The organism is Hyphomicrobium sp., from assembly GCF_036262015.1.
Classification (GTDB): domain Bacteria; phylum Pseudomonadota; class Alphaproteobacteria; order Rhizobiales; family Hyphomicrobiaceae; genus Hyphomicrobium_C.
In genome coordinates this window covers 54,677-168,926 of record NZ_DATAJR010000005.1, presented here as the reverse complement: position 1 = coordinate 168,926, position 114,250 = coordinate 54,677, and the positions used below count along the sequence as shown (strand labels likewise).

The window sequence follows — 114,250 nt, the reverse complement described above, 5'->3', positions numbered from 1 at the left end:
ATGTCTTGAGTGCGCCGAGGGTCATTTCTTCAGGCGAAAAATAGCCCGCATCGATCAAATGGCGCCCAATCGACGTGTAGGGATGTCCGTTCTTTCCATCGTAGGTGATGCGAAGTGTCCCACCATCCGGCAGCCGGATGCGGCCGGAGCCCTGGATGTGCATGAAGAAGGTATCGACGGGATCGGGCAGCCAGAGCAGCTCAAGATCTTGACCGTCCAGCGCGCCATCCTCGATTTCAGCGCGCGTGGCGTACGGCTCGATCCCATCCGTGGTTCTGCGCGCATGCGTCAAGCCATCGGCAAGCGCTCCGCGCTCTTCCTCCCGCACGAGGTTCACGAGATCCGGCGGGCGACGATAGACCGGGATGCGAAACGGTCCTCCGGCTGCGCGCGCACCGGCGAGTACGGGTTCATAATAGCCCGTCAGCAAACCTTCGGCGCCCGTGTGCACCACGCGATGCGGTGTAAAATTGTCCTGAAAAAAAGCCCTTGCAGCCGCTCCCGTTGCAATCCGATCGGCCAGCTCGGCCCCACGTTGTACGGCGGTTCGGAGCCACGCGTCTGCGACCTGCGTTTTGCTTTCGGAGGCTGTGGCTTGGCCTAGCGCGCGCGCAGACCGTATGAACGCCTTGAACGCGGCGAGATGGTCGTCCGCCTGCCAGCCGGGGAGATCCGCGTATCTAACCTGCTCGAAGGCTACGTCGACCTTTGCCGACTCAGTCGTGCGGGCTCCAAGCGGCATGGCAAAGCGTTCGTCGGTCGGTGTTTCAGTTCGGCGCCTGAGTGCCGACGAGCTTCCAGTTCAGATTCCGTCGCGCATCCTTTGTGGAAATGTCACGCGAGAACGTCCAGATGTCGGTCACATCCTTGATGCGCGAGTCGTCGCCCTCGATGACGTTGCCGGCCTTGTCGCGGGTGGCGCTGATGAGCTGGCTGACGAAGCGCACCGTGATGCTGGCCACGCCCTTCGTGCTGACTTCGGCTTCCAGAATGTCCGCCTTGTTGATGCCGACAAAGCTCTGATCGATGACCTGCCCGCGCTGCTCGCGCTCGGCAATGGCCCGGCTGAAGCTGTCGAGAACATCCGCGCTCAGGAGATCGCGGAGCGTGCGGCGGTTGCCTTCGGCGAAGGCGGTGACGATCATCTCGTAGGCCTGACGGGCGCCGCGCAGGAAGCTATCCGGATCGAACTTCGAATCGAGCTTGAGGATGTCAGTCAGGCGCTCGGCGAGGGCCGTATCGTCACCGGCAAAAGACTTGATACGCGCTTCCACCTCGGCCACCGAAACGGCTGAGTCTGCGGGTTCCGGCTCCCGGTCGCGACGGGGCAGAGCCACAACCTTCTCCGACGGCGAAGCCGCCGTCCTTTGCATCTGCGCCTCGCGACGGCGTTGTTCGATCCGCGCGTCGTCATCGTTCGTCTTTCGCCCAAGGACGCTCCTGAGCTTCACGATTGCGACAACGGCAACGACAAGGGAAAGGAGCGTCAGTAGATTGATTTCGCCATTCATTATCGGCAGCTTCCTGGCAAGGCCCGCGCAAAACGGGGCATCTGCCCTGATGTAAGATCGCTCATGAAGTCCGTCCAGGCGCTCTGCGCCCTCGGCGACAAAGTTGCCGCATCCAGACACGCGCTCATCATGACCCTCAACTTAGGCCACAACGAGGGAGAAGCCAATATTCTAAAGACGTCAGGGCCGACGAGGGGTGCAATTTCAGGACATTGGCCGATTGCGACGGCGTCCGCTCCGTGATAGCCACCTGCCATTCACGACAGCCTGGTCTTCCGATGGTCCCTACGATCCGCTGGACAACCGGCGTCCGGGCCATCAACCGAGAGCATTCCTACGATGACAGACAAGTCCAAGACGAACCCCAAGGACTCCGACGGACAGGATCCGGCAGCTCAGCAGCCGGTTGAGGTTCAGATCATCGGGCAGTTCATCAAGGATCTGTCGTTCGAGAATCCGAGCGTCGGTAAGCTTCTCGAGGGGCCAAGCGACACCCCGAACATCAAGGTTGAGATCAATGTTGGCGCCAAACGGCTCCAGCAGGAGAATATTTACGAAAGCGCCATCGAGTTTAAGGCGGTCGCGACCAGCAGCGACGGCACAATTTACGATCTCGAGATCGTCTACGCGGGTCTCTTTCGCGTCAAGAACATCCCGGAACAGGCGCTCGAGCCGTTTTTGCTGATCAACTGCCCGACGCTGATTTTTCCCTTCCTGCGCCGCCTCGTGGCCGACATTACACGCGAGGGCGGTTTCCCGCCGCTGCTGCTCGACCCGATCGACTTTGCGCAGCTTTTCATGCGCCGCCTGAAGGACCAGGCTGCGGCCTCGAAGCCCAACTAAAGATCAGCTTCAGGCGGGGTCTTCGGGCGCAAAATAGCGTTTCCAGATCGCTTTCGGACCGAGCGTTTCAACAAACGCGCGGTGCGCCGCGATCAATTCGTCCGTCACACGGACAGGCAACGGCACGGGACGCGGACCGCGCGCAGCAACGCTTCCTGCAAGGGTCCGGTCGACTGCTCCGCCGCGCTCGGCCTGCAGACCCAGGCTTGCCTGACGCTCGCCCAATAGCTCGACGTAGACCTGCGCGAGCAGGAGCGAGTCCATCAGCGCGCCGTGCTTGATGCGCTTCGAATTGTCGATGCCGTAGCGTTTGCAGAGCGCATCGAGACTATTCGGGCCCGCGGGATGACGACGTCGCGCGAGCTGCAACGTGTCGACCACCCGGCTCATGGAGATGGCCTGATATTTCAGGCGCTCCAGCTCCATGTTGAGGAAGCCGACGTCGAAGACGGCATTGTGAATGACGAGCGTATCGCCGGCGATGAAGTCGACGAATTCTTGTGCAACCTCGTTGAAGAGAGGCTTGTCGTGCAAGAACGCCGTCGAAATGCCATGCACGGCCTCCGCTTCCGCCGGCACAGACCGTTCGGGATTGATGAAGCGATGAAACTCACGCCCCGTCGGAATACGATTGACGAGTTCGATGCACCCGATTTCGATCAACCGATCTCCTTTGCGGGGATCAAGGCCGGTTGTCTCGGTGTCGAGCACGATTTCGCGCAGCATGAAGGGCCTTCGTTTTGCGGAGGACGACAGAAACAACGCGATACGGGCAGGGGCTCCGTCGAACGCGAGGCTGGTCAGGGCAGTTGCCAGTCGCGGACAAACGCGTGGGCAGGCTTCGACTTGAGCGCAGTCAGAATAGCATCGACTTGCGCTTCGGTGTCCGCGAAGGTCCCTCCGGTATCCACAACGAAGTCAGCCCGTAGGCGCTTTTCTGCATCGGGAAGTTGCCGCGCGAGCAGGGCATCGAGGCGGTCGTCCGTCATGCCGGGGCGTTCCAGCACACGCGCACGCTGGTGGTGGGCCGGGGCGGAGACGACGACAACGACGTCTACGTGCTCGTTGCGTCCGACTTCCAGGAGCAGCGGAATCTCCAGGACCGCCACGGCGGTTCCACTGCGCTGGGCGTCATTCAGAAAACGCTGCTCCGCATCGTGAACCAGGGGATGCACGATTTCCTCAAGCTTGCGGAATTGGCCCTCATCCTTTGCCAATGCGGCAGCAAGCCTGGCGCGATCCACCTGCCCTGCCGACGTCGTTCCGGGAAACGCCTTTTCGATCAGTGGTGCGGCTTCCGCTGCATAAAGTCTGTGCACCTCGGCGTCGGCATCGAAAACAGGAACGCCACGGGCGCGGAGCAACCCCGCAACCGTCGACTTTCCCATGCCTATCGATCCAGTCAGGCCGACAATCAGCATCAGGCCGCCTCGATGTCGGCTGCGATCTTTTCGTAGAGCTCGTCGGTCACCTCGGGCCGGACTCCGAACCATTTCTCAAATCCGGGAACGGCCTGGTGCAGCAACATGCCCAGGCCATCGACCGTACGCAGACCGTGGCGCCGGGCTTCACGAATGAGTGGCGTCTCGAGCGGCACGTAGACAATATCGGACACGATGCAGTCCGGATGAAAGTCCGCGAAATCCATCTCGAGCGAGCCGACGCCCTTCAATCCCACCGATGTCGTGTTCACGAGCACGGAGGCTTCGGTCGAAGCGCGGGAGCGCTGGTCCCACTGCATAACCCTCAATCGCGGACCGAAGTCTTGTGCCATGGCTTCCGCGCGCTCGGCCGATCTGTTGAAGATACGGATCTCGGAAACGCCCGCTTCGAGAAAACCGTAGGCGATCGCGCGGGCGGCGCCTCCGGCTCCGAGAATCGCAACCGGTGCATCGCGGCGGCTCCAATCCTCGACCTTGCTCGCCAAGTACGTCATGTAGCCGTAGGTGTCGGTGTTCGCCGCACAAAGCTGGCCCTTCTCAAGCCAAAGCGTGTTGGCTGCTCCGACGGCGACGGCGGAGGGATCTCTCACATCTGCCGTGCGGAACGCGGCTTCCTTGTGGGGGATCGTCACGTTGCAGCCCGCCAAGCCTTCGGCATCGAGCGCGCGCAGGAAGGTTTCGATCTTGTCGACCGGAACGGCGCGCTTGGTATAGCTGCCCTCAATGCCATAGTGGGCGAGCCAATATCCATGAATTGCAGGCGAGCGCGAATGTTCGATGGGCCAACCGATAACGCATGCGCGCTTCATGACTCGAGGACCTCGCGGCGCCGGAGCTCGGCCAGGAGCGGCAGCAGAGGCAGGCCCAAAATCGTCGCGTGATCCCCGTCAATGGCTTCGAAGAGCTGCACGGCGGGGCCTTCGATCTGATAGGCGCCGACGGACGAAAGCACCTCATCGCCGGCGTGGTCGAGATAGCGATCGAGCGCGGTTTCGCTGAAGTTTCGCATGGTCAGTCGCGCGGTTTCGACATTCCGCCATTCGACGTTGCCGTTCTTCGAAAGCGCCACAGCGGAATGCAGCGCGTGCGTTTTTCCGCGAAGAGCAAGGAGGCAATCGCGCGCTTCGGACAGGGATTTCGGCTTTTCAAACAGGCGCCCTTCAAACGAAAGTACCTGATCGGCGCCGATGACGACGGCGCCGGGCTCGAGCGCGCTTACGGCCTTCGCCTTTTCGTCCGCTAACGTCTGCGCGATGGATTCATGTGAAACATGAGAATTCTCGGTGAGCAGGGCATCGCGAATCGCGGCTTCGTCCACGTCAGCAGGATAAATCCAGATCGCAATTCCTGCCGCTTCCAGCAGCGCACGCCGTGTTGCACTGCCCGAGGCCAGAATCAGCCGACCGCCTTCATTCGTCATGACTCGGCCCACCGGCAGCGTCCGCAGCTACCGCCTCCTCTTTGTCCGCCCTAAGATCATGCATCAACCGGATGATCGTCGCGGCCGTTTCCTCGACTGAGCGGCGCGTGACATCAATCACCGGCCAGCCGTGCTGCGCACAGATCTTCCGGGTAAAGGCAATCTCGGCGGCGATGCGGCTGCGGTCCACATAGTCGTCGAGATCCCGGTCGCCGATCAGAAGCGCCCGGTTGCGACGGACCTCCGCAATCCGGTCCGGGCTCGCGATGAGGCAGACGACAAACGCCGAATGCTGGCTCGCGATCTCTTCGGGAAACGGTAGGGACGGAACGATCGGAACGTTGGCAGTCTTGTAGCCGCGCTGGGCCAGATAAATGCTGGTCGGCGTCTTGGAGGTCCGGGAGATGCCGAGAAGAATGATGTCGGCTTCATTGAGATCTTGCGGCAGACGGCCGTCGTCGTGCGCCATCGTAAAATTCAGGGCATCGATGCGGCGAAAATAATCCGCGTCGAGAACGTGCTGTCCGGCCACGGTCGGTGTCTGCGGTGCGCCGAGATACGATTCGAACACCTGCATGATCGGCTGCAACACCGCAAGGCAGGGCACTTTCAACTCTTTGCAGCGCTGCTCCAACTCCGCGATCAGGTCGAGATTGACGATCGTATAGAGCACGATGCCGGGCGCCTGCTCGATCTCCTGAAGAACGCGCTTCAACTGGCGCGCGTTGCGAACGAGCGGATGCACGTGGTCGATTGGCCGGACCTGCGCATATTGCACGGCGGCTGCTTTGGCGATCGTCGTAAGGGTCTCGCCCGTGGAATCGGAGACGAGATGGAGATGGAAGTAGCTCGGCTGGCTGTGGGCCATCTGTGGATCAGGCGCCTTCTTTTGCACGGCCCTGGCCATCCATCCGGCGGACGGTGGGAAAGGTGTGCTGGTTATCCACGGGGATACCCATATTAGCTCCGAAGTGAACCAAATTTCTTAGCCGACGCCTGTCCCTGTTGATTGGTAAACACTCGACAGGCTCCCACGCACATTCAACACCATATCCCCAGCGCCTGCGACCGGACGTTCTCGCACAAGTGGTTGACTCTTCTGGCTTGCCCCGGTCCTAGTGGCGCGCGGCGAACGGGTACACCAAGTTTTGGCTGGGCTCCGTCCCGGAGTCCATAAGCATGGGACAAGCCAGGGATAGGACGGAAATTCCCGACATCCCCGCCCCTAATAACAATAATAACAACCTTAGAAGACTCTTTGATTATTGAAGGGAAGATAATGGGCGAGAGTGGAGAGCGCAGGACCGCGACGGCTACCGAACGGAGATTTCTGGAACCGTTCAGAGGCGAGGCGCTGGATGTGCCGCCGATCTGGCTTATGCGGCAGGCAGGACGTTACCTGCCGGAGTATCGTGCGACGCGCGCGGAAGCCGGGGGGTTTCTGAAGCTCTGCTACACGCCGGCTCTTGCCGCCGAGGTAACGCTGCAGCCGATCCGGCGCTACGGCTTCGATGCGGCCATTCTGTTCTCTGACATTCTGGTCGTGCCGGATGCGCTGGGGCAAGGCGTGCGGTTTGTCGAGGGTGAGGGACCGCGCCTCGATCCCATCCGCTCAAGCGCGGATTTGGCCCAGCTCGATCCCGACAAAACGGCGGAAAAATTCGGGCTCGTGTCGGAAACGGTCGCCCGGCTGCGCCAGGACCTGCCGACGGAAACAGCGTTGATCGGGTTTTGCGGGGCGCCGTGGACGGTTGCGACCTACATGGTTCAGGGGCAAGGGTCTCCGGACCAGGCCGAGGCTCGCCTTTGGGCGTATCGCGACCCCGACGGGTTTGGGCAGCTGATTGAGATGTTGGTCGAGACTTCGATCACCTATCTCGACCAGCAGGTGAAGGCAGGGGCAGATTGTCTGCAGATTTTCGACACTTGGGCCGGGTCTTTGCCGGATGATGAGTTCGATCGCTGGGTGGTGGCGCCGACGCGGGCGATCCGCGAGGCGATCAAGGACCTGCATCCGGATGTTCCGGTGATTGGATTCCCCCGCGGAGCCGGGGCGACCGCCGTTTGGTACGTTTCCGAGACGGGGGTGGATGGGATCGGTTGCGATACCGCGACGCCTCCGTTCGTCATGAGCGAGGCCTTCGAGGACGAGGACGTCGTCGTGCAGGGCAATCTCGACCCGCTGCTGCTGGTTGCAGGCGGCAGCCGGCTCGACGAGCGTGTGGATGAAATCCTCGATCTCATGCGGGGCAAAAGATTCATTTTCAACCTGGGGCATGGAATCGTGCCACAAACCCCGCCGGAGCACGTGGCGCAGCTGGTGAAACGAGTGCGCGCACGGTCATAATCATATTTATATCAAAGGCTTGATCGCGATTTATGGCCGACGCTGCCAAACAGGAGATGTCTGCGGCCAAGAGGGCCACAGTTGCGCTTGGCGTGACTGCCGTGCTGTGCGTTGCGGCCATGGTGCTTGTCGGGCCGGCGGCCTATCCCTGGCTCAAGGCCGTGCACGTCATTGCCGTTATTTCCTGGATGGCGGGAATGTTGTACCTGCCGCGCCTCTTCATCTACCACTGCGATGCGGCGCCAGGCTCGGAGATGTCCGAAACCTTCAAGGTCATGGAAGGGCGGTTGCTGCGGATCATCATCAATCCGGCGATGGTCGTGACCTGGGTTCTCGGCCTTTGGCTCGCTTGGCAGGGCGGGCATTTTGCCGCCGGATGGTTGCACGCAAAACTGGCATTGGTTTTGGCCCTGTCCGCAGTCCACGGCTACTTTTCGGCTTCAGTTCGCCGATTTGCCGAGGATCGGAATACGGTCGGCAGCCGTCAATGGCGGATGTGGAACGAAGTCCCGACCCTGCTTATGATCGGCATTGTCATTCTTGTGATCGTGAAACCCTTTTAGGAGTCTGGCGTTCTCGTCGAGACGCTTTCGCTGATCTGATTCGTTTGCTATAGAAGGGCTAGATGACCTCTGCCCCGGCCTCTCCGGCCAGGGCTTTGGCTGCGCGGCGTTTCGCCTTCGAGCCAAAACCGGCTGTCCAGCCATATCTGAAAATTCCCCACCTTCAGGCCCGGCACTTCCAACCTCCCACCTTGTCTGCCGAGGCCGCTATGGAGCGGTTTCATGACCGAAATGAAGCTCGAGGACCTCAAGCTTAAGTCCCCCACCGAGCTATTGAGTTTTGCCGAAGAAGTCGGCGTCGAGAATGCCAGCACAATGCGCAAGCAGGAGCTGATGTTTGCGACGCTGAAGCAGCTGGCGGCCAAGGATATCGAGATCACCGGCGTCGGCGTGGTCGAGGTTCTGCAGGATGGTTTTGGCTTCCTGCGCTCGCCGGACGCCAACTATCTTCCCGGTCCCGACGATATCTATATTTCACCCTCGCAGATCCGCCGCTTTGCCTTGCGCACGGGCGATACGGTCGAGGGACAGATCCGGAGCCCGAAAGAGGGCGAGCGCTACTTCGCTCTTCTCAAGGTGAACCGGATCAACTTCGAAGACCCCGAGAAGGTCAAACACAAGATCCACTTCGACAACCTGACGCCGCTCTATCCGACGAGCTGGCTCAAGATGGAAATCGAAGATCCAACCATCAAAGATCTCTCGGCCCGAGTCATCGATATCGTCGTGCCGCTCGGCAAGGGCCAGCGCGCGTTGATCGTCGCCCCGCCGCGCACCGGTAAGACGGTTCTGCTCCAGAACATTGCCCATTCGATCACGGCCAATCACCCCGAGTGCTACCTCATCGTGCTGCTCATCGACGAGCGCCCGGAGGAAGTCACGGACATGCAGCGGTCGGTGAAAGGGGAGGTGATCTCCTCGACGTTCGATGAGCCGGCGTCGCGGCACGTCCAGGTTTCGGAGATGGTGATCGAGAAGGCCAAGCGCCTCGTCGAGCACAAGCGTGACGTCGTGATTCTGCTCGACTCGATTACGCGTCTCGGCCGTGCGTACAACACTGTCGTGCCGTCCTCCGGCAAGGTGCTGACGGGCGGCGTTGACTCCAATGCTCTTCAGCGGCCGAAGCGGTTCTTCGGCGCAGCGCGCAACATCGAGGAAGGCGGATCGCTGACCATCATTGCGACGGCGCTGATCGAGACCGGCAGCCGCATGGACGAAGTGATCTTCGAAGAGTTCAAGGGCACCGGTAACTCGGAAATCATTCTCGACCGCAAGGTTTCGGACAAGCGCGTGTTCCCGTCGATCGACATCGCGCGCTCCGGTACCCGCAAGGAGGATCTCCTGGTGCCGAAGGACCAGCTCAAGAAGGTCTATGTGCTGCGGCGTATCCTCAATCCGATGGGCACCATGGATGCCATCGAGTTCCTCATCGACAAGCTGCGGTCGACAAAGACCAACGGCGAGTTCTATCAGTCGATGAACACCTGAGCGCCCACCATTCTGTCGAAAGAGGCCGCGGAAACGCGGCCTTTTTTGTTGGTCCTTATTCGTCGAACGGCCAAAAGGCGCGGACTTCCAGCCGTCCTGTCGTCGCCAAGGGATGCTTGGCCGCAATGGTGATCGCTTCCTCCAAGCTGTCGCAGTCGAGGATGTCGAAACCGACGATGACCTCTTTGGATTCCGCAAAGGGACCGTCGGTGACGACGATCTTACTATCTCGCACGTGGACGGTTTTGGCTTCGGCGGTCGGTCTCAGACGGTTGCCTGTGATGCGCCTCTTGCCTGCTTCTGCGACCCATTCATCCGCGCCGGCAGGCTTCTTGTGAATGATCTTCATTTCCGATTCGGTTGTGACGAACATCATGAATTTCATCGCGGTCCTCTCGATTGACTGCCTAGCGATAGGACGTTTGGCTTGGCCGAGGTCCGACAAATGGAGCCGGCCGACAAAAAAAGGGCCACCAATTTCTCGGTGGCCCTCAAATTACTCTTTGCGCATCCAAGTTTAACGCGCCGTTGGAAGTGTTCCGCGTGCGGGTTCTGGATCGTGCGCTGCGTCAGCCGCAGACGGAGAGACATAAGGCGTTCCGGGCTTGTAGTGGAACGGGAACGCGAGGTGCTCGCGATACGAGGTCGGGAACTGGGGCACGTCGTCGATGCCCATGTCCTTGGCCGTGATCGGACGCGGGGGCTCCGGCGCGAACGTGCCGAACATGCGATCCCACAGCGTCAGGAACAGGCCGAAGTTCACATCACCTTCCTTGCCCCAATTGACGTGGTGCAAGTGATGGATGCGGCCGATCGAGAGGTGATTGCGGAACGGTCCCAGGGCGGCGTTGACGTTCGAGTGCTGCACGATGAGCTGCACCGAGATGACGAAGCCGAGCAAAGCGGCGACTTCGACCGGCATGCCGAGCAGAGCCATCGGCGCGGTGCCGATCGCCATGTCGAGCGCCTGATGCAACGGATGGCGTACGAGGCCATTGAATCCATAGATGCGCGCGGCACCGTGATGAACGGCGTGCAGCTTCCACAGCGTTGCATAGCGATGGCTGAGGAAGTGAATGAGCGTGAACATGAAGTCCGCGACAAGCACAGCCAGGGCGAGCTGGCCAAGGATCGGCCAGTCGCGCGGCCAGACGTTCAGCAGCGACCCCTGCGGAATTTGCAGGATGTAGGCGACCAGCGGGATCATGAGAACGCCGGTTGCGCTCGTGCCCTCGTAGACGATGGTGTGCCAGAGGTTCACGTTGTCGTCGCCGTGCGACTGGTTCCATTCCTCGTGGAAGGGGAGCACGCGCTCGGCGAAGAAGGCGGTCGCGAAAGCGATCGCAAGGAGCGGAAGCAGCCAGGCATAGTGCCAGATGTGCGATTGACTGTGGGTCACGGCGTAGATCGCTGCGCCGTTGAGAACGATCAACATGAACGGGACGTACCCGTAGCGGACGATGGTACGTAGAAGTCCGGAATTCATGTCCACCTCAATTCTATAACTTCCAGCCGCTTCATACGCTTACACTGGTTCGCGTGGCACACAGGAAGTCTAACCGTGGTAAATGCAGTTTTCACTGCATAAATTGTCATCGTGCCCGCAAGAAAACTTGATCCTCCTCAAATGGATCGAAGGTCGGTCAACACTTGTCGCAGGTCTGTTCCTTGCGTAACAGGCGGTGAGCACTGAGGTCCGACGCAAGCATAAGCTGTTGTCCGTCCGCCGTCTGTCTTTTTGCCCCTCAGCACCTCTGGCCCGAGGTTCTGCACCTCGTCCGTGGTTTCAAGCTCGAGCGTACCCGGCATCGATACGCCGTGAAGGGCATTTCGGATGTCCGTGGCAGAATCATCCGTACCCTTTACTAGTACAACGAGTTGTGGAGACAAGAGATCGATTGCCGCGGCGAGGAGTCCAGTGTGACCGGTAAGGTTCCTGGATAAGTCCCCGGAGAAGGCGCGCGATATTGCCTCCGCCCGTTCGACGAAACGTTGCTCTCCGGTGAGGGTTCCGATGTTGACAAGGTTTGTAAGCATCGTGGCATTGGCGGAGGGCGTGGCATCGTCGGTGGCTGTTCTCAAGCGCACGATAACGTCGCGGGTGTCGTCGGCCGCCGTGCAGTAGCCGCCCGGCTCTTGCCAGTAGTGTGCGTCGAGGATCTCGACCCAACGGATGGCCTGCGCGAGGTAGCGTTGATCGGAGGTCGCCTGGTAAAGGCGGAGCGCGCCCCAGATCATATTGGCGTAATCGGTGGCCGTTGCCGGGGCTCGCCCCTTACTGTCACGGACAGAGTGAACGAGGCGATCACCTGCCATCATCTTTTCGGTGACGAAGGTGAAGGCTTCGCGCGCCATGGTCACCCAGGGTGAACGATTGAAAACGACACCGGCACGCGCGAGCGCACCGATCATCAACCCGTTCCAGTCGGCCAGCACCTTGTCGTCCCAACCCGGCCGGATGCGTTTCGCACGGACCTCGAGCAGTTTGGCGCGGAGCTCGGCGAGCCTTGCTTCCTCGTCGTCGCTGCCAAGACCCGGCGCCTTGAGGCGGTTCAGGATGGTGTGGCCTTCCCAGTTGCCATCGGGGGTGACGTCGTAGGCAGTCGCGAAGACGGCCGCGTCTTCGGCGCCGAGGACCTTTTCGATTTCGTCCGCTGTCCAGACGTAGAACTTTCCTTCCTCGCCTTCCGAGTCCGCATCGAGCGCGGCCGCGAACCCGCCACCGTCGACCACCATCTCGCGGGCGACCCAGTCGACCGTCTCGGCGATGCGCGTTTCGAGGAGCGGACTCCTGGTCTCGCGCCAGACCTCGGTCATGAGATCGATGAGGAGCGCGTTGTCGTAGAGCATCTTCTCGAAGTGCGGCACGAGCCAGAGCTCATCCACCGAGTAGCGCGAGAAGCCGCCGCCGAGGTGATCGTAGATGCCGCCCTGGCTCATGCGCTCGAGCGTCTTCGCCACGGCCGCCTTCGCGGGCTCCTGCCGATAGCGGATGGCGCCGCGCCAGAGCAGCCAGAAGAAACTCCACTGCGGAAACTTGGGAGCGCCGGTGATCCCGCCATGGATGGGATCGACCACCCGTGTCAGGCGCTGGGTGATCTCGTCCAACAATGTATCCGTCACCGTCGCGCCGGAGCCTTCACCGGCCTTCTCGGACAGGGCCGCGATCAGGGCCTCGGCGTTGCTGGCGACCTTCTCCGGCTCCTTGTGATAGATCGCCGAGATCCTCTCCAGCACGTCGACGAACGCGGGCCGCTCGTACATGCCGACCTTCGGAAAGTAAGTGCCGCCCCAGAACGGGCGTGCATCGCTGTCGAGGAACATGGTCAGCGGCCAGCCGCCCTGCTGCCCGAGACGGTGAAGGGCGCCCATGTAGATGGCATCGATGTCGGGCCGCTCCTCGCGATCGACTTTGATGTTCACGAAGTGATCGTTCATCACCCTTGCCGTCACCTCGTCCTCGAAGCTCTCGTGCGCCATCACGTGGCACCAGTGACAGGCGGAGTAGCCGATGGACAGCAGGATGGGCTTGCCGGTCCGCTTGGCTTCATCCAGGGCTTCGGGTCCCCAGGCCCACCAATGGACGGGGTTGTCCCGGTGCTGGATGAGGTAGGGGCTGCTCTCGTCGCCGAGGCGGTTGCGGCTCATGGCTTGTCCTGACGTTTTCGGCTGGGCGATCTCTGGTGTAAGACGCCGAGGGATAGAGACGTTCCGAGCAAAGTCCAGTCAGCAAAGTCTAGTCATGGTCCAGCTTCCCGCCCAGCCCATCGGGCCCACCATCTTCGCCCTGGCGAGTGCCCCCGGCCGCGCGGGCGTCGCCGTCATCCGTGTGTCGGGCGAGGGCGCGAGCCGCGTCCTCGATTACATGGCGGGTCCGCGTCCCCCTGCAAGGCGGGCCTCCGGGCGCTTCATTCGTCATCCCGAGAGCGGCGAGAAGCTCGACCATGGCGTTGTGCTCTGGTTCCCGGGCCCGAAGAGTTTCACGGGTGAAGATGTCGCTGAGCTTCATCTCCACGGTGGACGTGCGGTGGTGCAGGCGGTGCTCGGTGCGCTCGCGATCATGCCGGGGCTTCGGATGGCGGAGCCCGGCGAGTTCGCCCGGCGCGCCTTCGAAGCGGGGAAGCTCGATCTGGCGGAGGTCGAGGGCCTGGCCGATCTCATCGATGCCGAGACGGAAGGACAGCGGCGGCAAGCGCTGGCGCAGGCGTCGGGCGCGCTGTCAGATCTCTACGACGGATGGCGGGCGAGCCTGATCGAGGCGCTGGGTCTCATCGAAGCGGGGCTCGACTTTGCGGATGAAGGCGACATCGGCGCCAAGACCTTCACCGATGCGACAGCGGTCATCAAGGTGATGGCTCAAGCGGTGACCCATCACCTCGAGGATGGTCATCGCGGCGAGATCCTGCGCGACGGGTTTCGGGTGGCGCTCACCGGGCCGCCGAACGCCGGCAAGTCCAGTCTCCTGAATGCGCTGGCCCGGCGCGACGTGGCCATCGTCTCCGATGAGGCCGGGACGACGCGCGATGTGATCGAGGTGCGTCTCGATCTCGGCGGGGTACCGGTCATCGTCTCCGACACGGCGGGCTTTCGGGAAACCCAAGGTGCCGTTGAGCGGGAGGGGATGCGGCGCAGCCAGGCGGCTGCGGAGGCGGCCGATCTCGTGCTCTGGCTCACGGACGCGAGCGCGCCGCAGACGGTGCTGCCGCCAGAGCTGGCGGCTGTCGCCGACCGCACGCTGCTCGTGCTCAACAAGGTCGATCTGCTTTCCGACGGAGCGGCGCCCGCACTGCCCGACGACATGGTGCCACTGTCCGTGAAGACAGGTTCCGGCGTCGATGACCTCATGAAGCGTCTCGCGGTGATCGCTCATGAGCGCATCGGTCACCACGCGGAACCCGCCCTCACGCAGGTCCGTCACCGCAACTTGGTGGAAGGATGCCGCGCGGCCCTGCAGGCGTTTCTCGATGGCTCACCGGACGAGGTGGAGCTTCGCGCGGAGGATTTGCGGCGCGCGGCCGATGCGCTGGGCCGCATCACCGGCCGGGTGGATGTGGAGGATGTGCTGGATCACATCTTCGGCCGATTTTGTATCGGGAAGTAAGCGGCGCGCAATTCAGAATTCGGCACGTGATGTTTCACGTGAATCCAAAACGATCCGTCCGTCCGGGCGAATGCCGGACTGTTTGACAAGCGCATAGTCGAACGATCCGGCACGCGATGTTTCACGTGAATCCAATTTTCGGACGGATCGAAACAGTTCCGAATTGTTGGCCGCTCATGATGGCGATGGCACGTTATGTTTCACGTGAATCCATTTCGGAACCAGATTCGGCACCATTTGTTTCACGTGAATCCGAAAGTCCGGATTTGCCCAAGGTGTTCACTTGAAGAAGTCGTTTTCTCTCACAAGAACATCTCTGAGGTCTTGTTCTCCTGTCCAAGTGCCCATGAGCATGCTGCTGGCGTTGCCCGAGAGGATGGATCTTAGCGAGTCATCGTAGCCAATTTTTAGGTAGTCTAGCTTCTCGCGTACCCGAAAGACGAACTCGTCAAGAAGGCCTCGATAAGCTTGAAGCCACACCATTACGCCCTTCGTTTCGAACTCCTCTGTACTGGTTCGAAGAGGATCATGTTTTGCGGCAGCGCCATACCGGCCGACTTGGTCGAAGGCGTCAATTCGCCGGAGAAACTCTCGGGCATTGGAATCTATGAAAATCGGGTCGTATGGAGCGCAGGTGTCGGCAAGTTCGAGTAGGCTGTGGGTCTCGGTATATTTCTGAGCCTCCTGAACTGACAGCGCCTTCATGTACTTCTCGCACGCTTGTTGGGCTAGAAAGCCGGCCCGCGAATTGAACCCAGCCCCCAGAAAGCTCACCATACGCGCTAGCAGATAATCTTTGTCCGCTTCGACGGAGAAGACCGAGAAGGAAAGCTGGTCGTCACGACCCTTGGCACTTTGCTCGCCATCGGAGGCTCTCCGCTGTGAGATCTAGTCGTGGCTACACACTTGCAAACTGTTTCACGTGAATCCATTTCCGGCGGGAAACGGCATGACGTGTTTCACGTGAATCACCCCGACTAGTGGCTGACGAGGCTTGAGGTCAGTTCGGTCGACGAGACGACGGTGTCGGTGGGCATGCTGAGGGCGAGGGGGAAGCTGCTCGAGGTGGTGCGGGCGCTTGCGGTCTGCGTCGCGGGGCGGCAGCGGTCCATGGCCAGAGTGTTCAGGTATTCGTTTCGCTGCGACAGCGCGTGGGCCTCTTTGCCCGCCGCATTCTGGAGATCGAGGCCGAACCAGGCGGGCCAGACCATGAAGCCGACGACGCCGGCGACGGCGTTCTGGCCCATCTTCCAGTTCTGCTCCGTTGCGAGCTCGGAGATGCGCTGATTGTTGCTCTGGGTTTCGGTCTGGATTTGCGCGCAGGATATCTGCGTGTCCGCGACCTGGACCAGAGGTGCGATTTGCGGTGCGCGGCCCGCGCACCCGGATAACGCGACGGCGAGAACGCCTACGCCCACAACGAACTTGCACATAAACGACCATCCCCTGATGGATCCTACTCAGAGGCCGATACGCACAAGAACCTGAAGCGGCTGGGTTCAGGCTGACGAGCAATTGGGGTGGGCGTATGCGTCGATTGCGCCTATCCACATGAATCACTGCGTTTGCAGCGCTGCGGCGCCGCTTTGACCGGCGCGTGGGGGTCGAGTATTCCTCCGCGCAGGCGTGACCGAGACGTGCGGGTGACGGGCTGATGGCCGAACGGACTTTCGATGTGATCGTGGTGGGCGGCGGACATGCGGGCGTGGAAGCAGCCGCTGCGGCTGCGCGCATGGGTGCAGCCGTGGCGCTCGTCACGCATCGCTTCGAGACCATCGGCGAAATGTCCTGCAATCCGGCGATCGGAGGGCTCGGGAAGGGCCATTTGGTGCGCGAGATCGATGCGCTGGACGGCCTCATGGGGCGCGTGGCGGATGCGGCCGGCATTCAGTTCCGGCTGCTCAACCGCTCGAAGGGTCCGGCGGTGCAGGGGCCTCGCGCGCAGGCGGATCGGAAGCTCTACCGCGAGGCTATGCAGCAGGCCGTACGTGAGACGCCGGGGCTGACGGTGCTCGAAGGCGCAGTTGAGGATCTGATCGTCACCGGCGACGTAGTGGGCGGCGTCATCACGCAGGATGGCGCGCATATCCGGGCCGGAGCCGTGGTTTTGACCACTGGTACTTTTCTCAATGGTCTCATTCACTTAGGCGAACAAACTCATCCGGCAGGTCGCGTTGGCGACGCGCCCGCGCTGAAGCTGTCGGAACGGCTCTACGGGCTGGGCCTCAAGATGGGGCGGCTGAAGACGGGGACACCTGCGCGGCTCGATCGGAAGTCGATCGATTGGGACGCTCTCCCGCAGCAGGACGCGGACGCCGATCCGGTGCCATTCTCGTTCCTGACCGAGAAGATCACCAATCCTCAGGTGACGTGCGCCATCACGTCGACCAGCGAGGCCACGCACGACATCATCCGCGCCAATCTTGCGCGTTCGCCCATGTATTCGGGGCAGATCGCGTCGCGGGGGCCGCGCTATTGTCCGTCCATCGAGGACAAGGTGGTGCGGTTCGCCGACCGGACCGCGCACCAGGTGTTCCTGGAGCCCGAAGGTCTCGACGACGATACGGTCTATCCGAACGGCGTTTCGACGTCCCTTCCTGCCGATGTGCAAGAGGCTTTTCTCAAGACTCTTCCGGGGCTTGATCGTGTTGTCTTAAAGCGCCCTGGATACGCGATCGAGTACGACTACGTCGATCCGCGGGAGCTTCTGCCGACGCTCGAGACGAAGCTGCTCAAGCGCTTGTTCCTGGCCGGGCAGATCAACGGCACCACCGGGTATGAGGAAGCGGGCGCGCAGGGGCTCGCGGCTGGATTAAATGCGGCTTTGCGCGTGTCCGGCGGGGCTAAGACACTCGTTCTGTCACGTGCGGATGCCTATCTTGGAGTCATGATCGACGATCTCGTGACCCGCGGCGTCACCGAGCCTTATCGGATGTTCACGTCGCGCGCCGAATTTCGCTTGCGGTTACGGGCAGATAACGCAGATCAGCGCTTGAGTCCGATTGGAGAACAGATCGGCTGTTTGAGCCCGCTTCGTTCACGGTTGTATTCTAATAAAAACAACAAGTTATCCGAACTTGCTAATGTTCTTTCTCATAAATCGCTGACTCCGTCGGAAGCAGAACGAAACGGAATCGAAATCAACAAGGACGGCCGGCGCCGTTCCGCGTTCGAGCTTCTTTCCTATCCTGGTATCGACTTCCGCCGCTTGGCTCAGATTTGGCCTGAGCTCGGTTCGGCCGATCCCGCCATTGCTGCCCAGATCGAGATCGACGCGCGCTACGCGTCCTATGTGGAGCGGCAGGACATCGACGTGGCCGCGCTCCGGAAAGACGAGGCGATCGAGATTCCGGCCGATTTTGACTATGCAACTTTGCCAAGCCTCAAGGCGGAGCTGCGCCACAAGCTTTCCGAGCAGCGTCCGGCGACACTCGCTCAGGCCGGGCGTATCGAAGGCATGACGCCGGCGGCTCTCATGTTGATTTTGGCTACGGTGAAAAAGCTGGCGCCACGGAAGCGCGTTTCATGACGGCCGAACCGGGCCGTATCGCCTCGGCCGAGGCGTTCCAGGAGGCGTTCGGCGTTTCACGTGAAACGCTCGACCGGCTCAGGATTTACGAAGGCCTGCTCAGGACTTGGCAGCGCACAATTAACCTCGTTTCGCCGGCCACGCTGGACGAGGCATGGCACCGGCATTTCGCTGATTCCGCTCAGCTTTTGAAGTTTGCCCCGGAGGGAGGAAAATTCTGGCTGGATCTCGGGTCGGGGGGCGGATTTCCCGGGCTTGTCCTGGCGATTTTGCTCGCGGAGCGAAATCCCGACGCCCGCATGACCCTAGTCGAGAGCGATTCCCGCAAGGCGGCCTTCCTGGGCGAGGTGGCCCGAAAAACTGGGGTTGCTGTGGAGATTCGTGTTGAGCGGAGCGAAAAGGCCGCGACTCAGCTTAAGTCTCAGATAAAAGACGTGATCACGGCGCGTGCGTTGGCGCCTCTGCCGAAGCTTCTGGGGCTAGTTCAGCCGTTTTTTTCTCCCCAGACAGTGGCCCTTTTTCCGAAGGGGCGGGACGCAGAGGCTGAAATTCGTGAGGCGAGGGGCCAGTTTGAGTTCGATTGCTCGCTTGCTCCCAGCCTGACCGACGCCGAGGCGCGTATTGTGATCTTGCGGAATTTGGCTGGAAAGTCGGAGGGTTAGTCCCGTGACAGGCCTCACTACGAAACTCAGAACGCTGGCGATCGCCAATCAAAAGGGCGGCGTCGGCAAAACCACGACGGCAATCAATCTCGGGACCGCCTTGGCCGCGATCGGCGAGCGCGTTCTCGTTATCGACCTCGATCCGCAGGGCAACGCCTCGACGGGCCTTGGCGTGCCGCCGGAATCCCGCACGCGGACCTCCTACGATGCCGTCATGGGGACGGTTAGCCTCATGGAGGCGGCCGTTCAGACCGCCATTCCTGGGCTTTTGGTCGTCCCAGCCAACCAGGATCTGGTGGGACTGGAATCGGATCTCTCCGGCGAGGCGAGCCGGGCTTACAAGCTGCGGAACGCCGTAGCGGCTCTCGCGGCCCAGTCGGTGGGCAAGCCGGCCGATCAGGCCATCAAGTACGTCCTGATCGACTGCCCGCCGTCGCTCAATATTCTGACGCTCAATGCGCTGGCGGCTGCGGATGCGGTTTTGGTGCCGGTTCAGTGCGAATTCTTCGCGCTGGAAGGCATTTCGCAGCTCAAGGACTCTATCGATCAGATCCGAGCCACGCTCAATCCGACGCTGGAAATCCAGGGCGTCGTTCTGACCATGCATGACGCGCGGACGACGCTGTCGCGCGAAGTCGCGGACGAAGTCCGGGCCTTTTTCGGGCCCAAGGTCTACGAGTCCGTTATTCCGCGGAATACGCGCGTGGCGGAGGCGCCGTCGCATGGCAAGCCAATCCTGCTCTACGACTACGACTGTGCCGGAAGCCAGGCCTATATCCGCCTCGCGACCGAAATCATCCAGCGTGAGCGTCAAACCAAAGCTGCGTAACGGCCTATAAACTCACGAATAAACGGGTTACGTCATGAATGTTCCGCTACCCAAGAGCCGGCTTGGCCGGGGTCTCGCCTCGCTGATCGGAGACGCGCCGTCGCCGGGCCAGCCGCGTGTCCCCGCCGAAGGGGAGCAGCGGATGCTGGCGGTTAGCCAGCTGAGAAGCGGCCGGTTCAACCCGCGCAAGGATTTTGCCGAGCAGGATCTGGCCGAATTGGCGGAGTCGATCCGCACCAAGGGTCTGGTCCAGCCGATCGTCGTCCGGCCGCATCCCGAGGAAGTTCAGGCTTACGAAATTGTTGCCGGCGAACGGCGGTGGCGCGCGTCGCAAAAGGCCGGGATCCACACGGTTCCGGTCATTGTTCGCGACCTGTCGGATCGCGAGGTTCTCGAGCTTGCTATCATTGAGAACGTCCAGCGCGCCGACCTCAACGCCATCGAAGAAGCTGGCGGCTATCGCGAACTGATCGAGCGGTTCGATTACAGCCAGGAGCAGGTGTCAGAGATTATCGGAAAAAGCCGCAGCCACGTGGCTAACACTTTGCGGTTGCTCAAGCTTCCAGAGCAGGTCCAGGCTTTCGTTCAGAGCGGAAAGCTCACGGCTGGGCATGCGCGAGCTCTCGTCGGCCGCGAGGATGCCGAGGCGCTGGCGCAGCGGATCATGGAGCAGGACCTCAACGTGCGAGAGGCCGAGGCGCTCGTTCAGGTGGGTGGGCCGATCGGCGTTGCGGGCTCGACCGGTGCGCGCAAGGTGCGGGACAAGGACCCGGATACGAAGGCCTTCGAGAAGGAGTTGGCGGATTCGCTGGGGCTCAAGGTCGAGGTGAAGCGCGGCTCAGGCGAGAGCGGCAATCTGGTCATCAAGTACGGCAACTTCGACCAGCTCGACTATATCCGCATGCGGCTTGCCGGTTCGCAAGACGGCTAAGCCTGACTGAGGCGCAGAATATTAAGATCTTGCGGTCTAAACGCTCGACAATGCGCGACCCTGGCGGCAGGGTCGCGCTCGATTTTTTGCATCTCCGGATGAACCGGCGCCCATGAACAGCGATGTCCTTTCTCGATTGGTTGAGACGATCAAGGCCCGGCGCACCGAGTCGGCGGAGAAGTCGTATACGCGCCAGCTGCTCGAGGCAGGTCCGGAGCGATGTGCCAAGAAGCTCGGCGAAGAAGCTGTTGAGACCGTGATCGCCGGCGTTAGCCAGAGTGACGATGCGCTGCGTGCGGAAGCAGCTGATTTGCTCTATCATCTGATGGTTTTGTTGGAAGCGCGCGGCGTTGCGTTCGACGATGTCCTGGCCGTTCTGGAGGCCCGCACTACGCAATCGGGGCTGGCTGAGAAGGCCGCCAGAAAGCTTTGAAGGAGAAGCCAAAATAGGCTTCCTGGTGATCCGCCATGAGTACGCTGCGGGATACGGTTGCTTCGCGCGAGGGCCTTCGCCTTGAACTGGTCAGTGGGCACGGCGCTGAGGTTCCGTTCTCGCCCTACCGGGTTTTTACGTGCGAGCAATGGGCCAAGTTGCGCGCCGATACGCCGATGACCCTCGAGCCGCATGAACTCGAGGTTCTGTCCGGTCTGTTGGAAGAATTGTCCATGGAAGAGGTCGAGACGATTTATCTCCCTCTGTCCCGCCTGCTCAATCTCTATGTGGCGGCCGCTCAGAAGCTCCACGCTGTCAGCTCCACCTTTCTCGGCCGCACGGATTGTAAAGTGCCGTTCATCATCGGTGTGGCGGGGTCGGTCGCGGTCGGTAAGAGTACGACAGCGCGTGTTTTGCGGGCGTTGCTCGCGCGGTGGCCGGACCATCCGCGCGTGGATTTGATCACGACGGACGGCTTTCTCTATCCGAACCGCGAACTCGAAGCCCGCAATCTCATGGACCGGAAGGGCTTCCCGGAGAGCTTCGACACGGCCCGGCTCCTAAGCTTCCTTGTCGACGTGAAGAGCGGCAAGGAACATATTGAAGCGCCAGTCTATTCTCATTTCCACTACGACATAATTCCCGGCCAGAAAGTGGTGATTGAACGGCCGGACATCCTGATCGTTGAAGGTCTCAACGTGCTGCAGCCGGCGACTTTCGACAAGGGCACCGAGTCCGGGCCGTTCGTCTCCGACTTCATCGACTTCTCGATCTTCATCGATGCGGATCCGGAGATCATCGAGACCTGGTATGTGGAGCGCTTCATGCGCCTGCGCAGCACGGCTTTCCGCGATCCGGCCGCTTTCTTTCATCGCTACGTGACGCTGACGCACGACAATGCAGTGGCCCGTGCGCTCGAACTGTGGCGCACGATCAATCTCAAGAACCTGATGGGGAACATTTTGCCGACCCGGGCGCGCGCGCGGCTGATCCTCCGCAAAGCGAAAGATCACCGGATCAGCACTGTTGCGCTGCGAAAGCTCTGAGCGAATCAGGGCACTTTCGGAACAAAATTCCGCATTCAGACGTTCAGGCGTACCACAACGGGCAAGGCGCGTCGCCTTGCCGCGCAGTTTTTTCTGCGTGAACGGAACGGTTTGCCTGTTCCCGACCTAAATCGGGAATTCGTCCCTCTAGACTTGGTGCAATGCAGCAAACAGAAATGGGAATTATTCCACGCTCACGCTTGCAATATGGAGATTCACTCATGATGCGCATGTTCGCTGTCGCTGCTGTCCTCGCCTTCTGCTCGACCGCAGCTCTCGCTGATGAAAAGCCGTCAGCTGACGAGGCCGCAAAAATCAAAGCTGCCGTTGCCGAGTGGGGCTGCGAGGGCGGCGAATACGAGAAGGAAGCAGAGGGGACCGGCGTGTTCGAGGCTGAGGACGTCAAGTGCAAGTCCGGCCAGTACGACTTCCGTCTCGACAAGGACTTCAAGGTCTTCGTGATCACGAAGGACTAAGCGCAACGGCGCGCAAGTTTGTGCGCAGTGATTTGGCGGCTCTCTTCCGAGAGCCGCCTTTTTTGTTCGTTCGTTTTTAGGCAGCGAGCTGTTCGAGCTTCGCCAGGATGGCGGACCCCATCTCGGTGGTGCCAACCTTCTTCATGCCGTCCTGCATGATGTCGCCCGTGCGATAACCGTCGGACAGAACGGCGGCGATGGCCTTGTCGATGAGATCGGCGTCGTCGCTCATGCCGCACGAGTAGCGGAGCGCCATGCCGAAGCTCGCGATGGTGGCGATCGGGTTTGCGAGACCCTTGCCGGCGATGTCCGGCGCCGAGCCATGGACCGGCTCATACAATGCGAGACGCTTGCCGGTCTTTTCGTCGGCTGCGCCAAGGGAAGCCGAGGGCAGCATGCCGAGCGAGCCGGTCATCATCGCGGCTTCGTCCGAGAGGACGTCGCCGAACAGGTTATCCGTGACGATGACGTCGAATTGCTTCGGATTGCGGATCAGCTGCATGGCGCAGTTGTCGGCCAGGATGTGCTGCAGCTCGACGTCGGGGGCGTAGGACGTGTGGGTCGCGGTGACGACCTCGTTCCAGAGCACGCCGGTCTTCATGACGTTGCGCTTCTCGGCCGAGTGGACCTTGTTGCCGCGCTTGCGGGCCAGATCGAAAGCGACCTTGGCGATGCGCTCGATCTCGCGCGTCGTGTAGAGCTGCGTGTCGATGGCGCGCTTCTGGCCGTCCTCCAAGGTGACGATTTCCTTCGGCTCGCCGAAGTACACACCGCCCGTCAGCTCGCGCACGATCATGATATCGAGGCCTTCGACCAGCTCGCGCTTGAGGGACGAGGCGTCGGCGAGGGCCGGATAGCAAATTGCGGGGCGCAGGTTGGCGAAGAGATCCAGGTCCTTACGCAGGCGGAGGAGGCCAGCTTCCGGGCGCACGGCATAGGGGACCTTGTCCCACTTGGGGCCGCCGACGGCGCCGAAGATGACGGCGTCGGCCTTCTTAGCTTTGGCGACGCACTCGTCGGTGACCGCCACACCATGCTTGTCATAAGCCGAGCCGCCGACCAGATCGCTGTCGGTCTCGAACTTGTGCTTGCTGCTCTTCTTGTTGAAGAAAGCGATGATGCGTTCGACTTCGGCCATGGTCTCGAGGCCGATGCCGTCGCCGGGCAGGAGAAGCAGCTTGTGCGTCGTCATGTGAGGGTTCCGTCACAGGAAAAGATATGCGCGGTGGTACCGCGACGTCCGCGTACTAGCGCGCTCGGGTCGATGCGGCAAGCTCCGCCGTGACGCGCCGGCCTCCAGCCAGCGCGTTAACCGATGAAGGGGATGTCGAATAGGAGGGTGAAGCCGTTGACCGTCATGAAGGTGCCGAGCACGCCCATGACGGCGCTTGTCGTCAGAAGCGCCGGGCCACCCGAGATGATGGCCACGCCGGCCAGCACGATGGCGATCTGCAGCAGGGCTTCGCCATAGTCGAAATAGGGGTCCTGGCGCATAGCGATGTCGCGCTCGGCTTCCAGGGCCTTACCGCGGTTGAAGAGCTCGTCGAGACCTTCGTTTGAGGTCGGATTGGAGGTCAACTCGGTGTCGAGCTTCTTATATTCGGCGATCTTGGTCTCGATGGCGGCGCGGTTCTCCGGCGAGAGAGACGGATCGCTCAGCGTGGTGAGCTCAAGTTCATCGACCTCGAGGCGCAAAACGTGGCGGCGCATGTTCTTGGCCTGGAAGAAGCCCCAGATGTTCGCTGCCTCGATGTTCTTCAGCGTGGCTTCCTTGGACGCGTTGCCGCCGCCCATCGAGCAGATCGCCAGGATCACGGCTAGAACGCCGATGTACACACCGATCCAGCGATCGCGGTCGCGCTGATTGTCGTCGTCGGCTTCGCGGCCGAGCTCATCCCAGACCACTGTCGCGGCCCTCCGAGCGCACGAGTTCGCGATACTCGGCGACGTCGCCTGTTTCGGTCAGGCGATAGAGCTGAGGGGCTGCCGTGGCGAGCTCGCGATCGAGGATCTGATCCTCGCTCAGCTTCTCGAGGAACATGATGAGGGCGCGCAGCGAATTGCCGTGTGCGGAGATGATGACGTTCTTGCCGGCAGCGACGTGCGGCCAGATGTGCTCCAGGTAGTAGGGCTGCACGCGGGCAGCCGTGTCCTTGAGGCTCTCGCCGCCGGGCGGGGGCACATCATAGCTGCGGCGCCAGGCCAGAACTTGCTCTTCGCCCCAACGTTCGCGCGCCTGATCCTTGTTGAGACCCGAGAGTTCGCCGTAGTCGCGCTCATTCAGCGCGGCGTCCTGGATCACATCCGGCATCTCGCCGCCGATCTCGCTGAGGATGATGTCGAGCGTGTGCTGGGCGCGCTTCAGCTTGCTGGTGAAGGCAATGTCGAAGCGAATTCCCTCGCTTTTCATGACGCGGCCCGCCCAGCAGGCTTCGATCACACCCTTGTCGGTCAGATCCGGGTTGCGAATGCCGGTGAAAATATTCTTTTTGTTCCACTCGCTTTCGCCATGGCGCACGAGCACAAGTCGGTTCGTCATGGCCGCAATCCGTTTTGTTCGCTGCATCGTCGACATTGAGTTCAAAGCCCTAATACATCGCCCATGTTGAAAAGGCCCGGTCCTTTGCCCTGGCCCCAGTGCGCCGCCTTGACGGCGCCACGCGCGAAAATGCTCCGGTCAGCGGCCCGATGCGTGATTTCGATCCGCTCGCCGTCCCCGGCGAAAACAACTGTATGGTCTCCGACAACCGTGCCGCCTCGCAGTGTGGCGAAACCAATGTCGCCCCGCTTGCGCGGTCCGGTGTGGCCGTCTCGTGTGTGGACGCTGTGTGTCTTGAGATCGATCCCTCGCCCTTCGGCTGCTGCTGCACCCAACATGAGTGCCGTGCCCGAGGGCGCGTCCACCTTCTGCCGATGATGCATCTCGACGACCTCAATATCGAAGGTTTCATCGAGAGCTTGGGCAATGCGCCGCGTAATGGCGGTGAGCAGGTTGACGCCGAGGCTCATGTTGCCCGCCTTGATGACCGTAGCGTGGCGGGCGGCAGCCTTTATTGCGGCTTCGTCGGTTTCCGTGAGGCCTGTGGTGCCGATGACATGGACGATGCGCGCATTGGCAGCGAGGCCGGCTATCTCCACGGTGGCGGCCGGACTCGTGAAGTCGATGATGGCGTCGCTCTTGGCAACGATCTCCAGTGGATCGGCGGAGATGGCAATGCCGAGTGGGGGAAGGCCGGCAACGGTTCCGATGTCGGCGCCGATATGCGGCGATCCCGGACTTTCCGTACCCCCGCTGACAATGCTGCCGGGGGTCTCCGAGATCACGCGGACAAGCTCGCGGCCCATACGGCCCGCAGCTCCCGTCACGGCGATTCTAATCTCGCTCATCATGACCTCAGGGGTTCAATTGCGGGCCGATATAGCAATGACGGGCGCTTAGAGGAAGTGCGGCTCTTGCGCTGTGTCAAGTTCTCAACTGCGGTAAGGTTTCGCACTGTACAACCCAGCGATTTGGAGCAGGCGGTTCAGCACAGGTTGGCCCCAGATTTTGGCCACGAAGGCGTGTAGAAGGAGGGAATCAACTCTGGGGCTGCCCGAGGAGCTTGGATGTCTATCCGCCCGGCTCGTCTGATCACACTCGTCATCGTACTTTGGTGCGGTGGGGCGGGAGCTGTTCAGCAGGTCAAAAGTCTCTACACGTCCCTCGACCTTTCGGCGTGCAAAGCGCTGGCGGACGGCCGGCGTGGGGGCGCGAGGCTTTGCGAGGGGCTACCGGGCTATCCCGTCTATGTGGCCGAGAGCGATCTCGGGACGTATCTCAGTGTCGGACCGGACGCGAACAAGCGGCGGGCGGCGCAGCAAACTCTAAAATCATTCAACACGTTGTTCGACAAGGGCGTTCGGCGGACGACCGTCGAGTGGCGGTTCGTCGTGCGTGATCAGCAGACCGTGCCCTATGCGACCATCGTGCGGTACTTCACTCAAAGTGCGACGGGAAACGGTGAGGTGCTCGTGGTCACACGCGTGACGGAAGACGAGACCTGCCATGTCGCCTACATCGATGCTCTGGCCAACGTCGATGCCATCGTGTTGGCGCGCAAGCTTGCGGACACGGTTGCCCGCTCAAAATCGTGTCCGACGGAACCGGAGGTTCAAGGCGCTGCCGGACGCAGTCCGATGTAGGGACTGTCCGGCCTGGTTTCGCAAGCCTAGGGGATTAGGACGGCCAGGCGAAAGCGACCTTCTCAAGCTTTTGGCCGCCGATGTTCTCGAACGCCCGCTTCACGGGGCGGCCACCGCGGCGCCAATAGAAGTCCGTCGCCATCGTGTTATCAGCCAGCGCCCAGACGATCAGCCCTTTGAGACGGCGCTGATCGAGCCCATGGCGGCAGGCTTCGAACAGATGCTCGCCAAGACCGAGTCCCTGATGCACGGGCGCAATGTAGAGCTCGTAGATTTCGCCTTGATAGGGGCCGCGTGTGCGCGAAAATCCGAGCGTGGCATAACCTACGATCGCTGCGCTCTTCTCGAGGACGATCAGACTATCGCCGCTGCGGATGACGCTGGCCCACCATTCGGAACCGCGCCGCTGAACCATGCCTTCGAGGTGCTGATGGGGAATGATGCCGCGATAGGCCTGCTGCCACGATTGGCGGAACGTCTCGGCGACGGACGCTGCGTCGGCGAGCCTGCCCTTGCGGATCTTGATATCGGAACGCGACCCTAACATTCCCCCACTATATCGCGAATTTTCGAGCGAGGAAGGCAGACTTCCGTATCGAGTCAAAAAAAAGCGCCACGCGAATACAACCGCGTGGCGCTTTTCACATCTCTGGCCGTGGCGGAGGCGGTCCGTTAGATGACTGCCTTCGCGCAGCGATTAGCTGGCCTTCTTGATCTGCTCGAAGGTCTTCGTCGCGGCGGCGTTCAAGCTCTCGAACGTTTGCTGCGCAACCTTGGTCGACAGCTCGAAGAGCTCCTTCGACTGCGCGCCGGCAACCGTAAACTGCTGCTGGACGAATGCGGTCTGGAGGCGGACGACTTCCGGAAGGGTCTTGGCGCGCGCAATTGCCTGGGCGGCGTCGAAGACGGCTTCGGTGGTTGCTTCGGCGTTCTTGAGAACCTTGTCGCCAATCGACTTGGCGCCGGCATGCGCGGTGACCATGACCTCTTCAAGAACCTTCACGCCATCCATGGCGGCGGTGTTGAACTTGCCGTAGGTCTCGCGCGCCTTCGTGACGCTGTCCTCGGCGATGGCCTGGACCTGGTCGGGAATGCGGGCTTCCTTGGCTGCGGAAAAGAACTCTTGGGTCTGACGGGCAAAATCGTTCACGGAATCGCTCCTATGGTGTGCCGATGACTTTCACTTTCGAGAAAGGGCGTAGCCTGGCGCTTGAACAGATAAGGCGCGTGCGACGTCCAAACCGTCGAGAGCGAACATAGCAGAGATATATTGCAGTGCAACATGAAAAAATGTTGCTGCGCATTAAACTGGCTTGTTCCTGATCAAATGGACCTTAGTTAACGTCATAAAGCGAGATAAGTATTGATTTGAGCTCTGATTATTTCGCATATGCGAAATACCACAGAGGGATCATTGTCTTATGGCTGAAGAACGGGGAACAGATCTCGGTACCCCATAGCCGCGCGATCGAACAGGATGTCCCTTGGTTCCAGCTTCCGGGCGAGCGCGAGGCCCTGTAGGGACCGGCACCGCGACAAAGCGACATAGGCCTGTCCGTGGGCGAACGTTCCCCGGCCCAGGTCGATGTAGACGTTATCGAGGGTCAGGCCCTGGGCCTTGTGAATGGTGAGCGCCCACGCCAACCGAACCGGATACTGTTTGAACGTTCCGGCCACCGTGCCCACGATCTTCTCCGCATCCTTGTCGTAGGCGTAGCGGCGCTGCTCCCAGCTCGCAGGTTCGAGCTCATGCTCGCGGCCTGCCACTTCGATGAAGACTTTTTTCTCCTCGAGGCGGGAGACGCGGGCGATGGTCCCGTTCACCCAGCGGCGGTCCGGGTCGTTGCGGAGGAGAATAATCTTGGCGCCGGCTTTGAGGGTCAGCGCGCTATCGGTCGGGTGTGAGGCGTTCGTGTAATCTCCTGTGATTCCAGCTTCATAGGTGCGTGCCTTGCCCGAAAGGGCATCGAGGTAAGCAGTATTGATGCGCTGGGCGGCGGCGTTGGTCGGTGTGAGGATGACGAATTTTTCTCCTTCGCCGAGAGTCCGGATCGGCGCCACACGCTGATTAAGCTCCGCGAGGTCGTCCTCGTCCGCCTCGCCGTCCCGAATGCGGTTCAGGACTGAGATCAATGTCTCGTCGCTCTGGCGGAACACCTGAGTGAGTTCGAGCCGAGTGGTTCCTGCTCCTTCGCCAAGCGCGGGCACGGAGAAGAAGAACGGACCGCCGAACTCGGATTCGAGATGCTGCGCTACTTCGGCCTCCTGAACCACGGGAGGGAGCTGATGCAAGTCGCCGAATAGAACGAGCCGAACGCCGCCGAAGGGTTCACGCGGCCGGCCGCGATTGATGCGCAGCGACTGGTCGATGGCCCACATCAGATCCGAGCGGACCATCGATACTTCGTCGATGACCAGGAATTTCATCTTGCGCATGACGGTGCCGTTGCGGCTCCGCCTGATATCGTCACTGCGCAGCAGGCGCGGCGGCAGCCCGAAGAAGGAGTGGATCGTCTGCCCCCCAACGTTCACACCGGCGAGGCCGGTCGGGGCCACGACGACGAGCTCGGATTCGATGAGATTGCGCAGCCCCCGCAGGAGGGTGGATTTACCGGTTCCGGCCCGGCCGGTCACGAAAAGGTGGCCTTCTTCTTCGCGCACGTAATCGAGGGCTGCGCGGTATTCCTCGGTGGGTGTAATGCCGTCGGGCCAAACGGCATCGGTTGATGAACCGGGCTCAAGCGATGTCGAGGGAGGTATTGGCAAGTGAGGCAACCCTTTGGTCAATTAGGGAGGCACGGGGTCACGAGGTAAGGTGATCTGGCTCCACCTGTCAAAGCCGGGCGGCGGATCTCCTCTGGCCGCCGTTCGACGAAAAGAGCCTTGAAAGGCGGGGCCTGCGCGCGTAAGTCAACGCCGCCCGGGATATTAATTCTGTGGAAGTTGTTTCAGTAGATTCCCGGTATTGGGCCGTGCGTGGCGGCCACTCCCTCTGCAAAAGGACCCTAGAGACCATGGGCTATAAAGTCGCTGTCGTCGGCGCGACCGGTAATGTCGGGCGCGAAATGATGAACGTGCTCACCGAGCGGCGCTTTCCCGCAGACGAGATCTTTGCGATCGCGTCTCGCCGTTCGCTCGGTACAGAGGTTTCTTGCGGAGATACGACGCTCAAATGCCAGGATCTCGAGCAGTTTGATTTCTCCAAGATTGATCTCTGTCTGATGTCGGCGGGTTCGTCGGTCTCGAAGGAGTGGAGCCCGAGGATCGGCGCCAAGGGTGCGATCGTCATCGATAACTCATCGGTCTGGCGTTACGACCAGGACGTGCCGCTCGTGGTGCCCGAAGTGAACGCTGCGGCCGTCGACGGCTTTGCCAAGAAGAACATCATTGCCAATCCCAACTGCTCGACCGCTCAGATGGTCGTGGCGTTGAAGCCGCTGCACGATGCGGCTGGCATCAAGCGCGTCGTCGTTTCGACTTATCAGTCGGTCTCAGGCGCCGGCAAGGAAGCCATGGACGAACTGTGGTCGCAGACGAAGGCCAAGTACGTTCCCGGCCAAGAGGTCGAGCCGAAGAAGTTCACGAAGCAGATTGCTTTCAACTGCATTCCTCAAATCGACGTCTTCATGGAAGACGGATTCACGAAAGAGGAATGGAAGATGCTGGCGGAGACCAAGAAGATCCTGGATCCGAAGATCAAGGTCACGGCAACATGCGTGCGCGTGCCGGTGTTTGTCGGCCATTCGGAATCCGTCAATATCGAGTTCGAGCGTCCGATCACGGCGGAGGAAGCGCGCGAAATTCTCCGCGCCGCGCCGGGCGTTCAGGTTGTCGACAAGCGCGAACCCGGCGGCTACGTCACGCCGGTCGAGGCGGCCGGTGAATACGCGACCTACGTTTCGCGCATTCGCGAGGACACCACGGTCGAGAACGGTCTCGCCATGTGGATCGTGTCCGACAATCTTCTGAAAGGCGCGGCGCTCAATACGGTGCAGATCGCTGAGACGCTGATTGAGCGCAATCTCTTGAAGGCCAAGGCTGCGGCGTAAGCGCAGCGGACTTCAGCAACAAAAAAACGGGACGCACAATCAAATGTGCGTCCCGTTTTTTGTTGCGGAGCCCCTATCGTGTCGCGCCGCTACTCGTCGGTAGGCGGAGCCAGCGCGTGGCGCTGCAGCAAGCCGACCTGGGAGATGGCGAACACCATCGTGATCGGCATGATGGCGAAGACCTTGAACGTGACCCACTGATCGGTGGAGAGGAAGCGCCATGCGCCTTCGTTCAAGAGCGCGAGACAGACGAAGAAGCAAGCCCAGCGGAACGTGAGCTTGCGCCAGCCTTCTTCGGTCAGGGCGAAGACGTCGCCAAAAAGATACTTGAGAAGCGATTTCTTGAAGGCCAGGCCGCCAAAAAGAACAGCGGCGAAGAGGCTGTTCACGATGGTGGGCTTCAGTTTGATGAACAGCTCGTCCTGCAGATAGAGCGTGAGACCGCCGAAAATCAGAACGACCGCACCCGAGATGAGCGGCATGATGGGGACGTGACCGAACAGCATGCGCGATGCAATCAGCGATGCGGTGGTCGCGGCGATGAAGAAGCCGGTGCCCCAGAAAATGCCGGCCCGTGCATTGACGAGGAAGAACACGACAAGCGGTCCGAGCTCGACAACGAACTTCAAGAGCTGCTGGGAGCCCGAGTCCTGGGCCGCTGTTCCCTTCGTCTCGTTCGAAACCATGCTTTTTCTTTCGTTCGGTCGCCGCAGCGCTGGGAACCGGCTCAGAGGTGGTGCTTGCTCATCCATTTCGTCATGAGCCAGGCATAGAGGCCGCTGAGCGGGAGGATGAAGAACAGCTTGAAGGCGATCCAGATATCGACGCCGTTCATGGCATGGCCAAGGATAGTGTAGACCTGATCATCCTTAAAGTAGAGGCGGACAGCTTCATTCAGAAGAGCCGTGAGAAGGAAGAAGTACGCGAAGCTGCGCGTGAAGGTGTTCCAGCCCTCCTTCGTATAGTGAAACGTCTTCTCGAAGACGTACTGGAAGAAGTTTCGGCCGGTCCAAAGTCCAAAAAACAGGAATGCCGCGAAGAGGGCATTGAAGATCGTCACCTTGATCTGCACCCACATGGGGTCGTGCGTGATCAGCGTGAGGGATCCGAAGACGATCGTGACCGTCGAGGCAATGAGCGGGAAGACCGGGGGGCGGTGGAACATGTAGAGCATGGCCACGATTGCCGCCACCGTGGTCAGGATCAGCGCCCAGGTGCCGGCGTTGATACCGTAGGCCGCGTTGACGACAAACATCGTCACCAGCGGCCCGAATTCGCTCAGAATGTTGACCGTCTGCTCGGCATTGAAGGGGTAGAGGCGCTTGCGGGGGCTCATGTTCGCTCAGTGACCCAGTTTTTTATCCGTAATGACTTGCAAGCAGGCGGCATCGTGCCGGTCCGCTTGGCCATCAGTGTTCGGCGATGGCTCGGGCATAATCCTTGGCAGAGAAAGATTGCAGGTCGTCGACGCCTTCCCCAACTCCGATGGCATGGACGGGCAATCCGTGCTTGGCAGCGATTGCCACCAGGATGCCGCCCCGGGCGGTGCCGTCGAGCTTGGTCATGACCAAGCCGGTGACGCCCGCGCGCTCGCGGAACACTTCCACCTGCTGCATGGCGTTCTGGCCGGTGGTCGCGTCCAGCACGAGCAGTGTGTCATGGGGCGCCGTCGGATCCACCTTACGAATGACGCGGACGACCTTTTCGAGCTCGGCCATCAGGCCTTCCTTGTTCTGGAGCCGGCCGGCGGTGTCGATCAGCAGGACGTCGTAGCCGCCGTCCTGTGCCTCCTTGATGGAGTCGAAGGCAAGGCCCGATGCGTCCGCGCCGACATCACGGGCCATGACCGGCACGCCGGTGCGCTCGCCCCAAACCTTGAGCTGATCGATGGCGGCGGCGCGGAACGTATCGCCGGCTGCGAGCATGACACGACGCCCCTCGCGGCTCAGCTTGGCTGCGAGCTTGCCGATGGTTGTCGTCTTGCCGCTGCCGTTCACGCCGAGCACGAGCACGACGTGCGGCTTACGCGTCTCGTCGATCATCAGCGGCCGCGCGACCGGTTCGAGGACGCGCGCGACTTCTTCGGCGAGTGTTTCGCGGATTTCTTCGCTTGAGATCGCTTTGTCGAAGCGGCCTTTTGCAAGCGCTGTCGTGATGCGCGACGATGTTTCGATGCCGAGGTCGGCCGCCAGCAGGACTTCTTCGAGTTCGTCGAGCGTGTCCTGATCGAGCTTCCGCTTGGTGACGAGACCGGCGATGCCTTCCGTAAGCCGGGACGAGGTTTTGGAGAGTCCGGATTTCAGCCGCTCGAACCAACCTTTGCGGACCGGCTCGGCCGCGGGTTCCGGTTCCGGTTCCGGTGCAGGCACAGGTGCAGGCGCAGGTGCGGGTGTTTCAGCGGAAGAAACGGCGGCTTCGGGTACTTCTTCGTTTGGCGCCGCTTCCGTCGCTTGTTCGACGGGATCAGGAGCTGGCGTCTCGGCAGGCTGGCTCGTTCCGAGCCAGCGGCCGAAAAATCCTTTGCGCTTTGGTTCGGTGCTCACGCTTCGACCATTCCGTTGAGGCGGTGTCCATCGCGATTTCCGAGCGTCGCCCATTGAATCGTTCCGACCGGCGCCTTGCGATCCAGCCGCACTTCGGCGAAATGCGGCGTGCGTCCGACGTCGTTGCCTTCCACTAGGACCTCTGAGCGCTGACCTGCAAGGCTATCGAGATAGCGCGCATGCGTGCGCTGTCCTGCTGCGCGCAAACGCGCGGCGCGTTCCTTGACGACAGCGCGGCTGACCTGCGGCATGCGCGAAGCGGGCGTACCCTTGCGCGGTGAATACGGGAAGACGTGGAGATAGGTCAGCCGGCACGTTTCGACGAGTGCGAGCGTGTTCTCGAACATGGCTTCGGTTTCCGTCGGGAAACCGGCGATGAGATCGGCGCCGAAGACGACGTCGGGACGCAAACGGCGAACCTCTTCACAGAAGCGAATGGCGTCGTCACGCAAATGGCGACGCTTCATGCGCTTCAGAATGATGTCGTCACCGGCTTGCATCGAAAGATGCAGATGCGGCATCAATCGGGATTCCGTCGCGATGGCATCGAGGAGATGTTCGTCGGCTTCGACCTGATCGATGGACGAGAGGCGCAGGCGGTGCAGCTCCGGGATGTGGACCAGCACTTGCTTCACGAGACGCCCGAGAGAGGTGCGTCCCGGAAGATCGCAGCCGTATGATGTGATGTCGACGCCGGTGAGCACGATTTCGGGGTAGCCTGCTTCGACGAGCTTGCGCACTTGGGCGACGACCTCGCCGGCCGGCACCGAGCGCGAGGGGCCGCGGCCCATCGGAATAATGCAGAAGGTGCAGCGATGATCGCAGCCATTTTGGATCTGCACGTACGCGCGTGCGGGTGAGCGCGCGTTGAAGCCGTCGATCAAGTGATGCGCGGTTTCCTTCACGCTCATGATGTCGTTGACGACAACCCTTTCGAGAGCGTCGGTCGCGAGCGAGAGAAATGTTGCGGGGTCGAGCTTCTCGCCGTTGCCGATGACATGATCGACGCCCTCGATCTCGGCAAAGAGTTCGGGTTCGATTTGGGCGGCGCAGCCGGTGACGATCAAGCGAGCGTGCGGTTGCTCGCGGCGCAGCTTGCGGATCGTCTGCCGCGCCTGACTCACGGCCTCTGCCGTGACGGCGCACGTGTTGACAATCACGCAGTCGTCGAGGCCCGCGGCAGTGGCATGACGGCGCATCACCTCGGATTCATAGGCGTTCAGCCGACAGCCAAGCGTGACAATGAGCGGTTCGGACATCACGTTGTTCGCGATATTGGCACGTGGGTTCACCGGGCTGATTAGGGCAAACGCTCTTGGGGAACAAGGCGGGACTGCTCCTTAGCCGCAGTGTCCGTTCCGATGGGCAGGTCCCCTCCGTGCTCAAGCTCTACTGGGCCGGCCATGAGAATATGGTTGTTTGCCAACCACTCAATGACCAGCGGTCCTCCCGGAAGCGAGACTGTGACCTTGCGGTCCGTCAAATTTTTGCGCATGGCCGAAACGGCCGCGGCGCAGGCCGCCGTTCCGCAGGCGCGTGTCAGCCCGGCGCCACGCTCCCAGGTGCGGATTTTTAAGGCCGTCCGGGACGTCACCTCGGCAATGGTCACGTTGACCCGCTCGGGAAACAGGGGGTGGTTCTCGATCAGAGGACCGAAGCGTCCGAGATCGTAGGTGTCGACGGGTCTGTCGGTCCAAAAGACGACGTGTGGATTGCCGACATTCACAACCGAAGGAGAGTGCAGGATGGGCTTGTCGATGGGCCCGATCTGCAGCTCGATCGCCCGGGTGTCGTAAAACTCCTCCGAGAGCGGAATGTCCTGCCAGTCGAAGCGCGGCTCGCCCATGTCGACGGTGATCGCATCCTTGTCCTTGACGCGAACCGCGAGAAGACCCGCGCGCGTTTCGAAGCGAAGGTCGGACTTGCCGGTCAGGTTCTGCTCCAGCCAGCCGATGCAGCGGGTGCCGTTGCCGCATGCCGACGATTCGGAGCCATCCGTATTGTAGATGAGGACGAAGGCTTCGGTGCCGGGTGTCTTTGGTGGATGCAGCACCATCATCTGGTCGAAACTGGTCGCGGGATTTTCGGCAATGGCCTTGACCTCGCCCGGGTTCAGCGGGCCTCCGCCCGCGCGCAAGTCGAGCACGACGATCTCGTTGCCGAGGCCGTTCATCTTGACATAGCGGAGGGGGGTAGCGGCGTTCATGACGCGACTATATGGGCGAAGCGTGGCCAAAAGACAATTGATGGCCGAAGACCTCATTTGGGCACGGCAAAATACTTAGGCCCCCTCGGCAATTGCACGTCGCGGCCTAAATAGTTCCGCGACACCTGCGATGAACGTGAATGAGGTTTTCATGAGCCGACGTATGGGTTTCGCAGCCCCTCTCCTGCTCCTTGCAGTCACGCCGGTTTCTGCCGCGCAGACCAACGCTCCCGAAACGCCGAAAACTGCGATCGAGCTGACGACGGTTGCGAAGGGGTTGGAGAATCCCTGGGCCCTCGAATTTCTGCCTGACGGGCGGATGCTTGTGACGGAGAAACCGGGGCGCCTGCGGATCGTCGAGACGGATGGCAAAATCGGCGCGCCGATCAAGGGCGTACCTGAGGTCATGTCGGAACGTCAGGGCGGTCTGCTCGACGTGGCGCTGGCCAATGATTTCGCCGAAAGCGGCCGGATCTTCCTGTCCTATTCGGAGCCGCGCGCGAAGGGAGAGAATGGCACGAGCGTAGCCAGCGCTAAGCTCGTGACGAATGCCGACGGCGCCGCGCTCGAAGACCTGAAGGTGATCTTCCGCCAGCAGCCGTCCTGCAATGGCAAACTGCATTTTGGGTCGCGGATCGTTGTGACACCGGACAACAAGCTCTTCGTGACGCTGGGAGAGCGAAGCGATGCCAAGACGCGGGTCGAGGCTCAGAATCCAAAGAATCATCTCGGCAAGATCGTCTACATCACGGCCGACGGCGCGCCTGGTGCGGACAAGCCTGCCCAGGAGGGCTGGGACCCCCTGATCTGGTCAATCGGGCACCGCAACGTTCAGGGGGCGGCACTGGATCCGGCGACGGGTCAGCTCTGGACTCTGGAGCACGGCCCGCAGGGCGGCGATGAACTCAACCATCCCGAGGCGGGCAAGAACTACGGCTGGCCGATCATTACCTACGGCAAGGAGTATTCGGGTGGCGTAGTGGGCCAGGGCATCTCGTCTCAGCCCGGGCTCGAGCAGCCGGTCTACTACTGGACACCTTCGATCGCAACGTCTGCGCTCCTGCTCTACACGGGCGATCTGTTCCCGGAGTGGAAAGGCAACTTCCTTGTCGGGGCGCTCAAGTACATGCAGGTGCAGCGCCTTGTCATGAAGGATGGCGCAGTCGTGGCCCATGAAGTTTTGGCTGACGACATCGGCGAGCGGGTCCGCGACGTGAAACAGGGGCCCGACGGCGCCGTCTATCTGGTGACGGACGACGCCAACGGGCGCATCGTTCGGATGGCGCCGAAGTAAGTGGAAGGCCGCGTTTATCGGCCCGGTATGGTCTGATCGATTTCTTTCGCCTTGACCTTGTCGACGCCGTGCACCTGGACGGCCTCGGTGCGGTCAATCTGGCAGTCGCCGTTCCGGTCGAGGAGCTTGAAGGCAATGTTCTGCTTGCCGGTCATTTCCTCGACCGTGACGCGGCCATCGCCATTGGCGTCGTAGTAGCTCAAGTTGGCGACCTCGAAGAGACGGTCATTGGCGACCAGCTTTTTCCATTCTTCGGCGTCGAGGGCGCCGTCGCCGTTCACGTCGGCTTCGCGAAATGACTGAGCGACGTACTGGGCCCACTCGTCACAGCTTACAGATCCGTTTTTGTCGAGGTCCCAGGTCTGGGCCGCGCTGATGAACGTGCGATCGAAATCGCTCGCCTTACCGAAGGGGGAACTGGAGGCGCAGCCGCCCGTCATGAGGCCGGCCCCAAGGGCCAGGCACGTCACCGTGCGAAGCACGCGCCGTTGCAGCATCAAGATGTCTCCCCCGTCGTCTTTGGCCGTTTGGCCCACGTTCCCTGGGCTTAGATCGGCGCAGAATTATGGTTCTTCGCGCTGGGGCGGGCAATGCGTGGGAGCGAGCCGCCCACATTTTTGGCAGAAACTTCGGCGACATGGCGTCGCGCCGGTTCAGCTTCCGGCTCGTTAACGTCTCCAGGCGCTTCGATTTCCTCGATTTTCGGCCCTAGACGTTGACAGGGGGCGGGCGATCGGAGATGGTGCCCGCAAATTCAGACGGCGCTGATCTTCAGAGCCGCCGCCCTGCGCATGGCCGGAAAATCGCGGCCGGGAGGCAGGGGGGTCCACATCCGACAGCGCGTAGCGCCCTCGGGTGCGTTCAGCGTTTGGCATAAGGGATTCGATGTTTCAATCGCTCTCAGACCGGCTGGGGCAAGTTTTCGATAAGCTCACCAAACGCGGTGCGCTGACTGAAAGCGAAGTTTCAGAAGCCATGCGTGAGGTGCGCCGTTCGCTGATCGAAGCGGACGTTGCGCTCGACGTGGTGCGCGACTTCATCGACCGGGTGAAGGCGAAGGCCGTCGGCCAGGACGTACTGCGGTCGGTCACGCCCGGCCAGATGGTCGTCAAGATCGTCAACGATGAACTGGTGCGGACGCTCGGGTCCGAGGCCGAACCGATCGATCTGCACGCCGCGCCTCCGGTTGCCATTCTGATGGCGGGCTTGCAGGGCTCCGGCAAGACGACGACCACGGCCAAGATCGCGTGGCGCCTCAAGACCCGCGACAAGAAGAAAGTGCTGATGGCGTCGCTCGACACGCGGCGTCCCGCAGCGCAGGAGCAGCTTCGCGTGCTCGGCGAGCAGACCGAAGTCGCGACGCTGCCGATCATCGCCGGGCAGACACCGCTCCAGATCGCCAAGCGTGCGATGGAAGCTGCGCGTCTCGGCGGCTACGACGTCGTGATGCTCGACACCGCCGGCCGCATCACGCTCGACGAAGAGTTGATGCACGAGGTGGCGGAGGTCAAGGCCGCGACGCAGCCGCACGAGGTGCTGCTCGTGCTCGACAGCCTCACCGGCCAGGACGCCGTCAACACCGCGAAGGCGTTCGATAGCCGGCTCAGCATCACCGGCACGGTTCTGACGCGCGCGGACGGCGATGGACGCGGCGGTGCTGCGCTTTCGATGCGCGCCGTCACCGGCAAGCCGATCAAGTTGCTCGGCACGGGCGAGAAGTGGGATGCGCTCGAGGATTTCGATCCGCAGCGCGTTGCGGGCCGCATTCTCGGCATGGGCGACATCGTCGGCCTCGTCGAAAAGGCTGCGCAGACGATCGACGTCGAGAAGGCGAAGTCGATCGCCCAGAAGATGAAGAAGGGCGAGTTCGACCTCGAGGATCTCGCTGAGCAGCTCAAGCAAATGGAGAAGATCGGCGGCATGGGCGGCGTGCTCGGCATGCTGCCAGGCGTCGGTAAGATCAAATCGCAGATCAACGAGGCCGGTCTCGAAAAGGATCTCAGAAAGCAGCGCGCGATCATTTCGTCGATGACGCCGAAGGAGCGCCGCGCGCCGAAGGTTCTGGATGCCAAGCGCAAGCGGCGCATCGCGGCCGGCTCCGGCACGCGGGTCGAGGACGTCAACAAGCTCATCAAGCAGCACCGGCAGATGGCCGACATGATGCGCGCGATGGGCAAGAACCGCGGAATGATGGCGCGCATGTTCGGCATGGGTGGCGGCGGCGGGCCGTCGGAAGCCGAGCTCGCGCAAATGCAGGGTGAGCTTGCGAAGCTCGATCCCAAGGCTTTGGAGCAGCTGCCGTCCGATCTCAAGGACGTGTTGCCGAAAGGTGGGCTGCCGAAAGGATTGCCGGGACTGGGAGGCGGCGGAGGTGTTCCCCGTCTTCCTGGGCTTGGCGGTGGTGGCTTGCCGGGTCTCGGCGGGTCATTCCCGAAATTCCCCGGATCTCCGGGGAAGAAGAAATAGCAAAACCAAACTCGAAAACAGGCGGCACGCCGCCAGACAACTTCAGATCAGAAAGGACTTCACCCGATGTCAGCCAGAATTCGTCTTTCGCGCGGTGGCGCCAAGAAGCGTCCCTATTACTACGTCGTCGTTGCGCACAGCGCTTCGCCCCGCGATGGCCGCTACATCGAGCAGATCGGCACCTTCAATCCGATGCTGCCGAAGGATAGTGCGGAGCGCGTGAAGCTCGACCTCGATCGCTGCAAGCACTGGCTCTCGGTCGGCGCCCAGCCGACGGACCGCGTGGAGCGCCTGTTCGACGGCGCCGGTCTCCTGAAGCGTGAAGCTCGCAACAATCCCGACAAGGCGAAGCCGAAGAAGAAGGCTCAGGAGCGGGCTGCTGCCAAGGCCAAGGCGGCTGAGGATGCTGCTGCCGCTGCCGCCGGCGGCGACGCATAAGGCACGCGATTTTCGCGGCGGTCTTTTTTCGAGCAGGCACCTGGCATTCTCCGGGTGCCTGCCGTCGTTTTGGATCGATGCTGCAAATCGGCATCATGGCGGAAACTTGTGCGGCGACGACCCCTGTGGCTGTCGAAGCTGTCGGCGAATTGTCATAGCTTTGAAGTGGTCGCTTCGTTCTTGGGGTGCGGCCAACTTTGGGGGGCAGGGGCAGTCGGTCAGCCGGTGCAGTCTGGAGGCCGCCGTCTCTGCGGAGAACGAGGGACGACTTCCATGCCATTGAGGACCAATCTCTCTCAGGCCGAAGCGGCTTGGTGGGATCGGCGCAGCGAGGTGCTGGTTCAGGGAACAGCCCTTATGAACGACAAGCCGGACACGGATACTTGGACCCGACGGGAGCGGCGGCTTTGGCTCTATGCCGTTGCCATCGGAAACCGGATTGAGCGCCTTCAATAAGGCTCGACCTTTCTGGGCTTTGGCAGGCCAAAATTTAAGGATGCGGAGCGACGCGCGATCTCGGATCTGCAATCCATGGTAGTATTATTTTTCTCAAGCTACCTCTGATCGCGCCATGCTCCCCGACGGCATTTACGGTCTTAACTTTGAAAGTGGTTGTCCCGCTTCAAACGAAGTGGACAAAACGCGCGGTGGCGCACTGGCTGTGCTGCGGGCTGGGCGCATTGTCGGCTCGGACCCGAACGGCGGGCTCTTCAAGGGACGCTATCGATACGATGCGGGTTGCGGCGAAGCCGTGATTCAGGTTCAGCTTGCCATTCCGCCGAACGGTGTGCTGCTTACAGGCCTTCAAGCGGGGCCGGAAGGCGCGCTCATCGATGTCTTCGGGCGCTTTCCGCCGCCTACGCCCGTTTCTTCGGCGGTTGTGGATGTAGGTGGAACGCCGCTAAGGGTCGAGCTTCGGTATGTGGGCCGGCTCGCAGGCTGATCAACACGACGTGGTTTTCTCATGACTCAGGACGGCGGCTCTGGATCTAGCGTTGCCGCAAAGCGCGTTTTGCTCGGGCATATCGTGGGCGCGCATGGCATCCGCGGGACTGTTCTCGTGCGGAGCTACACGGCGGATCCCGAACGCATCGCCGACTACGGGCCGCTCGCGAACGAAGGGGGCGATGTGGAATTCGTGCTTGCCGTCGAGGGCGGCACGGCAAAGGGCCTCATCTGCCGCGTCGAGGGTGTGCAGGACCGGACACAGGCCGAGAAGCTCAAGGGCGTGGCGCTTTATGTGGACCGCAGCCGGCTACCTCCGCCGGAGGAGGGAGAGTACTACCACGCCGATCTCATCGGCTTGCGTGTGGTGACGGAGGAGGGCACGGCGCTGGGCACCGTTGAAGCCGTGCAGAATTACGGGGCGGGTGACATCCTCGAGGTGCGGCCAGCGGGTGAGAAGCGCACCGTGCTCTATCCGATGATCGAAGACGTCGTCGTGCGAGTCGACGTGGCGGGCGGCGCGATCGTGCTGTCGCCACCCGAGGAAGTGGACGCGGGCGACAGAGACGCCGCCGAGCCGGATAACGACGCTTAGAGCTGTTCCGATTTGAAGAGGCGCGGAAGATCGCCCGTCAATCCCGCGGCCTCGGAGACGAAGCGGCGTTTCAGGCCAGGCAGGCGATCAACCAGCCCAAGGCCGAAGTCGCGCGCGGCGCGCACGAGCATCTGGTCGTTTGAAAAGAGCCGATTCAGGCCGTCGAAAGCAGCGGCTGAGAGCGCGGAGTCGAACCGGCGCCAGCGCTCGTAGCGGCCCAGGCTTTCAAGATTTCCAGGATCGAGACCAACACGCATCGTGTCGACGACGATCTCGCTCAGGGCGGCAACATCGCGGAATGCGAGATTCACACCCTGCCCGGCGATCGGATGCACGCCGTGGGCCGCGTCGCCCAGAATCGCGAAACGGGGCGCGATGTAGGCGCGGGCCAAATGCATTTCGAGCGGCCAGGATTGGCGCGGACCGACAACCTCCAACGCGCCGAGACGGCCTGCGACACGTGTTTCGACTTCGGCGAGAAACGTTGCGTCGTCGAGGGCGAGGATGCGGGTCGCCTCGCCGGCATCTTCGGTCCAGGTAAGGCACGAGCGGTTGCCGGGAAGCGGCAGAATGGCGAAAGGGCCTCCCGGGAGAAAGTGCTGGATGGCGCGCGCATTGTGCGGACGCTCGTGAGCGATCGTGGTGACGATCGCGGTTTGATCGTAGCGCCAGCCGATCGTTTTGATACCGGCCTCGTCGCGCGACGGCGAACGGCGGCCCTCCGCGCCGACGAGCAGCGAGGCCGTGAGTTCGGAGCCGTCGCGCAACGTGATGGAGACACCGGGCCCCGTGTCGACGAAACGGATAATTTCGGCCGGGGTGAGGAAGGTCACACCGGGGGCATCGGCAACGGACCGGTAGAGAGCTTGCTCGAGCTCCGGTGCCGGTACGATGGAGCTCGCGGGCTCGGCATCGGTTGCGCCCTCGTCTCCGAGGCGGTTGTCGTATTTCAGAAGGACGGGCCGGATACCGGCGTCGAGGCTCGAGTCGGTAATTTCGATCTCGGTGACGGGCTGAGCCGCATTCGAGATGGCTTGCCAGATGCCGAGTGTGTCCAGCATTCGCCGTGCACCGGCCGACAACGCGAAGGCTCTGGCGTCCGGTGCGGTGGTTTCCTTCCGGGGAGAGCGGTCGACGATCGCGATCCGGATGCCGTCACCGAGTGCCCAGGTGAGAGCGCGCGCGAAAGCCAAGCCCGCGAAGCTCCCGCCCGAGATCACAATGTCAAAGCGCTGCGTCATCGTCTGCTTCAGTTCGGAGCCTTGACCCGATTTCCGGCGCAGCCCATCGTCCACGCCGTTGATCGGGTAGCATCTTTTGCGAGGAATCTCCATGTCCGCTGGCCAAGAGCATCGCTGCGACGCGCTGGCGGGTCTGCTGGAGGTGCTCGACCTCGAACGGCTCGAGGTTAATCTGTTCAGGGGGATCAGCCCACAGAACGGCTGGCAGCGCGTGTATGGCGGCCAGGTGCTCGGCCAAGCCCTCGTTGCGGCGAGCCGGACCGTGGACGAGGGGCGTACGGCCCATTCCCTGCACGGCTATTTTCTGCTCGCAGGCGATCCGGCTCACCCGATCATCTACGACGTCGAGCGGATCCGCGATGGCGGCAGCTTCACGACCCGGCGGGTGAAGGCCATCCAGCATGGCCGAGCGATCTTCTCCATGAGCGCCTCGTTTCAGAAAGAGGAGGAAGGCTACGAGCATGCGTCTGCCATGCCGGACGTACCGCCCCCCGAGGCGTTGCCGTCGGCTGCCGAGCGGGTGGCCGAACTCATCGATGCGCTGCCAGAGGCCATGCGCAACTACTGGCAGCGAGAAAACCCCATTGAACTGCGTCCCGTGGATGTGAAGCGGTATTTGAGCCGCGAGCCGCATCCCCCTCAGCAATACATCTGGCTCCGGGCGAGCGGTCGATTGCCAGACGATCCGCGTCTGCATCAGTGCGTTCTCGCGTACGCGTCCGACTTTACGCTCCTGGACACGGCACTCATCGCTCATGGCAAGCTCTTGTTCGACCGGGATATCCAGCTTGCAAGCCTCGATCATGCCCTCTGGCTGCATCGCCCGTTCCGCGTGGACGACTGGGTGCTCTATGCGCAGGACAGCCCGAATGCGGCCGGCGCACGCGGGTTCTGCCGGGGAAGTTTTTTCACACGGGACGGCAAGCTGATCGCCTCGACGGCGCAAGAGGGCCTCATCCGCAAACGCCAGACGGCGTATCTGATCAAATAGCGAGCAATCACGGGCGACTGCATATTTTGTGTGCAGCCTGAGGAGGCGATGCTGCCTATTTGGCGGGCCTCCCTTGATAAATCGTGAACAATTTCAGTCCATTAGGCCGAACACTCAGACTTGGCACAGCTCTTGACTCTCCGTCGCTCGATTGTTGTCGGCCGTATGCCGGCGGCCGTCGGAGGCCTGTCCGCGCCACGCCACCGAGCGGGGGGACTAAACTCAAGGGGTGCTCTCCATGAAACTAATCACTGCCGTCATTAAGCCCTTCAAGCTCGAGGAGGTGCGGTCGAATCTAACCGACATCGGCCTCCAGGGCATGACCGTGACCGAGGTTAAGGGTTACGGCCGCCAGAAAGGTCACACAGAGGTCTATCGCGGTGCGGAATACGCCGTGAGCTTCCTGCCGAAGATCAAGATCGAGGTTGTCGTCTCAGACGCTCTCGTCAGCAAGGCCGTCGAGGCCATCGTCAAGGCCGCCAAGACCGGCCAGATCGGCGACGGAAAAATCTTCGTCTCTTCGATCGAGCACACCGTGCGCATCCGCACCGGTGAGTCCGACGACGCGGCACTCTGAGCATGCGGCCAGCCCACACGATTGAAAGACAGGGAGTTCACGACATGAAGTCAAGCCTACTTACGCGCGCAACGGGGGTCCTCGGGACCGCCGCAGCGCTGATGTTTACGGCGCTGCCCGCGTTCGCGCAGGATGCAGCTGCTGCGCCCACTGCCGACAAAGCCGACACGGGCTTTATGTTTCTTGCCACGGTCATCGTTCTCATGATGACGGTGCCGGGTCTCGCCCTTTTCTATGGCGGTCTCGTTCGCACCAAGAACATGCTCGCGGTGCTGATGCAGGTTCTGGCGATCACCTGCGTCGTCGCCCTGATCTGGGTCACCTACGGCTACAGCATGGCCTTCACCAACGGCGGTGCGCTCAACGACTACGTTGGCGGCTTCTCGAAGCTGTTCCTCGCAGGCGTCACGCCTTCGTCGCTCGCGGCGACCTTCTCCAACGGCGTCTACATCCCGGAACTCTCGTTCGTCGCCTTCCAGATGACGTTCGCCTGCATCACGCCCGCCCTCATCGTCGGCGCTATCGCCGAACGCGTGAAGTTCTCGGCGATCATGCTGTTCGTCATTCTCTGGGTGACGTTCGTCTACTTCCCGATGGCGCATATGGTCTGGTACTGGGGCGGCCCGGACGTCATGGCGGACGCTGCGCGCAAGGGCGGCGACGCACTGGCGGCTGCTTCTGCTGACGCGGGTCTCCTGTTCAAGTGGGGCGCGCTCGACTTCGCAGGCGGCACCGTCGTGCACATCAACGCCGGTATCGCGGGTCTCGTCGGTGCTCTCATCGCCGGCAAGCGCGTCGGCTTCGGCAAGGAGCACATGCCTCCGCACTCACTGACGCTGACCATGGTCGGCGCCGCGCTGCTGTGGGTCGGCTGGTTCGGCTTCAACTGCGGCTCGAACCTCGAGATCAGCGTCACCGCCGTGATCGCCATGATCAACACGTTCGTTGCCACCGCGGCTGCGGGCGTTGCCTGGATGCTTGCTGAGTGGGTCGTCAAGGGCAAGCCTTCGCTGCTCGGTCTCGCCTCGGGTGTTGTTGCCGGTCTCGTTGCGGTTACGCCTGCTGCCGGTTTTGCCGGCGCCATGGGCTCGATCGTGCTCGGCCTCGTTGCCGGCGTGATCTGCTTCATCTTCTGCACGGGTGTGAAGAACGCGTTTGGCTATGACGACAGCCTCGACGTGTTCGGCGTGCACGCTGTTGGCGGTATCGTCGGCGCCATCGCCACCGGCATCCTGGTCAGCCCAGATCTCGGCGGCTCGGGTCTGGCGGATTACGTCTCGAAGCCCGGTGAGCTCGTTGCCGGTTCCTATGACATGATCGCTCAGGTAACCGCACAGGCGAAGGCCGTCGGCTTCACGATCCTTTGGACGGGCATCATCTCGGCGATCCTGTTCAAGCTCGTCGACATCGTCATCGGTCTGCGCCCGACAACGGAAGGTGAGCGCGAAGGTCTCGACATCACCGACCATGGCGAGCGCGCTTACAACTACTAAGACGCTCTTGGCTCGCCGTCGGGAGATGGCGAGCCATTTTGATTTCCCTAGATCTGCTCACGAGCATGCGTCTCCACCCGCGTGTTCGAACTTCCACCCGGTGCCTCAAGCGCCGGGTTTTTTTTGTCCGTCCGGTGACGCGAGCGACGAGGCCTGCGCGAACCCCGAGCGGGGTGCGATGCATTTCTGTGCGAACTCATCCGGCACTACGGAATTCGCTGCCTACAAATTGATCTGCCCCCGAAGGCTCCTCTTTCGAAGAAGCAACGGATCATCGCGTGGTTTCAATCGGTTGTACGATCGCGAGCGGTTGGCACGAGATTTGATACGCACTTCGCGGTGCTCCGCTTTCCCGGGTGCGGAGCATTTCAGGGGCGCTCAATGATCACCTCACACGATGCAAAGGATCTCTCGATGCAGGCGATGCCCAGCCGGGCTTCGTGACTTCGTGCGCGCGGAGATGGCGGCCGGTTCATGCATGACGGCTGTGGGACGGCACTCGGGAAAGTCGGTGGGCGTGAGCCGCCGATGGGGCAACACGAGGGAGTTATGAGACATGACACTCGAACGACTTAAGCGCGTCGCGAGTCCGCTTGGCGCGGCCGCACTTCTGACGCTGACATCCGCGGGCGCTGCGCTGGCTCAGACGGCACCGACCGTGGACAAGGGCGACTCAACGTTCATGTTCCTCGCGACGATCGTCGTGCTTCTGATGACGGTGCCGGGGCTCGCGCTGTTCTACGGCGGACTCGTACGCTCAAAGAACATGCTGTCGATCTTGATGCAGGTTTTTGCCATCACCTGCATGGTGGCCATCATCTGGGTTACGTACGGCTACAGCATGGCGTTCACCAACGGTGGGGCGCTCAACGACTACGTCGGTGGTTTCTCGAAGATGTTTCTTGCGGGCGTAACACCCGCAAGTGTCGCGGCCACCTTCTCCAATGGCGTCTACATTCCGGAGCTCGCCTTCATCGCCTTCCAGATGACGTTCGCCTGCATCACGCCGGCGCTCATCGTGGGCTCGCTCGCCGAGCGCATGAAGTTCTCGGCGGTGTTGCTGTTCGTGGCGCTGTGGGTGACGTTCGTCTACTTCCCGATGGCGCACATGGTCTGGTACTGGGGCGGCCCCGACGTCTTCGCAGAAGCGGCGAAGGCCGGCGAGCCGAAGTTGTCGGAAGCTCTTGCTGATGCAGGTCTCCTCTTCAAGTGGGGCGCTCTCGACTTCGCGGGCGGCACAGTCGTGCACATCAACGCCGGTATCGCGGGGCTCGTCGGTGCTTTGATCGTTGGCCGGCGTATCGGTTTCGGCCGCGAGCAGATGGCACCGCATTCGTTGACGCTGACCATGGTCGGCGCCGCGCTGCTGTGGTTCGGCTGGTTCGGCTTCAACTGCGGTTCGAACCTCGAGGCGAGCGCGACCGCGTTCGTCGCGATGATCAACACGTTCGTTGCAACGGCTGCAGCCGGTCTCTCGTGGATGCTCGTCGAGTGGCTGTTCAAGGGTCGTCCGTCGTTGCTCGGGCTCGCGTCCGGCGTTGTTGCGGGCCTGGTTGCGGTTACGCCCGCTGCCGGTTTCTCCGGCCCGATGGGCGCAATTGTTCTCGGTCTCGTCGCCGGCGCGTTGTGCTTCTTCGCCTGCACCGGCATCAAGAACCTCTTCCGCTATGACGACAGCCTCGACGTGTTCGGCGTGCACGGCATAGGTGGCATCATCGGTGCGATCGCCACCGGCATCCTGGTGAGCCCGGATCTCGGCGGCTCTGGCCTTGCGGATTACATCTCGAAGCCAGGCGAATTGGTTGCCGGTTCCTATGACATGGCTGCACAGGTGATGATCCAGGCCAAGGCCGTGGCTTTCACGGTGCTCTGGACCGGCATCCTCTCGGCCATCCTGTTCAAGATCGTCGACATCCTGGTCGGTCTGCGTCCGAGCACCGACTACGAGCGTCAGGGTCTCGACCTCGTCGACCACGGCGAGCGGGCCTACAACCACTAAGGCTGCTTCGGTCCTGCCGGCTTCGCCCGGCAGGACTCCTGTCACGGAATTTTCTCCCGAGCACGCGTCTCCCCTTGACGTGCTCTAAACTTGACCCGGGGCCTTCGCGGCTCCGGGTTCTTTATTTTTGCGGCGGCCAGAACGGAAACGTCAGACGATGACAATCCTGGTGCGCGGCCCGATGTGGGCGAGCACCTTGAGCAGATCCCGGTGCGGAAGGGCGACGCACCCTTCCGTGGGCTTCAGCCCCTTTTCCGCGACGTGCATGAAGATCGCGCTGCCGCGACCGGCAATACGAGGCCGGCGGTTGTAGTCGATGACGGTTACGAGGTCGTAGAGGCTGTCCGCGCGCCAGATGTGCTCGGCGCTCGCGGGGTATGGGTGGCGCACGTAGCGGTTATAGTTTCGATCCTGTGTTGCATCGCACCATCCATCCAGCGGCCGCGATGCGCTGGTGCGGAGCCGCGTCGCGGGCCGCATGACCTTGTCGTGGCGATAGAAGACGTTTTCGAAGCGATAGCAGCCGCGTGGGGTGGCGCCGTCGCCTTCGCGCTTCGCGCTACGGATGCCGCTGCGGCCAAGGGCACATCGGAGGATCATGTTGCCGCAGGTCAGCCAGCCCTTGGTGTTTCGTGGATTGAGGCTTCTCACGACGATTTTACGGGCAATAATAGCGCATCCCCTTATCGATAACCCTTCGAGCGACGGCACCCTACCTCATGCACCGAGCAGATGCTAAGAGGGGGTGCTTCACGTTAACCGGAATTGGAGCCGCCCGACCATGAGCGCTGCACGCAGGATCCTGCTCGTCGACGATGACGAAGATCTCCGTGGATCCTTGCACGACCAATTGGCTCTGCACGACGAATTCGACGTTTCGGTTGCGGGCACGGCGAGCAAGGGCATTGAGGCGGCGAAGCAGGGGCATCACGACCTCGTGGTGTTCGATGTCGGCTTGCCGGATATGGATGGGCGCGAAGCCGTACGTCTTCTGAGGAAGACGGGCTTCAAGAGCCCCATCATCATGCTGACTGCTAACGACAGCGACGCCGATCAGATTCTCGGGCTCGACGCTGGCGCCAACGACTACGTGACGAAACCGTTCAAGTTCGCTGTGCTTCTGGCGCGCATTCGTGCGCAGCTTCGCCAGCATGAGCAGAGCGAGGACGCGGTCTTCACGATCGGACCCTATACGTTCAAACCTGCTTCCAAGCTTCTTCTCGACGAAAAGGGCGGCAAGATCCGACTCACCGAGAAGGAGACGGCGATCCTGAAGTATCTCTACCGGACCGGGGACAAGGTGGTTTCGCGCGAGACGCTGCTGCATGAAGTGTGGGGCTATAACGCGGGCGTCACGACCCATACGCTCGAGACGCACATCTACCGCTTGCGGCAGAAGATCGAGAAGGATCCCTCCAACGCCGAGATTCTGGTCACAGAGACCGGCGGCTACAAGCTGATGGCATAAACAGGTTATTCCTCGGCCATCAACAAGCGCTTTTCTTGCCCTGGACCGCCTAGCCCGAATCGCCCGACCCTTGGTCTCAACGCTAGGCGCAAGGGCAATCGTGCCATCATCTCGATCCGCCGTCCGCGCTGGCGTTTACCGGCATTGCGTGCGGCATGCCGTGTCTCGTGGCGGGGTTTTTGTCATGGCTATCGATGCGCTCGTTCGTCCACTTCTCAACGTTCCACTCTTTCAGGGATTGAAACCGCTTCAGCTGACCGAGATTGTGCGGCGCGCGGATCGCATCGTCTACAAGCCGGGCGATGTCATCATGGCTGCGCATGCCGAGGCCGATGCGGCTGTGCTTCTGATTTCCGGTGAAGCTGTGCGGACGGAGGGGCCCGGGTATGAGGCTGGGGAGGAGGCGCTTCCAGCCGGTGCGTTGATCTCGGAAATGACGATGCTCATCGAGACCGAATGCACGTCGACGGTCGTGGCGCGCACGTCGGTGCGCGCCCTGCGCATCACGCGCTCGGAGATGCTTGCGCATATGTCGGCAGATCCGTCGCTTGCCGATCATTTCATCAACAAGATCTCGGGACGTCTTTCGAGTTTCGTTGAAGGTTTGCGCGAAGTTGATCGCTCATTGGCGAGCTTCGGTCCGCCTCCGGTGGCGACGTCGCCTGCGCCTGCTGAGGTTGGCACGGCGCTGCACTAGCCTCGAATCGGTGGCCTGAATTGAAGCGGCCGGAGCTTTCGAGGCTCCGGCCGTTCTTGTTTTTTAAAGATGAGACGCGAGTTCTGCTCGGTACGTCAGCAGCAGCTAGCGTACGCGGCGCGGGTTCATGTAGAGATCCGCTTCCTGGCGATCGAGATCGGGTTTGATCTTGCCCGCGAGCATGCCTTTGTAGAGCCGCTTCATGTGGCGGCGGCAATCGCCGTTGAAAATCATCATGGCGCCAAAGAGCTTCATGACGGTCATCAGGCGCTTGTCGGCGCCGGCGCGGATCTGGCCTTTCCACTTTCCGCCGATCGAGAGCACCTTGCCGTCGAGATAGCCAACGGTCTCGCCGCGCTGGTTGATCAGCGCGTAGTCGCCGCCGAGATTGATGAAGGCGCGCTTCAGACGATAGAACTCGGGCTGGCCTTTGCCGTCGATGATGAAGAACGAGAAGTGCTCGGGCATGAACGGCCATTTGTTGGCCGAGCGTTCGAGGTAGATGATGTAGTTGTCGTCGTCGGTGTTGATGGAATAGGTCATCACCGGCAAGCCGCGCGCACCTATGGTCTGCTGCAGCGAGCGGCCGATCATCAGATCCATGGTGGCGCGCCAGCCGAGATTTGGCGTGAACAGCTTGAAGACCAGGCGCTTGTCCATCCCCTGGGCTTTCTTCCAAGCTTCCTCGCGATAGCCGAAGAGACCGGTGCGCTCGCCGTTCTCGATGATCTCGCCGAAGATATCCATGTCGGAGGTGAACTGGCGAGACTTGGCGCGGTTGCGCGTGCGTTTGTAGATGCCGAACTCGGTGAAGTTCAGGTCCGTGATCCAGATGTCGACGAGAAAGCGGTCCCAGCCGTCGGAGGCGCGCTTGGACGTTTTCTTGGTGCTCTTGCCCTTCGTCTTTGTTTCTGCGGCCGCTTGCTCGAGAGCCTCGGCGCGGGCGTCACGCGCGGCGTCGGCGGCCGCTGCGTCTGCACGGGTGTCGACCACCTTGAGGGCGGGTGCTGTCATGCCGGTCTCCCTTCGGTTCCACATCGTGATCGGGCACGCCGAATCACTCGGTTGCCGAAAGGCTAGCATCCGGGGGTGACGTACGCGGACGGCGGGTGGTGCGGCGCTGTGCGAAAGCTGTGCGTAAATGCGTGCTTACTGGGTCACAGCTCGCACCCGGGATTCAGCGTGCGCCGAAAATCGCGGAGCCGACGCGCACGTAGGTGGCGCCGAACTGTGCGGCAGCCTCGAAGTCGCTGCTCATGCCCATGCTGAGGTCGGGGAGGCCCAAGTCTCCGGCGAGCTTGGCGAGGAACGCGAAGTGGACCGCCGGCTCTTCCTCGACGGGTGGAATGCACATGAGGCCCGCGATTTCGAGGCCGAGATCGCGGCGGCAATGGGCGAGAAACGCTGCGGTCTCCTTGGGCGGGATCCCGGCCTTCTGCGGCTCCTCGCCGGTGTTGACCTCGATGAAGAGCTTGAGCGCCTTGCCCTGGCGCTGCTGCTCGTCGGCGATGGTCTTGGCAATCTTCGGCCGGTCCACGGTGTGGATGGCATCGAACAATTCGACGGCCTCGCGCGCCTTGTTCGACTGCAAGGGGCCGATGAGGTGGAGGGCGAGATCCGGGTAGAGCTGGCGCAGCCCAGGCCACTTCGCCTTCGATTCCTGGACCCGGTTTTCGCCAAAGAGGCGATGACCGGCTTCGAGAACGGGGAGGATGTCCTCCCGGCCGAAGGTTTTCGTAACGGCGATCAGGTGAACAGAGGCCGGGTCTCGGCCCGCGTCGCGGGCTGCCTCGGCAATCCGGGCCTTCACGTCGGCGAGGGCGGCTGCGGCCAAGTTGGGGGATGTCCGTTCGGTCATCGGTTCGGCTTGTCTCTGCGCGTATGCGCTCTGCAAGGACAAAAATCAGTGCATGTTTTGCAGACGCGCACTGGGCGAGGTAGGGCAGGAGGCTAGATCGCAAATTTGCGCACCGCCGGTTGGTCGGTCAGCGGTGGTATCGCAATTAGGTTTGAGGGCTCGTGTAGGGCTCGAACGTATGCTCGTCACTTGAAAGGAGATCGAGATACTTTCGGTGCAAGAAAATCTTGTCGCGCCCGACCTTCTCTTCCGTCAGCACGCCGATCCTCGCTAGCTCCTTGAGGTACACGGAGGCTGCTTGCCGTTTGGCGATCCCCCGATCTACCAAGTTCGCGATGCGGCTGTAAGGCTGAGTGAAAATCAGATCGATCAAGTCGCGCGAATAGGTTTTTGGGGCACGTTCGCGCACGATCGCGTTCGTAGCGTCCATGAGCGCGCGAATGGCTCTGATCTTCTGGGTTGTCCAGTTCGATGTCACCTCGACGGCCGTGAGCATGTAGAGGATCCAAGGCTCCCATTCGCCGTGAGTCGTTACCCGTTCGAGCAAGCGATAGTAGTCGCCCCGCGTACGCAGGATATGGCGGCTTAGGTAAAGTGTCGGCAGGTCGAGCAGCCGGCATTCTATCAGATAGAGCAGATTGAGGATGCGCCCGGTTCGGCCGTTGCCGTCGGAGAATGGGTGTATGGCCTCGAACTGGTAGTGCAGGATCGCCATCCGGATCAGCGGGTCGAGGCCGTCATCGGCTTTGTGCAGGTAGTCGGCCCAGTTTCCGAGCAGGCCGCGAAGCCTCTCCTGTTCCTGAGGCGGCGTGTAGATGATCTCGCCTGTGTGCTTGTTGGTGAGGCTCACAGGGATGTTTCTAACGTCCAGGTCTATGCCCGTGACCGTTTGGCAGATCTCGACCGCCGTCCGCGCGGACAACGGTGTAATCTTCAAGGCCTCCAGCCCCTTGTAGAGGGCCGTCCGGTATCGAAGGGCTTCCTTTGCCGTTGGATCGCCGTCGTCGTCGCCCAGGCTCGCCTCGCGAAACAGCGCATCGTTCGTCGTGACGATGTTCTCGATCTCGGAGCTGTCCTTGGCTTCGAGAAGGGGGATGGCGCTGATGAGCACGCTCTGGTCCGGGATAATCTGGCCGGCAAGCCGAAGCTCAGCGAGCGCAGTGCGGGCTAGGCCCCATTTTTTGAGGATCGCGCGTGTCTCGACATCCGTCACTGGCGGGAGCAGTGGAAGATCGTTGTAAGGTTGATTGGGCTGGAACACTGGTCTCCCCGACGAGCCTGCTCATATGTCGACGTTTTTTAAATTCATCGACATATTCCGAAAGATATGTCGATTTTATCGACAGGTCCAGATTATTATGTCGATAAAATGCAATTTAATCGACATATCTTGACGCGCGTGTCGATCGTATCGACATGCGAATGATTACGTGTCGATAGAAATGGAAAATATCGACATATTGGACGTGTCGTGTCGGTAGGATCGACATGATCGAAGCGTCATGTCGATTTTTTTCAGAAATATCGACATGATTCGGCCGAAGGCTTATCCCGTCAGCATTGGCCCCTATCGGGCGCCGGGTCGCCTTGACCGGCCCTCGCCTTTCGGGCTGAGTACGCGCCCAAATCCTTAACGCCGAAAGCACAACGACGACCCATGGCCACCGAACGGTACAACGCGCCCGCACGTGAGAAGCATTGGCAGAAGGTCTGGGAGGACGGAGAGATTTTCCGGGCTTCCGACGACCACTCGCAGCCCAAGAGCTATGTGCTCGAAATGTTTCCGTACCCGTCGGGCCGCATTCACATGGGCCACGTGCGCAACTACGCGATGGGCGACGTGGTCGCGCGCTTCAAGCGCGCCAAGGGCTTCAACGTGCTGCATCCGATGGGGTGGGATGCGTTCGGCATGCCGGCTGAGAACGCCGCCATCGAGCGCAAGACGCATCCGGCCAAGTGGACCTACGCCAACATCGACACGATGAAGGGCCAGCTCAAATCGATGGGCTTGTCGCTCGACTGGAGCCGCGAGCTCGCGACCTGTAGCCCGGATTACTACAAGCACCAGCAGAAGCTGTTTCTCGATCTGCTCGTGAAGGGGCTCGCCTACCGCAAGTCGTCGAAGGTCAACTGGGATCCGGTCGATCATACCGTGCTCGCCAACGAGCAGGTGATCGATGGGCGCGGCTGGCGCTCGGGGGCGCTCGTCGAGCAGCGCGAACTGACGCAGTGGTTCTTCAAGATCACCGCCTACTCGGACGAGCTGCTGGACGCGCTGTCGACGCTCGACAAGTGGCCGGAGAAAGTGCGCCTCATGCAGGCGAACTGGATCGGACGTTCGGAAGGCATGCTCGTGCGCTGGGCGCTCGACAAAGCGACCGCGCCGAAGGGGCATTCGGAGCTCGAAATCTATACGACGCGTCCTGACACGCTGTTCGGCGCTTCGTTCATGGCGATCGCGCCGGATCATCCGCTCGCCAAGGCCGCGGCCGAGACCAATTCGGAACTGGCGGCCTTCTCCGAGGAATGCCGGCGGATGGGAACGTCTGTCGCCGACTTGGAGTCGGCGGAGAAGCGCGGCTTCGATACGGGCATCCGCGCCGTGCATCCGCTGGACAAGGACTGGCTGGTGCCGGTCTACGTCGCGAACTTCGTTCTGATGGACTACGGCACGGGCGCGATTTTCGGCTGCCCCGCAGGCGACCAGCGGGACCTCGACTTTGCGCGCGCCTATGACCTGCCCGTCATTCCCGTCATCCTGCCGACCGGCGCGAAGGTCGAGGGCTTCACTGTCGGCGACACGGCTGTCGACGGCGACGGCACGATGATCAACTCGCGTTTTCTGGACGGTCTTTCGACCAAGGACGCGTTCGAAGCCGCGACCAAGAAACTCGAAGGTTTGACGCTCGGCGGCAAACCGGCCGGCCAGCGCAAGGTCAATTACCGCCTGCGCGACTGGGGCATCTCGCGCCAGCGCTATTGGGGTTGCCCGATCCCGATTATTCACTGCGACGATTGCGGGATCGTTCCCGTACCGGCGAAGGATCTGCCGGTGAAGCTTCCGGAAGATGCGACGTTCGATAAGCCGGGCAATCCGCTCGACCGGCATCCGACGTGGAAGCATGTCGATTGTCCCAAGTGCGCGAAGCCCGCGCGCCGGGAAACCGACACCATGGACACGTTCGTCGACAGCTCCTGGTACTACGTGCGCTTCACCGCGCCTCACGCCGACAAGCCGGTCGATACCGAGCAGGCGAACTACTGGCTGCCGGTCGATCAATACATCGGCGGCATCGAGCACGCGATCCTGCATCTTCTCTATTCGCGGTTTTTCTATCGGGCGATTTCGGATGCGGGCCACGGCACCAAGAACCTGCGCGAGCCGTTCGCGGCGCTGTTCACGCAGGGCATGGTGACCCACGAGACCTACAAGTCCGAGGCCGGAGCATGGCTGCTCCCGAGCGAGATCCGGTTCGAGGGCGAAGGAGACGGGCGCCGGGCGATTGAAATCGCGACCGGCAAACCGGCGACCATCGGTTCGATCGAGAAGATGTCGAAGTCGAAGAAGAACCTCGTCGACCCGGACGATATCATCGAAGGCTGGGGCGCGGACTGCGCGCGCTGGTTCATGCTGTCGGACAGCCCGCCCGAGCGCGACGTAACGTGGACGGAGGCCGGCATCCAGGGCGCGGGCCGGTTCATCCAGCGCGCGTGGCGTATCATCGACGACCTGGCGGAAAAGGCTGCGCCAAAGGAGACCGCTCAGCCGGCTGCCCTTTCGCCAGAAGCGCTGGATCTGCGGCGGGCCGCCCACAAGGCCACCTATTCGGTCGCCCAGAGCATCGACGCCTTGCGCTTCAATGTGGCTGTGGCCCAGATCTATGAATTTACCAATATTCTGTCGTCTGCATTGGCCAAATCCGGGGGCTCCGGGAAGACAAGCGAAGACTTCGCGTGGGTCTTACGGGAGGCCGGGGAACTATTCGTCCAGATGATCGGGCCGATGATGCCTCACCTCGCCGAGGAATGCTGGGCGCGGCTCGGATACAACACTTTGCTGGCCAATCAGCCCTGGCCGACGGTCGATGCGGCGTTGCTCGTTGACGATAAGATCACCATTGCCGTACAGGTGAATGGTAAGCGGAGGGACGAGCTTTTGATTGCTCGTGACGCAGCGGAAGACGAGGTCAAGGCAGCCGCGCTGAAGCTCGAACCGGTGGTTCGGGCTCTGGAAGGCCGACAGCCGAAGAAGATCATCGTCGTGCCGCAAAGAATTGTGAATGTCGTTGCCTAGAGCGTTTCAAGCTCCGGGTCGTTAAGTGGGGCCGTTGTTTGGGTTTCGGTTTATCCCGAAGCGATGATGGTCTAGGGGCGGGCGGGATCATGCGTTCGAGCGTCAGGACGGGGAGCGCGGTAAATCGGACGGGGAACGCCTTGCGTTCCGCCTCACGCCTTGCGCTCGCCGCTGCGATGGTTGCTCCGCTCTTGGCAGGATGCGGCAGCGGCGGCTTCCGGCCGCTGTACGGTTCGGCCTCCGTTGGCGGTGCTCAGGCGGACGCAAAGCTCGCTCAGCTTGCTGTGACGACCATTCCGGGCCGCGTGGGCCAGCAGATCCGCAATGAACTCATTTTCCAGGCCACCGGCGGTGGCGGCGAGGTGCAGAACCCCGCATATCGGCTCGATGTCGCAATCCGCGAGAGCGTGACGTCGACCCTGGTTCGTATCGACGGCGACTCTGGAAGCCAGATTTTCAACATAGAGGCAAAGTTCCAGCTCATCCGCGTTGCGGACAAGTCAGTCGTGCTCTCCGGTACAAGCTACGGTCGCGCGAGCTTCGAGCGCAACAGCTCGATCTTCTCGAACGTGCGGGCCCGCGAGGACGCCGAAAATCGTGCGGCGAAGTCTGTCGCCGAAGATCTCAAGTCGCGTATCACGGCCCACATGGGCAGCTCGGCTTGAGTTGAGCGTTTGTTTCGCCGGACCGGCGTTCCGCAGCATCCCTGAAGCACTCTGAGGCATCCTCCTATGGTTGCCATCAAGGCGCATCAAGCTCAGGCCTTCCTGAACTCGCCCGATCCCAAGGTCCGGGCGGTGCTTTTTTATGGATCAGACGCCGGGCTCGTGAGCGAGCGCGCACAGGTCCTCGCCAAGTCATCGGTGCCGCGCTTCAATCCGCCGGGCGAGCTTTTGCGCATCGACGATACCGATCTGGAAACGGATCCCGACCGTCTTGCCGTGGAGCTTGGGACGGTGCCGATGTTCGGCGGCCCCAAGATCATTCGAACGTCGGCCAGCCGCCGGGTTACAACGGCGGCGTTGAAGCCGCTTATAGAAGGGCACGCCCTCGAAGGCATGCTCATCGTCGAGGCCGGGAATCTGAAGCCGGACGAGTCTCTGCGCGTCCTGTTCGAAAAATCGCCCGTTGGGGCCGCGGTTGCTTGCTATGCCGACGCCGAACAGGATCTCGACGCGCTGATCCGCCAGATGGTGCAGGAGGCGGGTTCGACGATCACGGGCGACGCGCGCCATGCCCTTGTGAACAAGCTCGGGGCCGACCGGGCGCTGTCGCGCGGCGAGGTCGAGAAGCTTTTGATTTTTGTGGGTGGACCTCGCGAAATCGGCATTGAGGATGTCGAGGCCGTTGTGGGTGACGTTTCGGAACTGGCCCTCGAGCGCGTGACGTTTGCGGCGGCGTCGGGACAGGTGTCCCGCGCGATCAACGAATGCGGGCGTGCCGTGTCATCCGGAGAGAGCTCGCAGGGGATCATTGTCGCCATCCAGCGGCATTTTCAGCGGCTTCACCGGGTCCGCGCGGCGCTGGATCGAGGCAGCAGCCTCGACGATGCGTTGCGCCAGATGCGGCCCCCTTTGCATTTCAAGCAGAAAGACGCCTTTGCCGCTCAATGCCGGATTTGGACCACGCCGCGGCTCTCCGATGCGCTGGCGCGGATTTCGGGCGCCGCCAAGGCGGCACGTCTGGCTGGGCCTTTGGAGGACCCGCTCTGCGAGCGGCTGGTGCTGGGCCTGGCCATGATGGTCCGGGAGGACGGGCGCAGCGGCCGGTAAGGTGCTGCCCCAGGTCGCGCGTTGCGTTGAAACCGGCCATGCCTATAGTGCGCGGCTTTAGAAACGAGGGAGACTATTCGTCATGCCAGGCACGCAATTCGATGTGGTCGCGATCGGAAATGCGATCGTCGACATCATCGGCCGCTGTGACGACGGCTTTCTCGACCGGCATGGGGCGCCCAAGGGGCACATGCGCCTTGTGGACACCGGAACCATAAATAGTCTCTACAACGCCATGGGGCCTGGAATCGAGATTTCGGGTGGCTCGGCCGCGAATACGGTTGCCGGCGTTGCGTCGCTTGGCGGCAAAGCTGCGTTCATCGGCAAGGTCGCCGAAGATGAATTTGGGCGGATTTTCCGCCATGACATCGGTGCGGCAGGTGTTTCGTTCAAAACCCCTGCCGTGGTCGACTCTTCGCGGTCCACGTCCCGGTCGCTCATTCTCGTGACGCCCGACGGCCAGCGCACGATGAACACCTTCCTCGGCATCAGCACCGACCTCGACCAGGGAGAGGTCGACCCGGCCGTGATCCAGGCGTCTGGCATCGTCTACCTCGAAGGCTATCTCTTCGATCGCGACGAGGCGAAGGCGGCGTTCCGGCAGGCGGTCGACATCGCCAACAAGGCCGGGCGGCGGGTGGCGCTGACGCTCTCCGACTCGTTCTGCGTCAACCGGCACCGCGACGAGTTTCTGGCCCTGATCCGCTCGGGTATCGCCATTCTGTTCGCCAACGAGAGCGAGATTCTCTCGCTGTATCAAACGGACAGCTTCGACGAAGCCGCAAAAAGCGTTGCGCGCGATACCCGGCTCGCGGTGCTGACGCGCAGCGAAAAAGGCTCGATCATTGTCTCAGACGGCCAGCAGATTGTCGTTTCGGCCGATCCCATACGCAAGGTCGTCGATACCACCGGCGCCGGGGACCTATATGCGGCTGGTTTCCTGTTTGGACTGGCGCGGGACTACGACCTGGAAACGGCGGGTAAATTGGGAAGCTTTGCGGCGGCCGAAATCATCGGGCAGATGGGGGCGCGTCCGGAGGTGAAGCTCTCGCATCTGGCACGGATGCGCGGGCTGATCGGGTGAATTCGGTCGGAAATACGGGAATTGAGAAATACTCGTTTTGTTCGGCAGACATACAAGCTAGGGATTCATTTTCGCAACATTTCTCACCCTGAAGCCGCTTCTTATTGGCTTTGCTTATTTTTCTCCTTGGCAAATCGGGGTCGAATTCATCAAGGTTCAGTGAACTGAATCGCGATGGATGGAACGAGCCCGATGCCTTCCGACTACGCACGCCGCGGCCGACCCAGAGGCAGCGGTCTCGACGATCGTGGTCAGCTCCGGCAAATCGCTGAGATGCTGGACGCCGATCCGACGCTCAAGCCCACCACCGCCATCAAAGCTATCGGTGTGTCCGATCCGTCGACGATCCGGCGTTTGAGAGAAAAGCTCAAAGTGCTGCCGCATCCCGCCCGGTCGGGTGATACCGCTCTCGGGGGCGTGGCTCAAACGCTCGAGCCGCTCCTCGCCAGATCCCAATCCAAGCCGGTGTCTCCGGCCCCGGGTTCCTACGCCGGGCTCGCGGAGGTGCAGACCTCCGGGGCGCCCGACGCCAAACTTTCATTCTTCATGCAATGGTGTGCGTTGGGGCTGTCTGCCGTCTCGTCGACCGTCGAGGCGCAAATGGCCATGTTGGACGACTTACTCCAAGTTCCGCAGGTTGCATCCGCGTTGCGTCAGCAGCTTCTGTTCAACGAAGTGGCGAAAGCGTTTTGTCCGAAGCGTTCGGACGTCCGATCTACCCTTCACTGACACTGCCTAGAATCAAACACGACCTTGAGGCCGCCCCCAAGCGGCCTTTTTTCATGCCCGCATTTCTTAGAGGGTCAGCTAGGCTTCCGCCCAATCTGCAAGGCTGCCGAGGAAAGCGAGGCAGCGTTCCATTTCCGATACGGCGATCCATTCGTCGGCGGTGTGGGCCTGGGCGATGTCGCCGGGGCCGCACACAACGGCTGGCACGCCGGCTGTCTGAAACAATCCGGCTTCGGTGGCGTAGGACACGGCTCCGGTCTCGTTTTGACCGGCGAGCTTCAATGCCAGGGCGACGACTTCAGACATGCGATCGGCTCCGAACGGAGGCACGCGGTTGGTTTGGCGGATCACAATGTCTGCCTCGGGCGCGAGGCGCTGCATATCCGGTAGACATTGGTTTTGCGCGAAGGTGACGAGGCGCTGCTCGATGGCATCGACGTCGAGGCCTGGCATGGAGCGCACTTCGAAACCGAACCGGCAGATGGCCGGAACGATGTTCGAGGCAATGCCGCCCGTGACCTCGGTCACCTGTAGCGTTGGATAGGGCGGAACGAAGCGCGGGTCCGGCGGCAGGGCCGCCAGCTCTTTTTCGATGCGATCCAATTCGCCGATAAGACGCGCGGCAACTGAGATCGCGTTCACGCCGAGGTGCGCCATGCTGGAATGGGCGGCGCGGCCGATAACCTCCACGTGCCATCGCACGGGACCTTTATGTGCGTCGACGACGGCCATGGACGTGGGCTCGCCGACAATGACGGCGCGCGGTTTGGGCAGCCGGGCTCCCAACTCGGCGATCATCGGGCGCACGCCGGTGCATCCGACTTCCTCGTCGTAGGAGAAGACGATGTGGAGCGGCACTTTCAATTTGCGGCGCTTGAATTCGGGCACCATCGCTAGGACGCAGGCAAGATAGCCCTTCATGTCGGCGGTGCCGCGGCCATAGAGGCGGCCGCCGTCGCGACGCATCGTGAAGGGATCGCTGGTCCAGGCGGCCGGATCGGCCGGCACGACATCGGTGTGTCCGGAGAGGCCAATGCCGGGGACATCCGCCGGGCCAATGGTCGCGAAGAGCGACGCCTTCTCGCCGTCGGCAGTGGGAACGAGTTGCGACCCGATGCCGTGCCCAGCGAGGTAGTCCTCCACGAAGCTCACCAGCTCGCGGTTGGATTTGTGGCTCGTGGTGTCAAAGGAAACGAGGCGAGACAAAAGCTCGATCGCGGAAGGCGTGGGGATGTCGGCGCTCGGCATATCAGTTCAGGCTGCGGGTGGCGTAAGGGCTGTCGAGCGAAAAGGCCGGAATGGCAACATCAAACAACTGTCCGGCATGGTCGACCATTTGATAGCTGCCGACCATGATGCCAGACGGCGTCGAAAGAGGGCAGCCGGACGAGTAGGTGAAGGACTGGCCGGGCGGGATGACAGGCGTCTGTCCGACGACGCCCGGCCCGCGCACTTCCTCCGTCTTGCCACGTGCGTCCGTGATCCGCCACACGCGGCTCTTGAGCTGAACGGACTGCTCGCTCTCGTTGGCGATCTCGATGGTGTAGATCCAGAAGAAGTAGGCGTCATCCGGGGACGATTGATCCTCCGAATACTCGGGGGTCACGCGGATGCGGATGCCTTGCGTCACCTGCTCGTATGGAGTTTCGTCTGTCAAAAGGCGGCCCGTCCTTGGTTTTGCTCTGCATTACCATGGCCAAGCGCGGATACGTCAATGAGTTTGAACGGTGTGCGCGTTCTGGCTAGGCCTTGCGGGCAGTTTCGACGGCCGCTTCGAGGTCGGCCGCGAGATCGTCGGCGGCTTCGAGGCCCACGGAGAGACGAAGCATGCCGTCGGTGATCCCCAACTCAGCGCGTGCCTCGGGCCCGATCCGGAAATGCGTCGTTGTCGGCGGATGCGTGATGATGCTCTTCGCGTCGCCCAAGTTGTTGGAAATTTTCACGATCTTGAGCGCGTTCTGCAGCCGGAACGCCGCCTCCTTGCCGCCTTCGACCTCGAACGCGATCATCTGACCGCCGCCGGTCATCTGCCGCTTCGCGATCTCCGCCTGCGGATGATCCGCGCGGCCGCAATAGATGACGCGGCTGACGCCCTTCAGAGTCGCGAGGTGATCGGCGAGGGCCGCCGCCGTGTCACTCTGGGCCTTCACACGCAGCGGTAGTGTTTCGAGGCCCTTCAGCATGACCCAGGCGTTGAAGGGGCTCAGCGAGGGACCGGTCTGGCGGATGTAATCCTGCAGGTGGTCGGTCAGGAACTTGTTCGAGCAGAGCACCGCGCCGCCGAGGCAGCGGCCCTGGCCGTCGATGTGCTTGGTCGCGGAATAGACGACGACGTCGGCGCCGTGGGCAAGCGGACGCTGCAGCATCGGCGTCGCGAAGACGTTGTCGACGATGGTGAGAATGCCGGACTTGCGCGCAATTTCGGCCACGCCCGCGATGTCCACCAGATCGAGCGTGGGGTTGGCGGGGGTCTCGAAGAAGAAGGCCTTCGTGTTCGGCTTGATGGCGGCCTTCCAGGCTTCCAGGTCACGGCCGTCGATCAGTGTCATGGCGATGCCGAAGCGCGGGCACAGCGTTTCGACGATGTAGCGGCAGGAGCCGAACATGGCGCGGGCGGCGACGATGTGGTCGCCAGCCTTTAGGTAGGCGAGGATCGCGGAGGAGACGGCGGCCATACCGGTGGCGGTCGCGCGGGCCACTTCGGCGCCTTCCAGGAGGCGGAGGCGCTCTTCGAACATGGAGACGGTGGGATTGCCAAAGCGCGAATACTGAAAGCCCGGGTCCTCGTTCTTGAAGCGGGCTTCGGCCTGTTCCGCGGAGTTGTAAACGAAGCCCTGGGTGAGGAAGAGCGCTTCTGCGGTCTCGCCGAATTGCGAGCGAAGCACGCCGCCATGCACGAGCTGAGTTTCCGGGCTCCAGCTTGCGGGGTCGGCGGAGATCTTCGTCTTCTTTGCCATGGACTTGTCCTTCGCGCGTTTCGGGCTCGCTCGCCCGAAAAATCCAAGACCGGCCCGCATGGGGTCATTCGGTCACAAAAAATCCGGCCGTCCTCCCCGCTTCCATGAGCCAGGGCGGACCTCAAGCCGGGTCTCGCGCATGGGCCCTTTTTAGCGAGTTCTTTTACGTGGCTGCAAGCCGGCCGGCCAAATCACCACGATCAGCAAGGCTGATAGGGCGGGATTAACGCCTCGGGCCTCTTGGCGTCAAGGGGCGCTTCGTCTAGAGCGAGCAGAGGGAGGAGTTAACCTGATGTCGCAAGCCCCGAAAACTGCAGCGTCTGAGACCGGTCCGCTCGGTGTGGCCGCGGCGGATGGAATCCTACCCGTGCAGGCCATTCGGGCGCTGATCTCGGCGGGCGCTCTCAAAGCCGCACAACCTCTCGATCCTGGGCAGCTTCAGCCGGCGAGCGTGGACCTGCGTCTCGGGCCGCGCGCCTATCGCGTGCGGGCAAGCTTCCTGCCCGGCCCTGGCGGACAGGTCGCCAGCAAGCTCGCGGATCTCAAGCTGCACGAGTTCGACATCGAGAACGGTGCGGTGCTGGAGACCGGCTGCGTTTACGTGGTGCCCCTGCTCGAAAGCCTGAACTTGCCGCAGGCGATCGCGGCGTCGGCCAATCCCAAAAGTTCGACAGGGCGGCTCGATGTGTTCACGCGCGTGATCGCGGATGGCGTATCGGCCTTCGATCTCGTGCCGGCCGGTTACCGAGGGCCGCTTTACGCAGAGATTTGTCCGCAGACGTTTCCGATCGTCGTCCGCAAGGGCTCGAAGCTGACGCAGCTTCGCTTCCGGCACGGCGATCCGCGGGAGACGGACGACGGCCTGCTGGCTTTGCATGCGTCGCAAACGCTCGTCTCTGGCGTCGGCTCGGATGCCGACATCCAGGATGGCATCGCGTTGTCGGTCGATCTCGCAGGCGACGGCCTGATCGGCTATCGCGCGAAACGACACACGGGTGTGGTGGATGTGGACGCGCCTGGCTCGTGTGCGATCGCCGACTACTGGGAGCCGGTGAAGGCCGATGCACAGCGCCGGCTCATTCTCGATCCCGATCAGTTCTACATTCTGGCTTCGAAGGAGGCCGTGCATATTCCGCCGACGCATGCCGCGGAGATGATGCCGTTCAATCCACTGGTCGGGGAATTCCGTGTGCACTACGCGGGCTTCATGGATCCCGGGTTTGGACACTCGGCTGCAGGTGGCACGGGATCGCGCGTGGTGCTCGAAGTGCGCTCGCACACCGTGCCCTTCATTCTGGAGGACGGACAGATTGTCGGGCGGCTGGTCTATGAGCGCATGATGGATGTGCCGGAGATGCTCTATGGCCGCGATCTCGGCAGCCATTATCAGGCTCAGGGTCTCAAGCTGTCGAAGCACTTCCGCTAGGGTTCCGTCGGTATCCGACTGGACAATAAGATCTGCGGAATTAGGAGTCCGTTAAGCTTGTCCCGGCGAGGGTGTCTGCATTCGCGCAGAGCGATTCACCCGTGGGATTTTCCGACATGCCTTCGATTTCATCCGTGAATTCGACCGCGGTTCTGATCCTGCAACAAACGACCTCCACTGCGTCCTCGACCGATACGACCAAGCAGCCAGGCAACACGCTGCTTGCTGTCGCCAACGGCGTTTACGACGTGGGGGCTGGTCCTCAGGCACAAGCGCGTAAGAAGGTCTCTGAGGCCTTGTTCGATGCGAGCAAGCCGAACGCCATGCAGATGAAGATCGATCTCATGCACCGGCTGGGTGACGAGTTCGGAATCTCGATGGACGATTTCGAGTCCGCCTCGCAGTTCGGTGCCGCGATCCGCGATGAGATCGGGAAGATCAAGCTGCAGGAAGGCGGTGCACTGGCGCTCGCTGCCATTGAGAAGAAGCTCGGCCTCGACAAGCTCGGCATTTCACTCGACGAGCTTGTCAGCGCCATCATCGATCCCGAAGGGGATGAGGCTGAGAAGCTCGATGCGGCGCTGACGAAGAAGTTGGGTGAAGACGCAAGGGACGGCACGAAGGACACTGCGCGTGTTAGCATTGCGCCGCTTCAACGCGATGAACTCGGTCTCTACGGGTTCTGAGATCGCCGTCTCAGGCGCCATCAGTTGGCGCGCTCGGTATCCGGGCACTTGAGCGGCTTGGCCGCTTTCAAAATGGCGGCGACCACGCCGGGAAACTTCTCGTCGATCTCGTGGATCCGTAACGAGTTCACGACCTCGGTGCCGCGCCGCTCGGACTGAATGAGTCCGGCTTCGCGCAAAACCTGGAAATGATGCGACTGCGTCGACTTCGGCAAGTGCGAGGGCGCTGCCGTCGAGCAATTGAGCGGGCAGTCTCCACTAATCAGACGGCGAACGATCTCCAGCCGCACAGGATCTGCGAGCGCATAGAGGATGCTCTCTAAGCGGATGGTTTCAGCCGGGGGATGTAGAAATGGTCTCTGCACGCCCACCAATATGGACCAGTCTCCCTGAAATTCAATAGTTCAATAATATTGAACTTCCGTATCTTCGTACATAAGTGAGCCTCAGCCGGCCCCACACGCGTGGACGGTTCGATCGATAAGTGGGGCTTAGAGCTATGAGAAATATGGAGAATGTTCCATGTCAGGTTCCCTTGAAGGCAAAATTGCGCTCGTTACAGGCGGCAGCCGCGGCATTGGCCGGGCGATCTCGGAGCGTTTGGCCGCTGACGGCGCGCTGGTCGCGGTTCACTACGGAAAGAACAAGTCGGCTGCCGACGAGGTGGTGGCGGGCATCGCGGCGAAAGGCGGTCAGGCGTTCGCAATCGGAGCGGACCTTGCCGCCAAGAATGGCGTGAAGGGTCTCTATGCGGCGCTTGATAAAGAGCTTCAGGCGCGCACGGGATCGACCAAGTTCGACATCCTCGTCAACAACGCGGGCATCGCCCCGTTCGTGGGTTTCGCGGAGACGACGGAAGACGTTCTGGACGAGATCTATGCCGTGAACGTGAGGGCCGTTTTCTTCTCGACGCAGGAAGCGTCGAAGCGTTTGCGCGATGGTGGCCGCGTCGTGAATCTGTCGAGCGAAGTTGCGCGCGCGCCAGCTCCGGCTCTTGCGGCCTATTCCGCGCTCAAGGCGCCGATCAATAACCTCACCAAGTCGCTCGCGGTCGTGTTGGGTGAGCGTTCGATCACCGTCAACGCCATTGCTCCTGGTGCCATCGATACCGACATGGCGGCGGCGCTCGTGAACGATCCTGCGACCGTCGAACATCTCAAATCGCAGCAGGCGCTGAAGCGGATCGGGCAGCCGCAGGATATTGCTGATGCGGTGGGCTTCCTCGCGGGTCCGGATGCCCGCTGGGTGACGGGCCAGACGGTCTACACGTCGGGTGGTGCGTTCCTGACCATATAGCTGTCGTTGATGAGACCGATGATTCACGCTTTGCGCTTCTTCTGCGCTGCCGATTCACGTCGCGCCTGATAGGCGGCGCGACGATCGGAGCGGCTAGGACCCAAAGCGATCATGGTCTTGAGATGCCTCGGCTCTCGCGCGGCATGATCCCCCGCATGTGCGCGTGACGGAATGATCGCGGTGCGCCCGGCTTCACCCCTGGGCCAAGAGGCGCCCGCGTCAAACTATGTCCCAAGACGTTCCGTCTTCGAGAGCCGGGGCTACATCGACTTGAAGTAGTCGGCAAGGAAGCGTTCGTAGATCGCGGTGAGGCGTTTGAGGTCTTCGATGGGAACGTGCTCGTCGACGGCGTGGATCGTCTTGTTGACGAGGCCGAACTCGACGACGGGGCAGAGATCCTTGATGAAGCGCGCGTCCGAGGTGCCGCCGCCCGTCGTGAGTGCGGGCGTGCGGCCCGTTTCAGCTTTGATCGCGGCGGAGAGTGTGTCGACGAGGATGCCGGGATCGGTGAGGAATACGTCGCCGGTGCCGGAGCATTCGATGTCGTAGTCGGCGGCGATTGTCGCTGCGGACGCCTTGCACTGTTCGCGCAGCCACTCTTCGATGGCTGGGCGGCGCCACGTGTCGTTGTAGCGGATGTTGAGTGTAGCGCGGGCTTCTGCGGGAATAACGTTCGACGCGCGGTTCGGCACCGAGAGCACGGTCACCTGCAAGTTCGAGGGCTCGAAGTGTTGCGTGCCATCGTCGATCTTCGCGGTGGTGAGCCGGTCCAGAATGCGGACGAGCTTCGGGATCGGGTTGTCCGCCTTCTGTGGGTAGGCGGCGTGACCTTGGCGGCCATGGACGACGATTTCTGCTGTGAGCGATCCGCGGCGTCCGATCTTGATCTCGTCGCCGAGCGCTTCGGGATTCGACGGTTCGCCGACGATGCACGCGTTCGCCCTCTCGCCACGCGTGCGCATCCAGTCGAGTAGTTTCATCGTGCCGTTGATGGACGGGCCTTCCTCGTCTCCCGTGATCAGGAACGAGATCGAGCCTTGCGGTGTGCCGCCATTGGGGAGGTAACGCAGGGCTGCGGCGACGAAACAGGCGACGCCGCCCTTCATATCCACGGCACCGCGGCCGTAGAGAATTCCGTCCCGGATCTCGCCTGCGAATGGTGGCACCGTCCACGCCTCAAGATTGCCGGGCGGAACGACGTCCGTGTGGCCGGCGAAGCAGAGGTTCGGCTGGTTCTCGCCGAGGCGCGCGTAGAGGTTTTCGACGTCGGGTGTGCCGGGCTCACTGAAGGTCATGCGGTGGCAGGTGAAGCCCGCAGGAGTCAGAATGTTTTCGAGCAGCGTGAGCGCGCCGCCTTCGTTGGGTGTCACGCTTTCGCAGCGGATCAGCGCCTGGGTGAGCGCCACCGGATCTTTCGGATCTAACGTCATGAATGCACTTTCGGAGCCAGCGCATCGCTCGCCGGACGAGACGGCATGCGCTCTTGCACGAGTTCGATCTTCTGCCAGATTTTCTGACTGAGGTTTGCGGTCAGACGCTCGATGTCGCCGACGGCATCGACGATGACGGGATCGCGCAGCTTGTCGGCATAAAGGGCCGCGACCTTTCCAGACAACGACAACAGCTCCGAGCAATATCCGAGGTAGCGCAAGAGCTGGTAGACGCTCATCGGCCGGTCCGGAGACGAAGACGTTCGTGGCGCGCCGAATGCGGACGGATCCTTCGTCAATTGGTGCATGTCGATGACATGCACGATCGAGCGGAACTCGTGCAGCGCCTTGAGCGCCTGGTCGCGCCGCCACCGGCTTTCGAGCGACACTAAGAAAAGTGCGGTTGCGCCGAGCACGATGAGGACGCTGACGCCCGCGTCGATGCCCTGGACGACTTCGGAAAGCTCGGTCGAGGCTGAGATGCTGAGCGCGTCCTTGGCGGAGATTACCAGCCAGATGATGAGCGCGGCCGCGCCGGCCAAGAGGAAGATCAACAGGGCGCGTAGGCCGAGGTACGGCCGTGCGATGCGGTCCACTTTCTCTTGTGTCTCTTTGGCGATGTTCGTCAGATCGGTGCTGACGCCCGCAAGCCCGGAGTTTGGAAAACGCTCGCAGATGCGCTTTGTCAGCGTCTCGAGCGTTGCGATAATCTGTTCGGGATTGAGCGTGCGATACATCTTTTGGGTGCGTATCTGACCGGGCGAGCCAATAGGTGGCGAACCCTAGCACAGAACCCGGCGGTTGCACGCGGCCCTATCGTGGGATGCGCCGCGTGCAGGCCGATGCTGGTCAGTCGCGCAGGAGCTCGTTGATCGAGGTCTTGGAGCGGGTCTTCTCGTCGACGCGCTTGACGATGACAGCGCAGTAAAGGTTCGGACCCGGTTCGCCGTTCGGCAGCGGCTTGCCCGGCATGGAGCCCGAGACGACAACCGAATAAGGCGGCACCTTGCCGAAATGCTTCTCGCCGGTGGAGCGGTCGATGATGGTGGTCGATGCGCCGAGATAGACGCCCATCGAGAGCACCGAACCCTCGCCGACGAGCACGCCTTCTGCCACTTCGGCGCGGGCGCCGATGAAGCAGTTGTCCTCGATGATCACGGGGCCGGCCTGGAGCGGCTCGAGCACGCCGCCGATGCCGGCGCCGCCCGAGATGTGGCAGTTCTTGCCGATCTGGGCGCACGATCCGACGGTGGCCCAGGTGTCGACCATGGTGCCGCTATCGACGCGGGCGCCGAGATTGACGAAAGAGGGAAGCAGCACGACGCCGGGGGCGATGTAGGCCGAGCGGCGGACGACGGCGCCGGGCAGCACGCGGAAGCCGCCCTTCTTGAAGTCGTCCTCGGTCCAGCCCTCGAACTTGGGAGGCACCTTGTCCCAGTAGAACGAGCCTGCGGGCCCACCCGGGATGAGACCCATGTCGTTAAGGCGGAAGGACAGGAGCACGGCCTTCTTCAGCCACTGGTTGACCGTCCATTCGCCGCTGGTTTTTTCTGCAACACGGGCTTCGCCCTTGTCCAGCAGGTTAAGCGCGGATTCGACGGCATCGCGAACCGGCCCCTTGGTGGCAGAGGTGACGCTGTCGCGCGTTTCCCAGGCTGCTTCGATGGTCTTCTGCAGGTCGCTCATGCGTCGTCACCCCATGGTCCGGTCTTGATCTTGGGGGCGTTCATGGCCGCTGCCGGCGGGGTCTGTCAATGCTCGGGCCGTTTTGCCTTGAAGTCCGGTACGGCAAACTTCGCGTTAACGGGATTGCGCTAATTTTACAGGACCGGGGTGGCCTGAAGCTCCTGTATGGCCGTCGGCGAGCGTATGCGTACCTGTAATGCGTGGGGAGGTTGGCGTGCTTGGTTCCCAGGAACTCGGGGCAAGAGGCCCGAGTGGTGTCGTGACGGCCGGTCCGTGGATCGCCCGCGACAGCTATGTTGCCGAGACGGCCGTCGCCATCGATCGGCTGACGGCGAAAATCGAACGTCTCGAGCGGCGCGAAGAAGCGCTCAAGGCGCAGGTCGCCGAGCTTATCGAGCATGCTCAACAGGCGTCACGATTGCAGTCTCTGGCGGAAAGCCTCAAGAATTCGCGAGATTTCAAGCTGGACGAAGTGGTCCGGCTGATCAAAGACGTGCGCGGCCGCGTTGAGGCCCTCGAAGGGCCGCGCACGGATTTTCACGCCGTCACGCACAAGTCCCTGGTGGCGATCGACCGTAAGCTCGCGGAGCTTTCATCGCTCGAAAGCCGCGACGCACGGCTGATTTCGCGATTGAAGCTGGCTGGCGTGACAGCCGTGGTGTCGCTTTCGGCTGTTGTGGCGTCGGTTGCGGCGTTCGCTCTCTAGTCGACCAATCCTGCTTACAGGCCGGCGGGTGGCGTCTGCATGGCTTCAGAGATGAGTCGCTTGGCGGCTTCGGAGTCCCATTCGGCAGGTCCAGGCAGGCGGCCGATTTCGCGGCCGTCCGCGTCGATCAGGATGGTAGTCGGCATTCCGACCGCTTTCAGGGCCGAGCCACTGCGGGTGGTCGGATCCGCATAGAGCTTGAGCGACTTCACGCCGGTTTCGTTCAGGAATTTTTTGGCTGCTTCGGCGCCCGTGCGATCCACGGCGAGGGCCACCACCTCGAATTTTTCCGAACCCAGCTCGGCCTGCAGACGGTCGAGGGACGGCATCTCCTCGCGGCACGGTGCACACCACGTCGCCCAGAGGTTCAACAGGATCATTTTGCCGCGAAAGTCCTTGAGTGTCTTGGCGGCTCCGGTGCCGTCGACAAAGTTAACATCGGCCAAGGGCTCCGGCGCGCTCTTGAAGACGAACGCCGGCATTCCTTCTGCCCGCCGGACGGCGCCCGCGGGCTTTTTGTCCGCGACTTGATCGCCGGATGGGGCAAGGGCGCTGTTGTCAGGCCGGCCAAGCGTGCCGTATACCGCCGCAAAGCCGATAAGAGCCGCTATGGCGGCCAGGGCCACTACGGCTGCGATGCTTTTCCTGGGCGCGCTGGTCGGGGTGGCGTCGTTCATTTGTTACTTCCGATCGTCAAGGTTCCATCGTGCTTCTTGGAAATCCGGTTCTCATTTTTCCGGAAGTACTCTTAGGGTCTCGCGGAGGGCCCGCTACGTGACAGAAAAAAGCGCCAACAAGATGTGGGGCGGCCGGTTCGCCGCTTCGCCCGCCGAGATCATGGAGGAGATAAATGTCTCCATCTCCTTCGACAAGGCGTTAGCTCCGCAAGACATCCGCGGCTCCAAGGCGCATGCCGCGATGCTGGCCGAGGTCGGCATCATTACCAAGAGCGATGCGCGCGAGATCCTGCGCGGTCTCGATCAGGTGGCAGCCGAAATCCAAGACGGTTCGTTCGAATTCAAGCGTGCGCTTGAAGACGTGCATATGAACGTCGAGAGTCGGCTCAAAGAGATCATCGGCCAGCCGGCCGGGCGCCTGCACACGGCGCGGTCGCGCAACGACCAGGTGGCGACCGATTTCCGGCTCTTCGTCCGGGATACTACGGACGCTATCATCCCGGCGATCGGCGAGCTGCAACGCGTGCTGGTCGAGAAGGCCGAAGCGCACGCCGCGACAGTCATGCCCGGCTTCACCCATCTTCAGCCCGCGCAACCGGTCACGTTCGGTCATCATCTCTTGGCGTACGTGGAGATGCTTGGGCGCGATCGCGGCCGGTTCGTCGATGCGCGCAAGCGCCTCAATGAATGCCCGCTGGGCTCGGCGGCGCTCGCCGGGACCTCGTTCCCGATCGACCGCAACAAGACGGCTGACGTTCTCGGCTTCGACCGGCCGATGGCGAATTCGCTCGATGGCGTCGCTGACCGCGATTTCGCGCTCGAAGTTTTGGCCGCGTCGTCGATTGCGGCCGTGCATCTGTCGCGGTTCGCCGAGGAAATCGTGATCTGGATGACGCCGCAGTTCGGCTTCATCACGCTGTCGGACCGGTTCACGACTGGCTCCTCGATCATGCCGCAGAAGCGGAACCCGGATGCGGCGGAACTCGTGCGCGCCAAGGTCGGCCGCATTGCGGCGGCGTTCCAGGGCCTGCTCATGGTGATGAAGGGTCTGCCGCTCGCCTACTCGAAGGACATGCAGGAGGACAAGGAGGCGACCTTCGATGCGTTGGCGTCGCTGCGTCTCGCCCTGCTTGCCATGACGGGGATGGTTCAGGACCTGGAACCGGTGAAGGAGACGATGCGGGCAGCTGCCGGGCGGGGTTATTCCACGGCGACCGATCTGGCCGATTGGCTGGTGCGGGAACTCAAGATGCCGTTCCGTGATGCCCACCATGTCACGGGCTCCATCGTGAAGGCGGCGGAAGACCGGGGGCTCGACCTGGAAAATGTTCCCCTGGACGTGATGCAGGCCATCGAACCGCGCATATCGAACAGCGTTTACTCTGTTCTTTCGGTGGAGAACTCCGTAAAGTCCCGGAAGAGCTATGGGGGAACTTCGCCACAGAACGTCACGAAAATGGCGCGGGCCTGGGCTCGGCGCTTGGAAAAGGAGAGCGCGGGGCGCTAAATTGGCCTCAGTTCTCCGCTAGGGGTGATGTTCGGGCGGGCTTTAGAGGGCTTGATCGGGATGACGGGTTTGCTTCGTGCATTTTTGGCCGTTTCGGCCCTGGCGTTTGCGCTGGGCGGCTGCGGCGTGCGCGGTGGCCTCGAAACCCCCTCGGAATCGAAGACCGAGACCACCGCAGAAGCTCCGTCGGGCGAGGGTAAGCCCGAGAACGCAGCTCCCAAGCCGCATAAAGGTTTTGTGCTCGACGGGCTGTTGCGCTAGCCGCGCTCCGGCTATACGTGCGTCGCCATTCCCTTCGGACGCACCGTTTCCATGCATCACTTCTCCTATAAGGACGGCGTGCTTCACGCCGAGGACGTTAGTCTGACCCGCATCGCCGCGGAGGTCGGAACGCCCTTCTATTGCTATTCCACCGCCACGCTCGAACGGCACTACAAGGTGCTGGCGCAGGCGTTCGCCGGGCAGGACGCGACAATCTGCTTCGCGGTCAAAGCCAACTCGAATCAGGCCGTGCTCGCAACCATGGCGCGGCTCGGCGCCGGTATGGACGTGGTCTCTGAAGGAGAGTTGAGACGCGCGCGCGCGGCTGGCGTTCCGGCGGACAAGATCATCTTCGCGGGAGTGGGTAAGTCGCCCGAGGAGATGGCCTATGCCCTGCAGGAGGGCATCTTCAGCTTCAACGTGGAGAGCGAGCCGGAGTTGGTGGCCCTGTCCGAGGTCGCTGCAAACCTCGGTGTGACGGCACGCGTGGCGCTTCGCGTCAATCCGGACGTCGATGCCAAGACGCACGCCAAGATCTCGACCGGCAAGTCCGAGAACAAGTTCGGCATTCCGTATCTCAAGGCGGTGGCGCTTTACAACGAGGCGAGGGAATTGCCGGGTCTCGCCGTGCAAGGCATTCACATGCACATTGGCAGCCAGATCACGGATCTGGCGCCGTTCCGCGATGCGTTCCGGCTGATGCGCGACCTCACATTGGAGCTGCGCCGCGAAGGTCACGACATCCATCATCTCGACATCGGCGGCGGTCTCGGCGTGCCCTATCGCGGCTCGAACGATGTGCCTCCCCATCCGGACGAGTATGCGGCCCTGGTCAAGGAGACGCTGGGGGACCTCGACGCGAAGCTCTATCTCGAGCCGGGTCGTATGATTGTCGGCAATGCGGGCATTCTGGTCGTTCGCACGCTGTTCGCAAAGGAGGGCGCGGGCAAGCGCTTTACGATCGTCGATGGGGCGATGAACGATCTCATCCGGCCGACGCTGTATGAGGCCTATCACGAGGTGTGGCCGGTGCAGGAAGCGCGAGCCTCCGAGCCGCCAGTGCTGCAGGATATCGTGGGGCCGGTATGCGAAACCGGGGATTATCTCGCGGTCGAGCGTAAGTTGCCGCCGTTCGAGGCTGGTGACGTGATGGCGGTGATGACGGCGGGCGCATACGGCGCGGTCATGTCATCGACCTACAATACGCGCCTATTGGTACCGGAAGTGCTGGTCAACGGTAGGGATTACGCCGTCGTGCGGCCACGGCCGAGCTATGATGACCTCATCGGCTTAGACCGGCTTCCCCCCTGGCTGGCCTGAACCCTTCCGGCTCGGTTTGCTCGCGGGATTGTTAGCGCTTTTTAATGAAGCGCCCCTGGGGTGCGTGCTAGGTTTTGACGCATGGAGATGGATCAGGGCACCCGAACGGCCGACCGTTCGTTCGAGCGTAAGATTTGGCGCGCGCAACTGGCCGGGGTTTTCGAGCAGGTTTGGCTCAAGCTCTGGTTTGTGCTGGCGGTTGTCGCGGCGTTCCTTCTCGTTTCCTATGCCGGCATCTGGCCGTTTCTCCCGACCGTCCTTCATGTTGTCCTGCTGGCGGCCTTCGGCATCGCGCTGATTGCGGCGCTTCTCTCCATCGCCCGCGTGCGTTGGCCGGGCCGCGACGAGACCATCCGCCGGATCGAACGCGTCTCGGGTGTGCCGCATCGGCCAGCGTCCTCGTACGAAGACACGCTGAGCGCATCGTCGTCCGATCCAGCGACCCAGGCGATCTGGGCCGCGCATAGGTCGCGCATGGCGGCGTTGCTGGCGAAGCTTCGGCCTGGTAAGCCGCGCCCCCGCACGGACCGTTTCGATCCCTTCGCGGTTCGCGCCGCGGTGTTTCTCGCACTCGTCGGTCTTACGGGACTGCTCGGGGACCGCGCCGTCGAGCGTGTGCGCTCGGCCTTCGTTCTCGGCTCGGCGAGCCAGCTCGCGGAAGCGCGGCTCGACGCGTGGCTGACACCGCCGTCCTACACCGGCAAGCCGCCCGTGATGCTGGCCGACGGTGCCGGTGGAGCCAAGCCGCAGTCCGATCCCGATGGCCGGGTGCCCATTCACGAGGTGCCGATCAAAAGCTTGCTGATCGTGCGCGCGGGCGGAATGGGAGATGCGCCGCTTGCGATCGAGGTTGTGCCGAGCGTCGCCGACGGCGAGAAGCCAATTGTCGAGACGGTCGAGGCCAAGACCGAAAAGAACACGGGCGACCTCAAAGAGGTGCGCCACGAGATGAAGCGCTCGGCGACGGTGCGAGCGCTGGCCAACGGGCGCGAGCTTGCGAGCTGGCACATTGCCATTACGCCGGATCAGATTCCCAAGATTTCTCTGTCTCGTCCGCCGGAACTTACGCCGCGCGGCTCGCTCAAGCTCACATACAAAGTTGAAGACGACTACGGCGTGGTTGGCGCCGGCGTGAAGCTGCAGCGCCTCAAGGATCCCTTGCCGGATCCGCGCAAGGCCTGGGCGCGGCCCGAAGTTCCAAGGGGTCCGCGCCAACCCTTGATCCGTCCGCCAAAGCTCGAGCTGAAGCTGCCGAAGGCGAATGCGACCTCGGCGGAAGCGCATACGTATTTCGAGATGGCTTCGCACCCCTGGGCGGGTCGCAAAGTAATCATGACGCTCGAAGCCAAGGATATGGCGGGCCAGATCGGTCGCAGCCCTGGCTTCGAGATGATCCTCCCGGAGCGCAAGTTCACGAAGCCTTTGGCGCGTGCCGTCGTGGAACAGCGCAAGAAGCTGCTCGATGATAGCCGCTATCGCCCGGTCGTGCTGACCGCGCTCGATGCGCTGACGCTGGAGCCCGACGGCTTCATTGAAGATCCGAAGATCTATCTCGGGCTGCGTACCGTTTATCACCGGCTGAAGAACGATCGCTCGCGCACTGCCTTCAAAAGCGTCATCGACCAGATGTGGCAGATCGCGCTCCGCATCGAGGACGGCAGTCTGTCCGACGCGGAGCGGGCGCTCAAGGATGCCCAGGACAAGCTGGCGAAGGCGCTCGAAAACGGTGCGTCCGAGGAAGAGATCAAGCAACTGATGCAGGAGCTGCGTCAGGCGCTCAACGAGTTCATGAAACAGCTCGCCCAGGAGAACCAGGACGGCCAGCCCCAGGAGGGCCAGAACCCAGACCAGCAAACGCTGGCGCAGGAAGATCTCGAGCGCATGATGCGCAATCTCGAGGACATGGCCAAGAGCGGCTCGCGCGAGCAGGCCCAGCAGCTACTTTCGGAAATGCAAGATCTCATGGAACGTCTGCAGTCGGGCCGGCAGGACCAGGCTCAGCAGCAGCGCAACCAAGAGATGATGAAGATGATGGAAGAGCTGGGCAACATGGTTGGTGACCAGCAGAAGCTCATGGACGACACCTACGGCGAACGCCGTGAAGGTGGCGACCAGCAGGGTCAGCAAGGTGGGCAGAAACAGAAGCCGCCACCGGGCATGAAGGGCATGGGTGGTGACGATGGCCAGGAGGGCGATGTGGGCGCTCCTCCGGGACAGGGCGGACAGCCGCAACGCGGACAGCGGGGCCGCGGTGGTCAGGACGGCGGGCAGGCACAGCAGGGCCAGGGCGGACAGCTCGGCCAGGGTGGCAATGAGCGCGGGGGCCTGGACAGCCTTTCACAGCGCCAGCGCGAATTGCGTGACCGGCTCGGGCGCCTGCAGGACGACATGCGCCGCAAGGGCGGCAACCCGAGCCAGCAGCTTCAGGATGCCCAAGGTGCCATGGAGAGCGCCGAGGATGCCCTGCAGCGCGGCGACCTCGAGGAAGCGACCGAGCAGCAGTCCCGCGCCCTCGACCAGATGCGCCAAGGTGCTCAGAACATGGCGCGGGAAATGATGCGGAACATGCCGCAGCGCTATGGCCAATCCGGTGACACGCCGCGAGATCCGCTGGGCCGTCCGCAGCGCTCGCAGGGGCCGGATCTCGGCACGTCGGTCAAAGTGCCGGATCAGATCGATATCCAGCGGGCCCGTGAAATTCTGGAAGAGCTGCGGCGGCGCCTCGGCGAAGCCACGCGCGCGCCGGTCGAGCTCGATTATCTCGAACGCCTGTTGCGGCGGTTCTAGCGAACTTTACGGTGCGGCGACCGGTGCGCTGCGCACGCCGAGGCCGAAGATGCCCTGGTGGCTCACGAGCGTGGTCGTCAGGCGGCCGCCGGGCGGTTCCTCACCCGATAGCCAGTTCTGGAACTGCCGCCAAAGATCAAGCGGCAGCAAGCTGCCGTCCTTCTCCGAGAGCGGCATCTGATATGGCGCGAACGTGAACTTGTATTCGAGGAAATAGGACATGCGCGCCGTGCGCAGCTCGATGCCGAAGAGCGCCTGACCGACGGGCCCCGCGACCTGGTACTCGTACGTGCGAGCGTCCGACTTTGCGAGCTGGACTTCCGAATGAGGCAGGGAAACACCAGCGCCGAGACCGACATACGGCTGGACGCGGACGCTGAAGCTCGGCAGGCGCAGCAGGCCGTTCAGTGTCAGCATGTTGTGGCCGTGGCTGGCTTCCAGCTTGCGAAAGATGTTGCGCAGGACCGCACGTTCGGGCGCAGGCGCGCCATCGAGCGTGCCGGTGAAGCTCTTTTCTTCGTCCAGCTTCGCAATTGTCTTGGAATGCGTGAAGTCGAGCATGGCGCCGGTGCGGCCGCCATAGCGAACGATGCGTGCGCCGTAGTAGATCGGATTGACGAAGGGTTTGCCTTCCCAGTCCACGTCCTTGACGGTGAAATCGTGCACGCCCGTCTTCCGGATCGTGACGTCGCTTGGGTAGGTGTAGGGCACGCCACCATAGCCGGCGAACATGATCTCGCGGCCGGGAGGTGCCAGTGTCGACGGCGAGGATGTGCTGGCCGATGCGCGGTCGGAGTCCGGTCCGCCGGCGACCTGCTCGATGATGGTCGGCGCGATAGCCACGGCGAGCGACGTCATGGCGAACAGGGCAAAGGTGACGTCCGTCAGGTTCGTCCGCTTGTCGGCCGGGGCCGCAGACGGATGATGTGCTGTTGTCCAAGCTGACCCTGTCAGGACTTGCATCATAGTTCCCCCGGAAGACATTGAGCGTGTCGAGTCCCGTCCCAAGTAACGGATCGGGACCGTCCGCTCAACAGGCAGCATGCACGGGCCGGACCCGGTGTGTTTGACCGCGATCAGGAACGGGGTTTTTCCAGCTGTTCCAGTATCTTGTAGACGATGCGAATTTGGGGGGCCTCGCGGGTGAGATAGTCGCGTCCGGTGTACCCCCACCAGTCCCAGCATCCTTGAGGGTTCACGGGAGACGCGGCGGCCTGCGGGAAGAGAATGATGAAGCCATTGTTGTCGGCCCAGTTGGCGTAGCCGGAGTCGCGAATAAAGGTTTCGCCCGTGTTCTCCCGATTCTGGGAGCAGCCGTGGAAGGCGACATGCACGCGGCACGCTTTGGCCGGAGATTGAGCCTCGGCACAGGCGGGTGGAATATAGACAACGCCACGGTCGTCCATGCCGTTATTGGGTATATCCGCGAAGAACGGAGTCTGGTCGAACTCCAAGAACTGTCCGGCGGGTGTGTCCACGCGCGGGTTCATCCGCCCGTAGATCCACGTCAGAACACTGCCGGCCTGATCGTAGTTGCAGTTGACGACGTAGGGCGTGCCGGTGTTCTCGCAGGCGAGCCCCTGGCTGTCGGTGACGAACGCGTGTCCGGCAGGGAGGTTCGAAACATAGGTGAGGTTGCTCTCGGGAACGCCGAGGCGCTTGTAGAAGTCGTAGGCCGCCGCGACGATAGCGGGAACCACCGTGCGGTCGTTCGATCCCGAAAAGAAGTAGACCCTGTCGTCCAGGAGGCTCGCGAGAGGGTCGATGCGTCCGGCGTCGGCGAGCTTGCGGGTTTTTTCGGCGAGCAACTCCGGATCGGGGACGCCCCACATGGCCAGCGCGTTCAGCATGCAGCCGTTGATGGCCTTCGACATGTTGAAGAACGCCAGTCCCGGTCCCGTCATCATGTCGGCGAAGGCGCTCTCGGCGCAGCCGTAGGGACCGCCTGCGATGATTGCGGCGCCCTTTACGATCTTGGAGTGGGCGATCTCGAACTGCCCGGCCATATAGGCGCCGGACGAGATGCCGGACACGGAGGTTTCCGAGATGTTCGCCGCAAGGGAGGGAAGCGCGGCGGCTTGTTTCTCGGCGGCGCCGGCCGGTGCAATGGCGAGCATCACTACGGCCGAGCCGAGGGTGATGCACGTCGCGATCGTTGCAGTCCGCAAGATGCTCACCCTCTCAGCCGTGCCAGCGACTATTCAAGGCGCCCCGTCTGCGCTCGCCAAGCATAGAGCCATTCTCGCGCCGAATGAAGCAACACGGTTGCGTTCTTTCCGATTTCTAGGCGCTGGGTTTCGCACTTTTGTGACGTCAGCGCAGGCGCACCGTCACGCGGTCCACGCGTCCCTTTGCGTCGATTACGGTGAGCTTCGAGAAGCCCCGCCCTTCCGGTTGCCAGGTGATCTCGCGCCGGAACGGATCGGACGTAACGGGATTGCCGTCGATCAGCCAAGTCAGCGGCAGCACGCCGCCTTCGGCCTTGAGAATCAGCGGCTCGGCCTCGCGCTCCTCCATGTCGAGCTCGGAGCGGTCGGGCGGGAATGAAATCAGAACAGGCGGATCGAGGAAGGGCCCCGTCGCAATCGCATCGTCTCCGGACTCGCGGAAGCGCTTCAGAGGCTGCGGGAGCTCGCTGCCGCTGGCCTTCATGACGCCTGACGGCGCGGAACGGAAGGCGGTGCGACGTTCGGAAATGCGCGTAAAGGTGTCGAACAGAATCGGCGCGGCGCTGAGGCGGCCCATGAGACCGGGCGTCGAGGCTCCATCGGGGCGGCCGACCCACACGGCAACGACATGTCGCCCGTCATAGCCCACGGCCCACGCGTCGCGGTATCCATACGACGTGCCGGTCTTGTAGGCGATGGCGCCGCCTTTGACGTTCGGGGGCGGCGGAGCGCCTTTCAGGATGTCGGTGACGTACCAGGAGGCGACGGGCGAGAGCAGCTTGCGGCGTTTCTTGGGATGCGTTGCCGGTTTCGGCTCGTCGCGAAGCCAGGAGAGCGCGATCGGTTCTCCGCCGCGGGCCAGTCCTGCGTAGAGCGCGGCGAGATCCTTCAGCGTCATGCCGAGACCGCCGAGTGCGACGGCGAGCGACGGCTGAGCATTGGCTGGAAGTGCAGGCGTGATGCCGGAGCGCCGGAAGCGGCCCAGCAGGCGACCGGGGCCGACGGCGGCCAGCACTTTGACGGCAGGAACGTTGAGCGAATTGCCGAGCGCTTCGCGGATCGTAACCGTGCCGTGGAAGTCCTCGTCGAAGTTCTCCGGTGTGTACGTGCCGAAGCGCGTCGGACGGTCTTCGATCAACGTTTCCGGGTGCGCGATCCCTTGCTCGAAGGCAAGCCCGTAGATGAAGGGCTTCAATGTGGATCCCGGCGAACGGATGGCGTCCGTCATGTCTATCGCACCGAGGCGATCGCTATCGAGATAGCCCGCTGAGCCGACGTGAGCCAGAACCTCACCGGTCGCATGATCGACGACGAGCACTGCGGCCGAAAGTTTCGGCCCGAGCAGCTTGGTCTGCTCAGCAGCGAGTTTCTCGACGGCGGCCTGGATGTCGCGATCCAGGGTCAGATGGTGGATCAGCTTTGCAGGGTGTGCGGCGACCTCGGATTCCGAAAGGTGAGGAGCCAGCTTCAGCACTTCGAGGCGCTGTTTCGGAATGCGCTCGTTTTTGGCACGGTCCGCTTCCGATTTCGGAAGAACACCCTCCTCCACGGCACGGTCGAGGACGCGATCGCGCGCGTGGCGTGCGGCCTCGCTGTTGCGATCCGGGCGGCGGCGCTCCGGCGACTGCGGCAGTGCGACGAGCAGCGCGGCTTCGCCGGCGGAGAGGTGGCGCGGCTCTTTGCCAAAATAGGCAAGGGACGCCGCGCGCACGCCTTCGATGTTGCCACCGAACGGCGCCAGCCGGAGATAGAGCCGCAGAATTTCCTGCTTGGAAAGTTGCTCTTCGAGCTGCAGGGCGCGCGCGATCTGGCGCAGCTTGCCGGCGCCGGTGCGCTCGTGCTTGCCTTCGAGGAGGCGCGCGACCTGCATGGTGAGAGTTGAACCGCCGGAGAGAATCTGGCCGTGCCGCGCGAGCAAGTAGCCTGCGCGCATGAACGCCAGGATGTCGATGCCGCTGTGCTCGTAGTAGCGCTTGTCCTCGTAAGCCATCAGCATGGCGAGGTAGCGCGGGTCGACTTCGCTCACATCCAGCGGCAAGCGCCAGCGCCCGTCCTTTGTCGTGAAGGCCCGCAGGAGGCGGTTTTCACGATCGAGCACTGTAACCGACGCCGCTTCGGCCGCATCCAGTGGGAGCGCACCGATCTCGCGCTTGGTGATTTCCAGAGTGAGGCCCGCGGCGGCGACCACGAGGGCCACCGCCGCGATCGAAAGGGCGGCGAACCGCAGAGGACGGGGGAAGAGTGGCCATCTCCATCGCGGTGCGCGACTGGGGGGAGTGGAGAGGGTTGCCTCTGCGGATCGCCGTTTCGTGGGGAACGAGAAGTGCATCCTCAGTCCCTAGCTCTTGGGTTTGACGACAAGCGTTCCGGCTCCGGAGCGAGCGTAACGCTCGGGGCGGTACATGTCCTCGATCGTCGCAGCCGGATGAATGAACGTTCCCGGCGTGACGGCGCGGACGATGTAGGCGACCGTTGCAGTTGCGGCCGCTTCCTTGACGGCAGGCGCTTTCGCGTTGCCGGTGTTGCTGTCGTCGGCGCTGTCGTTTGTCGTGTCGGAACTGTTGCCGTCGGACTCGCTGTCGCTGCTGCTGTTGCTCGACGACGTGTTGTCCCAGAGGTTGAAGGCCGCGACGAAGCGATCGTCACGGAACTCCGTGTGCTCGGGGCGCAGCGTCGTCTTCAGCCAGTCGAGGGTCTTGATGTCTCCGCTGTCAACGAGACGCGGGTTCTCGATCTCGAGCCCAGCCGGCAGGCGGTCAACAAGGAGCACGCGGCCGGCAGCTTCGTCGCTCTCGATCTTGAGCACAGCGACCAGACGCTCGTTCTGGCCGATCTCGCTCTTGCCGCCGGTTGCGCTCGCCAGGTCCACTTCCTTGCCGTCGAGCGTGTAGTAGCTGCGTGTGATCGTGAAGCCCTTCGATGCGGCAGGTTCGGTCGTCAGAGACGCGCCGATGACGCTCACGACCGCGTCGGTCGCAGCTTCTCCGCCGTTGGTGACGGTCACGCCCTTCTCAAGGTCTTCGGCGGAAAGCGAACGGATCAGCGAGCCGTCGACCGGCGTGCCGTTGATCGCCAGCTTCGCAGCTTTCGTCGGTTCACCAAGAGCGTGCGCAGCCAACAGCATCCAAGCCTGCTCCTGCGTCGAGGTGTAGTTGCGGGCAAGATAGGCCTTGGCGACCACGTTCACCAGGCGGGGGGTCTCCGGTTTCACGATGCCCGTTTCAGAGGCCAATGTGACCAGAGCTGCGCCGTCACGGATATCCGAACCATAGTCGGAGCGTGCGAGTCGCAGTTTGTCCTGCTCGGTAAAGGCCTCAAGAGCGGCCTTGAAGGCGGTCTCCGCGCGTTCCTTGTCGCCAACCATGGCAAGGGCTGCGCCAAGCTGCGCCTTACCAAGGGGTGTCGTGAAGCGGTCGAGACGAGTGTCGACGTAGTAGCGGAGTTCGCCAATCGGTGCCCGGCCATTGCGGGCCAGCACGTAGAGGGCGTATGCCCGCTCCTCGCCGCCTTCACTGAAGTCCTCGCCGTTGAGGGCGAAGTTCTGCAGGCGGTCGAGTGCCAGGTTGAAGGGAAGCTGGCGAACCTCGTAGCCCGCTTCCCGTGCACGGGTCAGGAAGTCCGTGACATAGCTCGTTAGCCAGAGGTTGGTGTTGCCGGGTCCCCAGCTTCCGAATGCGCCTGAGCTGTCCTGCATGTCGAAGACGCGGGCGATGGCGCCCTGCACGCGCTCCTTCAACTCCTTGTCGGCGGCAATACCGATGCGCGCGGCAACGGCGTTGGCGTATACGAGCGGCAAGGCGCGGGAGACGGTCTGCTCGGCACATCCGTAGGGATAGCGGTCGAGAGCCGTCAGAAGGCCGGGCACGTCCATCGTTGCAGCAGGACCAACCGAGAGGTTGACGCGCGTGCGGTTCTTGATCAGGCCCGCAAGCAAGTCTTTGGAGAGTGCAAGCTTGCCGCCGTTAGCCGAAAGCGAGGCCACGGTGGTGCGCTTGATGTCGCCCGCCGGTGGTTTCACGTCGAGTGTCAGGCGGCGCGAAATCGCGATGTTGTTCGGACCCGAGACGAGCACGTCATAGGTGCGGAGGCCAACGTCAGCAGGCTTGAAACTTACCTGCTGCGATTTCCGTTCGCCGTTCTTGAGGTCGACGGCTTTCTCCGCAAGCACGTTCTCGGTATCGGTCTGGTCGACAAGCTTGGCACTGTAGGTGCCTGCCGGACCGTCGACGTTGTGCAGCGACAGGTCAACCCGGGCGTCGTCGCCAAGCGTCAGGAAACGCGGCGCAGAAGCCGTGAGCGCAACCTCGTCGCGGACAATGACGTCGCTGGTGCCGTGGCCGAGCTTCGTTTTCGTCCAGGCCACGGCCATGACACGTACGCTGCCATTGAAGCTCGGAACCGCGAAGCTGACCTGGGCCGTTCCGTCGGCGCCGACGGTGACGATGCCCGAGTAGTACGAGACGGTTTCTTCGACGGGCGGGCTGCCCTGCAGTCCGCCGCCATCCATACCGTCACCACCCGAGCGCAGCTTGCCGCGTTCGGCGCGCATGCCGTCAATGAGGCGGCCGTAGAAGTCGCGCAGTTCGATCGCAAGTTTGCGCTGCGCGTAGAAGTGTGCTTCCGGGGCGGGCACCTGATAACGGGTGAGGTTCAGGATGCCGACGTCGACAGCTGCAACCGTAACACGGGCCTCTTCACCGGGTTCCAGACCCTCCACCTTGACCGGGATGGTAAGCTCCGAAGCGCCTTTGATCTTGGCTTCCGTCGCCACGCTCACCTTGAGGGTACGCTTCGACTGATCGACACCGATCCAGCGAACGCCGATGGCGCGACTCGGCATACGCTTCGCCGCTTCGTCCATCGGGCGATAGAGCAGCGCGGTCGCGTATGCGCCGGGACCCCAGTCGTCGCCGACCTTGATGTCGATGTCGCCGCCGCCTTTCGGAAGCTCGACTTCCTGGGTGGAGAGCAGGCCGCGGCCCAGCACGGTTATAAGCGCCTTACCGCCCTGCTTGGAGGCGATGCGGAGCTTGGCCGTCTCGCCTGGCTGATACGCGGCCTTGTCCAGCGCGACGTCCAATATCTCGGGGCTGTCTGCGGTTTCACCGCTCGTGTACCAGCCCGCGTTGAAGACAACACTCGAAAGCGTGCCGCCCGTGTCGGCCGAGCTAACCTCGAGGCGGTAGCGGCCGTAGTCGACGTTCGCTGAAATCGAGGCCGGTGCCGTGCCATTTGTTGCAATGGTGCCGTCCGCAACCTTGCGGGAGATGGTTTGGCTCTCGTACGTCCAGCTGCCTTCGCGGCGGTACCACTGCCACGAGCTGTCGAGGCGGACGAGGTTCCAATTGAGATTGGCCGCCGCTGGCTTGCCGTCGCTATCGAGCAGCACGACTTCGAAGTTCGCCTTCTCGCCTTCGCCCAGTGCGGTGGTGGAGAACAGCGGCTTGATGCCGATCTTGGGCTCGTCGAGGCTCACGGGAAGGGTGATGGAGCGCTCGATCGTACGGCCGCCGGCTTCACGAAGGCGCACGATCACATTGGCCTCGAGCGGCTTGGCGGTCTTGGTGACGGCCGGGAGCGCTACCGCGAGTGCGGCTTTGCCTTGCTCGTCGGTAAGAGGCAGATTCTCGAGGGGCTGGCGAACCGGGCTTACGGTCTCGTCGGCCTCGCCGAAGCGGTAGCCTGCGTAGCCGTCGAGATCGTTGGACGCCGGCTTCACAATGATGTCGCCCTCGATCGCCATGTCCGCAGCGGGCGGGCCATAGAGGAAGCGGCCCGTGACGTCGATGGTCTTCGTCTCCTCCGGAGCGAGCCTGCCTGTTCCTTCCGCAAGCGTCAGGTCGAGACGCTCGGGAACGTAGTCCTCGACGAGGAACGAGATTTGCGTAATGGCATCGGCATTGGGATCAGCGTGCAACTTGGCACGCCACGTCCCGGTCATAGCGCCGCCGCCGAGCGTGAGCCGGAGCGAACGGCCGCCGAGCTCGTTGTCGGCCAGCGCGTAGCGGCCGTGCTCGACGCCGTCGGGACGCACGATGATGACGGTAACGGGTAGCGTCGCTGCGGCGCCGGTGTTGTCGCGCACGAGGGCGGTAACGTTCACTTCCTCGCCGGGACGGTAGACGCCGCGTTCGGTGTAGAGATATCCGTCAAGTGGGCCGGGCGCGTCGCGGCCTTTCACGCCGCGGTCGGAAAGGTCGAAGGCGTTGGACGAGAGATCGAGGAAGGCATATTCGCCAGTGGCATTCTCCGCGACGAGGATGGCAGGCGCATTGCCGCCTTCACCCTTCGACTGGCCCGGCTCGAAGCGGACATAGCCATTCTTGTCGGCCGTGACGGTCGCGAGCACCTCGTTGTTACGGGCGACTAGGCGAACGTTGACGTCACCGACGGGGCTGGCGCTGGCCAGCGAGCGGACGAAGGCATGGATGCCGTCGTCGCCTGAGAACGCCGTGAGGCCCAAGTCCGAGACGATGAACCACTGCGTGGCCTGCTCGCGCCAGCTGTCCTGCTCGGATGCTTCCGCGGGACGCGCGATCATCGCGTAGGCGCCCGGCTTCAGTTCACCAATCGCTTCGCTTACAGGGAAGGCAGCCGTGATCTCGGCGTTGAGCTTGCTCGGGACTTCAAGCTCGCCCTTATAGACGAGGCTGCCTGTGCGGCTCTTGAGCTCGCCGAGCTGATAGCCCTGAAGCTGCCGATCGAGATCACCATTGTTGACGGCATTGGCGAGACTGCGGTCTCCGATGCGATAGACTTCGATCTCAACCTTGTTGGTGTTGATTGCGACGAGGGGGATACCCTGCTGACCCCGGCTCGGGAGCACGTAGCTCTTGCCCGTGAAGTGGACCATCGGCTTGCGGTCGGGAACATAGACGGCCAGCGTGATGGCCTTGGCGAGCTGCTCGTTGACGTCGGACGGCAAGCCGGCGCGGAGCTGCAGTTCGTAGCGCTGACCGTGTTCGACGCCATCGACGCAGAGCTGGCTGCCTTCGACAGAGACAGACTGCGGGTCGCGGCCGTTGATGGCAACGAACTTGGCGAAGTCGATCTGGCCACGCGAGAGGTTCTCGGAGAACTGGATGCAAATGCGGGGCGAAGCGGAATCGCCATCCGTCGAGTAATCCGTCATGCGGAAGCCGTGCTCGGCGCGGACCTTCTCGTAGGCTTCGCGGACATCGGCCGCTTCGACCAACGACAGGCTCGATTTCAGCGCTTCGATGGCCGGGCGCCAGTAGGAGCGGCGCTGCATCGCGTCACCGAGGACCGCGAGCGCGCGTGCCTTGAAGGCCTGGTCATTCGAGAGCTTGTAGGCACGGTAGGCGGCGCCGGACGCATTGACCGGGAGATCGTAGTTTTCGGACTTGTTCGGGTCCGGCTTGATGGCAAGGAGCGCCTTGGCGAGGCCGAGCCAGTTTTCCGGGCTCTTGTCGTCGGTCGCGACGGCAATGGCGTAAGTGCGCGAGGCGGCGCGCGGGTCAGGGCCTAATTGCCGTTCGGCGGCGAGCCTCAGGTCGCCGGATTTGCGGCCGTCAGCCTGCCAGGTGTCCTTGAGGTACGTCTCATAGCGTTCGGCGTCCTTGGCAATGCCCTTGTGGGCGAAGGGCCGCTCCTGGGCGCTCGCGACACCGAAGAACGAGAAGAGGAAAAGACCGAAAAGAATACTTCTGAGGCAGGGCATCGCCGATCACCTTCGACTGCGGAAATTGGTTGTCTCGAGGATAAAATTCGTATGCCGACAATAACATCGGGCGGGCTGGAGACGTGAGCCCATCAGACACGAATGATCAAACGTTGGCGGCAAGCAAAAATTTGCCGGCAAATTCCGCCGAATGCCGATGGTTCACTGTGGGCAAAAAACACAAGCGCGCCGCCCTGTTGTGGGGGCGGCGCGCTGGCAAGTCAGGAAGCTTTTAAGGCGCTAGTGGCGGAGCACGGCGGGGACCGGTGCCTGCTCGCCAGTCGCGATCAGCGAAGGGTCGAAAAGGTTCGGCTGGCGGGGCGTCCATTTGCGGGCTGCGGTCAGGCTTCCGGACGGGCCTGCGGCGCGCCAGATCTGCGCGAAAGAGCGGGCCGCATGGCGGGCTGTGACCGGGCTGGTGTCGGAATAGAGCTCGTAGACGTCGCGTTTCAGAGGATCGCGGCGCATGCAGTCGCCGATCCAGACCGTCGTGGAATCAAGCACGAGCTGTTCGTGGGCGTCGAGAAGGCGGTGGTCGGTGACGAACCGGCACTCGGCAATCTCAAGGGTTGTTGATGTGGAGCGGCGGGCCAGAACCGATTCGACCCGGATCCCGGCGGCCTCAAGCTCAGGTGCGAGCGCCTGGAGGGCTCGGGCGACGGGGCTCTCCGCGGACAGTGCGAGAAGGCGGTAGACAGTCTGGCCGGCTGGCGCGCCTGCAGCGCGCTGAATGTGCTGTCTAATGTAGTCCTTCAGCCGAGCTTCCTTCTCCTCCGTGGTGGTGACGTTCATGCGAGCTTTTGGGCCAAAGCGCATTTTGTTTTCCTTGTTTGGGAGGGGACTCGCGTCCGTCGCTTCCCGTCGTGCTGTCGAGGCCATTTAGGCGCCAAGACGGTTAAGCAAGTGTTGAGTGATAGCGCGTGCGCGGATCGACTTTCATGTTCTGTTACTCGCGACGCACGGCGGGCCGAAGGCGACCCGCCATTCTCGCCGCATCGTCTGTTGAAAAGTCCTCTGATCGGCCCGTGCCAACGTCTTCCACGGACTCGCGAACTTCGAAATTCTCCGAAGAGGGGGGGCCCCCGCCGTCGACGGACGACTTTTGCTCGTCAACGATTGAAAGGGGGAGCGAAAAATTTATTTCGGCTCTTGGATCGATCTCGGTCAGCGCGTGGCCGATTCGGCCGATCAATCCCTCCTGATCCCGTGCAGCTTCGACCGGCACGGAGACCGTCGCCGTCTCGCGTTTAAGAATGACGTCCACCCGCGGTGGGGCTGTCTCTGTGTCCGGTTTCGCAGGTCGGCGATGTGGAGCTGTGTTGGAGTTGGTTGCGCTCGCGCGATCGTTGTCATCGCTTTCGGGGAAGGCCGACGCCAGCTCCGCCTCGGCGCTTCTGGCATAAGGCCCGAAGACGTCCGAGTGCTGCGGTTTGGCCTGATAGGGTTTGCGGAGGGGGGCTCCCTCCTCTGTCGTTTGCAGGATAGGTTTCTGGAGCGGGGGCTCACCTCGGGGCTGCTGCGGTACGGTTCGCGGAGTTTCGAACGTGCGCGTTGTCTCCGGCCACGAAGCCCTCGAATCGAGGGTCGGTTCCGAGGAACGGAGGAGGTCGCGTTCGATGCGGCGGCGATGTGCTTCTGCTTCCGCGCGGCGGGCGGCACCCATGACGGCGCCGAGGATGATTTCAGACCACGCTCCGTCTCGGAACTTGTAGACGCGGAACGCTTCCGATCCGGCAAACTTCGATCCCTGCCGTTCCAACTTCTTTTGCACCGTTCCCGCGAACGGTGTCCACGTGCGGCGGAAAATCTTGTCTTTCTCGAAGCTCGTGAAAAGGTTGGCGAGAAGCTGGGCTTCTACGCGCAACTCCTCTCGCCGCTCCAGGCTCACGTGCGGCGGAGCGTCGAGTGGCACGGCAACGTAGTAGGCGCCATGGACGTCAAAGACGACATGGCGGAACAGCTCGAAGCTTTCGCGGACTTCCGGGTCGCGGTGGATGTCGTTGAAGCGGGAAAGAATTTCGATGACGGGGCCGCGCTCGGCTTCGCGCATCTTGGGCATGAGCCCCGACAGTCCGTGCGCCGGCCGGCCGATCGAGACCAGCAGGAGACAGATGTCGACGAACACGGCGACGGCGAGGGGCACGTAGTCCCGCTTCGAGAGGCCGCCCTCGCCGGGAGCAATCGCGGGGGCTGTGCCGCCCTCGACGGACTGCATGGCCTTCTTTTGAAGTTCGCGTAGCTCGTCGGCAGACGGCGGCAACTGGAACGCCAGCAGGCCATAGAACGTCGCCGTGAGACGGCGGAAGGCTTCGATGGTCGCTTCCGATCCTTCGACGGCGGCAATGGTCGGTTTTTCGAGCACCGGCAGCTCGCCGAGGGCGCGTACGGCGCCACGTAGAGCCTGGGTCAGTTCGGCATCGGGGCAGACGAACCCGCCGCCTCCGGCCTTGGAGTCGCCGAAGGTCGTGCGGTCGGCGCGCTCGGAGAGATCCTGGCGCATCTGCTTCAGTTGCGGATCGGTGCGCAGCGCATTGAAGCTCGACACGGTCATGTCCAGCTTGCGGCCGAGCGCCTTCATGAATTCGTTCCGCGTGCCGGACTTGGGATCTATGATCGATGGGTCTGCGCCTGCGATCTTGGCCAGGTCGCCGTCGAGTGCTGCCATGTCGGCTTTCACCGCAGTCACGCGGCCGGCCACAAATTCGGATGCAAATGAGAAGCGCGCAGCGTCCTCGTCGCGCATGCGCCGGCGCGGGCCGTCACCGGGCTTGCTGTTAGGGCAGGAGGTGCCTTTTGTGCGCTCTGTCTCGGCCTTGGACCGGGACAGCGTGGCAAGCTGCAGCAGCGTTGCGTTCAGTTGCTCGAGGCGCGTAGAGGCAGCATTGAGCGAGCTCTGGACAGCGGTGACGGCGGATTCGGCGGAGCGGGAGCTTTCTCCCCGGCTTTCCAGGACCTTCCAATAGAAGCCGAAGCCGAAGCCGACGGAGATGACGCTCAGAAAGATGTAGCCCGCGATATAGGCGAGGCGCGTGGCGGCGCCGACGGGTGCGAACATCTGGTCCAGAAGCCAGATGATCATCGTCATCAGCATTGCGACGGAGAAACCGATGATCAGCTTATGGATCAGCGGCAGATCGCCCATGTTGGCCTGGATCAGCTCCAGCATGCCGACATAGGTGGCGACCCAGGAGAGCGTGCCCAGTCCTATGATGAGGACGAGCTTTTTGATGTCGCGAGGAGGCGTGTAGTCCTCTACGCCGCCGGAAGCATCTGGCAGAAGCCCGAGCTTGAACGAGCGTACAAAAGGATTGCGCGAACGCCCCGAATCCGGCGCGTACACCATGGGTGTCGACCTGTCTTAGAGGTTCGGCGGAAGCTCTAACGGCTTCTCTCCGAGCCCAATACGCGAAAAAGCCGATCAACCCCCGGCATCTCGTGATCCAGGTCTTCAGTAAGCGCAGTTTTTGTCGCGAGTGCGGCCGAGGCGTGTCGTGCAGTAGGCGCGGCACGCGGCGGCGGTCGGGACGCAGCGGTTAGTTTCCGCTGCGCTCGCCGAAGACATAGCCGGAGCCACGCACCGTACGGATCGGGTCGCGTTCCTTGCCGCGAATGAGGGCCTTGCGCAGCCGGCCGACGTGGACGTCGACCGTGCGCTCGTCGACGTAAGCGTCGCGCCCCCAAACACCGTCGAGCAGCTGCGACCGCGACAGGACGCGGCCCGGGCTCTCCATAAGGAATTCGAGGAGGCGGAACTCGGTCGGGCCGAGGTGGACCTCGCGGAGGCCGCGCGTCACCTTGTGGGCCGGACGGTCGAGCTCGATGTCGGCGAAGCGGAGGACGTCGGCCATTCGGTCGGGGGACGCTCGGCGCAGGATCGCCTTAACGCGGGCCATCAGCTCGGGAAGCGAGAACGGCTTCACGACGTAGTCATCGGCGCCGGTCGAAAGGCCGCGAATGCGATCGCCTTCCTCGCCGCGGGCCGTGAGCATGACGATCGGAATGGATTTGGTTTCCATGCGTGCCCGCATGCGCCGGCAGATCTCGATGCCGGAGACTCCCGGGAGCATCCAGTCCAGGACGAGCAGATCGGGTTTCTCCTCGGCGACGAGGATCTCCGCTTCTTCTCCGTTCTCGGCATGAGCCACACGGAATCCTTCCGCTTCGAGATTGTAGCGGAGCATCTCAGCGAGAGGGGCCTCGTCCTCGATCAGAAGAATTTTCGCCGTCATGTTCAGTCGCTCATTTCCGATTCAGAGTGAAGTCTTGGATCCCGCCGAACCGGTTGTGCCCGGCGGGATCTTGGTTGTGCTTAGTCCTTCGAGAAAAGGGTCGAGCTGGTTTCGTCGCTCTTAGGGCGATCGTCCGTGATGTTCGTGCCCTTCACGAGGAAGTGGATCGTTTCGGCGATATTGGTCGTATGGTCGCCGACGCGTTCGATGTTTTTGGCGCCAAAGAGGAGATGGGTGGAGAGACCGATGTTGCGCGGGTCTTCCATCATGTACGTGAGCAGCTCGCGGAACAGAGAATTGTACATGGAGTCGATGTTCTCGTCCTCGCGCCAGACGGAGAGCGCGCGATCGGCGTTGCGCGCCGCGTATGCGTCGAGAACGTCCTTGAGCTGTGAGAGCGCCAGCTCGCCCATGTGACGCAGACCCGTCATCAGGGGCTTGGGGTGCGATTCATGGGCAATGGCGAGGGCGCGCTTGGCGATGTTCTTGGCAAGATCGCCGATGCGCTCCAGATCGCCCGTGATGCGTAGCGCGGCCATCACGTGGCGGAGGTCGTTGGCGAGCGGCTGACGGCGGGCGATCATGGAGATCACCTGCTCCTCGATGTCGCGTTCGAGCTGGTCGATCTGCTTGTCGGCTTTTACGACTTGCTCGGCGAGCTGCGGGTCGCGGCGCTCGAGGGCGTCGAACGACTGACCGAGGATATGCTCGGCCAAGCCGCCCATCTGGGCAATCTTCCTATCCAGGAGGGCAAACTCTTCTTCGTAGGATTTAACGATATGCTCGTTCATAGGCTCTCCTTTGGGCCTGGCGATCTCGGTTGTGCCGCCGGTGGACGGTTGTCCGCCGAACCAGGGCATGAAGCCGGCCAGCAGTGATTTCTTGGCGGTCGTCATCGGGCGTCACCCTCTCTGGGGCAGAGGTTCAGCCAAATCGGCCTGTGATGTAGTCCTGCGTGCGCTGATCCGTGGGGTTGGTGAAAATGTCGTTGGTCGCGCCTTCCTCGACAAGGACGCCGAGGTGGAAGAAGGCGGTGCGCTGCGATACGCGGGCGGCCTGCTGCATCGAGTGCGTGACGATGATGATGCAGAAGTTTTTCTTCAGCTCGTCGATCAACTCTTCGACCTTGGCGGTGGCGATCGGGTCGAGAGCCGAGCAGGGTTCGTCCATCAGAATGACTTCAGGGCTCACCGCAACGGCGCGAGCGATGCAAAGGCGCTGCTGCTGGCCACCGGAGAGACCCGTGCCCGGATCGTTCAGGCGATCCTTCACTTCCTTCCACAGAGCCGCCCTTTCGAGGCTGCTCTGCACGATCTGATCAAGTTCGGCCTTGGAGCCGGCGAGCCCATGGATGCGGGGGCCGTAGGCGACGTTCTCATAGATCGACTTGGGAAACGGGTTGGGCTTCTGGAACACCATGCCGACGCGCGCCCGGAGCTGCACGACGTCGAGAGACGGATCATAGATGTCCTCGCCATCGATGGTGATCTTGCCTGTGACGCGGCAGATCGGGATCGTGTCGTTCATGCGATTGATGCAGCGCAGGAAGGTGGATTTTCCGCAGCCGGACGGTCCGATGAACGCCATGACGCCGCGGTCAGGGATGTTGACCGACACGTTATGCAGCGCGTGTTTCTCGCCGTAGTAGACGTTGACGTCCTTCGCGACGACCTTGGTATCGGATGCACTGCCGATGTGGGCCGGGCGCTCAAGTTCGGGTGTCGTTACGTTCAGCATTGTTCACTCCAGAAAGTGACTGGTTCTACCAACGGCGCTCGTAGCGGCGGCGGAGAATGACGGCGGTGACGTTCATGCACACGAGGAAGGCGAGGAGGATCAGCGTTGCGCCAGCCGTGCGCTCGACGAAGCCGCGTTCCGCGGCCGTCGCCCACATATAGATCTGCACCGGGAGCGCCGTTGCCGAATCGAAGGGGGTCTTCGGAAAGTCGACGACGAAAGCAACCATGCCGATCATCAGCAGCGGTGCCGTCTCGCCCAGTGCTTTGGCCAGGCCGATGATGGTTCCGGTCAAGATGCCCGGGACGGCCAGAGGAAGCACATGGTGGGTAATCGATTGCATCTTCGAGGCGCCGACGCCGAGTGCCGCTTCGCGGATGGATGGTGGAACGGCGGCGACAGCCGCGCGCGTGGCGATGATGATCGTGGGCAATGTCATGAGCGCGAGCACGAGACCGCCGACGAGGGCGGCCGAGCGCGGAATACCCATGAAGTTGATGAAGATCGCGAGGCCGAGCAGACCGAACACGATGGACGGCACGGCGGCGAGGTTGTTGATGTTGACCTCGATGGTGTCGGTCAGCAGGTTCTTGGGGGCGAACTCCTCGAGGTAGACCGCCGCTGCGACGCCAAGCGGGACCGCCACCAGCAGCACAATCAGCATCATGTAGAGCGAGCCGACGAGTGCGACGCCAACGCCGGCGGTCTCGGGCTTGCTTGATGCCCCATACGTGAAGAGCCCGGTGTTGAAGTGCTTGGACAGGAAGCCCTGTTCGGCTGCCTTGTCGAGCCAGCCGAGCTGCTTGTCCGAGAGCTGTCGGCGGTTCTCCGGAACCGTGCGGTCGAAATGGCCCTTCATCAAGGTATCGACGTTGCCGTGGGCCAGAAGGTTGAAGTCTACCGTTTTGCCGATCAGCGACGGATCTGACTCCACCGCGCGGCGGATCTGTGTGTCGGCGTTCTGCGAGAGCAGCGCGCCGGCGGCCTTGGCTTCGGCCTTATTGGCCGGATCGACGCCCAGAGCCTGGAAGAGCGCGCGGTTGGCGAGCTTGGTGTAGTCCGCCATCTGGATATCGCTCTGCGATGGCGGCGTCGACGATCCGAAGGCGCTCGGGTCCAGATGCACAGGCAGCGTGAAGGCCGACTGCAGGAAGGCGGTGTAGCCGCGCACAAAGATCGTCGAGAAGAGCGCGACAAGGAACGCCAAGCCGAACAGGATTGCTGCGATGCCGTAGGCGCGGAAGCGGCGCTCGGCAGCATAGCGTTTGGCGATGAGCTTCTTGGCGCTTTCCTTCGATCGAGGAGCGGCAAGTGTTTCGGTTGCCATTGGAGCTGATTCCACCGTCATTATTCGTATTGCTCCCGATATTTGCGCACGATGTAGAGCGCGTAAATGTTGAGGGCGAGCGTGAAGACGAAGAGTGTGAGGCCGAGCGCGAACGCGACGAGCGTCTGCGGCGAGTTGAACTCGAGGTCGCCGGTCAGCTGGCTCACGATCTTGACGGTGATCGTGGTCACGGGCTCGAACGGGTTCAACGTGAGGTTCGGTGCGATGCCTGCGGCGAGCACGACGATCATCGTTTCGCCGATGGCGCGCGAGGCTGCGAGAAGGATGGCACCGACGATGCCGGGCAAAGCGGCCGGAAGAATAACGCGCTTGATGGTTTCCGACTGCGTCGCGCCGAGGCCGTAGGAGCCTTCACGCAGGGACTGCGGAACCGCGTTGATGATGTCGTCCGACAGAGACGACACGAACGGGATCAGCATGACGCCCATGATCAGGCCGGCGGTGAGCACGCTCGTCGCCGAGATCGAGAGACCGATATGCGCACCGAGATCGCGCAGGAGCGGGCCGAAGGTAATGAGCGCGAAGAAGCCGTACACGATGGTCGGAATGCCGGCCAATATTTCAAGCAACGGCTTGGCCGTCATGCGGACGGCTCGCGATGCATACTCCGACATGTAGACGGCGCTGAAGAGGCCCACGGGAACCGCGACAAGCAGTGCGACGAGGGAGATGTAGAGCGTGCCCCATAGCAGCGGGAGCAAGCCGAACGAGCCGCCCGCGTTGCCGCTGGACCCGGCCGACGAGAAGCGCGGATCCCACACGGTGCCGAAGAGGAATTCGGAAATCGGGACGATGCTGAAGAAGTGGATGCTCTCGAAGAGCATCGAGAGCACGATGCCGAGCGTGGTCAGGATCGCAACCATCGAGCAGCCGAGGAGGCCTGCCAGAGCGACGGTTTCGACGGCGTTGCGAGAGCGGAGCTTGGGGCCTACCTGGACGAGGCCAAAGGCCAAGCCGAGAATGGCCAATCCGATGGACGAAAGCGTGAGGAGAAGCCGGCTCGAATTCTTCAGGGTCAGCTGGTATCTGGCCGCTTCGACGGCGAAAGGCTCGGGATTGACGGCGAGGGGGACGCCTTTGCTGAGCAGCAGAGCCTTAACGTCGACCGATGGATCGGCGGTCTTCTCAAGCTCTTCGGGAGAGAGCATTGCGAGACCTTTTTCAACCAGATTGACGGTGGACATCGTCAGCGTGCGTGCCTGGGCCGGACCGTTCAGGATGTTCTCGGGCAGTTTCGCGTTGACGAGCGACGAGATGACCGTTGGTGAGATCGCCGACCAGGCGACAATGAGAAAGAAGGCTGGAAGCGTCGTCCAGAGGAGGACGTAGGCGCCATAGTAGCCGGGGCGGGAATGCAAGGCGGACGTTTTGCCTGCAACGGATGCGCGGGCGCGCCAGTTGCCAAGAAACCATCCGACAACGCCGAGGGCGATCACGATCAGAAGCAATAGGGCTGTCGACACGGGGGTACGTTCCTCGTTCGCAATATGTGTCCGCTCGATCCGCCAGCTGGACGGGACTTCGGGCAGCTCAATCAGTCTCGAAACAACGAGGAGGGAGAGCGGCTGGTCGTGGCCGGGCTCCCCCTCCTCTAACTCCTTTGGCAATCAAACAGTCAGAGCATCAAAGGCGAAGCAGTCAAATTACTTCGCAGCGGTTGCCAGCGTCTTGCCGGCCTTTACGAGCTCCTGGACTTCCTGGCGCTCAGCGTCGGGGAGCGGCACGAGGCCGTACTCGACGAGCGGGCCGTCAGCCGAGAGAACCTTGTCGCTGGTGAAGAAGTCCACGTACTCCTTGAGGCCGGGGATCACACCGAGGTGCGCCTTCTTGACGTAGAAGAAGAGCGGGCGCGAAACCGGGTACTTGCCGGAGGCAACGGTCTCGAGCGAGGGCTCGACGCCGCTGATGGTGGCGACCTTCAGCTTGTCCTTGTTGTTCTCGTAGAACGAGAGACCGAACACGCCGACGCCCTGCTTGTTCGACTCGATGCGAGCCAGCGTCTCGGTGTAGTCGCCGTCGATGTCGACAGCGGCGCCGTCCTTGCGAACTTTGTTGCAAGCCTTGTCGGCGTTCTTCTTTTTGTCGGCCTCATCCTTGCCCTCAGCCTTGGCAAGCTGGAGCTTGTCGCCGCCGGTGGCCTTGCAGCCCGCGTGCATGATCTTCTCTTCGAAGACTTCGCGGGTGCCGTGCTTCTCGCCAGGGATGAAGGCGACGATCGGCCACTCGGGGAGGCTCGGGTTCACGTCTTTCCAGGTCTTGGCGGCATTGGCAACGAGAGCGCCGTCCTTCGGAACTTCGGCAGCAAGAGCCAGGTAGATGTCCTTGGGCTCGAGCTTCCACTCGCCGGCGCCAGCGTCGACAGCGAACACGATGCCGTCGTAGCCGAACTTCACTTCGACGATGTCGGTTACGCCGTTCTTGGCGCAGTCGGCAATTTCAGTGTCCTTGATCTTGCGCGAGGAGTTGGCAACGTCGATCTTGTCCTCGCCCACGCCGGCGCAGAACTGCTTGATGCCGGCGCCCGAACCGCCCGACTCGATGATCGGGGTCTTGAGGTTGCCGAACGTCTTGCCGAACTGCTCGGCAACGATGTTGGCGTAGGGCAGAACCGTCGAGGACCCTGCAACCTTGACTTGGTCGCGCGCCAATGCCGCACAGGCGAACGCGGCCATGCCGACGGCGGTGGCCGTCGTGTAGGCGATGAACTTGGTGTTCACGCTAAATCTCCATTGTCTCGTGGACGATGCAACGAGCGCGGCCCTCCGCCTGCGCGTTGCTCCCGGCACAGGTGCGCCGGCGCCTTCGTTCTAGCGATTGGACGCTGTGGATTTATGACAGTGTACTAAATTGAAAACGCTTATGTAATTGTGATTTTTGAGTTTTGATGATTTTTTTGAATGTAAGCTGATGATCAGGGGTCGTTGATGCTACAATCCAAGGCCGGCAAATTGGTGGTTCGCGTTGATTCGCCTTGTGTTCCGGCAAGTCAAAAGCGCACATCGCACGGGCCGCGTCAGGGTAAACATTGACAGCGCCCGGCCTGCGGTTTCATGAGAGATGAGGCACGATTTTTTGCCTTTTCCCCTCGCGAGGCCGGTTCCCCATGGTTCAACTCACGCTTCCCAAGAATTCCAGAATTCAGCAGGGCAAGACGTGGAATGCCCCGGACATCAAGGGGCGGTGGCGGGAATTTCGGATCTATCGTTGGAACCCGGACGACGCTGAGAACCCGCGGCTCGACACTTACTGGGTGAACGAGGAGCAGTGCGGGCCGATGGTGCTCGACGCTCTCATCAAGATCAAAAACGAGATCGATCCGACCCTGACTTTCCGGCGCTCGTGCCGCGAGGGGATCTGCGGGTCGTGCGCCATGAACATCGACGGCACCAACGATCTGGCCTGTCTCAAGGGGCTCGAAGAGGTCAAGGGGCCGATCAAGGTCTATCCGCTTCCGCACATGAAAGTGGTCAAGGACCTGGTGCCGGATCTCACGAATTTCTATGCGCAGCATCGCTCGATCGAGCCTTGGCTCAAGACGGATACCGCCGCGCCGCCCAAGGAATGGAAACAATCGCGTGAAGACCGCGAGAAGCTCGACGGGCTTTACGAGTGCATTCTCTGCGCCTGTTGCTCGACGTCCTGCCCGAGCTATTGGTGGAACTCGGATCGCTATCTTGGCCCTGCGGCCCTGTTGCAAGCCTACCGCTGGGTCATCGACAGCCGTGACGAGGCGACCGGCGAGCGTCTCGACAATCTCGAGGATCCCTTCCGTCTCTATCGCTGCCATACGATCCTGAACTGCGCGAAGGCGTGTCCGAAGGGACTCAGCCCGGCGAAGGCGATTGCCGAGCTCAAGAAGCTCATGGTGCAGCGGCGGGTGTAGGGCTCGACGTCCGACGTTACGTCTGCTGTCGGATGTTCGATGAGCCTTGGTGAGGGTCGTTATAGCTGCGCGTGAGAAGGAGAGAGTTTCCTATGCTCGACCATATTGGATTGCCCGTCTCCGACTTTGAACGTTCCAAGACCTTTTACGAGGCCATTCTGGCGCCTCTCGGAATCCAGCTGCTGATCAACATGGATCTGTCCGATGAAGGCGGTCCAGCGGGCTACGCGGGATTCGGCGCGACCCGCCCTCAGTTCTGGATTGGAACCGGAAAGCCATTTACCGGCCGCTTGCACGTTGCATTTGCCGCAACGGACCGGGCGCAAGTGCGTGCGTTCTACGAGAATGCCCTTTTGGCGGGTGCAAAGGACAATGGCCCCCCAGGCCTTCGGCCGCATTATCATGCGAATTATTACGGGGCTTTTGTGATTGATCCGGACGGCCATAATGTCGAAGCCGTCAGTCATCTGCCCGAAAACGACTAATTGGATTTCCGTTTTTTTGCCAGTTTTCGGTTCCCAGAAATGACAAGACCGATGGCGCGTCTCGCTGCCACCGGTCTTCAAGTTGGAACGTACTCTTAAGGCCGCCGACACCGCGCCTGTTGCCCAGACAGGAGCGGGTCCAGCGATCCGCGAGTTACGCGGCCTTCCGCTTCTTAGCAGCGGTCTTGCGAGCAGCCGGCTTGCGCGCAGCAGGCTTCGCAGCCTTGCGAGCGGCGGGCTTCGCAGCCTTACGAGCAGCCGGCTTCTTTGCCTTGCGAGCCGGGGCCTTCTTCACAGCAGTCTTAGCCATAGTAGTTCTCTCCCTCTAGAGTCCGAATCATTTCGGAAACAAAAAAATCATGAGCAAGTTCGATCATTTTGTTGACATGCAAAGTGGATTCAGCTCGACGATTTGTTCTCATTCAGGGGAAAGTGTTGCGTGAATTCAACAATTTCGTCGACTTTCTAAGCCTCTAGAGCGTCGCTCTCGACTCCGTGTCAGCTCAATTGCGCAAAGTCAGGACTCAAAAATGGGTTCCACGCGTCGCGAAAAGCGACGCGCACGGGAATACGGAGCGCCTTCTGGATGTTCTCAGGCCGCTTTGACGATGCGTCGCTGCAGCTCGAGCACGGCCATCATGAACCCGACGCGATCGTCGACCGCTTCCGCCAGGATCGAGAAGTAGTTCGGTTCCTGAGGGACGATCTCGCCCACGACCTCGCCCAGCTCGAACCGCAGATCGGCGTCATGCTTGCGAGCGATGGCCTGCATTTTCGCGTTCGACGCGAGACAGCTCATGTAGAGCCGGTGAACACCACGGTTGCGCGCTGCGCGGATTACGCGGCCCATCATCTCGCTGCCGAGGCCCTGCTCTTGATAGGCTGTCTCGACCGAGAAGGCGGCCTCCGCCTCGCGGCCCCAGACTTCGCCAAGCTTCTTCAGTTCGGCTGCGGCGCGAACCTCGCCGTCTTCGATGTAGGCAAAGACCGTTGAGCCCGCTTCCGACATGTGGCGCGCGTAGTCCTCAATGAAGGAGTCCGAAACGCCGTGGGCAAAACGCATGGTGCGGCTGGTCTTGTCGAGACGCAGCAAGTGGTCGCGAAACAAGCTCTGCTCCTGCGGCCAGAGCTTTCGCACGATGCCGTTGGGGTGAAGATGTTCGCTCATTTCTGACCCTCCAATCTCAGCCGCGGACCGAGCTATGACCCAGGGCGTGCGTTTCGCACGACGGTCACGCGGCTAGGCCCTCGCCGTGAGGAGAGTGCCTGACCCGATATAGGAATTATTTTGCATTGCACAATGCGCCAAATAAGTGGCCGAAAGTACGGTGTTTTGTCACCCTAGTTGCCTCTATTTGGTGTTTATTCTTGTTGCGGCGCAAAAATTGCCGGGCAGTGTTGCGCGAAACGCGCAGCATCTTTCCGGCTGCGCTGACGTGGCTGCATCGACGGCATCGCACACCAAACGCGATTCTGGCAGTTTCCTTCGCGACACGTATCGGCTGGGGCAGCAATGAGGGATTCAGTTCTCGAACTCTACGAGCGGCAGCTGGGGCTTGGCGTCATCGAAGCGGACGCGGCACAGAGGGAGGCTGCGCAGAGCCTCGACGCTCTCGCGCATTCCCTGAAGGTCTGGGGCTCCACGGGGAACGGGGGACTGCTATCCTCCTTCTTCCGGTCGCGGCGGACGCCGCCGCGCGGGATCTATCTCTACGGCGCGGTCGGTCGTGGCAAGACGATGCTGATGGACCTCTTCTTCGACGCCGTTGCGTTCAGCCCCAAGCGTCGCCTCCACTTTCACGAGTTCATGAGCGAGGTGCATGATCGCATTCAGCGGGGTCGGGCGACAACGGACGGCGATCCGATTCCGTTCGTTGCAGGTGAGATCGCTGCCGAAACCCGTCTCCTTTGTTTCGATGAACTTACTATCACCGACATCGCCGACGCGATGATCCTCGCCCGGTTGTTCAAAGCGCTCTTCGCACGCGACGTGGTCGTGGTCGCAACCTCGAATGCGCCACCGGATCGCCTCTATTGGAATGGGCTCAATCGGCAACTTTTCGTACCCTTCATCGATTTGCTCAAGGAGCGCATGGATGTCGTGGAGCTGAAGTCGGCCAAGGATTTCCGACTCGACAAGCTCTCGGGCCGGCAACTCTACTTCAGTCCCTGCGATTCCAAGGCGGAGGCGGGACTCGACGACCATTGGCGGCGGCTCACCGGCCAGCAACCGGCCGAGCCTGCGGAGCTCGACGTGAAGGGCCGGAAGGTGCGGGTGCCGCTCGCGGCCATGGGTGTAGCGCGCTTCAGTTTTGCGGACCTCTGCGAAGCCCCGCTCGGTGCGCTCGACTATCTCCATATTGCGCACGCCTACCATACGATCGTGCTCGACTGCGTTCCGGTTCTGACACCCGAGCGGCGGAACGCGGCGCGGCGGCTCATACACCTTATCGATACACTCTATGATCACCGCAATTGTCTGATCGTTTCTGCCGAAGCAGAGCCCGCCCTCCTCTATCCGGAAGGAGACGGCGCAGCACTTTTCGAGCGGACTGCTTCCCGTCTCATGGAGATGCGGAGCGAGGCCTATCTGGCGCGCAGCGTACTCCAAGGGCCGACGGGCGGCTAACGTGCGGTTTCCAGACCGTCGACTCGTTCCGTGTCCGCTCTTGAACCTCGTCGGAGTGCTTTGGTCGAATGCGCGCACTTCGAATGCGGACGGGCTTGAGCCCCTTCCCGTTTCGTCCTACCAAAGCCAATATTTCTTCATGCCGGGGGAGGGCCGGCCGCACTCATTGGGAGGAACCCCACCTCCACCACCTTAATCAGCACAAGGTCCGGTAAAGGGCCTCAGCCATCAGGGAGAATAGTCTAATGGCGCGGACGAAGATCGCGTTGATCGGCGGCGGAATGATCGGTGGCACGCTTGCGCACCTGATCGGCCTCAAGGAGCTTGGGGACGTCGTGATTTTCGATATCGCCGAGGGCGTACCGCAGGGCAAGGCGCTGGATATCGGTCAGTCGGGGGCGGTCGAAGGCTTCGATTGCACGCTCAAGGGCACCAACGCGTACGCCGACATCGAGGGGGCGAGCGTTTGCATCGTGACGGCGGGCGTGCCGCGCAAGCCGGGCATGAGCCGCGATGATCTGATTGGGATCAACCTGAAAGTCATGGAACAGGTGGGCGCGGGCATCCGCAAATATGCCCCCAACGCGTTCGTGATCTGCATCACCAACCCGCTCGATGCCATGGTATGGGCGCTCCAAAAGGCTTCGGGTCTGCCGCGCAACATGGTCGTCGGCATGGCCGGCGTTCTCGATACGGCCCGTTTCCGCCATTTCCTGGCCGAAGAATTCCACGTCTCCGTGGAAGATGTTTCTGCGTTCGTTCTGGGCGGCCACGGCGACGACATGGTTCCGCTCGTCCGCTACTCGTCCGTCGGTGGTATCCCGCTGCCCGATCTCGTGAAGATGGGTTGGATCCGCCAGGAGCGGCTGGACCAGATCGTCGACCGTACCCGTAAGGGGGGTGGTGAGATCGTCGCACTGCTGAAAACCGGATCGGCTTACTACGCGCCGGCGGCTTCCGCCATCGCGATGGCCGAGAGCTTCCTCAAGGATAAGAAGCGCGTGCTGCCATGCGCCGCGTACCTCAACGGGGAGTACGGTGTTAAAGGACTTTACGTCGGCGTGCCGACGATCATCGGCGAGGGCGGCACGGAGCGCGTGGTCGAAATCGACCTCAACTCCGCGGAACGCTCGATGCTCATGAAGTCGATCGAATCCGTGAAGGGTCTGGTCGATGCCTGCATCAAGATCAACCCGCAGCTCGGCGCCTGACCGCACAGAGCTGACAACGAGCCAAAAAGCGGGGGCCGCGGTCGAGACAGTCGTCTGTGCGGAGCGAACAGTGCTCCGTCTCATGTCTTTCTGTGTTCCGCGTTCCCGCCAATAATGATTACAATAGGGATCACGCGCAGCCATGAATATCCACGAACATCAGGCGAAAGATCTGCTTCGGCAGTACGGCGTACCGACGTCCGGCGGCGGCGTCGCTTTCACGCCCGAAGAGGCGGAGAAGATCGCGGCAACGATCGAGACGCCGGTTCGGGTGGTCAAGGCGCAGATTCATGCCGGAGGACGCGGCAAGGGCAAGTTCAAGGAGCCCGAAGCCGGCGATAAGGGCGGCGTCCGCTTCGCCAATTCGCCAGCCGAGGCGAAGCAACTCGCCGAGCAGATGCTGGGCAAGACGCTGGTGACGATCCAGACCGGAGCTGCAGGCCGCGTCGTGCGTCGCGTGTACCTCACGGAAGCCGCCAATATCGGACGTGAACTCTATCTCTCTGCTCTCGTGGATCGCGCGAGCTCGCGTGTCGCCTTCATCGCCTCGACCGAAGGCGGCATGGACATCGAGAAGGTTGCCCACGACACGCCGGAGAAGATCCTGACGCTCACGATCGATCCCGCGTCGGGGCTTCAGCCTTTCCATTCGCGCAAGATTGCCTTCGCGCTGGGCCTCAAGGGCGACCAGGTCAAGGAATGCGCGAAGATGATCGAGGGGCTTTATCGCTTGGTTCTCGAAAAGGACCTGAGCCTCCTCGAGATCAACCCGCTGATCGTGACGAAGGAAGGTCACCTCTCGGCGCTCGACGCCAAGATCAGCTTCGATAGCAACGCCCTGTTCCGGCATCCCGACATCGTCGCCCTGCGCGACGAGACCGAGGAAGATCCGATGGAGATCGAGGCGGCCAAGTATGAGCTGTCCTACATCAAGCTCGACGGTTCGATCGGCTGCATGGTCAATGGCGCTGGCCTTGCCATGGCAACGATGGACATCATCAAGCTTTACGGCGCGGAGCCTGCGAACTTCCTCGATGTCGGCGGCGGCGCTTCCAAGGAGAAGGTGCAGGCGGCGTTCAAGATCATTCTGTCCGATCCGTCGGTGAAGGGCATCCTGGTCAACATCTTCGGCGGCATTATGCGGTGTGACATCATCGCGGAAGGTATCGTCGCCGCTGCGCGTGAGATGGCGATCACCGTGCCGCTCGTCGTGCGCCTCGAAGGTACCAACGTCGATCTCGGCAAGGAAATCCTCGCCAAGAGCGGGCTCAAGATCGTGCCTGCCGACGACCTCGCCGATGCCGCTGCAAAGATCACATCCGCGATCAAAGCCGCCGCGTAAGGGTACGCCCGGCGTGCTCTCACCTCGTTTTTGAATTGCCTGATAAAGAGAACCACATGGCCATTCTCGTCGACGCGTCCACCATCACGATCTGCCAGGGTCTGACCGGCAGCCAAGGGACGTTCCATACCAAGCAAGCGCGTGCTTACGGTACCAAGGTTGCAGGCGGCGTTACGCCGGGCAAAGGCGGCACGAAGCCGTCCGATCCTGAGCTTGCGGACCTGCCGCTGTTCAATACGGTGCTCGAAGCCAAGCAGAAGACCGGTGCCACGGCGACAGCGATCTACGTGCCGCCGCCATTCGCCGCCGACGCGATCCTCGAGGCGATCGATGCCGAGATGCCGCTTATCGTGTGCATCACCGAAGGCATTCCGGTGCTCGACATGGTCAAGGTGAAGCGGGCGCTCGCAGGATCCAAGTCGCGGCTCATTGGGCCGAACTGCCCTGGTGTCCTGACGCCCAAGGCCTGCAAGATCGGCATCATGCCGGGCAACATTTTCCGCCAGGGCACGGTCGGTATCGTTTCGCGCTCCGGCACGCTCACTTACGAAGCGGTGAAGCAGACGACGGATGCCGGTCTTGGCCAGTCGACCGCGGTGGGTATCGGCGGCGATCCCGTCAAGGGTACCGAGCACATCGACGTGCTCGACCTGTTCCTGTCGGATCCTGACACCCATTCGATCATCATGATCGGCGAAATCGGCGGGTCGGCCGAGGAAGAAGCTGCCGAGTATTTGATCAAGGAAGCCAAGAAGGGCCGTAAGAAGCCGATGGCTGGCTTCATCGCTGGCATGACTGCGCCTCCGGGTCGACGCATGGGCCATGCCGGTGCCATTATTTCGGGCGGTCAGGGTCGCGCCGAGGACAAGGTGGAAGCTATGCGCCGCGCCGGAGTTGCGATTGCGGATAGCCCGGCTTCGCTCGGCACGACTTTGACCAAGGTTCTAAAGGGCTGATCCCGTCGCCCTACGTAAGGATGTCATCGGGAACGCCCATTGAAGGAAGCGCTGTGGTTTTACGCTCCCGACTGGGATCTGGTGCTCGTCTGGTACGTCCTATCGCTCGTCTCGTGCGTGCGCGTCCTCTGGATGGGCCGGCTATTCGGGCGGGCGTGTTTGTCACCGCGGCGGTCGTCGTGCCGCGGTGACGGTGCTGTTACTGTCGGCCGGTCTGACGAGGGGACTCACTCTCCTCTTTCTCACGGCCTTCTCGCTTCCGTTGTGCTTTGGCGCGCTGATCGGACTGGCGATGTGGTACGTGTGGTTGGGGCGGCGTCGCTGGAAGCGACTTTGACCAAAGTCTTAAAGGGTTGATTGGATCCCTACTGTAAAGAGTGTCACTGCAGCGCTGAGAATCGCCCAATTCGTGGAGAGTGATAGTCACCTCATCTCCGGCGCATGCCGGAAGAAATGGCGGGGTTTCGCATGTCACGGCACGCACTCAACGAGCAGTTTCTACGCACCTCCTTTCTGAACGGCGTCAACGCGCCTTACATCGAAGAGCTGCAGAGCCAGTACGAAAAGAATCCCGGATCCGTCAGCGACGAGTGGCGGATCTTTTTCGAAAGTCTCCGGGAGGAGCGGGGGAAGGTTGTTGCCGAGGACGATCGTAGTCTCGGCCTCAACTCTCGGGAACCCTCATGGGCTCTCCCGCTTTCGCAGCTTCAGGGGGCTCCGAGCGAACTCGTCTCGGCGCTGACCGGCGATTACGGCGAGGTCGAACGGGGGCTGCGCGACAAGATTCAAGCGAAAGCCTTCAGCGCCGGCGTCGAAATCACGCCGGCAGCGTCGATGCGCGCGATTCAGGACAGCGTGCGGGCGATCATGCTTATTCGCTCCTATCGCGTGATGGGCCATCTGGCGGCCGATCTCGATCCGCTGGGCATTGCAGAGCGCAAGGTGCACAAGGAGCTCAAGCCCGAGACCTACGGGTTCACGGATGCAGATCTCGATCGACCGATCTTCATGGATCGCTACCTCGGTCTCGACACGGCAACGATCCGGCAGCTGATGCGCATCCTGCGGCGAACCTACTGCCGCAAGATCGGCTACCAGTTCATGCACATTACATCGCCCGCGCAGAAGTCCTGGATCCAGCATCGGATCGAGGGCGAAGAGAAAGACATCCGCTTCACGGAGATGGGCAAGAAGGCCATCCTCCGCAAACTCATCGAAGCCGAGATGTTCGAGCGGTTTGCCGACATTAAATACACCGGTACGAAGCGGTTCGGTCTCGACGGCGGCGAGGCGATGATTCCGGCGCTCGAGCAGATCATCAAGCGCGGCGGGCAGCTCGGCGTCAAAGAGATCGTGATCGGCATGGCGCATCGCGGGCGCCTCAACGTGCTCTCGAACGTGATGGCCAAGCCGTTCCGCGCGATCTTCAACGAGTTCAAGGGCGGTTCCTGGAAGCCGGACGACGTTGAAGGCTCCGGCGACGTGAAGTACCACCTCGGCGCTTCGTCAGACCGGCAGTTCGACGGCAACAACGTGCATCTGTCGCTGACGGCGAACCCGTCGCATCTCGAGATCGTCGATCCCGTCGTGCTCGGCAAGGTGAGGGCGAAGCAGGATCAGCTCAACTGCGAGCCTGACGAACGTACGCCCGTGCTGCCTCTGCTCATCCACGGCGACGCGGCGTTCGCGGGACAAGGGGTTGTGGCGGAGTGCTTCGGCCTCTCGGGGCTCAAAGGCCACCGTACGGGCGGCTCCATCCATTTCATCATCAACAACCAGATCGGGTTCACGACAAACCCGCGCCATTCGCGCTCATCGCCCTATTGCTCCGACGTGGCGCGCATCGTCGAGGCGCCGATCTTCCATGTGAACGGCGACGATCCAGAAGCCGTCGTGCACGTCGCCAAGATCGCGACCGAGTTCCGGCAGAAGTTTCAGAAGCCGGTCGTTATCGACATGTTCTGCTATCGCCGGTTCGGCCACAACGAAACCGACGAGCCCGCTTTCACACAGCCGCTGATGTATGACCGGATCCGGAAGCATCCGACGGCGGTTGAGATTTACAGCAAGCAGCTCGTTGAGGAGGACGTTCTCAAGACCGAGGACGTCGATGCGATGAAGGGCGAGTTCCGCTCGTTCCTTGAGACGGAGCTCGCGGCCGCAGAAGCTTTCAAGCCGAACAAGGCGGACTGGCTCGACGGGCGCTGGAGCGGTTTTGCTTTGGCGGAAGGCGACGAGCGTCGCGGGAATACCGGAGTTTCGATGGAGCAGCTGCGTGAGGTCGGCAAGCGCCTCACCATGCTTCCTTCGGACTTCCATGCGCATAAGACGATCGTGAAGCTGCTCGAGCGGCGTCGCGACATGATTTCGAAGGGCGAGGGCATCGACTGGGCCATGGCCGAGCATCTCGCTTTCGGCACGCTCGTCACCGAGGGTTTCCCGGTCAGGCTCTCCGGGCAGGATTGCGAGCGCGGCACCTTCTCGCAGCGCCATTCCGTGATTATCGATCAAGAGACGGAACGCCGGTACACGCCTCTGCGCCACATCTCGCCCAACCAGGCTCGCTTCGAGGTCATCAACTCGATGCTGTCGGAAGAAGCCGTGCTTGGATTCGAGTACGGGTATTCGCTGGCGGAGCCCAACGCGTTCGTCGCATGGGAAGCGCAGTTCGGCGACTTCGCCAATGGCGCGCAGGTGGTGTTCGACCAGTTCATCTCGTCCGGCGAGCGCAAGTGGTTGCGCATGTCGGGCCTTGTTTGCCTGCTGCCGCATGGCTACGAAGGGCAGGGACCTGAGCACTCGTCCGCACGGCTCGAACGCTTTCTCCAGCTTTGCGCCGAGGACAACTGGCAGGTTGCGAACTGCACGACACCGGCCAACTACTTCCACATTCTGCGGCGGCAGCTGCACCGGAACTTCCGCAAACCGCTCATTCTCATGACGCCGAAGTCGCTCTTGAGGCACAAGCGTGTTGTCTCGCGTCTTGATGAGATGGGACCCGGAACGACCTTCCATCGCGTTCTGTGGGACGATCTACGCAAGACAGACGCCGAGATCACGCGCGTGGTTCTGTGCTCGGGCAAGGTGTACTACGATCTGGCGGACGCTCGTGACGCAGAAGAGTTGCACAACGTCTATATCTTGCGGGTGGAACAGCTCTATCCGTTCCCGGCACGCGCGCTGCTGCATGAGATTGGGCGTTTTCCGAACGCCGATATCGTTTGGTGCCAGGAGGAGCCCAAGAACATGGGGGCCTGGACGTTCATCGAGCCGAACATCAACTGGGTTTTGGATCGTCTCAACCCGGCAGGGCGGCGCGTGCGCTATGCGGGACGGGCGGCCTCCGCCTCAACGGCGACGGGGCTCATGAGCAAACATATTCACGAGCAGAAGGCTTTGGTGGCTGATGCGTTGAAGGGTTGAGGCCTCACTCTGAAGGTGCGGATGCCGGGCGCGTCGGCGGCCGGCGAGAAGAAGGCGGGACAACAATGACGATCGAAATCCGCGTGCCGACACTCGGCGAGTCGGTGTCCGAGGCGACGGTGGGAAAATGGCTGAAGAAGCCTGGCGACGCGGTCAAAGTGGACGAGCCGCTCGTCGAGCTGGAGACGGACAAAGTTACCGTCGAGGTTCCGGCGCCGGCAGCGGGGTTGCTGTCGGAAATTCGAGCCGAGCAGGGAGCAACTGTCGCCATCGGTGCGGTGCTCGGCGCCTTGGCTGAAGGAGGGGCGGCACAGGCTGCTCCAGCCCAGACGGCGCCCAAAAACGCTGCTGCCTCAGCGCCCAAGCAGGCCGCACCTCCGCCCTCAGCGCCCTCAGCGCCCGAACGCCCATCGTCTGGTATGCCGCCGAGCCCAGCGGCGCGGAAGCATCTTGCCGATGCGGATCTCGCTGTGGCGGACGTGACAGGATCAGGCCGGCGCGGCCAGGTTCTCAAAGAGGATGTTGTCGCGGCTATCGCGAAGGCTGCGACGCGCCAGAAAATTGATGCCGAACCCCGGCGCGAAGAGCCCGCGCCCCAGCCGCCCGCACGGCCGGCACAGGTTCCAGCGATGCAATCTCAGCGCGAGATCACGCCTCCCGACCTTCGCGTTCCAACGGGGATGAGCGATACCGGACGTGAAGAACGCGTGCGCATGACGCGGCTCCGGCAAACCATCGCGCTGCGCCTCAAGGAGGCGCAGAACACGGCCGCGATGCTGACGACGTTCAACGACGTCGATATGTCGGCCGTGATGGCGATGCGCGCGCAATACAAGGAGCTGTTCGAGCGCCGCCATGGTGTGAAGCTCGGCTTCATGGGCTTCTTCGTGAAGGCCTGTATCCAGGCGCTGCGCGAGATTCCGGCGGTGAATGCCGAGATCGATGGCGAGGACATCGTTTTCAAGAACTATTACCACATCGGCGTCGCGGTTGGCACCGACCGTGGCCTCGTCGTCCCGGTTCTGCGCGAAGCGGATCGTATGTCTATCGCGGAGATCGAGGCCAAGATCGTGGAGTTCGGCAAGCGCGCGCGCGAGGGCAAGCTCTCGATTGCGGAGATGCAGGGTGGAACGTTCACGATCTCGAACGGCGGCGTGTATGGCTCGATGCTCTCGACGCCCATTCTCAACGCGCCGCAGGCGGGCATTCTCGGGATGCATCGCATCGAGGAACGGCCCGTGGTCAAGAACGGACAGATCGTAGCGCGGCCGATGATGTATCTGGCGCTTTCGTACGATCACCGGCTCGTGGACGGCAAGGAAGCCGTGACGTTCCTGGTGCGCGTCAAGGAGTGCCTGGAGGATCCGCAGCGATTTATTCTGGAGCTTTAGAGCTCCGCGATCCTGTCGCCGTCGCGGCGATGAACAATGAAGGGCCGTCATCGGGAAGGTGCGGGGCATATGCCTGGACATTATGATCTCATCGTCATCGGCAGTGGGCCGGGTGGATATGTGTGTGCTATCCGTGCCGCACAGCTCGGTCTCAAGACGGCGATTGTCGAGAAGCGCGTGACGCACGGCGGCACGTGCCTCAACGTGGGCTGCATTCCGTCGAAGGCGTTGCTGCATGCCTCGGAACTTTATGAAGAGGCTGGGCACGGGTTTGGCCGCATGGGCATCAAGGTGTCGCCTGAGCTCGACCTCAAGCGCATGCTGGCCTTCAAGGACGAGGGCGTAAAGGGCAACGTCGATGGCGTCGCGTTCCTGCTCAAGAAGAACAAGATCGATACGTTCCACGGCTCCGGCCGCATTCTGAAAGCCGGTCAGGTCGAGGTCACCGATACGGGTGGCGGCCGGAAGGCGCTGGATACGCGAGCTATCGTGATCGCGACCGGATCGGACGTCGCGCGGCTGCCGGGCATCGAGATCGACGAGACTGACATCGTGTCGTCGACGGGTGCGCTCTCGCTGCCGGAAGTCCCCGAACGCCTGCTGGTCGTTGGCGCCGGTGTGATTGGGCTCGAGTTGGGCTCCGTGTGGCGCCGGCTCGGCTCGTCGGTCACGGTCGTGGAGTTTCTCGATCGCATTCTGCCGGGTATGGATGGCGACGTGGCGAAGTCGCTCGAACGCCTCTACACGAAGCAGGGGATCACGTTCCGGCTGGGTACGAAGGTGGTCGGCGTCGAGCGCACGGAAGCTGGACTCGATGTGACGCTGGAACCGTCCAACGGCGGCACGAAGGATCACGTTCAAGCGGATGTCGTGCTGGTCTCCATCGGGCGGGTGCCTTACACGGACGGGCTGGGGCTCGACGATGTCGGCGTCGTGCGCGACGCGAAGAAGCGCATTGTCGTGAACGGGCAATTCGAAACCAATGTCACCCGGATCTACGCGATCGGCGACGTGATCGCTGGCCCAATGCTGGCGCACAAGGCGGAAGATGAAGGCATCGCGGTTGCCGAAATCCTGGCAGGACAGGCCGGGCATGTGAATCACGATGTCATCCCGAACGTGATCTATACGTCGCCGGAGGTGGCTTCGGTCGGGAAAACCGAGGAAGAGTTGAAGGCCGCAGGCATCGCCTACACCGTCGGGAAGTTTCCCTTCCTCGCGAACGGTCGCGCCAAGGTCAACAAGACGACCGATGGCTTCGTGAAAGTGCTCGCAGATGCGGAGACGGATCGCATTCTGGGGGTGCATATCATCGGCGCAAATGCCAGCGAACTGATCGCCGAAGCTGCGGTCATCATGGAGTTCGGTGGATCCGCGGAAGATCTTGCGCGGACCTGTCATGCGCATCCGACGTTGTCGGAGTCGGTGAAAGAAGCCGCGCTCTCGGTTGCGAAACGCGCAATCCACATGTAGGCGCCGCGTCATTCGATGGCGGTGGCCGTGTAGCCGGCTTCTCGGAAGAGTTCGACCAGTCCCGTCTTGCCCGGGAGGTGGAGTGCGCCAACTGCGATGAAGGCGCCGCCTTTTTCCAGATGAGGCAGCGCGGCTTCGCGCATCTTGCGATTGCGGTCGACGATCAGCGTCTTCTGAAACGACGCATAGGCGCTGGCGGGGACGCCAGCTTTTTCGGCGAGGGCGAGCTGCAGATCCCAAAGCGCGCCGATGCGTCGTCGCAGGTAAAGCTGCACCATCGTCTCGCGCAGGTTCTCGTTTTCGTCGATCAGCGCGATGTTGGCGCGCAGAATGCCGAGCTGCTCGTCATCCGGGATCGAAGCGAGGGCCGTGAGCTGGTCCTCGGTCGTCTCGAGACCGCCGACAGGAATGCCGTTGACCTGAGCCCGTTCCGCGAGCGCCATGTCGAGCACGCGGTAGCCGCTTTGCACGCGGCGCCGTTCGCAATCCGAGGCGGCGATCATCAACGAGACGATCCACGGCCGGTAGAGACGGAGGGCGTCGGCCGGAACGCTTTCACCCGCCGATTTGCGGACTTGGTCGAACTCTTCCTTCGAAAGCAGGCTGTCGAGGGTGCGGCCGTCGGTGAAAACGGCCGATTCGGCGGCGGCGACATAGGCGCGTCCCGTGGCTTCGGGCGACAGGTTGGCGTTTTCGATCAGGAGGGTCTTGGACGCCCTGATCGCGTTCTTCGTCGTGTCCCTCAAGCGCTTGATGCGGTTGTCCGTCAAATGAACGGTGCCAAACAGGTAGGACGGCGGGCTGCCGGGGCGTTCGAGTTTCCAGAAGATGGCTTGTCCGTTCTCGAGCGCATTGGCGTTTTCCACGATGCGGGCGTGGAGGGCCGGATCGGTTGCGGACAGCTTGTCGAGAAGGTTCTTGCCGGTGCAGCGAGTTTGCGATGTTTCCGGCGCTTCTTGTGATGTTGCGGGTCGATGGGTGCTGGCGATGAAAAGGACCGCAATCAACCAGAGGCCGATCGATCGCCCGGAGCGAAACATGCACCGTCTCCCCACTCGATGTTTTTACGAGGAATAGCGAATTTCAGACGTGCGGCAAAGCTGTGGCGGGTCTCAGGCGCGGGGATGCGCCGTGTCGTAGACGGCCAGGATTCGCTCGCGGTCGACCTCGGTGTAGACCTGGGTCGTGGAGAGGGACGCGTGTCCCAGCAATTCCTGGATCTGGCGGAGGTCGGCGCCCGCCGCGAGTAAGTGCGTCGCGAAGGAATGGCGGAGCGCGTGCGGGGTTGCCGTCTCGGGCAGGGATAGCTCGTCGCGCATGCGGGCAATCGCGAGCTGGATCAGGCGCGGCGAGAGCGGACCGCCTTTTGCGCCAAGAAAAAGCGGTGTTGAAGCCTCAAGCGGGTAAGGGCAGAGCTTGAGGTAGCGTTCCACCGCGCGATGGGTGACGGGTAAGATCGGCACCAGACGTTCCTTGCCGCCCTTGCCGACGATGCGGATCACGTCGCGGCCGGAGACAGGAGCCTCACGCCGCGTCAGGCTCAAGGCTTCGGAGATGCGCAATCCCGCGCCGTAAAGCAGGAGCATCACGGCAACGTCACGCGCGCGGATCCAATCGTCGCCTGCCCCCTCGCCGTCGACCAGTGCGGAAGCCTTGTCTACGGTCAGCGGTTTCGGCAGCGTGTGGGGAATGCGCGGCATCGCCACTTGCGACAGCGCACGGTTCGTGACGAGACCCTCGTTCTCCAGCCACCGATAGAAGGTCCGCAGGGCCGAGATGCTACGCGCAAGGGACCGGCTGGTGGCCTCCTCACGGCGGCGCGAGGCCAGGAAGCGCCGAACGGCCTTCACGTCGAGGTTGGCTAGGTCCATCAGGCAGGGGGGATGGCCGAGATCGCTTTTCAGGAAGCGAATGAACTGGCGCAGGTCGCGCTCGTAGGAGGCCAGCGTGGCAGGTGAATGACCGCGCTCGTGCGTAAGATGATCGAACCACCGCCTGGTGGCACGAAGCAAGTCGTCGGCGAGCGGCAGCTCGCCATCCGCTTCGAGGAGGCCATCGATTGTGTCCCGAGTCATGACGGCAGCATCCCGCTCCATTGGTTAATCAATCGTAAACGATTTGCGGGCGGTTGGCTGGACCGCGCCGCCTGACGGTGCAGCGATTGCAGTTGCCGCCTGCCGTTTCCGGGGCGCAAACTTCGACGATGACCGAGGTTCAACCGAGAGAGCCAAATGCGCAAAGGGCTGCGAGATGGCTTGCCGCCATGGCGGAGCCGAGGGCCGCGCTGGGGTGGGTCCGCGCCAACGGCGCTGCGCTCGGTGCCAATGCGATTGCTGGTCTCGTCGCGTCGCTGCTGACGCTTGCCTATTGCCTTTCGTTCAGCGCGCTTTTGTTCCAGGGGGAGCTGGCGGGTGGATTGCCGATGGGGCTTTGGGCGTTCCTCATGGGATCGGCGGTTGCGGGACTCTATGTGTCGCTGACGACGTCGCTGCCGCCCGCCGAGGCCGGCCCCGACAATCCGGCTGTCGCCGTGCTCGCGGCCCTGGCTGCAACCGTCTCGGCTCCGGTGCTTCTGGCCGGTGGCAGTGCGAAGGCGGCGGTCGATACGGTGCTGCTGTCGTTTTCGCTCGCGACGCTTGTCACGGGGCTCGTGCTCTATCTCCTCGGGCGGCTCAAGCTCGGGGCGTTCGTCCGCTTCATTCCCTATCCGGTGATCGCGGGATTTCTCGGAGCGTCGGGCTTTTTTCTCGTGGTTGGCGGGTTCGAGGTGATGACCGGCGTGGACATCACGTTGGCGAACGTCCTGCATGCCGTTCCGCCTGATCGGATCCTGCTCGTCGTCATCGGCGCCGTGTTCGGTCTTGCGATCTTTGTCGCGAAGATGCTGTCCGGAAGCATCTATGTTCTTCCGGCAGCCTTTCTTGTCGGCACCGTGCTGCTCGATGCGGTGCTGTGGTGGCTCGGGGTTCCACGGGAGGGCAGCGGCTGGTTCATCGGCAGCGCGGCGCATCTGGAACCGTGGGTACCGATGCGTACACTTTTTGCCGAGCCGATCGATGCGCGCATTTATCTCGGAGCGGCCATTGAAGTTGCCGCTGTTGCGGGTGTCACCGTTGTCGCGCTTCTGCTCGACGTCACGGGCCTCGAGGTGGCTCGTGCGCAGTCGGCGGATCTCGATTGGGAATTTCGTACCAACGGCGCGGCCAACGTGATTGCGGCGCCGCTTGGCGGCATCATGGGGAATCTCTCGCTGAACGGGAGCCGTTTGCTCGAAGAGACCGGTGGGGTTGCGCGCGTCAGCGGCGTGTTTGCGTCGCTTGTCGTCGTGCTCGTCGTCGTGACAGGCGTCGATCTTCCGGGGCTCGTGCCGTCTCCCGTGCTCGCCGCCTTGCTGATCTATCTCGGGCTCGTCGTGCTGACGGAAGTTCTGCTGCGTTCGCCCGCACATCGCGCCTGGACGGACTTCTGCCTCGCGCTCGTGATCATGGCCGCCATCGTCGTGCAGGGCTATCTGGCCGGTATCATCTTCGGTGTCATCGCTGCGTGCCTGATGTTTGCGGTGAGCTACGGGCGCATTTCTGTGATCCGCAGGCATCTCACGCGGAGCGTCGTTGCGTCGAACATGGATCGCTCGGCGGCTGCTTCATCGCATCTCAAGGAACAGGGCGAGCGCATCCACGTCTTCTGGCTCGCAGGATATATCTTCTTCGGTTCATCGAATGGGCTCTACGAGAAGCTCGTCGCGACCATGGCACGGGATGGCATCGGTGCACGGCGCTTCGCCGTTCTCGATTTCGGCGACGTGACGGGATTCGATACGTCGGCCGTGATGTCGCTCAAGAAGCTCTCGAACTATGCGGCCGTTCACAACGTGACGCTGGTGTTCGCGGGGCTCTCGCAACAGATGGCGCACTCTCTTTCGCGCGTCTCTGTCATCGCCGAACAGGATGACGCGACCGTTTTTCCCTCGCGCAACGCAGCCCTCGAGTGGTGCGAAGATGAAGTTCTCGCCG

At 62.2% G+C, this 114,250-nt stretch carries 103 protein-coding genes and 1 riboswitch (2 of these 104 cut by a window edge); of the genes, 49 read left to right on the top strand and 54 right to left on the bottom strand.

Annotated elements, in window-relative coordinates; genetic code table 11:
* On the bottom strand, positions 1–742 hold the 5' portion of the coding sequence (locus tag VHO05_RS05295) for a murein transglycosylase A (protein ID WP_329645578.1). Its footprint begins 386 nt before the window's first position; only the first 742 of its 1,128 coding nucleotides appear in the window; its start codon is at positions 740–742; its stop codon lies off the left edge, out of view.
* 25 nt (positions 743–767) lie between these two features.
* A complete protein-coding gene (locus VHO05_RS05290; protein ID WP_329645577.1) occupies positions 768–1,511 on the bottom strand; it encodes a Tim44/TimA family putative adaptor protein in 744 nt (247 codons plus the stop codon).
* A 339-nt stretch (positions 1,512–1,850) separates the two neighbouring features.
* On the opposite strand from VHO05_RS05290, the gene secB reads away from it, so the two are divergent.
* Positions 1,851–2,354 (top strand): protein-export chaperone SecB, encoded by a 504-nt coding sequence (secB, locus tag VHO05_RS05285; protein WP_329645576.1) that lies wholly within the window; start codon positions 1,851–1,853, stop codon positions 2,352–2,354.
* 9 nt (positions 2,355–2,363) lie between these two features.
* Here secB and dnaQ read toward each other — a convergent pair whose 3' ends face one another.
* The 5 genes from dnaQ to VHO05_RS05260 form a co-directional block, all read right to left on the bottom strand.
* The gene (gene dnaQ, locus VHO05_RS05280) at positions 2,364–3,077 is read right to left on the bottom strand and encodes a DNA polymerase III subunit epsilon (RefSeq protein ID WP_329645602.1); all 714 of its coding nucleotides are present in this window, start codon (positions 3,075–3,077) and stop codon (positions 2,364–2,366) included.
* A 77-nt stretch (positions 3,078–3,154) separates the two neighbouring features.
* Complete coding sequence (gene coaE, locus VHO05_RS05275) at positions 3,155–3,775, bottom strand: dephospho-CoA kinase (protein ID WP_329645575.1); 621 nt, start codon at positions 3,773–3,775, stop codon at positions 3,155–3,157.
* Entirely contained in the window at positions 3,775–4,605 is an 831-nt protein-coding gene (locus tag VHO05_RS05270; RefSeq protein WP_329645574.1) for a shikimate dehydrogenase, read from the bottom strand. Before VHO05_RS05270 ends, coaE begins: the two co-directional genes overlap by 1 nt.
* Positions 4,602–5,216 carry a Maf family protein gene (locus tag VHO05_RS05265; protein ID WP_329645573.1) on the bottom strand — a complete coding sequence of 205 codons (615 nt, stop codon included), beginning with the start codon at positions 5,214–5,216 and terminating at the stop codon, positions 4,602–4,604. Before VHO05_RS05265 ends, VHO05_RS05270 begins: the two co-directional genes overlap by 4 nt.
* Positions 5,206–6,084 (bottom strand): pyruvate, water dikinase regulatory protein, encoded by an 879-nt coding sequence (locus tag VHO05_RS05260; RefSeq protein ID WP_329645601.1) that lies wholly within the window; start codon positions 6,082–6,084, stop codon positions 5,206–5,208. The genes VHO05_RS05265 and VHO05_RS05260 overlap by 11 nt, the downstream gene beginning before the upstream one ends.
* A 411-nt stretch (positions 6,085–6,495) precedes the next feature.
* On the opposite strand from VHO05_RS05260, the gene hemE reads away from it, so the two are divergent.
* The 3 genes from hemE to rho all read left to right on the top strand — a co-directional run bounded on the left by hemE (position 6,496) and on the right by rho (position 9,614).
* A complete protein-coding gene (gene hemE / locus VHO05_RS05255; protein ID WP_329645572.1) occupies positions 6,496–7,563 on the top strand; it encodes a uroporphyrinogen decarboxylase in 1,068 nt (355 codons plus the stop codon).
* Positions 7,564–7,595: 32 nt separating this feature from the next.
* Positions 7,596–8,126: a protoporphyrinogen oxidase HemJ gene (gene hemJ / locus VHO05_RS05250; RefSeq protein ID WP_329645571.1), complete on the top strand. Its 531-nt coding sequence runs from the start codon at positions 7,596–7,598 to the stop codon at positions 8,124–8,126.
* Between the two features lie 222 nt (positions 8,127–8,348).
* On the top strand, positions 8,349–9,614 hold the full coding sequence (rho, locus tag VHO05_RS05245) for a transcription termination factor Rho (RefSeq protein WP_329645570.1): 1,266 nt from the start codon (positions 8,349–8,351) through the stop codon (positions 9,612–9,614).
* Positions 9,615–9,669: 55 nt separating this feature from the next.
* On the opposite strand, the gene VHO05_RS05240 is transcribed toward rho, so the two are convergent.
* From VHO05_RS05240 to VHO05_RS05230, 3 genes are all read right to left on the bottom strand, one after another.
* On the bottom strand, positions 9,670–9,990 hold the full coding sequence (locus VHO05_RS05240) for a YciI family protein (protein ID WP_329645569.1): 321 nt from the start codon (positions 9,988–9,990) through the stop codon (positions 9,670–9,672).
* Between the two features lie 141 nt (positions 9,991–10,131).
* Positions 10,132–11,100: a sterol desaturase family protein gene (locus VHO05_RS05235; protein WP_329645568.1), complete on the bottom strand. Its 969-nt coding sequence runs from the start codon at positions 11,098–11,100 to the stop codon at positions 10,132–10,134.
* A gap of 137 nt (positions 11,101–11,237) precedes the next feature.
* Positions 11,238–13,262 (bottom strand): thioredoxin domain-containing protein, encoded by a 2,025-nt coding sequence (locus VHO05_RS05230; RefSeq protein ID WP_329645567.1) that lies wholly within the window; start codon positions 13,260–13,262, stop codon positions 11,238–11,240.
* A gap of 94 nt (positions 13,263–13,356) precedes the next feature.
* Between VHO05_RS05230 and mnmE the strand changes: the two genes are divergently transcribed.
* Positions 13,357–14,715: a tRNA uridine-5-carboxymethylaminomethyl(34) synthesis GTPase MnmE gene (gene mnmE, locus VHO05_RS05225; protein WP_329645566.1), complete on the top strand. Its 1,359-nt coding sequence runs from the start codon at positions 13,357–13,359 to the stop codon at positions 14,713–14,715.
* A gap of 279 nt (positions 14,716–14,994) precedes the next feature.
* Here mnmE and VHO05_RS05220 read toward each other — a convergent pair whose 3' ends face one another.
* Together VHO05_RS05220 and VHO05_RS05215 are read right to left on the bottom strand one after the other, a co-directional pair.
* Entirely contained in the window at positions 14,995–15,492 is a 498-nt protein-coding gene (locus tag VHO05_RS05220; protein WP_329645565.1) for a HEPN domain-containing protein, read from the bottom strand.
* 200 nt (positions 15,493–15,692) lie between these two features.
* Positions 15,693–16,148: a hypothetical protein gene (locus tag VHO05_RS05215; protein ID WP_329645564.1), complete on the bottom strand. Its 456-nt coding sequence runs from the start codon at positions 16,146–16,148 to the stop codon at positions 15,693–15,695.
* 221 nt (positions 16,149–16,369) lie between these two features.
* On the opposite strand from VHO05_RS05215, the gene mnmG reads away from it, so the two are divergent.
* The 7 genes from mnmG (at position 16,370) to VHO05_RS05180 (ending at position 22,621) form a co-directional block, all read left to right on the top strand.
* Positions 16,370–18,244, top strand: coding sequence for a tRNA uridine-5-carboxymethylaminomethyl(34) synthesis enzyme MnmG (gene mnmG, locus VHO05_RS05210; RefSeq protein WP_329645563.1), 1,875 nt, complete (start codon positions 16,370–16,372; stop codon positions 18,242–18,244).
* The gene (gene rsmG / locus VHO05_RS05205; RefSeq protein WP_329645562.1) at positions 18,241–18,906 is read left to right on the top strand and encodes a 16S rRNA (guanine(527)-N(7))-methyltransferase RsmG; all 666 of its coding nucleotides are present in this window, start codon (positions 18,241–18,243) and stop codon (positions 18,904–18,906) included. The genes mnmG and rsmG overlap by 4 nt, the downstream gene beginning before the upstream one ends.
* Before the next feature lie 4 nt (positions 18,907–18,910).
* A complete protein-coding gene (locus VHO05_RS05200) occupies positions 18,911–19,735 on the top strand; it encodes a ParA family protein (protein ID WP_329645561.1) in 825 nt (274 codons plus the stop codon).
* Positions 19,736–19,769: 34 nt separating this feature from the next.
* Positions 19,770–20,666 carry a ParB/RepB/Spo0J family partition protein gene (locus VHO05_RS05195; RefSeq protein WP_329645560.1) on the top strand — a complete coding sequence of 299 codons (897 nt, stop codon included), beginning with the start codon at positions 19,770–19,772 and terminating at the stop codon, positions 20,664–20,666.
* Between the two features lie 112 nt (positions 20,667–20,778).
* The gene (locus VHO05_RS05190; protein WP_329645559.1) at positions 20,779–21,099 is read left to right on the top strand and encodes a phosphoribosyl-ATP diphosphatase; all 321 of its coding nucleotides are present in this window, start codon (positions 20,779–20,781) and stop codon (positions 21,097–21,099) included.
* Positions 21,100–21,134: 35 nt separating this feature from the next.
* Positions 21,135–22,145: a type I pantothenate kinase gene (gene coaA / locus VHO05_RS05185; RefSeq protein WP_329645558.1), complete on the top strand. Its 1,011-nt coding sequence runs from the start codon at positions 21,135–21,137 to the stop codon at positions 22,143–22,145.
* A gap of 221 nt (positions 22,146–22,366) precedes the next feature.
* On the top strand, positions 22,367–22,621 hold the full coding sequence (locus VHO05_RS05180; RefSeq protein WP_329645557.1) for a hypothetical protein: 255 nt from the start codon (positions 22,367–22,369) through the stop codon (positions 22,619–22,621).
* A 76-nt stretch (positions 22,622–22,697) separates the two neighbouring features.
* Here the strand turns inward: VHO05_RS05180 and leuB are convergent, their stop codons facing one another.
* From leuB to dapB, 4 genes are all read right to left on the bottom strand, one after another.
* Positions 22,698–23,813: a 3-isopropylmalate dehydrogenase gene (gene leuB, locus VHO05_RS05175; protein WP_329645556.1), complete on the bottom strand. Its 1,116-nt coding sequence runs from the start codon at positions 23,811–23,813 to the stop codon at positions 22,698–22,700.
* A gap of 116 nt (positions 23,814–23,929) precedes the next feature.
* A complete protein-coding gene (locus tag VHO05_RS05170) occupies positions 23,930–24,526 on the bottom strand; it encodes a DUF4337 domain-containing protein (protein WP_329645555.1) in 597 nt (198 codons plus the stop codon).
* Positions 24,513–25,160: a 2,3-bisphosphoglycerate-dependent phosphoglycerate mutase gene (locus tag VHO05_RS05165; protein WP_329645554.1), complete on the bottom strand. Its 648-nt coding sequence runs from the start codon at positions 25,158–25,160 to the stop codon at positions 24,513–24,515. Before VHO05_RS05165 ends, VHO05_RS05170 begins: the two co-directional genes overlap by 14 nt.
* A gap of 41 nt (positions 25,161–25,201) precedes the next feature.
* On the bottom strand, positions 25,202–26,008 hold the full coding sequence (dapB, locus tag VHO05_RS05160) for a 4-hydroxy-tetrahydrodipicolinate reductase (protein WP_329645553.1): 807 nt from the start codon (positions 26,006–26,008) through the stop codon (positions 25,202–25,204).
* Positions 26,009–26,227: 219 nt separating this feature from the next.
* On the opposite strand from dapB, the gene VHO05_RS05155 reads away from it, so the two are divergent.
* The gene (locus VHO05_RS05155) at positions 26,228–26,803 is read left to right on the top strand and encodes a hypothetical protein (RefSeq protein WP_329645552.1); all 576 of its coding nucleotides are present in this window, start codon (positions 26,228–26,230) and stop codon (positions 26,801–26,803) included.
* 34 nt (positions 26,804–26,837) lie between these two features.
* Here VHO05_RS05155 and VHO05_RS05150 read toward each other — a convergent pair whose 3' ends face one another.
* The 3 genes from VHO05_RS05150 to VHO05_RS05140 all read right to left on the bottom strand — a co-directional run bounded on the left by VHO05_RS05150 (position 26,838) and on the right by VHO05_RS05140 (position 29,569).
* Positions 26,838–27,350 carry a GNAT family N-acetyltransferase gene (locus tag VHO05_RS05150; RefSeq protein ID WP_329645551.1) on the bottom strand — a complete coding sequence of 171 codons (513 nt, stop codon included), beginning with the start codon at positions 27,348–27,350 and terminating at the stop codon, positions 26,838–26,840.
* 150 nt (positions 27,351–27,500) lie between these two features.
* A complete protein-coding gene (locus tag VHO05_RS05145; RefSeq protein WP_329645550.1) occupies positions 27,501–27,953 on the bottom strand; it encodes a phasin family protein in 453 nt (150 codons plus the stop codon).
* A 269-nt stretch (positions 27,954–28,222) separates the two neighbouring features.
* Positions 28,223–29,569 carry a DEAD/DEAH box helicase gene (locus tag VHO05_RS05140; RefSeq protein ID WP_329645549.1) on the bottom strand — a complete coding sequence of 449 codons (1,347 nt, stop codon included), beginning with the start codon at positions 29,567–29,569 and terminating at the stop codon, positions 28,223–28,225.
* A 248-nt stretch (positions 29,570–29,817) separates the two neighbouring features.
* Between VHO05_RS05140 and VHO05_RS05135 the strand changes: the two genes are divergently transcribed.
* Positions 29,818–30,852 carry an aspartate-semialdehyde dehydrogenase gene (locus VHO05_RS05135; protein WP_329645548.1) on the top strand — a complete coding sequence of 345 codons (1,035 nt, stop codon included), beginning with the start codon at positions 29,818–29,820 and terminating at the stop codon, positions 30,850–30,852.
* Positions 30,853–30,941: 89 nt separating this feature from the next.
* Here VHO05_RS05135 and VHO05_RS05130 read toward each other — a convergent pair whose 3' ends face one another.
* The 5 genes from VHO05_RS05130 to dapF all read right to left on the bottom strand — a co-directional run bounded on the left by VHO05_RS05130 (position 30,942) and on the right by dapF (position 35,601).
* Entirely contained in the window at positions 30,942–31,538 is a 597-nt protein-coding gene (locus VHO05_RS05130; RefSeq protein WP_329645547.1) for a septation protein A, read from the bottom strand.
* A gap of 41 nt (positions 31,539–31,579) precedes the next feature.
* Complete coding sequence (locus VHO05_RS05125) at positions 31,580–32,188, bottom strand: inner membrane-spanning protein YciB (protein WP_329645546.1); 609 nt, start codon at positions 32,186–32,188, stop codon at positions 31,580–31,582.
* Between the two features lie 73 nt (positions 32,189–32,261).
* Entirely contained in the window at positions 32,262–33,395 is a 1,134-nt protein-coding gene (ftsY, locus tag VHO05_RS05120) for a signal recognition particle-docking protein FtsY (protein WP_329645545.1), read from the bottom strand.
* Positions 33,392–34,654, bottom strand: a complete 1,263-nt coding sequence (gene mtaB / locus VHO05_RS05115; protein ID WP_329645544.1) for a tRNA (N(6)-L-threonylcarbamoyladenosine(37)-C(2))-methylthiotransferase MtaB — start codon at positions 34,652–34,654, stop codon at positions 33,392–33,394. The genes ftsY and mtaB overlap by 4 nt, the downstream gene beginning before the upstream one ends.
* Before the next feature lie 41 nt (positions 34,655–34,695).
* Positions 34,696–35,601 (bottom strand): diaminopimelate epimerase, encoded by a 906-nt coding sequence (gene dapF, locus VHO05_RS05110; protein ID WP_329645543.1) that lies wholly within the window; start codon positions 35,599–35,601, stop codon positions 34,696–34,698.
* 151 nt (positions 35,602–35,752) lie between these two features.
* On the opposite strand from dapF, the gene VHO05_RS05105 reads away from it, so the two are divergent.
* The gene (locus VHO05_RS05105) at positions 35,753–36,895 is read left to right on the top strand and encodes a PQQ-dependent sugar dehydrogenase (RefSeq protein WP_329645542.1); all 1,143 of its coding nucleotides are present in this window, start codon (positions 35,753–35,755) and stop codon (positions 36,893–36,895) included.
* Positions 36,896–36,909: 14 nt separating this feature from the next.
* Here the strand turns inward: VHO05_RS05105 and VHO05_RS05100 are convergent, their stop codons facing one another.
* Positions 36,910–37,392: an EF-hand domain-containing protein gene (locus tag VHO05_RS05100; protein ID WP_329645541.1), complete on the bottom strand. Its 483-nt coding sequence runs from the start codon at positions 37,390–37,392 to the stop codon at positions 36,910–36,912.
* 388 nt (positions 37,393–37,780) lie between these two features.
* On the opposite strand from VHO05_RS05100, the gene ffh reads away from it, so the two are divergent.
* The 5 genes from ffh (at position 37,781) to rimM (ending at position 41,339) form a co-directional block, all read left to right on the top strand.
* Positions 37,781–39,361, top strand: a complete 1,581-nt coding sequence (gene ffh, locus VHO05_RS05095) for a signal recognition particle protein (protein WP_329645540.1) — start codon at positions 37,781–37,783, stop codon at positions 39,359–39,361.
* 66 nt (positions 39,362–39,427) lie between these two features.
* The gene (rpsP, locus tag VHO05_RS05090) at positions 39,428–39,799 is read left to right on the top strand and encodes a 30S ribosomal protein S16 (RefSeq protein ID WP_329645539.1); all 372 of its coding nucleotides are present in this window, start codon (positions 39,428–39,430) and stop codon (positions 39,797–39,799) included.
* Between the two features lie 273 nt (positions 39,800–40,072).
* On the top strand, positions 40,073–40,255 hold the full coding sequence (locus tag VHO05_RS05085; protein ID WP_329645538.1) for a hypothetical protein: 183 nt from the start codon (positions 40,073–40,075) through the stop codon (positions 40,253–40,255).
* A gap of 175 nt (positions 40,256–40,430) precedes the next feature.
* Positions 40,431–40,742, top strand: a complete 312-nt coding sequence (locus VHO05_RS05080) for a hypothetical protein (RefSeq protein WP_329645537.1) — start codon at positions 40,431–40,433, stop codon at positions 40,740–40,742.
* A gap of 21 nt (positions 40,743–40,763) precedes the next feature.
* On the top strand, positions 40,764–41,339 hold the full coding sequence (rimM, locus tag VHO05_RS05075; RefSeq protein WP_329645536.1) for a ribosome maturation factor RimM: 576 nt from the start codon (positions 40,764–40,766) through the stop codon (positions 41,337–41,339).
* Here the strand turns inward: rimM and VHO05_RS05070 are convergent.
* Positions 41,336–42,580, bottom strand: coding sequence for an FAD-dependent monooxygenase (locus VHO05_RS05070; protein ID WP_329645535.1), 1,245 nt, complete (start codon positions 42,578–42,580; stop codon positions 41,336–41,338). The two genes, rimM and VHO05_RS05070, sit on opposite strands and share 4 nt — an antisense overlap.
* A gap of 91 nt (positions 42,581–42,671) precedes the next feature.
* On the opposite strand from VHO05_RS05070, the gene tesB reads away from it, so the two are divergent.
* From tesB to VHO05_RS05050, 4 genes are all read left to right on the top strand, one after another.
* Positions 42,672–43,571 (top strand): acyl-CoA thioesterase II, encoded by a 900-nt coding sequence (tesB, locus tag VHO05_RS05065; protein WP_329645534.1) that lies wholly within the window; start codon positions 42,672–42,674, stop codon positions 43,569–43,571.
* Positions 43,572–43,809: 238 nt separating this feature from the next.
* On the top strand, positions 43,810–44,148 hold the full coding sequence (locus tag VHO05_RS05060) for a P-II family nitrogen regulator (RefSeq protein WP_329645533.1): 339 nt from the start codon (positions 43,810–43,812) through the stop codon (positions 44,146–44,148).
* 44 nt (positions 44,149–44,192) lie between these two features.
* Positions 44,193–45,641, top strand: coding sequence for an ammonium transporter (locus tag VHO05_RS05055; RefSeq protein WP_329645532.1), 1,449 nt, complete (start codon positions 44,193–44,195; stop codon positions 45,639–45,641).
* 556 nt (positions 45,642–46,197) lie between these two features.
* On the top strand, positions 46,198–47,640 hold the full coding sequence (locus VHO05_RS05050) for an ammonium transporter (protein WP_329645531.1): 1,443 nt from the start codon (positions 46,198–46,200) through the stop codon (positions 47,638–47,640).
* Positions 47,641–47,790: 150 nt separating this feature from the next.
* On the opposite strand, the gene VHO05_RS05045 is transcribed toward VHO05_RS05050, so the two are convergent.
* A complete protein-coding gene (locus tag VHO05_RS05045; protein WP_329645530.1) occupies positions 47,791–48,351 on the bottom strand; it encodes a L,D-transpeptidase family protein in 561 nt (186 codons plus the stop codon).
* Positions 48,352–48,421: 70 nt separating this feature from the next.
* On the opposite strand from VHO05_RS05045, the gene VHO05_RS05040 reads away from it, so the two are divergent.
* Together VHO05_RS05040 and VHO05_RS05035 are read left to right on the top strand one after the other, a co-directional pair.
* Positions 48,422–49,108: a response regulator transcription factor gene (locus VHO05_RS05040; protein ID WP_329645529.1), complete on the top strand. Its 687-nt coding sequence runs from the start codon at positions 48,422–48,424 to the stop codon at positions 49,106–49,108.
* 184 nt (positions 49,109–49,292) lie between these two features.
* Positions 49,293–49,805 (top strand): cyclic nucleotide-binding domain-containing protein, encoded by a 513-nt coding sequence (locus VHO05_RS05035; RefSeq protein ID WP_329645528.1) that lies wholly within the window; start codon positions 49,293–49,295, stop codon positions 49,803–49,805.
* A 105-nt stretch (positions 49,806–49,910) separates the two neighbouring features.
* Here VHO05_RS05035 and VHO05_RS05030 read toward each other — a convergent pair whose 3' ends face one another.
* The 3 genes from VHO05_RS05030 to VHO05_RS05020 all read right to left on the bottom strand — a co-directional run bounded on the left by VHO05_RS05030 (position 49,911) and on the right by VHO05_RS05020 (position 52,924).
* Positions 49,911–50,819, bottom strand: a complete 909-nt coding sequence (locus tag VHO05_RS05030) for a hypothetical protein (protein WP_329645527.1) — start codon at positions 50,817–50,819, stop codon at positions 49,911–49,913.
* A 163-nt stretch (positions 50,820–50,982) separates the two neighbouring features.
* The gene (locus tag VHO05_RS05025) at positions 50,983–51,663 is read right to left on the bottom strand and encodes a YggS family pyridoxal phosphate-dependent enzyme (RefSeq protein ID WP_329645526.1); all 681 of its coding nucleotides are present in this window, start codon (positions 51,661–51,663) and stop codon (positions 50,983–50,985) included.
* Between the two features lie 145 nt (positions 51,664–51,808).
* Positions 51,809–52,924 carry a Fic family protein gene (locus VHO05_RS05020; protein ID WP_329645525.1) on the bottom strand — a complete coding sequence of 372 codons (1,116 nt, stop codon included), beginning with the start codon at positions 52,922–52,924 and terminating at the stop codon, positions 51,809–51,811.
* Positions 52,925–53,320: 396 nt separating this feature from the next.
* Between VHO05_RS05020 and leuS the strand changes: the two genes are divergently transcribed.
* From leuS to VHO05_RS04995, 5 genes are all read left to right on the top strand, one after another.
* Positions 53,321–55,957: a leucine--tRNA ligase gene (gene leuS / locus VHO05_RS05015; RefSeq protein ID WP_329645524.1), complete on the top strand. Its 2,637-nt coding sequence runs from the start codon at positions 53,321–53,323 to the stop codon at positions 55,955–55,957.
* Positions 55,958–56,097: 140 nt separating this feature from the next.
* Positions 56,098–56,622 carry an LPS assembly lipoprotein LptE gene (gene lptE, locus VHO05_RS05010; protein ID WP_329645523.1) on the top strand — a complete coding sequence of 175 codons (525 nt, stop codon included), beginning with the start codon at positions 56,098–56,100 and terminating at the stop codon, positions 56,620–56,622.
* Positions 56,623–56,688: 66 nt separating this feature from the next.
* Positions 56,689–57,729 (top strand): DNA polymerase III subunit delta, encoded by a 1,041-nt coding sequence (gene holA, locus VHO05_RS05005; protein WP_329645522.1) that lies wholly within the window; start codon positions 56,689–56,691, stop codon positions 57,727–57,729.
* Between the two features lie 82 nt (positions 57,730–57,811).
* Positions 57,812–58,813, top strand: coding sequence for an adenosine kinase (locus VHO05_RS05000; protein WP_329645521.1), 1,002 nt, complete (start codon positions 57,812–57,814; stop codon positions 58,811–58,813).
* Between the two features lie 192 nt (positions 58,814–59,005).
* Positions 59,006–59,542: a hypothetical protein gene (locus tag VHO05_RS04995; RefSeq protein WP_329645520.1), complete on the top strand. Its 537-nt coding sequence runs from the start codon at positions 59,006–59,008 to the stop codon at positions 59,540–59,542.
* A gap of 78 nt (positions 59,543–59,620) precedes the next feature.
* Here the strand turns inward: VHO05_RS04995 and argE are convergent, their stop codons facing one another.
* The 3 genes from argE to VHO05_RS04980 form a co-directional block, all read right to left on the bottom strand.
* Positions 59,621–60,790: an acetylornithine deacetylase gene (gene argE / locus VHO05_RS04990; protein ID WP_329645519.1), complete on the bottom strand. Its 1,170-nt coding sequence runs from the start codon at positions 60,788–60,790 to the stop codon at positions 59,621–59,623.
* A gap of 1 nt (position 60,791) precedes the next feature.
* Positions 60,792–61,199, bottom strand: a complete 408-nt coding sequence (apaG, locus tag VHO05_RS04985; RefSeq protein ID WP_329645518.1) for a Co2+/Mg2+ efflux protein ApaG — start codon at positions 61,197–61,199, stop codon at positions 60,792–60,794.
* Positions 61,200–61,284: 85 nt separating this feature from the next.
* Positions 61,285–62,499: an O-succinylhomoserine sulfhydrylase gene (locus VHO05_RS04980; RefSeq protein WP_329645517.1), complete on the bottom strand. Its 1,215-nt coding sequence runs from the start codon at positions 62,497–62,499 to the stop codon at positions 61,285–61,287.
* A 129-nt stretch (positions 62,500–62,628) separates the two neighbouring features.
* Positions 62,629–62,707, bottom strand: a riboswitch (SAM riboswitch).
* Positions 62,708–62,791: 84 nt separating this feature from the next.
* On the opposite strand from VHO05_RS04980, the gene VHO05_RS04975 reads away from it, so the two are divergent.
* Together VHO05_RS04975 and VHO05_RS04970 are read left to right on the top strand one after the other, a co-directional pair.
* Complete coding sequence (locus VHO05_RS04975) at positions 62,792–63,925, top strand: 2'-deoxycytidine 5'-triphosphate deaminase (protein WP_329645516.1); 1,134 nt, start codon at positions 62,792–62,794, stop codon at positions 63,923–63,925.
* 116 nt (positions 63,926–64,041) lie between these two features.
* Positions 64,042–64,611, top strand: coding sequence for a hypothetical protein (locus VHO05_RS04970; protein ID WP_329645515.1), 570 nt, complete (start codon positions 64,042–64,044; stop codon positions 64,609–64,611).
* 20 nt (positions 64,612–64,631) lie between these two features.
* Here VHO05_RS04970 and VHO05_RS04965 read toward each other — a convergent pair whose 3' ends face one another.
* On the bottom strand, positions 64,632–64,982 hold the full coding sequence (locus tag VHO05_RS04965) for an ArsR/SmtB family transcription factor (RefSeq protein ID WP_414653691.1): 351 nt from the start codon (positions 64,980–64,982) through the stop codon (positions 64,632–64,634).
* A gap of 151 nt (positions 64,983–65,133) precedes the next feature.
* On the opposite strand from VHO05_RS04965, the gene VHO05_RS04960 reads away from it, so the two are divergent.
* Positions 65,134–65,907: an SDR family oxidoreductase gene (locus tag VHO05_RS04960; protein ID WP_329645514.1), complete on the top strand. Its 774-nt coding sequence runs from the start codon at positions 65,134–65,136 to the stop codon at positions 65,905–65,907.
* Between the two features lie 260 nt (positions 65,908–66,167).
* Here VHO05_RS04960 and dapE read toward each other — a convergent pair whose 3' ends face one another.
* The 3 genes from dapE to dapD all read right to left on the bottom strand — a co-directional run bounded on the left by dapE (position 66,168) and on the right by dapD (position 69,023).
* Positions 66,168–67,337: a succinyl-diaminopimelate desuccinylase gene (dapE, locus tag VHO05_RS04955; RefSeq protein ID WP_329645513.1), complete on the bottom strand. Its 1,170-nt coding sequence runs from the start codon at positions 67,335–67,337 to the stop codon at positions 66,168–66,170.
* Positions 67,334–68,074 carry a hypothetical protein gene (locus tag VHO05_RS04950; RefSeq protein WP_329645512.1) on the bottom strand — a complete coding sequence of 247 codons (741 nt, stop codon included), beginning with the start codon at positions 68,072–68,074 and terminating at the stop codon, positions 67,334–67,336. Before VHO05_RS04950 ends, dapE begins: the two co-directional genes overlap by 4 nt.
* Before the next feature lie 112 nt (positions 68,075–68,186).
* Complete coding sequence (gene dapD / locus VHO05_RS04945) at positions 68,187–69,023, bottom strand: 2,3,4,5-tetrahydropyridine-2,6-dicarboxylate N-succinyltransferase (protein WP_329645511.1); 837 nt, start codon at positions 69,021–69,023, stop codon at positions 68,187–68,189.
* A 214-nt stretch (positions 69,024–69,237) separates the two neighbouring features.
* Between dapD and VHO05_RS04940 the strand changes: the two genes are divergently transcribed.
* Positions 69,238–69,729, top strand: coding sequence for a hypothetical protein (locus VHO05_RS04940; RefSeq protein WP_329645510.1), 492 nt, complete (start codon positions 69,238–69,240; stop codon positions 69,727–69,729).
* Positions 69,730–69,743: 14 nt separating this feature from the next.
* On the opposite strand, the gene VHO05_RS04935 is transcribed toward VHO05_RS04940, so the two are convergent.
* Positions 69,744–70,406, bottom strand: coding sequence for a TlpA disulfide reductase family protein (locus tag VHO05_RS04935; RefSeq protein WP_329645509.1), 663 nt, complete (start codon positions 70,404–70,406; stop codon positions 69,744–69,746).
* 121 nt (positions 70,407–70,527) lie between these two features.
* On the opposite strand from VHO05_RS04935, the gene argH reads away from it, so the two are divergent.
* The 4 genes from argH (at position 70,528) to VHO05_RS04915 (ending at position 76,281) form a co-directional block, all read left to right on the top strand.
* On the top strand, positions 70,528–71,913 hold the full coding sequence (gene argH / locus VHO05_RS04930; RefSeq protein ID WP_329645599.1) for an argininosuccinate lyase: 1,386 nt from the start codon (positions 70,528–70,530) through the stop codon (positions 71,911–71,913).
* A gap of 60 nt (positions 71,914–71,973) precedes the next feature.
* Complete coding sequence (locus VHO05_RS04925; RefSeq protein ID WP_329645508.1) at positions 71,974–72,174, top strand: lipoprotein; 201 nt, start codon at positions 71,974–71,976, stop codon at positions 72,172–72,174.
* Positions 72,175–72,225: 51 nt separating this feature from the next.
* Positions 72,226–73,494 (top strand): diaminopimelate decarboxylase, encoded by a 1,269-nt coding sequence (gene lysA / locus VHO05_RS04920; protein WP_329645507.1) that lies wholly within the window; start codon positions 72,226–72,228, stop codon positions 73,492–73,494.
* Positions 73,495–73,581: 87 nt separating this feature from the next.
* Positions 73,582–76,281, top strand: a complete 2,700-nt coding sequence (locus tag VHO05_RS04915; protein ID WP_329645506.1) for a TIGR02302 family protein — start codon at positions 73,582–73,584, stop codon at positions 76,279–76,281.
* Positions 76,282–76,287: 6 nt separating this feature from the next.
* Here the strand turns inward: VHO05_RS04915 and VHO05_RS04910 are convergent, their stop codons facing one another.
* The 12 genes from VHO05_RS04910 to VHO05_RS04855 form a co-directional block, all read right to left on the bottom strand.
* Positions 76,288–77,244, bottom strand: coding sequence for a hypothetical protein (locus VHO05_RS04910; RefSeq protein ID WP_329645505.1), 957 nt, complete (start codon positions 77,242–77,244; stop codon positions 76,288–76,290).
* A 113-nt stretch (positions 77,245–77,357) separates the two neighbouring features.
* Positions 77,358–78,458 (bottom strand): poly(3-hydroxybutyrate) depolymerase, encoded by a 1,101-nt coding sequence (locus VHO05_RS04905; protein ID WP_414653690.1) that lies wholly within the window; start codon positions 78,456–78,458, stop codon positions 77,358–77,360.
* A gap of 136 nt (positions 78,459–78,594) precedes the next feature.
* The gene (pbpC, locus tag VHO05_RS04900; protein WP_329645503.1) at positions 78,595–80,778 is read right to left on the bottom strand and encodes a penicillin-binding protein 1C; all 2,184 of its coding nucleotides are present in this window, start codon (positions 80,776–80,778) and stop codon (positions 78,595–78,597) included.
* Positions 80,779–80,787: 9 nt separating this feature from the next.
* Positions 80,788–86,130, bottom strand: coding sequence for an alpha-2-macroglobulin (locus VHO05_RS04895; protein ID WP_329645502.1), 5,343 nt, complete (start codon positions 86,128–86,130; stop codon positions 80,788–80,790).
* A 240-nt stretch (positions 86,131–86,370) separates the two neighbouring features.
* Positions 86,371–86,946 carry a hypothetical protein gene (locus VHO05_RS04890; protein WP_329645501.1) on the bottom strand — a complete coding sequence of 192 codons (576 nt, stop codon included), beginning with the start codon at positions 86,944–86,946 and terminating at the stop codon, positions 86,371–86,373.
* A gap of 130 nt (positions 86,947–87,076) precedes the next feature.
* Positions 87,077–89,473, bottom strand: coding sequence for a hypothetical protein (locus tag VHO05_RS04885; RefSeq protein ID WP_329645500.1), 2,397 nt, complete (start codon positions 89,471–89,473; stop codon positions 87,077–87,079).
* A gap of 190 nt (positions 89,474–89,663) precedes the next feature.
* Positions 89,664–90,359 (bottom strand): phosphate regulon transcriptional regulator PhoB, encoded by a 696-nt coding sequence (gene phoB / locus VHO05_RS04880; RefSeq protein ID WP_329645499.1) that lies wholly within the window; start codon positions 90,357–90,359, stop codon positions 89,664–89,666.
* Positions 90,360–90,439: 80 nt separating this feature from the next.
* Positions 90,440–91,150 (bottom strand): phosphate signaling complex protein PhoU, encoded by a 711-nt coding sequence (phoU, locus tag VHO05_RS04875; protein ID WP_329645598.1) that lies wholly within the window; start codon positions 91,148–91,150, stop codon positions 90,440–90,442.
* A gap of 133 nt (positions 91,151–91,283) precedes the next feature.
* The gene (pstB, locus tag VHO05_RS04870) at positions 91,284–92,096 is read right to left on the bottom strand and encodes a phosphate ABC transporter ATP-binding protein PstB (protein ID WP_329645498.1); all 813 of its coding nucleotides are present in this window, start codon (positions 92,094–92,096) and stop codon (positions 91,284–91,286) included.
* Between the two features lie 25 nt (positions 92,097–92,121).
* Positions 92,122–93,423, bottom strand: coding sequence for a phosphate ABC transporter permease PstA (pstA, locus tag VHO05_RS04865; RefSeq protein WP_329645497.1), 1,302 nt, complete (start codon positions 93,421–93,423; stop codon positions 92,122–92,124).
* A 20-nt stretch (positions 93,424–93,443) separates the two neighbouring features.
* Positions 93,444–94,907 (bottom strand): phosphate ABC transporter permease subunit PstC, encoded by a 1,464-nt coding sequence (gene pstC, locus VHO05_RS04860; RefSeq protein ID WP_329645496.1) that lies wholly within the window; start codon positions 94,905–94,907, stop codon positions 93,444–93,446.
* A gap of 180 nt (positions 94,908–95,087) precedes the next feature.
* Positions 95,088–96,116 (bottom strand): substrate-binding domain-containing protein, encoded by a 1,029-nt coding sequence (locus VHO05_RS04855; protein ID WP_329645597.1) that lies wholly within the window; start codon positions 96,114–96,116, stop codon positions 95,088–95,090.
* A gap of 431 nt (positions 96,117–96,547) precedes the next feature.
* Here VHO05_RS04855 and VHO05_RS04850 point away from each other — a divergent pair, with 431 nt between their 5' ends.
* Together VHO05_RS04850 and VHO05_RS04845 are read left to right on the top strand one after the other, a co-directional pair.
* On the top strand, positions 96,548–97,327 hold the full coding sequence (locus VHO05_RS04850) for a succinate dehydrogenase iron-sulfur subunit (RefSeq protein ID WP_329645495.1): 780 nt from the start codon (positions 96,548–96,550) through the stop codon (positions 97,325–97,327).
* 92 nt (positions 97,328–97,419) lie between these two features.
* Positions 97,420–97,812 carry a VOC family protein gene (locus VHO05_RS04845; protein ID WP_329645494.1) on the top strand — a complete coding sequence of 131 codons (393 nt, stop codon included), beginning with the start codon at positions 97,420–97,422 and terminating at the stop codon, positions 97,810–97,812.
* 154 nt (positions 97,813–97,966) lie between these two features.
* Here the strand turns inward: VHO05_RS04845 and VHO05_RS04840 are convergent, their stop codons facing one another.
* Both VHO05_RS04840 and VHO05_RS04835 read right to left on the bottom strand, forming a co-directional pair.
* Positions 97,967–98,122, bottom strand: coding sequence for a hypothetical protein (locus VHO05_RS04840; RefSeq protein ID WP_329645493.1), 156 nt, complete (start codon positions 98,120–98,122; stop codon positions 97,967–97,969).
* Positions 98,123–98,404: 282 nt separating this feature from the next.
* Positions 98,405–98,980, bottom strand: coding sequence for a GNAT family N-acetyltransferase (locus tag VHO05_RS04835; RefSeq protein ID WP_329645492.1), 576 nt, complete (start codon positions 98,978–98,980; stop codon positions 98,405–98,407).
* A 345-nt stretch (positions 98,981–99,325) separates the two neighbouring features.
* Between VHO05_RS04835 and zapE the strand changes: the two genes are divergently transcribed.
* The 7 genes from zapE (at position 99,326) to lpdA (ending at position 110,237) form a co-directional block, all read left to right on the top strand.
* Positions 99,326–100,441 (top strand): cell division protein ZapE, encoded by a 1,116-nt coding sequence (gene zapE, locus VHO05_RS04830; RefSeq protein ID WP_329645491.1) that lies wholly within the window; start codon positions 99,326–99,328, stop codon positions 100,439–100,441.
* A 245-nt stretch (positions 100,442–100,686) separates the two neighbouring features.
* Complete coding sequence (mdh, locus tag VHO05_RS04825; protein ID WP_329645490.1) at positions 100,687–101,652, top strand: malate dehydrogenase; 966 nt, start codon at positions 100,687–100,689, stop codon at positions 101,650–101,652.
* Positions 101,653–101,794: 142 nt separating this feature from the next.
* Positions 101,795–102,994 (top strand): ADP-forming succinate--CoA ligase subunit beta, encoded by a 1,200-nt coding sequence (gene sucC, locus VHO05_RS04820; protein WP_329645489.1) that lies wholly within the window; start codon positions 101,795–101,797, stop codon positions 102,992–102,994.
* 56 nt (positions 102,995–103,050) lie between these two features.
* On the top strand, positions 103,051–103,950 hold the full coding sequence (gene sucD, locus VHO05_RS04815) for a succinate--CoA ligase subunit alpha (protein WP_329645488.1): 900 nt from the start codon (positions 103,051–103,053) through the stop codon (positions 103,948–103,950).
* A 468-nt stretch (positions 103,951–104,418) separates the two neighbouring features.
* Positions 104,419–107,373, top strand: coding sequence for a 2-oxoglutarate dehydrogenase E1 component (locus VHO05_RS04810; protein ID WP_329645487.1), 2,955 nt, complete (start codon positions 104,419–104,421; stop codon positions 107,371–107,373).
* Positions 107,374–107,438: 65 nt separating this feature from the next.
* Positions 107,439–108,764 (top strand): 2-oxoglutarate dehydrogenase complex dihydrolipoyllysine-residue succinyltransferase, encoded by a 1,326-nt coding sequence (gene odhB, locus VHO05_RS04805; RefSeq protein ID WP_329645486.1) that lies wholly within the window; start codon positions 107,439–107,441, stop codon positions 108,762–108,764.
* 69 nt (positions 108,765–108,833) lie between these two features.
* Positions 108,834–110,237, top strand: a complete 1,404-nt coding sequence (gene lpdA, locus VHO05_RS04800) for a dihydrolipoyl dehydrogenase (protein ID WP_329645485.1) — start codon at positions 108,834–108,836, stop codon at positions 110,235–110,237.
* Positions 110,238–110,245: 8 nt separating this feature from the next.
* Here lpdA and VHO05_RS04795 read toward each other — a convergent pair whose 3' ends face one another.
* On the bottom strand, positions 110,246–111,277 hold the full coding sequence (locus VHO05_RS04795; RefSeq protein WP_329645484.1) for a TraB/GumN family protein: 1,032 nt from the start codon (positions 111,275–111,277) through the stop codon (positions 110,246–110,248).
* Positions 111,278–111,349: 72 nt separating this feature from the next.
* Positions 111,350–112,312, bottom strand: coding sequence for a tyrosine recombinase XerC (locus VHO05_RS04790; RefSeq protein ID WP_329645483.1), 963 nt, complete (start codon positions 112,310–112,312; stop codon positions 111,350–111,352).
* Between the two features lie 188 nt (positions 112,313–112,500).
* Between VHO05_RS04790 and VHO05_RS04785 the strand changes: the two genes are divergently transcribed.
* On the top strand, positions 112,501–114,250 hold the 5' portion of the coding sequence (locus VHO05_RS04785) for a SulP family inorganic anion transporter (protein WP_329645482.1). Its footprint extends 467 nt past the window's final position; the window shows 1,750 of its 2,217 coding nt (coding positions 1–1,750); it begins with the start codon at positions 112,501–112,503; the stop codon falls past the right edge of the window.

Coding starts and splice junctions, on each gene's coding strand:
- rpsP (WP_329645539.1), top strand. CDS start 39,428: ATGTCAGCCAGAATTCGTCTTTCGCGCGGTGGCGCCAAGAAGCGTCCC.
- VHO05_RS04910 (WP_329645505.1), bottom strand. CDS start 77,244: ATGCAAGTCCTGACAGGGTCAGCTTGGACAACAGCACATCATCCGTCT.
- VHO05_RS04855 (WP_329645597.1), bottom strand. CDS start 96,116: ATGGCCGCGTTCGCCTGTGCGGCATTGGCGCGCGACCAAGTCAAGGTT.
- VHO05_RS05055 (WP_329645532.1), top strand. CDS start 44,193: ATGAAGTCAAGCCTACTTACGCGCGCAACGGGGGTCCTCGGGACCGCC.
- VHO05_RS04950 (WP_329645512.1), bottom strand. CDS start 68,074: ATGTATCGCACGCTCAATCCCGAACAGATTATCGCAACGCTCGAGACG.
- mnmE (WP_329645566.1), top strand. CDS start 13,357: ATGGTCCAGCTTCCCGCCCAGCCCATCGGGCCCACCATCTTCGCCCTG.
- odhB (WP_329645486.1), top strand. CDS start 107,439: ATGACGATCGAAATCCGCGTGCCGACACTCGGCGAGTCGGTGTCCGAG.
- tesB (WP_329645534.1), top strand. CDS start 42,672: ATGTCCGCTGGCCAAGAGCATCGCTGCGACGCGCTGGCGGGTCTGCTG.
- coaA (WP_329645558.1), top strand. CDS start 21,135: ATGAGTACGCTGCGGGATACGGTTGCTTCGCGCGAGGGCCTTCGCCTT.
- VHO05_RS04995 (WP_329645520.1), top strand. CDS start 59,006: ATGCCTTCCGACTACGCACGCCGCGGCCGACCCAGAGGCAGCGGTCTC.
- VHO05_RS05150 (WP_329645551.1), bottom strand. CDS start 27,350: ATGTTAGGGTCGCGTTCCGATATCAAGATCCGCAAGGGCAGGCTCGCC.
- VHO05_RS05155 (WP_329645552.1), top strand. CDS start 26,228: ATGTCTATCCGCCCGGCTCGTCTGATCACACTCGTCATCGTACTTTGG.
- VHO05_RS04890 (WP_329645501.1), bottom strand. CDS start 86,946: ATGCGCTTTGGCCCAAAAGCTCGCATGAACGTCACCACCACGGAGGAG.
- VHO05_RS05035 (WP_329645528.1), top strand. CDS start 49,293: ATGGCTATCGATGCGCTCGTTCGTCCACTTCTCAACGTTCCACTCTTT.
- VHO05_RS05215 (WP_329645564.1), bottom strand. CDS start 16,148: ATGTGCAAGTTCGTTGTGGGCGTAGGCGTTCTCGCCGTCGCGTTATCC.
- argH (WP_329645599.1), top strand. CDS start 70,528: ATGTGGGGCGGCCGGTTCGCCGCTTCGCCCGCCGAGATCATGGAGGAG.
- dapE (WP_329645513.1), bottom strand. CDS start 67,337: ATGACGTTAGATCCGAAAGATCCGGTGGCGCTCACCCAGGCGCTGATC.
- VHO05_RS05260 (WP_329645601.1), bottom strand. CDS start 6,084: ATGGCCCACAGCCAGCCGAGCTACTTCCATCTCCATCTCGTCTCCGAT.
- VHO05_RS05040 (WP_329645529.1), top strand. CDS start 48,422: ATGAGCGCTGCACGCAGGATCCTGCTCGTCGACGATGACGAAGATCTC.
- holA (WP_329645522.1), top strand. CDS start 56,689: ATGGTTGCCATCAAGGCGCATCAAGCTCAGGCCTTCCTGAACTCGCCC.
- VHO05_RS05000 (WP_329645521.1), top strand. CDS start 57,812: ATGCCAGGCACGCAATTCGATGTGGTCGCGATCGGAAATGCGATCGTC.
- VHO05_RS05025 (WP_329645526.1), bottom strand. CDS start 51,663: ATGACCGAACGGACATCCCCCAACTTGGCCGCAGCCGCCCTCGCCGAC.
- VHO05_RS04970 (WP_329645515.1), top strand. CDS start 64,042: ATGCCTTCGATTTCATCCGTGAATTCGACCGCGGTTCTGATCCTGCAA.
- mdh (WP_329645490.1), top strand. CDS start 100,687: ATGGCGCGGACGAAGATCGCGTTGATCGGCGGCGGAATGATCGGTGGC.
- VHO05_RS05230 (WP_329645567.1), bottom strand. CDS start 13,262: ATGAGCCGCAACCGCCTCGGCGACGAGAGCAGCCCCTACCTCATCCAG.
- pbpC (WP_329645503.1), bottom strand. CDS start 80,778: ATGCACTTCTCGTTCCCCACGAAACGGCGATCCGCAGAGGCAACCCTC.
- dapB (WP_329645553.1), bottom strand. CDS start 26,008: ATGAGCGAGATTAGAATCGCCGTGACGGGAGCTGCGGGCCGTATGGGC.
- lysA (WP_329645507.1), top strand. CDS start 72,226: ATGCATCACTTCTCCTATAAGGACGGCGTGCTTCACGCCGAGGACGTT.
- mnmG (WP_329645563.1), top strand. CDS start 16,370: ATGGCCGAACGGACTTTCGATGTGATCGTGGTGGGCGGCGGACATGCG.
- argE (WP_329645519.1), bottom strand. CDS start 60,790: ATGCCGAGCGCCGACATCCCCACGCCTTCCGCGATCGAGCTTTTGTCT.
- VHO05_RS05265 (WP_329645573.1), bottom strand. CDS start 5,216: ATGACGAATGAAGGCGGTCGGCTGATTCTGGCCTCGGGCAGTGCAACA.
- VHO05_RS04810 (WP_329645487.1), top strand. CDS start 104,419: ATGTCACGGCACGCACTCAACGAGCAGTTTCTACGCACCTCCTTTCTG.
- leuS (WP_329645524.1), top strand. CDS start 53,321: ATGGCCACCGAACGGTACAACGCGCCCGCACGTGAGAAGCATTGGCAG.
- VHO05_RS05290 (WP_329645577.1), bottom strand. CDS start 1,511: ATGAATGGCGAAATCAATCTACTGACGCTCCTTTCCCTTGTCGTTGCC.
- rho (WP_329645570.1), top strand. CDS start 8,349: ATGACCGAAATGAAGCTCGAGGACCTCAAGCTTAAGTCCCCCACCGAG.
- pstB (WP_329645498.1), bottom strand. CDS start 92,096: ATGCTGAACGTAACGACACCCGAACTTGAGCGCCCGGCCCACATCGGC.
- VHO05_RS05030 (WP_329645527.1), bottom strand. CDS start 50,819: ATGACAGCACCCGCCCTCAAGGTGGTCGACACCCGTGCAGACGCAGCG.
- VHO05_RS05070 (WP_329645535.1), bottom strand. CDS start 42,580: ATGACGCAGCGCTTTGACATTGTGATCTCGGGCGGGAGCTTCGCGGGC.
- VHO05_RS05220 (WP_329645565.1), bottom strand. CDS start 15,492: ATGGTGAGCTTTCTGGGGGCTGGGTTCAATTCGCGGGCCGGCTTTCTA.
- coaE (WP_329645575.1), bottom strand. CDS start 3,775: ATGCTGATTGTCGGCCTGACTGGATCGATAGGCATGGGAAAGTCGACG.
- VHO05_RS05235 (WP_329645568.1), bottom strand. CDS start 11,100: ATGAATTCCGGACTTCTACGTACCATCGTCCGCTACGGGTACGTCCCG.
- VHO05_RS05050 (WP_329645531.1), top strand. CDS start 46,198: ATGACACTCGAACGACTTAAGCGCGTCGCGAGTCCGCTTGGCGCGGCC.
- VHO05_RS04975 (WP_329645516.1), top strand. CDS start 62,792: ATGTCGCAAGCCCCGAAAACTGCAGCGTCTGAGACCGGTCCGCTCGGT.
- dapF (WP_329645543.1), bottom strand. CDS start 35,601: ATGAACGCCGCTACCCCCCTCCGCTATGTCAAGATGAACGGCCTCGGC.
- VHO05_RS05190 (WP_329645559.1), top strand. CDS start 20,779: ATGAACAGCGATGTCCTTTCTCGATTGGTTGAGACGATCAAGGCCCGG.
- phoB (WP_329645499.1), bottom strand. CDS start 90,359: ATGACGGCGAAAATTCTTCTGATCGAGGACGAGGCCCCTCTCGCTGAG.
- VHO05_RS05085 (WP_329645538.1), top strand. CDS start 40,073: ATGCCATTGAGGACCAATCTCTCTCAGGCCGAAGCGGCTTGGTGGGAT.
- hemE (WP_329645572.1), top strand. CDS start 6,496: ATGGGCGAGAGTGGAGAGCGCAGGACCGCGACGGCTACCGAACGGAGA.
- VHO05_RS04845 (WP_329645494.1), top strand. CDS start 97,420: ATGCTCGACCATATTGGATTGCCCGTCTCCGACTTTGAACGTTCCAAG.
- VHO05_RS04925 (WP_329645508.1), top strand. CDS start 71,974: ATGACGGGTTTGCTTCGTGCATTTTTGGCCGTTTCGGCCCTGGCGTTT.
- VHO05_RS05180 (WP_329645557.1), top strand. CDS start 22,367: ATGATGCGCATGTTCGCTGTCGCTGCTGTCCTCGCCTTCTGCTCGACC.
- VHO05_RS04960 (WP_329645514.1), top strand. CDS start 65,134: ATGTCAGGTTCCCTTGAAGGCAAAATTGCGCTCGTTACAGGCGGCAGC.
- lpdA (WP_329645485.1), top strand. CDS start 108,834: ATGCCTGGACATTATGATCTCATCGTCATCGGCAGTGGGCCGGGTGGA.
- VHO05_RS05060 (WP_329645533.1), top strand. CDS start 43,810: ATGAAACTAATCACTGCCGTCATTAAGCCCTTCAAGCTCGAGGAGGTG.
- dapD (WP_329645511.1), bottom strand. CDS start 69,023: ATGAGCGACCTGCAGAAGACCATCGAAGCAGCCTGGGAAACGCGCGAC.
- VHO05_RS05130 (WP_329645547.1), bottom strand. CDS start 31,538: ATGGTTTCGAACGAGACGAAGGGAACAGCGGCCCAGGACTCGGGCTCC.
- VHO05_RS05270 (WP_329645574.1), bottom strand. CDS start 4,605: ATGAAGCGCGCATGCGTTATCGGTTGGCCCATCGAACATTCGCGCTCG.
- VHO05_RS05165 (WP_329645554.1), bottom strand. CDS start 25,160: ATGACGAACCGACTTGTGCTCGTGCGCCATGGCGAAAGCGAGTGGAAC.
- rsmG (WP_329645562.1), top strand. CDS start 18,241: ATGACGGCCGAACCGGGCCGTATCGCCTCGGCCGAGGCGTTCCAGGAG.
- VHO05_RS04790 (WP_329645483.1), bottom strand. CDS start 112,312: ATGACTCGGGACACAATCGATGGCCTCCTCGAAGCGGATGGCGAGCTG.
- pstA (WP_329645497.1), bottom strand. CDS start 93,423: ATGGCAACCGAAACACTTGCCGCTCCTCGATCGAAGGAAAGCGCCAAG.
- VHO05_RS04935 (WP_329645509.1), bottom strand. CDS start 70,406: ATGAACGACGCCACCCCGACCAGCGCGCCCAGGAAAAGCATCGCAGCC.
- phoU (WP_329645598.1), bottom strand. CDS start 91,150: ATGAACGAGCATATCGTTAAATCCTACGAAGAAGAGTTTGCCCTCCTG.
- zapE (WP_329645491.1), top strand. CDS start 99,326: ATGAGGGATTCAGTTCTCGAACTCTACGAGCGGCAGCTGGGGCTTGGC.
- VHO05_RS04915 (WP_329645506.1), top strand. CDS start 73,582: ATGGATCAGGGCACCCGAACGGCCGACCGTTCGTTCGAGCGTAAGATT.
- VHO05_RS05135 (WP_329645548.1), top strand. CDS start 29,818: ATGGGCTATAAAGTCGCTGTCGTCGGCGCGACCGGTAATGTCGGGCGC.
- hemJ (WP_329645571.1), top strand. CDS start 7,596: ATGGCCGACGCTGCCAAACAGGAGATGTCTGCGGCCAAGAGGGCCACA.
- VHO05_RS04795 (WP_329645484.1), bottom strand. CDS start 111,277: ATGTTTCGCTCCGGGCGATCGATCGGCCTCTGGTTGATTGCGGTCCTT.
- VHO05_RS05195 (WP_329645560.1), top strand. CDS start 19,770: ATGAATGTTCCGCTACCCAAGAGCCGGCTTGGCCGGGGTCTCGCCTCG.
- VHO05_RS05100 (WP_329645541.1), bottom strand. CDS start 37,392: ATGCTGCAACGGCGCGTGCTTCGCACGGTGACGTGCCTGGCCCTTGGG.
- VHO05_RS05105 (WP_329645542.1), top strand. CDS start 35,753: ATGAGCCGACGTATGGGTTTCGCAGCCCCTCTCCTGCTCCTTGCAGTC.
- leuB (WP_329645556.1), bottom strand. CDS start 23,813: ATGACGACGCACAAGCTGCTTCTCCTGCCCGGCGACGGCATCGGCCTC.
- mtaB (WP_329645544.1), bottom strand. CDS start 34,654: ATGTCCGAACCGCTCATTGTCACGCTTGGCTGTCGGCTGAACGCCTAT.
- VHO05_RS04980 (WP_329645517.1), bottom strand. CDS start 62,499: ATGGCAAAGAAGACGAAGATCTCCGCCGACCCCGCAAGCTGGAGCCCG.
- sucC (WP_329645489.1), top strand. CDS start 101,795: ATGAATATCCACGAACATCAGGCGAAAGATCTGCTTCGGCAGTACGGC.
- VHO05_RS04840 (WP_329645493.1), bottom strand. CDS start 98,122: ATGGCTAAGACTGCTGTGAAGAAGGCCCCGGCTCGCAAGGCAAAGAAG.
- VHO05_RS05240 (WP_329645569.1), bottom strand. CDS start 9,990: ATGATGTTCGTCACAACCGAATCGGAAATGAAGATCATTCACAAGAAG.
- rimM (WP_329645536.1), top strand. CDS start 40,764: ATGACTCAGGACGGCGGCTCTGGATCTAGCGTTGCCGCAAAGCGCGTT.
- VHO05_RS05125 (WP_329645546.1), bottom strand. CDS start 32,188: ATGAGCCCCCGCAAGCGCCTCTACCCCTTCAATGCCGAGCAGACGGTC.
- VHO05_RS04850 (WP_329645495.1), top strand. CDS start 96,548: ATGGTTCAACTCACGCTTCCCAAGAATTCCAGAATTCAGCAGGGCAAG.
- sucD (WP_329645488.1), top strand. CDS start 103,051: ATGGCCATTCTCGTCGACGCGTCCACCATCACGATCTGCCAGGGTCTG.
- secB (WP_329645576.1), top strand. CDS start 1,851: ATGACAGACAAGTCCAAGACGAACCCCAAGGACTCCGACGGACAGGAT.
- VHO05_RS04835 (WP_329645492.1), bottom strand. CDS start 98,980: ATGAGCGAACATCTTCACCCCAACGGCATCGTGCGAAAGCTCTGGCCG.
- ffh (WP_329645540.1), top strand. CDS start 37,781: ATGTTTCAATCGCTCTCAGACCGGCTGGGGCAAGTTTTCGATAAGCTC.
- VHO05_RS04895 (WP_329645502.1), bottom strand. CDS start 86,130: ATGCCCTGCCTCAGAAGTATTCTTTTCGGTCTTTTCCTCTTCTCGTTC.
- VHO05_RS04885 (WP_329645500.1), bottom strand. CDS start 89,473: ATGGTGTACGCGCCGGATTCGGGGCGTTCGCGCAATCCTTTTGTACGC.